Source organism: Pseudonocardia alni (assembly GCF_002813375.1).
In the GTDB taxonomy this organism is placed as follows: Bacteria; Actinomycetota; Actinomycetes; order Mycobacteriales; family Pseudonocardiaceae; genus Pseudonocardia; species Pseudonocardia alni.
This window is the reverse complement of sequence record NZ_PHUJ01000003.1, coordinates 4,103,456-4,215,562: the sequence shown is the minus strand read 5'-3', so window position 1 is coordinate 4,215,562 and position 112,107 is coordinate 4,103,456. Positions and strand designations below refer to the sequence as shown.

Here is a 112,107-nt window from a genome sequence, read left to right as displayed (position 1 = left end):
GGACAGCACACCGGCGGCGGGCGCGAACGGGACGGACACCGAAGCGGCCGCGGACTCCGGGGTGGTGACCCGCTCGGCGCCGGACGCGGCGGCGCACGCGCTGGTGGCGAACACGGCGGCGACGACGGCCGCCACGGCGAAGCGGCCCATGCCCATCGTCGTTCCCCCAGCCGGTCACACCGGCCCCGCCCCGGGACCGGCCCACAGTGTCGTGCGTGGCGCGACGACGGTCAGCGCGTACGCCGGATCGTCACCCCTTCTGATGAGGGACGACGGGCGGGACCGCCGCGGGTCAGACGTTGAAGCGGAACTCGACCACGTCGCCGTCGTGCATGACGTAGTCCTTCCCCTCCATCCGCACCTTGCCCGCGGACTTCGCGGCGTTCATCGACCCTGCGGCGACCAGGTCGTCGAACGAGACGATCTCGGCCTTGATGAAACCCCGCTCGAAGTCGGTGTGGATGACCCCGGCCGCCTGCGGCGCGGTGGCGCCCTGCGGGATGGTCCAGGCGCGCGACTCCTTGGGCCCGGCGGTCAGGTAGGTCTGCAGCCCGAGGGTGGAGAACCCGGCCCGTGCGAGCTGGGCCAGGCCCGGCTCGTCCTGCCCGATGGACTCCAGCAGCTCGGCGGCGGAGGAGTCGTCGAGCTCCAGCAGCTCGGCCTCGACCTTGGCGTCGAGGAACACCGCCTGGGCGGGGGCGACGAGCTCGGTGAGCTCCGTGCGCCGGGCGTCGTCGGTGAGGACGGCCTCGTCGGCGTTGAAGACGTAGAGGAACGGCTTCGTGGTGAGCAGGGTCAGCTCGCGCAGCAGCTCGGTGTCGGCCTTCGCCTGGAACAGCGTCCGGCCCTCGTTGAGGATCGCGACGGCGGCGTTCGCGGCGTCCAGGACCGGCTTGCGGTCCTTCTGGGTGCGGGCCTCCTTCTCCAGCCGCGGGATCGCCTTCTCCAGCGTCTGCAGGTCGGCCAGGACCAGCTCGGTCGCGATCGTCTCGATGTCGCTCGCGGCGTCGATGCGGCCGTCGACGTGCACCACGTCCGGGTCGTCGAAGACGCGCACGACCTGGCAGATCGCGTCGGACTCACGGATGTTCGCGAGGAACTTGTTGCCCAGGCCCGCGCCCTCGGACGCGCCCTTGACGATGCCGGCGATGTCGACGAAGGACACCGACGCCGGGATGATCTTCTCCGACGAGAAGATCTCGGCCAGCGTCCCCAGGCGCGCGTCGGGGAGCGGGACGACGCCGACGTTGGGCTCGATCGTCGCGAACGGGTAGTTCGCGGCCAGCACGTCGTTGCGGGTCAGCGCGTTGAACAGGGTCGACTTGCCGACGTTGGGCAGGCCGACGATGCCGAGGGTGAGGGACACGGACGACCAGGGTAGTCGGGTCCGCTCAGCCCGGTTCGAGCCGGTAGCCCGCGCCGCGCACGGTCGCGATCCAGCCGGCGCCGAGCTTGCGGCGCAGGTAGCGGACGTAGACGTCCACCACGTTGGACGACGCCCCCGACTCGGCGGGCCCCCACACCAGCCGGAGCAGCTGGTCGCGGGACAGCACCTGGCCCGGGTGACGCAGGAACGTCCCGGCCAGCGCGCACTCGCGCGCCGACAGCTCGACGGTGCGGCCGTGCACGCTCACGTGCCGGGTACGGGGGTCGAGCTCGAGCCCGTGGAAGGTCAGCACGTCCGGGTCCGGGACGGGACGGGCGCGCTCCAGCCGCAGCCGGATCCGGGCCACCAGCTCCTCGAACCGGAACGGCTTGGCCATGTAGTCGTCGGCGCCGCCGGTCAGCCCGGCGACGGTGTCGTGCACGCTGTCGCGCGCGGTCAGGATGATCACCGGGACGGCGCTGCCCGCCGCCCGCAGCCGGCGCAGGACCTCGAAGCCGTCCATCCCCGGCAGCCCGATGTCGAGCACCAGCAGGTCGAACCCACCGGTCACGGCGTGGTCGTGCACACCGGCCCCGTCGGCAACGACCGTGACCTCGAACCCGGCTCCGACCAGGCCCTTCTTCACGAACGACGCGATGCGCGGCTCGTCCTCGGCCACCAGGATCCGGCTGCTCACGTCTCGCTCCTCGGCAGGTCCAGCGTGAAGGTCGCCCCGTGCCCGGGTGTGCTCTCGAGCAGCACGCGGCCGCCGTGTGTCGTCGCGATGGCCTCGACGATGGACAGCCCGAGACCGGCGCCGTCGGAGCGGGGCGCGTCGTCGCCGCGCGCGAAGCGCCGGAACACCCGGTGCCGGTCCTCCGGTGCGACGCCCGGTCCGGAGTCGGCCACCCAGATCCGCACCCGCCCGTCGACCGCCTCCGAGCCGAGCGCGATCCGGTCGCCGTCACCGGTGAACCGGGTCGCGTTGTCGGCCAGCGCGACGACGGCCTGGGTGATCCGCTGCGGGTCCAGCCGGCACCGCACCGCGGCCACCGACTCCAGCCGCCAGTCCCGGTCGGCGAGGCCGGTCAGCTTCTCGAACAGCTCCCGGGTCAGCACGCCGACGTCGACGGTCTCGGTCCGCAGCAGCGACGGCTGCTCGGCCCGGGTCAGCGCGAGCATCTCCGACACCAGCCGGTTCATGCGCTCCAGCTCGTCGTCGACCAGGGCGACGGTCTCGGCGACGTCGTCGGGGTCGCGCGGGTCGAGCACCCCGAGGTGCCCCCGGACGATGGTGATCGGGGTGCGCAGCTCGTGCCCGGCGTCGTCGACGAACCGCCGCTGGGACACCATCCCGCTCTGCACCCGGTCGAGCATCGCGTTCAGCGTGGTGGCCAGCTCGGCGATCTCGTCGCGGGCCCGGGCCCGCTGCGGCACCCTGCGCGACAGGTCCCGCCCGGTGATGGTGCGGGCCGTCGCGGCGACGTCACGCAGCGGCCGCAGGATGCGCCCGGCCACCAGCCACGCCCCGACCGCGGACAGCAGCGCCGTCCCGAACCCGACCAGCCCCATCAGCCGCGCGGCCTCGTGGGCGAAGCCGTGCTCGCGCTCGGTGAAGTAGCCGATCACGATGACGCCGCGCTGTGGGTCGCCGGCGAGCCCGACCGGCAGTGCCGACCAGCGCACCTCGCCCGCCGAGCTGAGGTAGGAGCCGCGGGTGGGACGGCGGACGTCCGCGACCAGCGCGGCGAACGCCGGGTCCTCGCGCAGCAGCACCCGCGGGCTGGTCCGCCGGGACTCCCAGCGGAAGCGCCCGTCGAGGTAGCCGAGGAACTTCTCGTTCGGCCGCGCGACGTTGGCGGCGATCACCGACCGCAGGATCTCGTCGACCGAGGAGTACGGCTGGCCGGTCGTCGGGTTGACGCCGGTCTCGGTGACGCGGGCGAACTCGGCGATCTCGGAGTTCAGCGCGTCGTCGATCCGGCGGTCGGTCTCGTCGATCAGCAGCATCCAGGTCAGCAGCGTGACGACGCCCAGCGACGCCAGCACGAGCAGCAGGACCCATCCGACGATGCGGGTGCGGGCCGCGGTCGCCCGCCCGGCGCGACGGGGCCCGGGGCCGGTCTCGACGGCCTCGGTCGCGATGATCGCCTCCAGTTCGTCCGTGCCGACGACCATGATCCCGTACCCACCCCGGGACCAGGACACGACACCCACCAGGAACGATCACCCTCAGTCTCCGTCACTGCTCCGATGGGCGTAAGGCATACTCCGTCGCACGACGCACAGGTGACGCACAGCCATCGTCGAACGGCTCCCATCACCCGGACGGCCGCGCACCACATCCGTCCGGGCCGAGCTTCGACGACCGAGACCGAGGGGGACGTCGTGCGCCTGCCCGGAATGCACGCCCTGCTGACCGCGGGGATCGCGGTCCTGACCACCGCCGGGACCGTGTCCGCGGTGTCGCTGACCGCGGCCGGCCGGGAGGAGCCCGCACTGCCCCCGGCACCGCCGGTCGCGCCCGCCCCGCCGGCACCCGCTCCCCCACCGCTCGTCCCGGCCCCGGCACCGGCCCCGTCGGGCGGGAGCGCACCCGTCGTGCGTGACGACACCGGCGGCGTCACCCGGGAGCGGGAGACGGCGGCCCCCGAGCCGGTCGAACCCGCCCCCGTCGCGACCCCGGCCCCGGCCGACCCGCCGCGCACCACCCCGGAGCGGACCCGCGAGCGCCCGTCGGGGGTCCCCGACCGGGACGCCTCGCGCGAGGAGGAGGTCCGCTTCGCCTGCGAGCAGGGGTGGGTGTCGGGCGCGCTCTGCCCGTAGACCGGATCCCGGACACCGGTGACCGATTCCCGCCAGTGACGGCGGTCGCGGAGTGGCATCGTCGGTGCCGTGCTGCTCGACCACGACGCCTGTTACCGCGCCGTCGCCGCCAAGGACGCGCGGTTCGACGGCCAGTTCGTCACGGCCGTGCGCACCACCGGCATCTACTGCCGCCCGTCCTGCCCGGTACCGCCTCCGCGCTCGCGCAACGTCGAGTTCCTGCGCACCGCGGCCGCCGCGCAGACCGCGGGCTACCGGGCCTGCCGGCGGTGCCTGCCCGACGCCGTCCCCGGCTCGCCGGAGTGGAACCTGCGCGCGGACGCCGCCGGGCGGGCCATGCGCCTGATCGCCGACGGCGTCGTCGAGCGCGACGGGGTCCCCGGGCTCGCGTCGCGGCTGGGCTACTCACCCCGCCAGCTCGGCCGGATCCTCACCTCCGAGGTGGGCGCCGGACCGCTGGCCCTGGCCCGCGCGCAGCGCGCGCACACCGCCCGCATCCTGGTCGAGACCACCCCGCTCGGGCTGGCCGACGTCGCGTTCGCCGCCGGGTTCGGCAGCGTCCGCCAGTTCAACGACACCGTCCGCACCGTCTACGGCGTCCCGCCCTCGCAGCTGCGCGCCGAGGCCGCCCGCCGGTCGCGGACCCGTGAGCCCGGTCCGCCGGGGGCGCTGGTCCTGCGCCTGCCCTACCGGTCCCCGTTCGACCCGCACGGCCTGCTCGACCACCTCGCGGCCCGCGCCGTCGACGGCGTCGAGGCCGTCACCGGCGGCACCTACCGGCGCACGCTGGCGCTGCCGCACGGACCGGCCGTCGTCGCGCTGGACCTGACCGCGCGGGCCGGGGCCGTGGTGGCGACGCTGCGGGCGTCCGACCCGCGGGACGTCGGGCCCGCGGTGTCGCGGCTGCGCCGGCTGCTCGACCTCGACGCCGACCCGCTCGCCGTCGACGCCGTACTGGGCGCCGACGACGCTCTCGCCCCGCTGGTCGCCGCGACGCCCGGGATCCGGCTGGCGGGCACCGTCGACCCGGCCGAGACGGCGGTGCGCACGGTGCTGGGCCAGCAGGTGTCGGTCGCCGCCGCCCGTACCGCCGCGGCCCGTCTCGCGGCCGTGCACGGGACGCCGCTGCCCGCCGAGCTGCGCGACGACGACGGGCCGCACCTGCTGTTCCCGGGGCCGGGGACCCTCGCCGACGCCGACATCGCGGGGCCGGCCCGGCGGGCGTCGTCGCTGCGGGGGCTGTGCGCCGCGCTCGCCGACGGCACCCTCGCCCTCGACCCCGGGCGCGACCCGGACGGGCTGCGCGCCGAGCTGTGCGCGCTGCCCGGGATCGGTCCGTGGAGCGCCGGCTACCTGGCCATGCGCGTCCTGGGCGACCCCGACGAGCTGCTCGCCTCCGACCTCGCGGTGCGCCGCGGAGCCGAGGCGCTCGGACTGCCCGGCGACGAGGCGGCGCTCACCGCGCGCGCCCACGCCTGGGCCCCCTGGCGGTCCTACGCCGCCACCCATCTCTGGCGGGCCGCGACGTCCGCCGCCACCACCACTGCTCGGAGGAGCGCATGAGCACAGCGACGTGGTCCACACGGGACACCCCGGCCGGGCCGTTCACCACCGTCGTCGACGACGACGGACACGTCCTCGCCTCCGGCTGGACCGCCTCGGTCGACGAGCTGCTCGCCCTGGTGCACCGCTCGCTGGCCCCGGCGACCGTGGTCGAGGGCGACCTCGGTGCGGTCGGCGAGGCGGTCGACCGCTACCACGGCGGCGACCTGTCGGTGATCGACGACGTGCCCGTCCGCCAGCGGTCCGGCCCCTACCGGGAGCTGGCGTGGGACGTGCTGCGGACCGTCCCCGCGGGGGCACCGGTCACCTACACCGGCTACGCCGAGAAGACCGGCCGCCCCGCGGCGGTGCGGGCCGCGGCGGGTGCCTGCGCGTTCAACGCGGCGGCGCTGTTCGTCCCGTGCCACCGGGTGCTGCGCACCGACGGGAGCCTGGGCGGGTTCCGCTACGGCCTGGCCGTGAAGCGGTGGCTGCTGGAGCACGAGGCGGTCTGAGACCGCCGCGGCGGCCGCGGATCGCGCACCGCGGCCGCCGCGTGGCCGGTGGTCCGGGGCGACGGCCCCGGGTCAGCGCTCGGTGACCGGCCCGACCTGGATGCCGGCGTCGACGCCGATCGGTCCCCGGGCCAGGAAGCCGCCCGGGACGTCACCGCCGGGACCGTGCAGCGAGAACTGCACCTCGTTCGCCCGTGCGGGTCCGGCGGAGTCGCGGACCTGCACGTCGAACTGCACGGGCTCGCCCGGCCCGAACTCGACGGCGCGGGTCTGGTCGCCGTAGGGCACCGCGACCTCGGAGGCGCGCGGCGAACCGTTCAGGCTGAACACCAGGTCCGACGGCGATCCGGACAGAAGGCACGGCGACGTGCCCGGGGCCGCGCTGAGCACGACCGTGTAGTGACGGTGTCCGGCGCTGCCCGGGGCCGGGTGGATGGTCGCCTGCTGGTTCGCCGGGCGGCAGGCACCGGGCGCCGGGTCCCCCGCCGGCGTCGCGGGTGCGGCCGAGGCGACCCCGGCCGGGACGAGCACGGCCGCGGCGGCGACCGCCAGGGCGGCGGTGGTCGTGGCGGCCGTACGGCCGATGGTGCGGGCGAGTCGGCTGGTCGTCACGGGTACCTCTCCCACTCTCGCGGTGTGCCCGGGCCCCCCGGCCCGGACCGTCGGCCCCCCGAAGGTCCGACACCGGGAAAGACGTGTGCATCGCGAACCGGTTCGCCCGGCGTGGCATCCGCCTCGCCGGGGCAACCCGGCCGGCCGCCGGCCGTCCCCCGTGCGTGCCCGTGCGAGACACCCGGCTCCGGACACGCCGCTGAGCTGCGGCGACGCGGAACTGTCGGGGGTGCGGTGCACGCTGCGGGGGTGGACGTCCTCAGCCTGCTCCTCGGATCGCTGCTCGGCGCGGCGGTCGCCGCCGCCGTGGTCTGGTCGGTGGCCGCCGCCCGGTTCCGGGCCGAGGCGGCCGAGGCGGCCCGGGCCGCCGCGAACACCGCCGCCACCACCCGGGCCGACGCGGCGGGCCTGCGCGCCGAGCGCGCCGCGCTGCTCGAACGGGTCGAGGAGCTGCACGAGTCCCTCGACGACGCGACGATCCGCGCCCGGCGGGCCGAGTCCGACGCCGCGGGAGCCACCGCCGCACTGCGCGCCGAGCGGGAGGCCCGGGCCGGGGCCGAGGCCGCGACGGTGCGCCGCGAGGCCGAGCTGAAGGACTCCTTCGCCGCGCTGTCGCAGGACGCGCTGGCCCGCAACAACGAGGCGTTCGTGGCGCTGGCGGAGAGCAGGCTCAAGGAGGCGACCGCCGCGCTCGCGGCGAAGGCCGACGGCGACCAGGCCGCCCGCGCGAAGGCCGTCGAGCAGCTGCTCGACCCGGTCTCGGCGGCGCTGGGCCGGGTCGAGGGGCAGCTGCGGACGGTGGAGAAGGAGCGCGAGTCCGCCTACGCCGGGCTCCGCGAGCAGGTCAGGGCGATGGCGGCGAGCTCGGACAAGCTCGGCACCGAGACGAAGGCGCTGGTCAACGCGCTGCGGGCGCCGCAGGTACGGGGCCGGTGGGGCGAGATGCAGCTGCAGCGGGTCGCGGAGATGGCCGGCATGCTCGAGCACTGCGACTTCTCCACCCAGGTGTCCGCCGCCGGGGAGGACGGCGGGGTCCGCCCGGACATGCTGGTCCGGCTCGCGGGCGGCAAGCAGGTCGTCGTCGACGCGAAGGTGCCGTTCGCGGCCTACCTGCAGGCGGTCGAGGCCTCGGACCCGGACGTGCACACCGAACGGCTCGCGGCGCACGCCCGGCAGCTGCGCACGCACGTGGACCAGCTCTCGGCCAAGGCCTACTGGGAGTCGTTCGAGCCGACACCGGAGTTCGTGGTGCTGTTCGTGCCGGGTGACCCGTTCCTGGAGGCGGCGCTGCGCTCGGACCCGGGGCTGCTGGAGTACGCCTTCGGCCGCAACGTCGTGCTCTCGACGCCGACCACCCTGGTCGCGCTGCTGCGCACCGTCGCCTACGGCTGGAAGCAGGAGGCCCTGGCCCGCAACGCCGCCCAGGTGCACCGGCTCGGGCGCGAGCTGCACGGGCGCCTCGCGACGATGGGAACGCACGTCGCGAAGCTCGGCCGCAGCCTGGACGCGGTGGTGGACAGCTACAACCGGACCGTCTCCTCGCTGGAGGCGCGGGTCCTGGTGAGCGCCCGGAAGTTCACCGAACTGCAGGTGTCCGACACCGAGCTGGGGACGCCCGCGACGGTCGACCGGACCCCGCGCGGCGTCTCCGCGCCCGAGCTGGTCGCCTCCGCCGGGGACTCGCTGGTGTCCCTCGAGGATCTCGGGCGGCCCGACCACAACCGGTCGGACGGCACCCGATCCGGCGGTGGCCGACCCGACGGCGCACATCCGGGCACGTTCGGCGACGGCGACACGGCACGCGACGAGGCGACCGGGACACCGTGGCGGGAGGGGTTAGGCTGACCGGGTGACCACGGCCCGATCGAGCTCGGCCCGCCGGCCCGGCCGGGGCCCAGCCCCCGCGCGCGGTGGCTGGCCGGTGCGTGAGCGGTCCCTGCTCCCCCCGGTCCTCGGTGTCCCGCCGCTCGCGGCCACCGGTCTGGCCGTCGGTACCACCGCCCTCGGGGTCCTGGTGGACCTGCTACGGATCGGCACCGTCGGCCGGGTGTTCGAGGTCTGCTACCTGATCGGCTGCGTGCTCGCGGTGTCCTGGGTCCGCCGGCGCGGGCTGTTCCTGCCGGCCGTGCAGCCGCCGCTGCTGCTCGCCGTCGTCGTGCCGCTGGTCGCGGTGCTGATCGGCGCCCCGTCCGGCGGCGGCACGGCGCAGAGCCTGCTCATGGCGGGCGCCCCGCTGATCAACGCGTTCCCGGCGATGGCGGTGACCACGCTGGCCGTGCTGCTCGTCGCCGGTCTGCGTGTGCTGCGCCAGCGCCTCGGCCCGGACGACGCCGTCGGCCGGCTGCGGCAGCGCCTGGGCCGCGACCCGGGCGGGTACGACCCCGACGGCCCCGGTGGGCGGTCCCGGGCTCCGCGCGGCGCGGGCGGCGCGACCACGGGGACCGCGTCCCGGTCCCGCACGACGGGCACCGCCCGCACCGGGTCGGCCACCGGGTCTGCACCGACCGGTTCCGCGCGCCGCGACACGGCCCGCACCGGGTCCACCGGCCGTACCGGGTCCACCGGCACCGGGGTCTCGCGCACCGGATCCGTCGCACGGTCGGCCGGGACCGCGCGGTCCGGCTCCTCGCGCGCCGGGTCCTCACGCACCGAACCGTCCCGCTCCGAGCCCTCCCGCGGATCGACACGCGGCGCGACCGGCCGGACACGCCGCGACACCCGCTGACGGCCGTCCGGCGCAGCCACGGTCGTCCGGACGCATCCGCCCAGGTGGACGGCCGGAACGTACCCCGCAGACCGCCCGGGTGGCGACGGATCGGACAATGGGAGCAACCCACTGCACTCCCGAGCGTCTTCCCATCGGGGGGCACGGCGTGACCCCGCCGCTCCCCGACGCACGACGGAACCACTGGAGAGCCATTGTCGACCACCCGCAGCCCCCGCAGGACGCGACCCGCGATCGTCGTCGCGCTGGTCGCCGCGACCGTCGCGCTGATCGGCGTCGGCACCGCGGTCGCCGGGACCCCGGCCGCGCAGGCCTTCCGGGACCAGCCGCTCGTCGCGGGCACCCCGTGCACCGTCACGGCCCGGGCCTGCGTCGATCTCGACACCCAGCGCTCCTGGCTGTTCACCGACGGGAAGATCACCCACGGGCCCGTCCCGGTCGCCATCGGCGGCCCGGGCAAGGAGACCCCGGTCGGCCACTCCCTGCGGGTCTACCGCAAGGAGCAGCTGCACAAGAGCGGCGAGTACACGATGACCAACGGCGAGCCCGCCCCGATGCCGTGGGCGGTGTTCTTCCAGGACGGCGGCATCGCCTTCCACGAGGGCCGCACGGACACCCCGTCGGCGGGCTGCGTCCGGCTCACCCCGGAGAACGCGAAGCTCTGGTTCGACACCCTGCAGATCGGCGACCAGGTGCAGGTCGTGTCGGCGAAGCAGGTCCAGGCGGACCGCACCGCAGGCTGACCCCCCGCCCCGTACACACGTGAGGCCCCGGACCGAGTCGGTCCGGGGCCTCCGTCGTGTGTGCCGCGGTCAGTTCACCGGGGTCAGGCCCAGCGACCGGCCGCGCGGCGGGCGCAGCTCGCGGGGCAGCGAGAAGGTCAGCGTCTCCTCGGCGGTGTCGACCTCCTCGACCGAGCCGAAGCCGCGCTCGGCGAGGTACTCGACGACACCCTGCACCAGGATCTCCGGGACCGACGCACCGCTGGTGATCCCGACCGTCGTGACGCCGTCGAGCCAGGACTCGTCGATCTCGCGGGCGTAGTCGATCAGGTACGAGGCACCGGCCCCGGCGCCCAGTGCGACCTCGACCAGACGCACCGAGTTCGACGAGTTCCGCGACCCGACGACCAGCACCAGGTCGCAGCGCGGCGCCATCGTCTTCACCGCGACCTGGCGGTTCTGCGTGGCGTAGCAGATGTCGTCCGACGGCGGGTTCTGCAGCTTCGGGAACCGCTCGCGCAGCGCACGGACGGTGTCCATCGTCTCGTCGACGCTCAGCGTGGTCTGCGACAGCCACACGACCCGCTCCGGGTCGCGGACGGTCACGGAGTCGACGTCGGCGGCGGACTCGACGAGCTGGATGTGCTCGGGCGCCTCACCGGAGGTCCCCTCGACCTCCTCGTGCCCGGCGTGCCCGACGAGCAGGATGTCGTAGTCCTCGCGGGCGAACCGCTTCGCCTCCTGGTGGACCTTGGTCACCAGCGGGCAGGTCGCGTCGATGGTCTGCAGGCTCCGGCCCGCGGCCTCGTCGCGGACCGCGGGCGAGACGCCGTGCGCGGAGAACACCACGTGCGCGCCCTCCGGAACCTCCGATGCCTCGTCGACGAAGATCGCACCGCGCTCGCGCAGCGTCTCCACCACGTGCTTGTTGTGCACGATCTCCTTGCGGACGTACACGGGGGCGCCGTACTGGTCGAGCGCCTGCTCCACCGCCTCGACGGCACGGTCGACGCCCGCGCAGTAGCCGCGGGGCTTGGCGAGCAGGACCTGCTTGGCAGAACCGGACATGGCCCCCAGGGTACGGACCGGCCCGGGAGCGGGCAGCCGTACGTGACCGGCCCGACCGGCGCCCGGTGCGCCCGGCGCGACAGGCGGCCACGGATCAGGGGACAATGGCGTGCATGTCTCCGCTGCCGTTCCCCGTGCGGATCGCCGCCGGCCTCGTCGTGACCGCCGTCGAGCAGGCCCGAGAGCTGCCGCGGCACGCCGTCGAGCTGCCGGTGACCGCGGTCAGCCAGGCGCTGCAGGTGTCCATGCGGCTCCAGCAGCGGATCACCGAGCTGGCCATCAAGGGCGACCGCGCGCTGGGCACCCTGCGTCCCGCCGACGACATCCCCAGCTGGGCGACCTTCGACGACGATCTGGCCGACGGCGCCGACCTGTCGCTGCCCGACCCGGAGCCGATCGCCCCGCCGCTGCCGCCCGCCGCTCCCCCGGCCGGGCGCAACGGCACCGTGTCGTCGCTGCGGCCCGCCCGCACCGGCATCCCGATCGACCGGTCGCCCGCGTCGCCGCGTCCGGCGTCGGCGTCGAACCGGGCCGAGGCGGGTGCGACCGCGCCCGCCGTGCTGCCCGAGTACCCGACGATGACCGTGCCCCAGCTGCGCGGCAAGCTCCGCACGCTGAGCCTCGACGACCTCGCGGACCTCCTCGCCTGGGAGACCGCGCACGAGAACCGGCCGCCGTACGTCACGATGCTGACGAACCGGATCGCGACGGTGTCCGAGAACCGTTGAGCGCCACGACCTCCGAAGAGGACCCGTGGCCGGTCCGCACGGTCGCCCGCAAGATCGCCGAGTGGGTCGACCGGCTCGGCGCGGTGTGGGTCGAGGGCCAGCTCGCCCAGGTCAACGCCCGCTCCGGGACCGCGTTCCTGACCCTGCGTGACCCGGCCGCGGACATCTCCCTGCAGCTGACGGCGCCGTCGTCGCTGGTGCGCGACGCCGGCGGCGCCGTGACCGAGGGCAGCCGGGTGATCGTGCACGGCAAGCCGTCGTTCTACCTGGGGCGCGGCACGCTGTCGCTGCGCGTCGACCGGATCCGCGCGGTCGGGCTCGGCGAGCTGCTGGCCCGCATCGAGCGGCTGCGCAGGCTGCTCGCCGCGGAGGGGCTGTTCGACCCGGCCCTCAAGCGGCGCCCGCCGCTGCTCCCGCACACCATCGGCCTGGTCACCGGGCGCGACTCGGCGGCCGAGCACGACGTCGTCCGCAACGCGACCTCGCGCTGGCCCGCGGTGCGGTTCCGGATCGAGAACGTCGCGGTGCAGGGCGGGCTCGCCGTCGAGCAGGTCGTCGGCGCGCTGCGGGCCCTCGACCGGGACCCGGACGTCGAGGTCATCGTGCTCGCCCGCGGTGGAGGCAGCGTCGAGGACCTGCTGCCCTTCTCCGACGAGACGTTGTGCCGCGCCGTCGCCGCCTGCCGGACCCCGGTCGTGTCGGCCATCGGGCACGAGCCGGACACCCCGCTGGTCGACCACGTCGCCGACCTGCGCTGTTCCACCCCCACCGAGGCCGGACGCAGCCTGGTGCCCGACCTCGCCGAGGAGACCGCGCGGATCTCCGGGCTGCGCGACCGGGCCCGCCGCGCGCTGCACGGCTGGGTCGACCGCGAGCAGCACCGCCTCGACGACCTGCGACGACGGCCCGTGCTGGCCGATCCGCTGCGCATCGTCACCTCCCGGGAGGGCGAGATCGCCGACGCCCGCACCGCCGCCCACCGCGCGGTGCTGCGCCGGCTGGACCGGTCGTCGTCGGAGCTGGAGCACCTGGGTGCCCGGCTCGCCGCGCTCGGCCCGACCGCGACCCTGGCCCGCGGCTACGCGATCGTGCAGCTCGCCGACCGCACCGACGACGACGTGCCCCCGCTGCTGCGGTCGGTCGCCGACGCGCCCGCCGGCACCGGCCTGCGGATCCGGGTCGCCGACGGCGCCGTCGCCGCCACCGTGACCACCACCCCCGACCCGGAGACCTGATGAGCGACCGTCCGGCAGTGGAGACCCTGGGCTACGAGAAGGCCCGCGACGAGCTCGTGGAGGTCGTGCGCGCACTGGAGGTCGGCGGCCTCGGCCTGGACGAGTCCGTCGCGCTGTGGGAGCGCGGCGAGGCCCTGGCCAAGCGCTGCGACGCCCAGCTCGCCGGCGCCCGCACCCGCATCGAGGAGAAGCTGGCCGACGCCGAGTCCGACGACGAGGCCTGAGCCTCCCGCACGGTATCCGGCGTCCCACACGGGTCCCGATCCGATGCGGGACGCCGGATCCGGTGTGGGAGGTCATCGGGTCGGCAGCCTGGTCCGGAGGCGGGTCAGGAGGGCGGCGGGGGCGTCCAGGTCGCACCAGGTCCACCGGACGACGTGCAGGCCCAGATCGCGGAACCGGTCCTCGCGGACCTTCTCCTCGGTGCTCACCTGGCCCGCCGTCCTCCCCGGTGGGAGCAGACGCCCGTACGTGATCTCGCCGTCGAACCCCCGGACGACGGTGGACAGCCGTCCCACCAGAAGTCGACGGTGGCGAGCCACCGGCCGGACCCGTCGCGCACCCCACGCTGCAGGTCGGGAGCGGGGAGCCCGGCCGTGTGGAACAGGACACGGCTCCGTGACTCCCCGGGGCTCGGCGCCGTGCACGACCGCGGCGGAGATGTGGCTGACGACGGCGGGCGGGCGGGCGAGCCGACGCACCACACCGCGCACGGCGCGCTCGTGCGCGGCGACGAGTTCCTCCCAGCGCCCGCCGGGTCCCGTCGCCGCCCCGGGCGCTACGGCACCGCGGTACATCCCGCGGCAGAGCCGCACGATCGCCCCGCGCCCAGAGCCTGCCGGATCTCGGCCTCGCTCATCCCCGCGGCGATCAGCTCCGAGCGCCGCACGGGCGTCGTACCGGGCAGAGGTCCATCCCGTCCGCCGGCCCCGCCCGGGCACGTGTGGACGACTCCCCGCGATGTGGACAACCACGTCCCACAGGGGTTCCGGTGTCGCACAGGGGATCGGAGACCGTGTGGCACGCCGGAGCCTCTGTGGGGCCCGCCCTCAGGAACCGGGCGGGTAGACGCGGGCGGCCGTCAGGGCGGTGGCCAGGGTGGTGAACTGCTCGTCCGACGCGGAGCCCGTCACCAGGACGCGGACCTCCGGCCGACCGGGCAGCGTCGCGACCCGGAAGGGCTCGCCGCCCTCGGCGCCGTAGACCTCCCAGGCCAGGCCGCCCGCCTGCACGGTGCCGCGCATCGTCGGCGGGCCGTCGCCGCGTCCCGCGGAACCGGACTCGGTGGCGAGGACACCCTCGACCGAGCCGTCGGTCTGGACCAGGCTCAGGAAGTCCGCGTCGGGGGTGACGAAGCCGATGCGCACGGCGGTGCCGCCACCCTCCACCGGGCCGCGGTCGGTGGAGTTGACCCGGAACGGGACGTCCGGAAGCCGCAGCGGGAAGGTCGAGCCACGGGCGTACTCGGCGATCCGGGCCGGGGCGTCGACGGTGGGGGCCGACGCGGCGTCCTCGGCCGGGGTGCCGGGCGAGAACGAGCAGGACCCGCCGACCGAGAAGATCAGCAGGGCGACCGGGACGAGGATCAGGCACGCCCAGATCAGGTCGCGCACCGACGCGTCGCCGCGGGCGGGCTTGTGCATCGCCTGCGGACCCGCCTCGGGGATCCGGCGGGTCACCGGCGGCGGCTGCGGCCTCCCGGACCCGGCCGCACCCGCGGGCGCGGCGGCCGGGTCCGCAGCCGGAACCGGCCCCGGGCCGGTGCCACCGGCCGTGGCCCGGTCGGCGGCCCCGGCGGTACCGGAGGTCTCGGCCGGGTCCGGGACAGCCGGGGGCCCGGCGGGCTCCGAGGAGTCCGGCGACGGCGTTCCCGGGTCGTGTCGTGCGCTCACGTGTCCATCGTCCCAGGCATGGCGTCGGTCGCTCATCGCTGCTCCCCCGACGTCGGGCGTGCGAGGATCGCCGGGCGCCTCCCCGCACGCCCGTGGCAACCCGGACGAGGGGACGTCGCCGACGAGCACGCCGCCCGTGAATGGAGACGTATCCGTGAGCCAGCCCGCCAGCCCCGCCACCCCCCGCCGTCGTGAGGCGCCCGACCGCAACCTGGCGATGGAGCTGGTCCGGGTCACCGAGGCCGCCGCGATGGCCGCGGGCCGCTGGGTCGGCAAGGGCGACAAGAACGGCGGGGACGGTGCCGCCGTCGACGCCATGCGCCAGCTCATCTCCTCGGTGTCGATGCGCGGCGTCGTCGTCATCGGCGAGGGTGAGAAGGACGAGGCCCCGATGCTGTTCAACGGCGAGGAGGTCGGGAACGGCGAGGGCCCGTTCTGCGACGTCGCCGTCGACCCCATCGACGGCACCACGCTGATGGCCAAGGGCATGCCCAACGCCCTCGCGGTGCTCGCCGTCGCCGAGCGGGACGCCATGTTCGACCCGTCCGCCGTCTTCTACATGGAGAAGATCGCGGTCGGGCCGGAGGCCGCGGACGCCATCGACATCACCGCACCGGTCGCGGAGAACATCCGCCGCGTCGCCCGGGCCAAGGAGATCGACGTCGCCGACGTCACGGTCTGCGTGCTCGACCGCCCGCGCCACGAGCAGATCGTCACCGAGATCCGCGCGGCCGGGGCCCGGATCGCGTTCATCTCCGACGGCGACGTCGCCGGTGCCATCGCCGCCGCTCGTCCCACCTCGGGCGTGGACATGCTCTACGGCGTCGGCGGGACCCCGGAGGGGATCATCACCGCGGCCGCGCTGAAGTGCATGGGCGGCGAGATCCAGGGCCGGCTGTGGCCCAAGGACGACACCGAGCGCGAGAAGGCCCTCGCCGCGGGCCACGACCTCGACAAGGTCCTGACCACCGCCGAGCTCGTGCGCGGCGAGAACGTCTTCTTCTGCGCCACCGGCATCACCGACGGCCCGCTGCTGCGCGGCGTCCACTACCGGGGTGGCGGGGCGACCACCCAGTCGATCGTGATGCGGTCCAAGTCCGGCACCGTCCGGCTGATCGACGGCTACCACCGTCTCACCAAGCTGCGCGAGTTCTCCTCCGTCGACTTCGACGGCGTCGAGGGCGAGGCCCCGCCACTGCCGTGAGGTTAGGCTCACTTAACACTGCGGGACGGGTCGCGGAGGAGTAGACCTCAGCCCATGAGCGAGGACTTCCGCATCGAGCACGACACCATGGGCGAGGTCCGGGTCCCCGCCGACGCGTTGTGGCGGGCCCAGACCCAGCGCGCGGTGGAGAACTTCCCGATCTCCGGCCGCGGCCTGGAGCGCGCCCAGATCCGCGCGCTCGGCCTGGTCAAGGCGGCCGCGGCCCGGGTGAACGGCGAGCTGGGCGTACTGGACGACGACCGGGCCCGCGCGATCGCCGCGGCCGCCGACGAGGTGGCCGCGGGCGGGCACGACGACCACTTCCCGGTCGACGTCTTCCAGACGGGCTCGGGCACGTCGTCGAACATGAACGCCAACGAGGTGATCGCCTCGCTGGCCGCCCACGCCGGCACCGGCGTGCACCCGAACGACCACGTCAACGCCTCGCAGTCGTCGAACGACGTCTTCCCGACGACCATCCACCTCGCCGCCACCGAGGCGCTGGCGACCGAGGTCGTCCCGGCGCTGCAGCACCTCGAGGCCGCGCTGCGCCGCCGCGCGGCGGACTGGTCGGAGGTCGTGAAGGCCGGCCGCACCCACCTCATGGACGCCGTCCCGATCACCCTCGGCCAGGAGGCCGGTGGCTGGGCCAGCCAGGCCGGCTACGGCGCCGCCCGCGTCCGCGACGCGCTCCCCCGCCTCGCCGTCCTGCCGATCGGCGGGACCGCGGTCGGCACCGGGCTCAACGCTCCGGACGGGTTCGGCGCCGCCGTGGTCGCGAAGCTGCGCGAGGCGACCGGCCTGGAGCAGCTCGCCGAGGCCACCGACCACATCGAGGCCCAGGGCTCCCGCGACGGCCTGGTCGAGGCCTCCGGCGCGCTGCGCACCGTCGCCGTGTCGCTCTACAAGATCGCCAACGATCTGCGCTGGCTCTCGTCCGGGCCGCGTACCGGGCTGGCCGAGATCCACCTGCCGGACCTGCAGCCGGGCAGCTCCATCATGCCGGGCAAGGTCAACCCGGTGATCTGCGAGGCCACGATGATGGTGTGCGCGCAGGTCATGGGCAACGACGCGACGGTCGGCTTCTCGGGCAGCCAGGGCAACCTGGAGCTGAACGTGATGATGCCGGTGATGGCGCGCAACGTCCTGGAGTCCGCCCGGCTGATCGCGAACGCCGCTCGGCTGCTCGCCGACAAGGTCGTCGACGGCATGGAGGCCGACCTCGAGCGCACCCGCGAGTACGCCGAGTCCTCCCCGTCGATCGTCACCCCGCTGAACTCGAGGATCGGCTACGAGGAGGCGGCGGCCGTCGCGAAGCAGGCACTGAAGGAGCGGAAGACGATCCGCGAGGTCGTGATCGAGCGCGGCCACGTCGCGAACGGCACCCTCACCGAGGACGAGCTGGACCGTGCCCTGGACGTGCTGGCGATGACCCGCGGCGAGAAGCGCTCCTGATCCCGGCTGCGCCCGGTCACCGGCCGGGCGCACCGGGTCAGTCCATCCGCTGTCCACCTCCGCGTCCCCGTTCGGTCCACATCGACGTGACACCGTGTGTGCGTCAGTCGATCACCATCACCCGAACGGACCTCCCCGATGCCCGACCAGCGCTTCGCGTACGTCCCTGTGCACGATCTGCGCTCCGGTCGCTGCACCGGGGTCGAGGTCGTGCCGCGCCTGCACCACGACGCGGTGGCCGTCGCGGCCCGCGACCGCGGCTGGGACGCCCGCCGGATCGCCGAGCTCGACGCGGGCACCGCGGTCTCCGCGGTCGCGTCTGCCCGGTCCTGGGGTGCCGCCGTCCCGGTGCAGGTCGACGTCGCCGCGGACACCGTCCTCCACGCCCGCGGCCGGCTGCGCGCCATGCTCGGCGGCACCTCCGACCCGGTCGCTCCCCTGCTGGAGGTCGGCCCGCCGATCGCCGCGGCCGCACCGGCGGAGCACCTCGTCCTGGCACTGGCCGAGCTGCGGCGCTGGGGGTTCCGGATCGGTCTCGACGGGGCCGGGCGCGCGTTCGGTCCGGAGCTCGTGGCCGCCGTTCGGCCGGACGTGGTGAAGCTCGAGCCGGACCTCTGCGACGGAATGCTCGACACGGGGACCGGTGCCGCCGTCCGTGCCGTGGTCGAGGTGTCCCGCGCGGTCGGGGCGCCGGTCGCCGCGACCGGGGTCCGCGACGCGGCCCGGCTGACGGGGCTGTTCGCGATCGGGATCGCGTTCGCCCAGGGCCCGTTGCTGGGTGGGACGCGCGCCGCCCCCGAGGCCGACCCGGCGACCCGCGCGGAGCTGCTCGGCCTGCTGAGCGCGATGCCACAGCCCGCCGCCGGCCGGGCCGCCGCCGTCCGTCCCGTCCCGGGGCGTCCCGGGCCCGGCCACCCGGCGCCGGAGCGCGGCGGGACGCCGGAGCCGGCCGCCACCCCGGTGCCCGTCCCGGCCGGTCCCCCGGTGCGCGGGCTCGCCGTGCCGGCCGTGACCCTGCCCGACGACGCCGTCGGCGACACCGCCCGCGAGGCGTTGCGCGCCCGTCCCGACTCGGGCGGGATCGTCCTGGTCGACCGTGCGCACCGGCCGGTCGGCTACCTCGACCGCAGCCGCGTCCTGCTCCAGCTGGCCGGCAGGTTCGGGCACGCCCTGTGGGCCGAGAAGCCGGCGGCCGAGCTGGCGGACCCGCCGCGGACCGTCGACGAGCGGACCCCGCTGCACCGCGCGATGGAGATCGGTCTGTCCGGCGACCCGGCCCGCGGCTACGACGACCTGGTCGTCGTCGCACCGGACGGCACCTGCCGCGGGGTCGTCCCGGTCGCCGAGCTGTGGCGCCGCGCGATCCTGCCGCCCGCCGCGTCCGGCCCGCGCCCCGTCCCGGTACCACAGGCGGCGCGCACCGCCTGATCCGACGACGCGCGAACTGTCGGGGGTCGCTGCTTCACTGACCCGGTGCTGTTCACCGACGTCGTCACCACCTCGGCCGCGGTCGGGGCGACCCGCGCGCGCAAGGAGAAGACCGCCGCGCTCGCCGGGCTGCTGCGCACCGCCGCGCCGGCCGAGGTCGTGCCGGTCGTCGCCTGGCTGTCCGGGGTGCCCCGGCAGGGCCGGATCGGGACCGGCTGGCGGACGCTGTCGGGCGTCGACGTGCCGGCCGCGGCGGAGCCGTCGCTGACGGTGGAGCAGGTCGACGCACTGCTCGACGAGCTGGCCGGTACCGCGGGGACCGGCTCGGCGGCCCGGCGCCGCGAACTGCTCACCGAGCTGTACGGCGCCGCGACCACCGAGGAGCAGCGCTTCCTGCACCGTCTGCTCACCGGCGAGCTGCGCCAGGGCGCGCTGGAGGGGCTGATGGTGGACGCCGTCGCCGCCGCCTCCGGGGTGGCCGCGCCCGCGGTGCGCCGCGCGTTCATGCTGTCCGGCCGGCTGCCGGAGACCGCGGCCACCGCGCTGACCGGCGGGCAGGACGCGCTCGCCGCGGTCGGGCTGGAGGTGGGCAGGCCGGTCCGGCCCATGCTCGCCGCCCCCGGCGACTCGCTCGACGCCGCGCTGGCCGCGCTCGGCACCGACGTCACCGTCGAGCACAAGCTCGACGGCGCCCGCATCCAGGTGCACCGCCGCGGCGACGAGGTGCGGGTGTGGACACGCACCCTGCGCGAGATCACCGACGGCGTGCCCGAGCTGGTCGAGCTGGTGCGCGGACTGCCCTGCGACACCGCGGTGCTCGACGGCGAGACCCTTGCCCTCGACGACGACGGCCGCCCCCGCCCGTTCCAGGACACGATGAGCCGGTTCGGCACCGAGGAGCGGGTACCGGAGGTCCTGCTGTCGCCGTTCTTCTTCGACCTGCTCCACCTCGACGGCCGTGACCTGGTCGACGAGCCCACCGAGGTCCGGCTCGACGCGCTCGCCGGGCTGCTCGCCGCGGACACCCACGCCGCGCTGCGGATGCCGGGGGTGCGGCGGCCGTCGCCGGAACAGGCGGCCGCGGTCCTCTCCGAAGCGCTGTCGGCGGGGCACGAGGGCGTCGTGGTGAAGGACCTGGCCGCGCCGTACGCGGCCGGGCGGCGCGGCAGGGCCTGGCAGAAGGTGAAGCCGGTGCACACCCTGGACCTGGTGGTGCTGGGTGCCGAGTGGGGCTACGGCAGGCGTACCGGGTCGCTGTCGAACATCCACCTCGGTGCCCGGGACCCGGACGGCGGGGAGCCGGTGATGGTCGGCAAGACGTTCAAGGGGATGACCGACGAGCTGCTGGCCTGGCAGACCGCGACCTTCCCGGAGTACGAGACGGCGCGCGAGCCGGGCGTGGTGCACCTGCGGCCCGAGCTCGTCGTCGAGATCGCGCTCGACGGCGCGCAACGCAGCACCCGCTACCCGGGCGGGGTCGCGCTGCGCTTCGCCCGGGTGCTGCGCTACCGCCCGGACAAGACCCCGGCCGAGGCCGACTCGCTCGACGCGGTGCGGGCGCTGCTGTCGGGCTGAGCAGCCGCGGCGCCGTCGCGGGCCACCGGGACCGAGCCCGCCGGGTCGGCGCGCAGCACGCTGACGGCGAGGACCCGGCCGTCGTCGCCGGTCAGGGCGCGTTCGGCCCCCAGCAGCGGGGCACCGGCAGCGACGCCGAGCAGGGCCGCCGAGTCGGGGTCGGCGGGCACCGGGCCGGACCGTGTCCCGGCCCGCGCGGGACGCAGCCCGGCGTCGGCGAGCTGCCGGTCGAACGGGCCGGTCCCGGGCACCGCGAGCAGCAGCGCCGCGGCCTCGGTGGCCAGGTAGTGGGTCTCCAGCACCGCGCCGCCACCGGCCGTCTCCGAGACGCACTCGGTGCGCAGGCATGGTGTGCCGACGGGGACGCCGAGCCAGTCGGCGAGCACGTCGGGCGCGGCGATCCCGGTGCGTTCGAGCCAGCGCGGGACCCGGGTGCCCGTGCCCGTGACGGCGGTCCGGCCGGGGTAGTGCGGGCGGGCGACGATCCGGTGCGCGGTCGGCCCGGGCCGCAGCAGCCCCTCCTCGCGGAGCAGCCCCAGCGCGGCACGGACAGCGCTGCGCGGTACACCGTGGCCGACCATCAGCTCGTCCTCGCCGGGGAGCAGGTCCCCGGTCCGTGCGCGCCCGGCGACCGCGATGCGCAGCAGGTCCCGTACCCGGCGCGCGTCGGACGCCCGCACGTGGTGGGACGGCGACGGCACCGGCATGTACCCGACGGTAGGCACGCGGGGTTGCCCGGCGGTTCCCCTCACATGACGGACGCGTGACAACGCCCCGGGGCGTAGCATCCCGACATCGTGCGCTTCCTCGACGACCGCCGGCCCGAGCACGACCTGACCTACGACGACGTCTTCCTCGTCCCGCGCCGTTCCACGGTGACGTCCCGGTTCGACGTGGGCCTCACCGCCCCGGACCGCTCCGGGGCCACGGTGCCGGTTGTCGCGGCGAACATGACCGCCGTCGCCGGCCGCCGGATGGCCGAGACCCTCGCCCGCCGCGGCGCCCTGACGGTGCTGCCGCAGGACGTGGCGACCGACGCCGTCGCCGGGATCGTGTCCTGGATCAAGTCCCGGCACCCGGTGTGGGACACCCCGCTGGTGCTGCGCACCTCCGACGCGGTGGCCGACGCGCTGAACCTGCTGCCCAAGCGGGCCCACGACGCCGTCGTGGTCGTCGACGACGGCGGCCGCCCGGTCGGGACCGTGTCCGAGGCGCACTGCGTGGGGGTGGACCGCTTCACCCGGCTCGCCGACGTCCTCGACCCGGACCCCCTGGCGCTGCCGCTGGGCACCGAGCCGCGGGAGGTGTTCGAGCGGCTCGACGCCGGCCGGAAGGCGGTGGCGCTCGGCCTCGACGGCGACGGCCGCCTCGCGGGCCTGCTCACCCCGCTCGGCGCGATCCGGGCCGGGATCTACTCCCCCGCCCTCGACGGCGCGGGCCGGCTCCGCACCGCGGCCGCGATCGGTATCAACGGCGACGTCGCGGTGAAGGCGAAGGCCCTGCTCGACGCCGGTGTGGACGTGCTCGTCGTCGACACCGCGCACGGCCACCAGGAGAAGATGCTCGACGCGCTCGGCGCGGTCCGCCGTGTCGTCGACCAGGCCGGGGCCGCGGTCCCGGTCGCCGCCGGCAACGTGGTCACCGCCGAGGGCGTCGCCGACCTGGTCGACGCGGGCGCCGACATCGTCAAGGTCGGCGTCGGCCCCGGCGCCATGTGCACGACCCGGATGATGACCGGCGTCGGGCGCCCGCAGTTCTCCGCGGTCGCCGAGTGCGCCGCCGCGGCCCGCGAGCGCGGCGCCGTCGTCTGGGCCGACGGCGGGGTGCGCCACCCGCGCGACGTGGCCCTCGCCCTCGCCGCGGGCGCGGCCTCGGTGATGATCGGCTCCTGGCTGGCGGGCACCTACGAGTCCCCCGGCGACCTGCTGCGCGACGAGCACGGCCGGGCGTACAAGGAGTCGTTCGGGATGGCGTCCAAGCGCGCGGTCGGCGCCCGCACCCGCGGGGACAACGCGTTCGACCGTGCCCGCAAGTCGCTGTTCGAGGAGGGCATCTCGTCCTCGCGCCAGCGGCTGGACCCGGACCGGCCGGGCGTGGAGGACGTGCTCGACGAGATCTGCTCGGGCGTCCGCTCCGCGTGCACCTACGCGGGCGCGCGCTCGGTCGACGAGCTGCACGAGCGCTCCGTCGTCGGCGTGCAGACCACCGCCGGGTTCACCGAGGGCACCCCGCACGGCCTCTGACCCACCGCTTGACCCGGTGCGTGATCCGGCGCACGGTCGGGTCATGGCCGCCCCCACGCAGGACACCACCACCAGCAGCAGCTCCGGTACCGCCGCTCTCGGCGGCGGCGGTACCGGCGGTCTGCCCACGCCACCGACGTTCGCCACCTCGGCCGAGGAGCGGCTGCACCGCAAGCAGCAGCTCGCCGGCGCGTTCCGGATCTTCGGCCGGTTCGGCTTCGGCGAGGGCATCGCCGGCCACATCACCGTGCGCGACCCGGAGGACCCGGAGATGTTCTGGGTCAACCCGTTCGGCATGAGCTTCCGGCACATCCGGGTCTCGGACCTGATCATGGTCGACCACCACGGCACGGTCCGGCACGGGAACCGCCCGGTGAACCAGGCCGGGTTCGTCATCCACTCGGCCGTGCACGCCGAGCACGCGCACGTCGTCGCGGCCGCCCACGCCCACTCGGTGCACGGCAAGGCGTGGTCGTCGCTGGGCCGCCCGCTGGACCCCATCACCCAGGACGCCTGCGCCCTCTACGAGAACCACGGCGTCGTCCACGAGGGGGCGGGCGCGGTCGTGCTCGACCCGGAGGCGGGCCGGGCGCTGGCCCGCGGCCTGACCGGCCGGAAGATGGTGTTCCACCAGAACCACGGGATCTTCTCCGTCGGCGAGACCGTCGCCGAGGCCGCCTGGTGGTTCATCTCGACCGAGCGCAACTGCCAGGCACAGCTCCTCGCCGAGGCCGCGGGGACGCCGACGCTCGTCGACCACGCCAACGCGCGGTTCACCGCCGAGCAGACCGGTACCCCCTACGCCGGCTGGTTCTCCTACCAGCCGCTGTGGGACGAGGTCGTTCGTACCGACCCGGACCTGTTCGACTGAGCACACGGCCCCCGTCCGCGGCTGCGGACGGGGGCCGGGCCCGGCACCTCAGGAGTTCGGTCCCTCCAGCATCTCCGTGACCAGCGCGGCGATCGGCGAGCGCTCGCTGCGGGTCAGCGTGACGTGCGCGAACAGCGGGTGGCCCTTGAGCTTCTCGATGACGGCGTTGACACCGTCGTGCCGCCCGACGCGCAGGTTGTCGCGCTGCGCGACGTCGTGGGTGAGCACGACGCGCGACGCCGTCCCGAGCCGGGACAGCACGGTGAGCAGCACGTTGCGCTCCAGCGACTGCGCCTCGTCGACGATCACGAAGGTGTCGTGCAGCGACCGGCCGCGGATGTGGGTCAGCGGCAGGACCTCCAGCAGCCCGCGGGCGATGACCTCGTCGATGACGTCCTGGCTGACCATCGCGCCCAGGGTGTCGAAGACGGCCTGCGCCCAGGGCTGCATCTTCTCGACCTCGCTGCCGGGCAGGTAGCCGAGGTCCTGCCCGCCGACGGCGTAGAGCGGCCGGAAGACGACGATCTTGCGGTGCTGGCGGCGTTCCAGCACCGCCTCCAGTCCGGCGCACAGCGCGAGCGCCGACTTGCCCGTCCCGGCGCGGCCACCGAGGGAGACGATCCCGACCTCGTTGTCCAGCAGGAGGTCCAGCGCGATCCGCTGCTCGGCGGAACGGCCGTGCAGCCCGAACGCCTCCCGGTCCCCGCGCACCAGCTTGACCCGCTTGTCCGCGGTGACCCGTCCGAGCGCGTTCGACGCTCCCACCAGCCGCAACCCCGTGTTGCAGGGCAGGTCGCGGGCCTCGTCGTGGTCGATGACGCCGTCGCGGAACAACGCGTCGACGTCCTCGGGGGTCACCTCCAGGTCGGTCATGCCGGTCCAGCCCGAGAACAGCACGTCCTGGCCGTGGTACTCGTCGGCGTCCAGACCGACCGCGGCGGCCTTGACCCGCAACGGCATGTCCTTGGTGACCAGCGTGACGTCCGCCGGCGCGGCCGGGTCCGCCTTGAGGTTCAGCGCACAGGCCAGGATCCGCGAGTCGTTCGAATCGGTGCGGAACCCGGCCGGCAGGACCGTGGGATCGGAGTGGTTCAGCTCGACGTGCAACGTGCCACCGGACTCGCCGATCGGCACGGGTGCGTCGAGACGGCCGTGCTTGACGCGCAGCTCGTCGAGCTGGCGCAGCGCGGTCCGGGCGAACCAGCCCAGTTCGGGGTGGTGACGCTTGGCCTCCAGCTCACTGATGACGACGAGCGGCAGGACGACCTGGTGCTCGTCGAAGCGCTGCAGCGACCAGGGGTCGGACAGCAGCACGGACGTGTCGAGCACATAGCAGCGGGTGGTACCTGCCGGTGCGTCCCCGACGGACCCCTGCGGTGCGGAGGTCGGGTCGGTGAGGGCGGGACGACGATCGGTCACGGGTGCTCCCTCGCAGGCGCGGCACCGCGCCTGCTCTGCGTCGGGCCGGCCGGCCCCGGTGCGGGCCGCGACGACGCGGAGGGACCATGGCGGTCCTCCGGCCGGCACGCCCGCAAGGGCCGGGTGCCGGCCCTCTCGGGTGCGTGTGACACCACTCCAGGGCCTCCCGAACGGGCCGCATCGGGTACAGCCCGTCGTCATGGACGCTACTAGTGGTCACCCTCGTGCGGTCAATAGCAACTCTCCGTCGGATCCCTACGTTGACCCCTGATGGAATAGTCGTAACGTGCCGTTCATCGTGTGATCGGTACCGTCCGACGTCGGATCGGGTAACAGCACCTCGTTCGGTGGCGAGCCGTTCGGCTCAGCCGAGGCGCGGCGGACGGAGCACTCCGACCGGAGCGGGAGCCGGTCCACCGCGTTCCGGACCGTGCGCGGCGCCACCGTCGGTGACCAGATCCGACGGCAGGACCGGGGTGTCGAGCAGCGTCGCCAGCGCGGCGGCGGGACCCTCCGGGGCGGTGGCGAGCCGGGCGCGCACGAGCGGGCCGCCCTCGGCGTAGGTGACCGGGTAGGTGCGCCACTGGGGATGGTCGAGGAAGTCGAGCATGCGCCGCGCCCGGTCGTCGTCGACCAGCAGCCAGCGTGCGAGGTGGGCGAGCACCGCGTCGGGGCCTGCGCCGTCGACGTGACGCATGAGGGCGGCGTCGAGCCGGACCCGGCCCAGCAGGTCCAGCTCCCGTTCGATCCGCTCGGCCGCCGGGCCGTCGAGGTGCACGCCCGCGCCCGCGAGGACGCGTTCGGCGACCGCGCCCCAGCCGGGGCCGGGCACGACGGCGACGGCAGCCTCCGCCGCCCCCTCCGCAACCAGCCCCTGCGGGCTGTGGACCAGCCGCAGGGCCAGCTCCGGGTACCGCTCCGACGCGACCTCGGCCCGGCAGTACTGCAGGTGGTGGCCGGGATAGACCTCGTGGGCGAGCAGCGGCAGCAGCGACCCGGCCCGCTCCCTGCCCGTCGTCGCGACCGAGATCCGGCTGCGCAGGCCGCCGCGGTAGCGGGTGAACGCCGTCCAGGGCCGGGCGCCGACGAGGTCGACGTCGGCGCGCTCGCCGTCCGGGAGTCCCAGCATGTCGTGGGTGCGGCGGCGCAGCTCGGCGACGACGGCGGTGACCGCACCGGCCAGCCGTTCCACCGGGACGACGTCGGCGGCCCGGTGGTCCCGCATCCGGGCGGCCAGCGGACCGCGCCCGGGCAGCACCGCCGCCAGCCTGCGGTGCGCCTCGTACAGCTCGTCCGGCTCGCTGCGGCGCGGGAGCACCCCGAACAGGTCGCGGACCTGCTCGACGTAGCCGACGTCCTCACCGGCGAGCAGCCGGGCCCGGCAGCGCAGCGCGACCAGGAGCGCGTCCAGGTGCCGGCGACGACCGTCCGGGAGTCCCGCCGCTGCGACCTCCGCACGCAGCCTCCCTGCTGTGCCGACCAGCGCCACCGGGTCCTGGACCGGCTCCGCGGCCACCCGCCGGGCGATCGACGGGTACGGCGGCGGCCCGTCCAGCACACCCGGCCGCAGCCGGTCCACCCGCGACGCGAGCTCCGCCGTCGCGTGCAGCAGGTCCATCCCCGGAGCGTAGGCGGGCCCGGTGCGGAACGACGGTAAGGGCCGCCGGTGACGCGTCCGTTCGGACGTATCCGACCACGCAGAGTGCACGATCCGTGTCGGTGACAGCTCGGTCGCACGGGACCGGAACAACCTATCTGGGGAGTATCGGAACCGTCAGTGAAAGTGTACCCCGATAGGGTCACGAGATTTGTTTCGCCGGAATAACAGCGGTAGCTTTCTTGCAGTCGGTACGGGCTCCCCCTCGTCAGCGTGCCGGCACGCGTGAGACCGGCTTCGGGCGGACTCGAGACTCAACAGGAGAAAACTGTGCTGAAGAAGGCTGGAATCGTGGTTGCGGCCTCCGCCGCGTCCCTGCTCGCCCTGTCCCCGCTCGCCTTCGCCGGCGACAAGGACGGCGACCACGGCCACAAGGGCGGCCACCACCACGGTGCCGAGAACGTCATCGACAAGGACGCCAAGGGCCTCATCGCCGGCCTGAACGGCAACAACGTCAACGTGCCGGTCCAGGCCTGCAACAACAACGTTCCGGTCAACGTGCTGGGCGTGCAGGTCCCGGTCGAGGACGCCTCTGCCCTCAACGGCCTCACCGGCGCCCTGGGCATCCTGGGCGACGCCAAGGCCAAGTCCGGCGACTCGGTCACCGACCAGTCCGACAACTGCGGCCAGGAGGCCGGCGCCGGCGACTCGATCGGCTGATCTCCTCGCAGATCTGAGAATGCCCCGGAGCTTCTGCTCCGGGGCATTCTTGCGTTCCGATCCGGACCCACTCCCGGGTGACCGGGAATCCGTCGGGTCACCGTTTTCCGGACCATGGGGGATGTGTTCACCCCGTCGTGTCGATGCCGCCGGGCGGCACCCCGATCTCTCGGGCGCCTGACCACGCTCCGTACACGTAGCCCGCCTACGCTCGTGCCCGGCCGTCCTCGCACCCGCGGCCGTGCTGCGGCTCGGCGACACCCGCGCCCGGCGCGCCTCCTGCCGCCCGACCGCCGTCACGCCCGGCCGCCGTGAGGCCGATCGACTTCCCAGCGCCCCCGCACGCGCCTGCCGTCCAGCTGCCTCGCGGCCCTCGGTCACAACGTGCCCGTCGCCCGATTTCCCAGCGGCCTCGCACCCGACTGCCTCCGGTCACCCAGCGGCCCTCGTGGCCGACCGCCCCCGTGCCGACCGCCGACACCCCGGCCGTGCACGCCACGTCCGGCGCTCACGACCTCGCGCGAGATGCCGGACGCCGCCGTGAGCACCGGTTGTGGAGCGGAACATCCGCGTCGCGGACGCCTGACTCCACAACCGGTGATCATGTGAGCCCCCACCGCCCGGTCCGGGCCGAACCGGGTCGCCCGCACCGGTCCGGCACCTACGGCACCCCCGGCCGGCCCGCCGACCTCCGCCCCGCACCGGCACGGCCCACCCCCGAGTTCCGCTCCCGAGGCCCGCCCGGCTCGACCGTCCCGGCCGGCGCGGGCCTCGTCGGGGCCCGGCCGTCGGGGGTGGCCACCCGAGCGGCGGGCCGCACAGCAGGATCCCGGTGCCGCCGACACCAGTCAGACGTCTCCCCCGGACGGCTCCCACCCCGCTGCCCCGTCCGCCGCAGCGCCGACACGCCCGCACGCCACGCCGACCGCGCTGCGATTGCGGCGACGAATCCCCAGGTACACGAATGGTTCGCCGACTCCGCCGAAGAATTACGTAGGGTCAGATTGTCGAGCGCGAAAGCGTCCGTTAGATTGACACGCAGTCGATGCGGGCTCCCCGGTTCGAGCGTCGACAGGTACTGAGAGTTGCGCACCTTGGTCGGGCGCGCTCTCCGACTAACAGGAGACGGACTGTGCTGAAGAAGGCTGGAATCGTTGCCGCGGCCGGCGCCGCGTCGCTCGTCGCGCTGAGCCCGCTCGCGTTCGCGGGTGAGCACGGTGGCGACACCCACATCAAGGACAGCGGTAACACCAAGTCCCACGAGAGCTACTTCAGCGGCAACAAGGCCAAGGCCTCGACCGTGGAGGACTCCGAGGGTGTCGCGCAGAAGAACAGCGCCGGCCTGGTGAACCTGTCCAACAACAACATCAACGTCTCGCCGCAGGCCTGCGGGACCGCCCTCAACGGCAACAGCCTGGTCCAGGGCGCCCTGGGCGGTCTGTTCAGCGAGGCCTACAACAAGTCGGGCGTCGAGTCGGACAACAGCGTCGACTGCACCAACGCCGCCGACAACGGCGACAAGGTCGACATCGACGGTGGCAAGCACCACGGCGGTGACAAGTAAGACCTCGCGTCACCGACGCGCGGAAGGCCCCGGGAGTCCGCTCCCGGGGCCTTTCCCGTTTCCGGGGATCGCGATCCCTGTTTCCGGGGCTTCTATAACGAGTGAGTCGACCGGAAGTTACGGTCGATCTGAATTCATCCGCCGAAACGTCGGTGCCGTGCGCCGAAGTCGCGCAACGCCCGCAGGAAATCGACGCGGCGGAACTCGGGCCAGTAGGCCTCACAGAACCAGAACTCCGAATGGGCCGACTGCCACAGCAGGAACCCCGACAGCCGTTGCTCGCCACTGGTCCGGATGACGAGGTCCGGGTCGGGCTGTCCGGAGGTGTAGAGGTGCTCCGCGATGTGGTCGACGTCGAGCGATTCCGCGAGCTCCTCGATCGTCCGTCCCGCCTCCGCCTGGGTCAGCAGCATCTTGCGGACGGCGTCGGCGATCTCCTGGCGGCCGCCGTAGCCGACGGCGACGTTCAGCTGGATGCCCCCGCGGTCGCCGGTACGGGCGACCGCCGCGGTCAGCCGGTCGGCCAGGCTGCTCGGCAGCAACTCCATCGCGCCGACGACCCGCAGCCGCCACGGGGTGTCCGGGCCGGAGAGGTCGTCGACGACCCCGGCAATGATCTCCAGGAGGTCCTTGAGCTCCTCCGGAGAGCGGGTGTCCAGGTTGTCGGTGGACAGCAGGAACACCGTGACGACCTCGACGCCGGCCTCGGAGCACCAGCCGAGCATCTCGGCGATCTTCGCCGCGCCGGCACGGTGCCCCTCCGCGGGGTCGGCCAGACCCGCCTCCCGCGCCCAGCGGCGGTTGCCGTCGAGGATGAGCGCCACGTGCCTGGGCTGCTCGGCCCCCGCGATCTGACGCAGGATCCTGCGCTCGTACACCGTGTAGAGCAGGTCTCGGAGGGCCACGTACAGGGAGCCTAGTCCCGGGTGTGGTGTTCGTCCGCCGGACGGGACCCCTGCCGTCGCGACCCGTAACGTCGGGGTGCGTGAGCATCGCCCCGTCCGCCCCGCTCAAGCCCCGTATGCGGGGCTGGCTGCACCTGTGGAGCCTCGTCGGTTCCGTCTTCGCGTGCGCCGCGCTCGTCAGTGTCGCGGGGGCGCTCGTCGGGGCCTCCGCGGCCGCGGCCGCGGCCGTCTACACGCTGACCACGTTCGGCCTGTTCGGGATCAGTGCGCTGTACCACCGGCGCACCTGGGTCGACCCGGCCCGTCGACGACTGATGAAGCGCCTCGATCACTCGATGATCTTCCTGTTCATCGCGGGCACCTACACGCCGGTCTCGGTGCTGGCGCTCCCCGCGGCGACGGCCACCTGGGTGCTCGCCGTCGTCTGGGGCGGGGCGCTCGCCGGGGTCGCGCTCAAGCTCGCCTGGCCGACCGCGCCGGCCTGGGTCGGGGTGCCGATCTACGTCGCGCTCGGCTGGGTCGCGGTGTTCGTGCTGCCCGGACTGCTGGCCGGCGGTGGCGTGGCCGCGCTCGTGCTGCTGCTCGCCGGCGGGGCCCTCTACACCGTCGGCGCGGTCATGTACGCGCTACGACGGCCCGACCCGTGGCCCGCGACGTTCGGCTACCACGAGTTCTTCCACGCCGCGACGGTGTTGGCCTGGGCCTGCCACCACGTCGCGATCTGGCTGGTCCTGCTGCGCTGACCCGGTGCTTCCGCGGGTCGGCGACTCAGGAGCGGGCCGGTCCCGGCTCACCGCGGTCGGTCGCGGTCCCGGATGCGGTGCCGGCCGGGTCGGATCCGCCTTCCGCGGTGTCCTCACCGTCGAAGGACTCCGGGAGCCGGGTGATCCGCTTGCTCATGTTGCGGATGAGGAAGACCGTCGCGAGCAGCAGGAGCAGCACGATCGCCAGCCCGGCGGGGGCCGCGTTGCCGAACTCGGGCAGCTGCCCGGGGGGCGGGGGCCGGTCCTGCATCGGGACGAGCAGGCCCGTCACGACCTGGTTCACCACAGCCGTCACGTTCTCGACCTGCACCGCCACGCGCCTCCGTACTCCGGTTCCCGGATCACCGGCACCACCCCGCAGCTGCGGGAGGGGCCGGTGACCAGGCTACCCGCGGAGCCCGCGTGCCCTCATCCGGCGCGACGGCGCTCCCCGCCGATCTCGACGGGGATGCCGGCGAACAGGTCGTCCTCCGGGACCTCGGTGTCGACCAGGGACTGGACCAGCTCGTAGTCCTCGGTGGGCCACACCCGGGCCTGCACCTCGAGCGGGGTGAAGAAGAACCTGCTGTCCGGGTCGATCTGAGTGGCGTGTGCACGCAGCGCGTCGTCGCGCCGGCCGAACCAGTCCGAGCACGGGACCTTGGTGGTCACCCGGGTGCCGGGGTCGGGCCGGTCGCTCTTCCAGTTCTCCAGCCACTCCGCATACGGCGACTCCTGGCCGGACTCGACGATGGCGTTGTGGAAGGCCTCCAGCCGGGCCTTGGAGAAGCCGTGGCCGTAGTAGAGCTTCATCGGCTGCCACGGAGCCCCGGCCTCCGGGAAGCGTGCCGGGTCGCCCGCGGCCTCCCAGGCCGCCATCGAGATGACGTGGGTGCGGATGTGGTCCGGGTGCGGGTAACCACCGTTCTCGTCGTAGGTGACGATCACGTGCGGGCGGAACTCGCGGATGACCTTCACCAGGGCCGCGGTCTGCTCCTCGACGTCACCCAGGGCGAAGCAGCCCTCGGGCAGCGGGGGCTTCGGATCGCCCTCGGGCAGGCCGGAGTCGACGAAGCCCAGCCAGACGTGCTGCACGCCGAGGATCTCGGCGGCGCGGGCCATCTCGGCGTTGCGGACCGCGGTCATGTTCTCCAGGACGTCCGGCCGGTCCATCGCGGGGTTCAGGATGCTGCCCCGCTCACCACCGGTGCAGGTCACGACCATGACCTCGTGACCCTCGTCGACGTACCGGGCGGTGGTCGCCGCGCCCTTCGACGACTCGTCGTCGGGGTGGGCGTGCACCGTCATCAACCGGGGACGCTCGCCGGGCGCCGGCGGCTGGACCGGGCGCAGGGCGGACGGGGTGTACTGCGTAGCCATCGGGGCGGGTTCCTCCACGGTCACCGGACTCGGGTCCCGCACCGGTCGGCTGCCGGCGGCGGGCGGCGAGGTCGTGCTCAGGGACGATCCTGGCAGAGGGGACCGACAGGAACCGCGCCGAGCACGGGCTCCGGCATCGGCAACGCCGTCACCCGCACGATCTGTTCCCGCCGGGGCACCCGTCTGCGACGGACGGTTGACGCCGACGCGACCGGGGCGGTGGTGCGGCCACCGACAACCCCGTCACCTGCGAATATTCCTCGACGGGGAACTATCCGGTACGCGCGCCCGTTCACCGAAAGGCTGCGATGAGCGGCACGCTCCGTGGTAAGGTGAGCCCTACACGACCCGCAGGCGGGTCGTGTTTTTCCTTACTCGGGGCGTGCCGCTCGGAGCCGCCACCCCCGTGTGCCCGCCGGGCGCCAGGCGTCCCGGCGGTGACACGTCCTGTTTTCCTGGAGGAGTTGATGACGGTGACGGACACCCAGGCCACCTGGCTGACCCAGGACGCCTACGACCGGCTGAAGGCCGAGCTGGACGGGTTGATCGAGAACCGGCCCGTCATCGCCGCGGAGATCAACGCCCGCCGCGAGGAGGGCGACCTGAAGGAGAACGGCGGCTACCACGCGGCGCGCGAGGAGCAGGGTCAGCAGGAGGCCCGGATCCGTCAGCTGCAGGAGCTGCTGCGCACCGCCCAGGTCGGCACGGCGCCGTCCAGCTCCGACGAGGCCTCCCCCGGCACCGTCCTCGAGATCCGCTACGAGGACGACGACGAGGCCGAGAAGGTCCTGCTCGGCTCGCGCGAGGAGGGCAGCCACGGCGACCTGCAGGTCATCTCCCCGAACTCCCCGCTCGGCGCGGCGCTGCTCGGCGCGAAGCCGGGCGACACCCGCGAGTACCAGCTGCCCGACGGCGGAACCATGAAGGTGACGCTGGTGTCGGTGGAGGCCTTCACCGGCTGACCCACGACCACCCGCGGAACGGGCCCGGCCGGTCGGCCGGGCCCGTTCGCGTGTCGGAGCCGGTCGAGCGTGTCGGAACCGGTCCGGGCGGTCGGAGCGGGCCGGGGCGGGTCAGGGCGTGGCGACGGAGTGCCCGGCCTCGCGCAGGTCGGCGACGATGGCGTCGCGGTGCTCGGGCCCCCGCGTCTCCACGCTGAGCTCCACGTCGACCTCCCCCACCGCGAGCGTGCCCCTGATCCGCGAGTGCGCGACGTCGGTGACGTTGGCCCCGAGCCGACCGACCCGGGCCAGGAGCTCGGCGAGCGCGCCGGGGCGGTCGGGCATCCGCAGGTGCAGCGTGAGGTAGCGGGACGAGGCGACCAGCCCGTGCCGGATGACCTGCAGCAGCACGAGCGGGTCGACGTTGCCGCCGGACAGCACGCACACGACCGGCCCCGGCCAGCGGTCGGGCTGCTCCATCAGCGCGGCGACGGACGCGGCACCGGCCGGCTCGACGAGCATCTTCGCCCGTTCCAGGCAGTGCAGCAGTGCCGCGGACAATGCGTCCTCCGACACCGTGACCATCTCGTCGATCAGGCTGCTGACCTGGGCGAACGTGACGTCGCCCGGGCGGCCGACGGCGATCCCGTCTGCCATCGTGCGCATCCCGCCGACCGGCATCGGCTCGCCGGCCGCCAACGACGACGGCCAGGCCGCGGCACCTGCGGCCTGCACCCCGACGATCCGGACGTCCGGGCGGGCGGCGCGCAGGACCGCGGCGGTCCCGCCGAGCAGGCCACCACCGCCCGCGGAGATCAGCACGGTGCCGGCGTCGGGGACCTGGTCGAGGATCTCGCAGCCGACGGTGCCCTGCCCGGCGATGATGTCGGGGTGGTCGAAGGGGTGCACGAACACCGCACCCGACCGTTCGGCGGCCGCGGTGGCGGCCGTGACGGCCTCGTCGACGGTGCGGCCGGTGAGCACGACCTCGGCGCCGTAGCCGCGGGTCGCGTCGACCTTGGGCAGGGCCGCCCGCTCGGGCATGTACACGGTGGCGCGCACGCCCAGCAGCCGTGCGGCGAGCGCGACGCCCTGGGCGTGGTTGCCCGCCGACGCCGCGACGACGCCACCTGCACGTTCGTCGTCGGAGAGGCGGGCGATGCGGGTGTAGGCACCGCGGATCTTGAACGAGCCCGTGCGCTGCAGGTTCTCGCACTTCAGACCGACCCGGGAGCCGGTCAGGTCGGACAGGGCGCGGGCACCGGCGACGGGCGTGGTGCGCACGACGCCGGAGAGCAGTTCGCGGGCGCAGAGCACGTCGTCGGCGGTGACCGGGGGGATGACGGGGGCGGCCATCCCGGCAGTCTCGCACCGCCCCGGGTAACCTCGCCGATGTCTCACCGGGCGTGACGTCTCCTGCGCGCCCGGTGTCGGGAGGGACTCGCGAATGACGCGTCTGCGCACGACAGCACCGCTGCTGCTGGCCGCCGGACTGGCCGCGCTCGCGGTGGCGACCGTGCACGACGCGGGCTGTGCCGACCCGGGCCGCTACGAGGCCCGCGGCGACGGCACGTGGTCGCTGGTCGGCGGCTGCGTGGACCCGGGTGACCTGGTCATCCCACCACCGCCGGTGGTCCAGCCCCCCGCGCCGTCGCCGGAGCAGTCGCGCAGCTGAGCCCGCCGGGCGGCGCTACCGGGCCGCGTCCAGCGCGGCCCGCAGGTCGTCGAGAAGGTCGTCGGCGTCCTCGATGCCGACCGACAGCCGGACCAGCGAGTCCGGCACCTCGAGCATCGATCCCGCGGTCGAGGCGTGGGTCATCTCGCCCGGGTGCTCGATCAGCGACTCGACCCCGCCCAGCGACTCGGCGAGGGTGAACAGCCGGGTGCCCGCGCAGATCCGCAGGGCCGCGTCGCGCCCGCCCGCGGCGAGGAACGACACCATCCCGCCGAACCGGCGCATCTGCTTGGCCGCGACCTCGTGGCCGGGGTGCCCGGGCAGGCCCGGGTAGAGCACCGAGGCCACCGCGGGGTGCGCGGAGAGCATCTCGGCGACGCGCTCGGCGTTGTCGCAGTGGCGCTCCATGCGCACCGCGAGGGTCTTCGCGCCGCGCAGGGTCAGCCATGCGTCGAACGGGCCGGGCACCGAGCCGGTGGAGTTCTGGACGAACGCGATCTGCTCGGACAGTGCGTCGTCGTCGGTGACCAGTGCACCGCCGACGACGTCGGAGTGGCCGCCGACGTACTTGGTCGTGGAGTGCACGACGACGTCGGCGCCCAGCGCCAGCGGCGTCTGCAGGTACGGGGAGGCGAAGGTGTTGTCGACGACGAGCCGCGCGCCCGCCTCGTGCGCCACCCCGGCCAGCACCGCGATGTCGGCGATGCCGAGCAGCGGGTTGGTCGGGGTCTCGCACCACACGACCCTGGTCGTGGGCCGCAGCGCCGCGCGCAGGGCGTCGTGGTCGGCGAGGTCGACCGGGGTGTGCTCGACGCCGAACCCGGACAGCACCTTGTCCACCAGCCGGAACGTGCCGCCGTAGGCGTCGTGCGGGATGACCAGGTGGTCACCGGGCTTGAGCAGGATCCGCAGCAGCGTGTCCGTCGCCCCCATCCCGGAGCCGAACGCGTGCGCGTGCCGGCCGCCCTCCAGGGCGGCGAGCTGGTCCTGCAGCACGGTCCGGGTCGGGTTGGCGCTGCGGGAGTACTCGTACCCCCCGCGGGTCCCGCCGACGCCGTCCTGGGCGTAGGTCGAGCTGGTGTGGATCGACGTCGTGACCGCGCCGGTCGTCGGGTCCGGGACCTGGCCGGCGTGGATCGCGCGCGTGGAGAAGCCCTGCATGGACGCCGAGGCTACTCCCGGCGCCCGTGCGGGCCGGATCAGGCGTTGCCGCCGAGGAAGGCGATCACGTCGGACCGGGTGACGACGCCCGCGGGCTTGCCGTCCTCCAGCACCAGCGCGGCGTCGGCCTTGGCGAAGGCCTCCATCGCGTCCTGCACCGACTCGCCGGCGCCGAGGGTCGGCAGCGGCTCGGACATGTGGTCCTCGAGCCGGTCCGAGAGCTTGGCCCGCCCGGTGAACAGCGCGTCGAGCAGGTCGCGCTCGCTGACCGACCCGGCGACCTCGGCCGCCATGACCGGCGGCTCCGCCTTGACCACCGGCATCTGGGAGACACCGAACTCACGCAGGTAGAGCGCGGCGTCGGCGACGGTCTCGTTGGGGTGTGCGTGCACCAGCGCGGGCAGCGCGCCGTCCTTGCGCCGCAACACGTCGCCGATGGTCGCGCCCTGCGACGGCGGGAGGAAGCCGTAGCTCGCCATCCAGCGGTCGTTGAAGACCTTGCCGAGGTAGCCGCGGCCACCGTCGGGCAGCAGCACGACGACCACCGCGTCCGCGGGCAGCGTCGCGGCGACCCGCAGGGCGGCGACGGTCGCCATCCCACAGGAACCGCCGACGAGCAGCGCCTCCTCACGGGCGAGGCGGCGGGTCATCTCGAAGGAGTCGGCGTCGGAGACGGCGACGATCTCGTCGCAGACCTCGCGGTCGTAGGTGGTCGGCCAGAAGTCCTCGCCGACGCCCTCGACCAGGTAGGGACGCCCGGTGCCGCCGGAGTAGACCGAGCCCTCCGGGTCGGCGCCGATGATCCGCACGGCGCCGTTCGACTTCTCCTTGAGGTACCGCCCGATGCCCGAGATGGTGCCGCCGGTGCCGATCCCCGCCACGAAGTGGGTGATCCGGCCCTCGGTCTGCTGCCAGATCTCCGGGCCGGTCGAGTGGTAGTGCGACTCGGGGTTGGCCGGGTTCGCGTACTGGTTGGGCTTCCAGGCGCCCTCGATCTCGCGGACCAGCCGGTCGGAGGTCTGGTAGTAGGAGTCGGGGTGCTCGGGGTCGACCGCCGTCGGGCACACCACGACCTCGGCGCCGTAGGCCTTGAGGACGTTGCGCTTGTCCTCCCCGACCTTGTCCGGGCACACGAACACGCACTGGTAGCCCTTGCGCTGGGCGACCATCGCCAGCCCGACCCCGGTGTTGCCCGAGGTCGGCTCGACGATCGTGCCGCCCGGGCGCAGCTCACCGGAGGCCTCGGCGGCCTCGACCATCCGCAGGGCGATGCGATCCTTCACCGATCCACCGGGGTTCAGGTACTCGACCTTGGCCAGGACCGGCGGGGCGATGCCCTCGGCCGTCGCTCCCAGCCGGACGAGGGGCGTGTTCCCGACCAGATCGACGACGTGCTCGACGTAGCGCATGCACGCATCCTCCCACCGCTCACTCGCGCAAGACCTCGTGCATCCCGCCACCGGGGGTCCACCAGCGCACCACGAGACGGTTCCGCTCGTCGTTGAGCCCGGTCCAGACGACCTCGGTGAGATCGACGCGGAACGCGTCCCCGGTGACCGGCCCGGACAGCGGGCCCTGCAGCACCGCCCGGCCCGACACCTTCAGGTCGCCGTCCCCGAGGTCCCCGCCGGACTGGTCGGCCGGTGCGGCGTGCAGCGCGAACCGCGGGTCCCGCCGCAGGTCGGAGCCCTTCCGGGCGCCCGGCATCGACCCGAAGGAGAGCTCGGTGTCACCGCCGGCGTCGTCCAGCACCACCTCGATCCCGGAGACGCGCGGTGCCCCGTCGGCGCGCAGCGTCGCGATCACGAGCGCGATCCCCCGCCGCAGGATCCGCTCGGACAGATCGGCGAACGCGGGCTCGGCCCGCCGGAAGTCTCCCCACGACGTCATGGACCAGAGCATGCCGCGGACCCCTGACGGTTTCGTCACGCCGTCTCCCGAACATCGGTTACCGACAAGTACGGTCTGGTCGAGAGGTACCTGCGATGGAGGAGGACGTCCCATGCCCGAAGCCGTGATCGTCGCCGCGGCCCGGTCCCCGATCGGCCGCGCCAACAAGGGCTCCCTGGCCGGGATGCGCCCGGACGACCTGACCGTGCAGATGGTCCGCGCCGCCCTGGGCCAGGTCCCGCAGCTGGACCCGGCCGAGATCGACGACCTGATGCTCGGCTGCGGCCTGCCCGGTGGGGAGCAGGGCAACAACCTGGCCCGGATCGTCGCGATCCAGCTCGGCTACGACTCGCTACCCGGCACCACCATCACCCGGTACTGCTCGTCGTCGCTGCAGACGACCCGGATGGCGCTGCACGCGATCAAGGCCGGTGAGGGCGACGTGTTCGTCTCCGCCGGTGTCGAGACCGTCTCCCGCTTCTCCCGCGGCACGTCGGACTCCTGGCCGGACACGCACAACCCGCTGTTCGCCGACGCCGAGGCCCGCACCGCCGAGACCGCGGAGAAGGGCACCGAGACCTGGACCGACCCGCGCGACCAGAGCCTCCTGCCGGACGCCTACATCTCCATGGGACAGACCGCGGAGAACCTGGCGCGGTACAAGGACGTGTCCCGCGACGACATGGACCGCTTCGCGGTGCAGTCGCAGAACCGTGCGGAGAAGGCCATCGCCGACGGCTTCTTCGCGCGCGAGATCACCCCGGTGACGCTGCCCGACGGCACGGTCGTCGACACCGACGACGGCCCCCGCCCCGGCACCACCTACGACAAGATCTCGCAGCTCAAGCCCGTCTTCCGCCCGGACGGCCGGATCACCGCCGGCAACGCGTGCCCGCTCAACGACGGCGCCGCCGCCCTGGTGATCATGTCCGACACGAAGGCCGAGCAGCTCGGCGTCACGCCGCTGGCCCGGGTCGTCTCGACCGGTGTCACCGGGCTGTCGCCGGAGATCATGGGCTACGGCCCGGTCGAGGCCTCCCAGCAGGCGCTGCGGCGCGCCGGGCTCACCATCGACGACATCGACCTGGTCGAGATCAACGAGGCCTTCGCCGCGCAGGTGCTGCCCAGCGCCCGCGACCTGGGCATCGACGAGGCCAAGCTGAACGTGCACGGCGGCGCGATCGCGCTGGGCCACCCGTTCGGCATGACCGGCGCCCGCATCACGACGACCCTGATGAACGGCCTGCGCAGCACCGGCGGCCGCTACGGGCTCGAGACGATGTGCGTCGGCGGCGGCCAGGGCATGGCGCTGGTGATCGAGAACCTCGCCTGACCCCACGGCGCCCACGAACGGGCCGGTCCGCCTCGCGCGGGCCGGCCCGTCGGCGTCACGGGGTCAGGCGGCGTGGCCGGGCGGGTCGATGCGCACGCCGGTGGCCTCGATGTCGGCCTCGGTCCGCAGCCGGGCGAACTCCCGGTCGGCGTCGAGCGCGCCCTGGGTCCCGCCCGCCTCGACGTGGGCGCGCAGCGGCGGGTCCTCGACGCCGACGGCCCGGCAGACGTCGAGCAGGACGTCGTCGTAGGCGGCCAGCAGCGCCAGGCGCCGGACCCGGGTGGCCGGCTGCGGCCCGCGGCGCAGCCGGTCGAGGCGGCGCAGATCGGCGACGAGCCGTTCCAGCGGCGGCCCGATCGGACGCGACGGAGCCGGGCGGCGGTGCCGCGCGGCGACCCGGCGCACCAGGCGGGGCAGGCGCACCAGCAGCCCCACGAGCACCGCGGGCCCGAACGCGATCCCCAGGAGGATGGCGATCCCGGTGACGACCGGGTCGTTCCCGGGCACGACACCGACGCTACGACTCCCGGCCCCGCCGGGCCACCCCCGGACACGACGACGCCGCGGACACCTGAGGTGTCCGCGGCGCGCGCGACCGGAGGGGGCGATTCCGGCCGCACCCGGCCCTCACGGGCCGGGTCGTGGGTGGCCGGTCAGTCCTGGCGCAGGTAGCTGAGCAGGCGCAGGATCTCGATGTAGAGCCAGACGATCGTGGTCATCAGGCCGAACGCGAGGTACCAGGAGTACTTCGCCGGAACACCGGCCTTGACCGCGTTGTCCGCGGCGTCGAAGTCGAGCAGCAGGCTGAACGCCGCCACGCCGATCACGACGATGCTGAACAGGATGGCCAGCGGGCCGCCGTCACGGAGGCCGAAGCCACCCTCGGTGAAGAAGCTCGCGACCAGGTTGGCCAGCATGAGGACGACGACGCCGATCAGCGCGCCCATCATCCACTTGGTGAACCGTGGGGTGACCCGGACGGCACCGGTCTTGTAGACGACCAGCATCCCGAAGAACACACCGGCGGTGCCGATCACGGCCTGGACGCCGATGCCCCGGAGGTTCGGGTCCATCTGCATGAACCCGGTGATGCCGCCGAGGGCGACACCCATCGAGCCGGAGTAGAGCAGCGTCAGGACGGCGCTGGGCTTCTGCCTGAAGATGACGATCAGGGACACGACGAGCCCGACGATGAACGCGGGCAACGCCAGGATGTAGAGACCCGACAGCACGGTCAGGGTGCCCGCGACCAGAGCCAGGGCAGCGCTGATGGCGGTCTTCTGGACGACGTCGTCGACCGTGATCGGCCGGCCCGTGTCCTGCGTGGCCTGGGTCGGGTCGACGTAGGACGACTGGGAGCCGGCCATGGCGGCGCCCCCGCCCATCATGCCGCCACCCGAGCGGTCGAACGTGGCGTAGCCGCCCTGCTTCTGTGTGGGCAGGTTGCGGAACGCCGGGTTGCTCGTGGAGCGCACCTGGATCCTCCTCGACGGACGTGTGCGGGGCCCACCTCTGGCAGGCCCTCACACGTGTGCAACGCCGAGGGAGCGCCGGGGGTTCCCGCTGGTAAAAGAAAATTTACCGCGTCCGGGGCGTCCGGCGTCAGTCCCGTCTCCCACACCGGGCGATGATCACCCTCCCGGGCGTCTCACCTGCGGGAACGTGGACGTCGGCGGCAGCGGTTCGGCACGCACCGCCGGCATCTCGGGCGTGGTGTCGACGCGACGATCGTCGGCGGTGTCGGCGCGCCCGTCGGACAGCGGCGCGTCACCGCGCATCTCCGCGCGGATCAGCGCGGGCCAGCGTCCGACCGAGCCGAGCGCGGCCACCGCGGCACGGCGACCCGCGGGACTGGCCAGGGCGGCGACGACGACGAGCAGCGCGACGGCGACGACGACCACGCTGCCGGAACCCGGAGCGAACACGGGCGTACCTCCTCGCAGAAGCGGGCGCCCGGCCGGGGGCAGCCGGACCCACCCTCGCGTCGTACAACGATCCCGTGGCAGGTCGGTCACGGGCCGTCACCTCGCAGCGGGCGCACCCGGGCGGGCCGCACTACTGTCGGCGCCTCCGGCGACGACACCTCCGTCGCCCCCAGTGAAAGGACGGTCCGGACATGTGGGCCCTGCTCTCCCGGCACCTGCGCGTATGGCTGCTCCTGGCGGTCGGTGCACCGCTGCTGGCCTGGCTCCTGGGCAAGATCGGCGACGCCGTCGAGCGCCGCCGCGGCCCCAACACCCTCAGCAAGCTGACCCGCTCGGGCCGCCGCTACCTGGAGCGGCGCACCCGGGGACCGCTGCGCCGCCACGAGCAGACCGACCCGGAGCGGCTCGCCCGCTGACGGGTCCCGCTCCGGTACCGGACGACTCAGGCCGGCAGGACCCGGCGCAGGCCCCAGCCGCGCCGGCGGGCGGGGCGCCGCGACGTCACCTCCGCCGGTGGCGTCGGATCGAGCTGCACGCAGCGGCCGCACGGGGTCCCGGCGACGTCGATCAGCGGGGCCGGGGACACCAGGTGGCCACACAGGGCCGCATACCGGCCGGTCCGCATCGAGTGCGGTGCGCAGAGTTCCGAGTCGGTCACCTTGTGTGCACGACCGTCGAGAACGGACGTCACCGTGAGGACGTCGGGTCCGCCGGCCTCGTTCATCCGTCCGGCGGTCACGACGACAGCCACCCGGCGGCAGATCCGTGCGTCGACCGGCGCATTCACGGGCCCCCTCAGCGTGTCGGTGCTTCCATCGTCACGGATGACACGTGCGGATGCAAGATCGCTTGCACAGTCTTTCGACACTCTCCGCAGTCAAACGGACGCAGCGGACACACCCGGAGGTCCCCATGCCCCACCCGAACGGCACGCGCGCAGCAGATCTCGGCCCCGTGACGTGGCGCCGCCCCGCCGGCGGGCGGAACGTGGAGTTCGCCGTACTGGACGACGGCCAGGTCGCGGTCCGCAACGCCCGCGACCCCGACGGCCCGGTGCTCGTCTACACCCCGGCCGAGATCTCCGCGTTCGTCGACGGTGCCAAGAAGGGCGAGTTCGACGACATGGTCGACCCCTTCCGCGACTGAGCCGGGCTCACGGCAGCAGCGGGTCCGCCTCGCGCCACAGCCGGGCGACGACCTCGGACGCCGGGTCGGTCGTCGCACGTCCGGCGGCCTGCCCGGCCCAGTGGTTGACCCGGTCGACCGCGCCGGGCTCGCCCGCGCGGTAGCGGGCCACCAGGCGTCGCTGATGGGGGTAGGGCGCCGGGGCCGGGGCGCCCGGCACGGTCCAGGCGCGGACGTAGTCGGTGGCGATGCCGCGGGCCAGCCGGCCGGTGTAGGCACGGGTCGTCGTCGTGCCGGTGGGGTCGAGGCCGTCGAGCCGGGCGGACCAGCCGTCGTCGATCCCGGCCTCGGGGCAGCGCAGCAGCGCCGTCCCCACCTGCACCGCGCTCGCGCCGAGGGTGAGCGCGGCGGCCAGGGCCCGGCCGTCCCCGATCGCACCGGCGGCGACCACCGGGACACCGACGGCGTCGGCCACCCACGGGACGAGCGCGAGCAGCCCGACCGAGACGGCCTCGGCGTCGGCGGGGTCGGTGGTCCCGCGGTGCCCGCCGGCCTCCATGCCCTGCACGACGACGGCGTCGGCCCCCGCCCGCTCCGCCGCGATGGCCTCGGTGCGGGTCGTGACCGTCGCGAACCAGGCGCAGCCCGCACCGTGCACCGCGGCGACCTGCTCGGCCGTGAACAGCCCCATGATCGTCGAGACGACCGCGGGCCGGGCGGCCAGGACGGCGACGAGCTGGTCGGAGAACGACGGTCCGGGGCCGCCGGCCGGTGCGGGTGTGCCGCCCAGGCTGTCGAGGTAGGCGGTCTGCAGGCCCACGTCGTCGTCGGCGGGCGGGTCGGGGATCCACAGGTTGAGCTGGAACGGCGCGGTCCCGGCGAGCGCGCGGAAGCGGGCGGCCCAGTCGGCGATCGCCTCCGGGGTGTCGTTCACGACGCCCGCGGCACCCATGCCGCCCGCCGCGGCGACCGCGGCCGCCAGCTCCGGTGGGCAGGCCCCGGCCATCGGGGCCTCCAGGACGGGCACCCCCAGTCCGTGGCGTGTGCAGAAGGACTCGGCCCGGCTCCGTGCGCTCACCGCCCTGAGTGTGCCATTCCACCGCGGGTGGACCGGGGCGCCGCGGACGGGAAGGATCGGCCCCGTCCCCGCCCCGCAGTGCGAAGGAGCCCGCTCCCCCTCATGACCGGACCCTCGTTCCTCGAGCAGCTGCGTGCGCACGCCCCCGAGCTGCTGCCCTCGCACCTCCCGCGCGACCCCGCCCAGCGGGTCCCGGCCGACCTGGACGTCCCGCACGGCACCACGATCATCGCCCTGACCTGGGCCGACGGCGTGCTGCTCGCCGGTGACCGGCGCGCCACGTCCGGCAACCTGATCGCACAGAAGGACCTGGTGAAGGTCGTCGGCATCGACGACACCTCCGCCGCCGGGTTCGCCGGGTCGGTCGGGCACGCGTTGCAGATGCTGACGATGTTCGCGGCCGAGGTGGAGCAGTACGAGAAGGTCGAGGGCGCGCCGATCAGCCAGGACGGCAAGGTCCGCAGGCTGTCGAGCATCGTGCGGGAGAACCTGGGCGCGGCGATGCAGGGCTTCGTCGCGCTGCCGCTGTTCGTCGGCTACGACCCGACCGACCCCGACCCGGTCCGCATCGTCACCTACGACCCGACCGGCAGCATCAAGCGCGCCCGGTCCGGCTACGTCGGCATCGGGTCCGGCTCGCAGTTCGCCGAGGCGTCGCTGAAGAAGCGGCACGATCCGGGCGTCGACCGGGCCGGCGCGATCGCGCTCGCGGTCAACGCGCTGTGGGACGCCGCCGACGACGACACCGCCACCGCGGGCCCCGACCTCACCCGGGCGATCTTCCCGAACCTGATCACGGTGACCGCCGACGGCGTCGAGGAGATCGGTGTCGACGAGGTCCGGGCGGCGACCGAGCGGATGCTCGCCGAGCGGGCGGAGCGTCCCGGCGGCTGATCCGGGTCAGGGCCGGGGCGGGCCGCCGGCCCGGCCGATGACTTCCTCGACGACCGGACCCTTGGCGTCGGCGTAGAGGTTCATGTCGGCCCGCTCCCGTCCGGTGAGGCCGCGCTTGTGCGCCTCGTAGCGCGCCCGCTCGTCGTCGTGGGCGCGGAGCCGGTCGCGGAACACCAGGTAGCGCGTGATCTCAGGACTGCCCTGCGCGTAGCGGTGCAGGTTCACCGGCAGGTCCCCGACGGCGCCGAGCATGCGGGCAGACTGCCTCGGTGTCCACGCTGCGCTCGGTCGCCCCGGTCTTCGCCACCACCGCTCTCGACCGGTGGCTGGACCACTACCGGGCGCTCGGGTTCACCGTCGAGCGCTACGGCTCGCCGCGGCAGGACTGACCGGATCAGCCCGCCTTCTCCCGCCGGTCGACCACCACGACCACGACCGCGGTGACCACGAGCAGGACCGCGGGGTAGGCCCACGGCAGCGCCGGCGAGTCGCCGACCACGAAGGACCACAGGCCGATCCGGCCGGTGACCAGGTACTGCAGCAGCGGGATCACGCCGAGGACCACCCCGAGGAACCCGGCGACGTTCTGTGCCGTCTTCACATGCCCTCCCCAGATTGCAATGCGCTCGCATTGCAACAGTGTGCGGCTCGAGTTGTCAATGCGACCGCATTGCTACGGTGACGTCGTGCCCCGCTCCGTCGACCACGACACCCGCCGCTCCGAGATCGCCGACGCCGTGCTCGCGCTCGTCGCACGGTCGGGCACCGAGGCGGTCTCGCTGCGCTCGGTCGCAGCCGAGGCCGGCATCTCGATGGGCCGTGTCCAGCACTACTTCGCCAGCAAGGACGCACTGCTGCTGCACGCCCTGGACCGGTCGCACCGGCAGATGGAGGAGCGGATCGAGACCAGGGCCCGGGCTGTGGGCGGCGGCGACCGGACCGTCCTCGCGACGATCCTCGACGAGCTGCTCGGTGAGCATCCGCGGACCCGTGACGCGCTGCGCATCCACGCCGCCTTCGCCACCCGCGAGGTCGACGAGCGCGCGCGGGCGATCCTCACCGACGGCGACGACGAGATCCGTGCCCTCGCCGTCCGGGTCGTCGGCGACGCCGGGTCGGCCGACCCCGACACCGACGCGCACGCCCTGCTCGCCCTGACCGCGGGGCTCAGCACGGAGGTCGCGCTGCACGGCGCCCCCGTCGACCGCGCCCGGCGGACCCTGACCGCGATGCTCGACCGGCTCGCTCCCGCCACGGCGCGCGGACCGGCCGGCGACCCGGAATGATCCGGGCGGTGCGCCCCTGGTTCCCGCTCCTCGCCGGCTCGGTGTTCTACGCGTTCGCCCTGGTGTGGGCGGCCGGTGAGCTCCCCGAGGACCGGGTGCCGCTGCACTTCGACCCCACGGGCGTGCCGACCGCGTTCGGCAGCCGCGCCTGGTTCCTGACGCTCGGCACGCTGTTCGGGCTGCTCGTCGCCGGGATCGGCGCCGGGCTCTACCGCCTGGTCGCGACCGGCTCGCTGGCACGGGTGTCGGTGCCGCACCGCGACTACTGGACGGCGCCGCAGCGGATCGGACGGCTGCGCCACATGCTCGCCGAGGACATGGGCCGGACCTTCGGCGCGACCCTGTTCCTGCTCACCGTGGTCCCGGTGACGGCGGTGTACGCCACCCGCACAGATCCGCCGAGGCTGCCGGTCGGAGCGGTCTGGGTGGTGCTGGCGCTGCTGGTCGCCGGGATCGTCGGGTACTGCGTCTACCTGGCGCGGTACCGGTACCGCCCGGCCTGAGCGCCCGTGATCACCGGTTGTGGAGCGCAGCGACCGCCTCGCGAACGCTCCGCTCCACGACCGGTGATCACGCGTCGGTGACGGGCCGGCGCAGGATGGTGCGCAGCTTCTCCGGGCGGTCCGGCGGGGGTCGCCGAGGCAGCTCTCGTGGTGGCGGCCGGTCATGCGCAGCCCGTTTCCACCGTCGTGGACACGAGCCCGTCCTGGCGAAGGTGCGCGCGGCACGGGAAGGTGCTGCGATGGCACGGATCGGACCGGGGGACGTCACCCTCACCATGGCCGACCTGCGGGTCGTGACCCGGTTCGCCGCGGAGTGCGCCGCCGAGGCCCTCCCCCTGTTCGACGCGCCCGACGACGGCCGCCCCCGCGCGGCGCTCGCCGCGGCGTGGGCCTTCGCCGACGGCGCCGAGCGGTCGCGGCTGCAGCGGGTGACCGCCGTCGACGCTGCGCGGGCGGCGAAGGACGCCCACACCCCGGCCGGCAGGCACGCCGCACTGGCCGCCGCCGACGCCGCCGCGTCCGCCTACCTGCACCCACTGGCGAAGGCCACCCAGGTCGGGCACATCCTGCGCGCGGCAGCCCACGCCGCCCACGCCGTCGAGCTGGCCGACGGCGACGCGCCCCGCAGCGGCGACGCGCAGCTCGACCGTGCCCGGCGGCGCGCGACACCGGAGCTGGTCGACGTCCTGTGCCGCTACCCGCGCGCGGCGGCCGGCCGCAGCCGCGTCGCCGCGCTGACCACCGCACTGGACGACGCGCTGCGCGACCGATGAGTGCGGGGCCGCGCGGCGGTCTCTCCTGCCATCTCCTCGGTCGGCGACGCCTGACGCTCACGCGCCGCGGGCGACCCCGGCGAGTGCGGCCTTCGCGAACGCCTCAGGCTGCTCGACGTGCACGAGGTCCCCGGCGCCGTCGACGGCCCCGGTGCGCAGTCCGGGGACGACGGCGGCGACGCGGCGGTGCAGATCGGCGTACCACCCGATGCTCCGCCCGCCGAGCAGGACGGTTACCGCAGGGGCGTCCTCACCGAGCGCCTCTCCCCCGCCTGAGGTGTCCGGCGCGGGTCAGCGGACGCGCTGATAGCGCAGGTGCACGGTCCCGCCGTCGAACACGCGCTGCTCGACCAGGCGCAGCCGCAGGTCCGCCCCGAGCGGCAGGTACCGCTTCCCGCCGCCGAGGACGACCGGCACCACCCGCGGGCGGAACTCGTCGACCAGGTCCAGCAGCGACGCGGCCAGACCGGGCCCGCCCACGGCCAGCTCGCCGTCGGTCTCCTCCTTCAGCCGGGCCACCTCCTCCAGGGCGTCGGCCCGGCGGACGAGACGGCACCCGGGCGCGACGGAGGTCAGCGAGTCGGAGAACACCACCCGGGGGATCGCGGTGTAGAGGTGCGCGAACTCCGCCTCCACCGGGTGGCCGTCCGCCCGCTCGGGGGCGGTCCAGAAGTCCTCCATGATGTCGTAGAGGTTGCGGCCGAACAGGAACACCGACGTCGCCCGGGTCTGGTCGTTGGACAGGCGGTGCACCTCCTCGTCGGGGTCGCCGAAGGCGATGCTGCCGGTGGGGTCCTCGACGAAGCCGTCGAGGGACATGCTCATGGAGTAGCTGAGGAAACCCACGGGCGTCAGACCTTCCGGTTCCAGAACTGGTGGATGCGCCCACTCGGCGAGGCGACCGACTCGACCGTGAACCGGTCCTCGACTCCCTTCAGCCCCTCCCACGGGGACACCCCACGCCCCAGCACGATCGGCAGGATCACCACGTGCATGACGTCGACCAGGTCGGCGTCGAGGAACTGCCGGATCGTCGAGGGTCCCCCACCGAGTCGCACGTCCAGGTCGCCCGCGGCCTTCTGCGCGACCGTCAGCACTTCCTGCGCCGACCCGTCGACGAAGTGGAAGCTCGTCCCGTTCGCGAACTCGATCGGCGGCCGCGGGTGGTGGGTCATGACGAACACCGGGGTGTGGAACGGGGGCTCGTCGTCCCACCAGCCCTGCCAGCCGTCGTCGGTCCAGGGGCCGGTCTGCGGGCCGAACTTGCGCCGCCCCATGATCTCGGCGCCGATGCCCTGGGCCCACGTGCTGGTCAGGGCGCGGTCCAGGGTGACGGGGGCGTCCACCCCGCCGATCCCGTGGATGAACCGCCCGTCGAACCCGGCGAAGAGCCGTCCGGCGTCGCCGATCGGGGCGTCGAGGGTCACGTGGTCGCCGGCGGCGTAGCCGTCGAGCGAGATGAACAGGTTGTGCACCCGGGTGCGGGGCATGGGGCCTCCTCGGTGAACGCGCGGACCGCGTCGCGACGGTGGACCGCCGGGGGCGGCGGAACTCATCGGTCGACGCGGGTCCGGCTGCTGGCCGGCGTCGTCCGGGACCGGCTCGTCGTCGAGGCGGGGCGCGGTCCGGCACGGGCCGACGCCCGGATGACCGAGACGGAGCGCATCGTGGACACCGTCGTGGCCGGACCGGCCGGGCAGCACCGCGTCCTCGGACGAGCTGCTCACCCCGTTGACGCCGGACCGGTGGGGCCGGCCGGTCCCGGACCGTCGCGAGTGCAGGCATCGACGAGCCCGCGCAGAGCCCGTGACCCTGCCGGTTGCTCAGGAGCCGATCGCGACGATCCGGGTGACGACGAGCGTCACGAGCCGGTCCCCGGGGTGGATCGCGGCCAGTACGGCTCCGACGGTGGCGCGTACGGAGGTCACCGACGGCCCGGACGCTCGTCGAGGTGGACGGTGACGGCGTCCCCGGCCTGCTTGCCGATCATCGTCCGCACCGCCGCGGTCACGGGCAGCTTGTGCGTCCCGTCGCCGAGCGCCATGACGGAGCTCTGGAACGGGTGGCCGTCGATCGTGCCCGGACCTTGACCGGGCCGCGGGTGGCGAAGAACTCGGCCGACCAGTCGGTGCGCAGGTAGACCCACCCGCCCGGCGCATCGCTCTTCTCGAGCGTGGCGGTGAACGTGTGGTCGAGGGCGTGGGAGGCGACGGGATCGCTCGTCGGGTCTCCTTGTCGGGTGGCTGTCCGCGGGTCTGCCCGATCTGGACGACAGCACCACCGCCGCCCGGGATCGTGCGTGTGCCCCTGGCGACCGCAAGCACGGACAGCGTGTTGCGCTCCTCCGCAACATGGTGGGGCGGTTCACGGGTCGCGATGCTCGCCGTTGCTTCTCCTCGCACAGCAGAAGGCCGAGCAGCCGGTTCGCTCCGAGAGCCTGCGGCTCCGGATCCGCGGATCGTGCACCCGTGATCGCGGCTGGACTTCGAACCCGGGCGGTACCGCCGCACCGGTCAGGACCGGCTACGACCGGACGACATCGTCTCGGTTCCGTCAGGCGTCAGCGCTGGTCAGAGGGGTAGTCGGGAGATGGAAGCGGGGTGCCCCCGGTCGGACTCGAAGCGACACCGGGACCTTTCTAAGGGGGAGCCGGGGTGCCGACACCGCCACCACACCGACCTGGGCAGATAGCGATTCCGGTCGGCTGCGTCGCCGAACTTCACCACGCATTCGGCACGGGCATGTCGATGGCGCTAGGGCCGATGGTTGGCACGGACAAGTGCGGAGCGTCGCCTCGTGAAGACGATCCCGACGAGCAACAGGCTCAGCGACAGCATGTAGACCGCGAAGGCCCAGCCGGACGGGGCCCCGCTGTCCAGAGTCAGAAGCGTGATCGTGGCTCCGAGTCCGACCATCACGTAGAACAGCAGGTTCTCCGAGTCGGGGTCATGCCAGGCTTTCCGGATGGTGGGCAGCGCCGCTGCCGCATCGGCTCCGACGGCGACGATCACCGCGGTGGGAGCCGCGTCGAAGCCGACCCACACGACGAGGGCCGCGACGGCGATCACCGCACAGACGACGTCGAAGGGGCCGATCGTCGAGTAGCTGTGTCTCGTCACAACGGCCGAGACGACGACGATGAGCGGGCCGAGTCCTGCTGCCAGAGTGAGCACGGCAGGCAGGCCGACTCCGGCGGAGAGCTGCGCGAAGAAGCCGATCAACGGTGCGACCGCCCAGAGGACCCACGTCACGAGGTTGGGACGGGCTGTTCCGGCGATCGTCGCGATCGCGTAGCGGGTGCTGCCTACCAGGCCGAGTACGGCACTGAGGAAGACCCAGCTCGGATCGAGCACGGCCCCTCCACTTCGCGATTGCTGTCGGCGAACTACGTGAGGGATAGATGCTTCGGGGGATGCCGACGTGTCTCCCCCACACGCCCGGCCTCCTGGTGATCTCCTCGCGGCGCGGGTTCCCCCCTGCCAGGCTCGGCGCGCCGTGAGGAGGTCACTGCCGCACTCCCTTGATCTCCGAGCGGTGTCGGGTCCGGGCGGAGCCCGGGGCCTTGTCGTACAAGCCCTCGAAGGTGTCTGACCAGCGCCGGGAGACTGACTCTCCAAGCTGCGTTATGGCACGGTTATCAGGCCAGAGTGAGTCCGACGGTTCGCGAGCAGCGAGGAGGCACTGATCTTCGTGGAGACACAAGAACTGCACTCGGTCCTTCAGGCGCAAGCGGAGCGGCTCCTCAGCGTGCCGGGGGCTGACCAGGACACAGACCAGCAGTACACCCGGATCTGCGATGACCTGGTGCGAGCGGTACCCCACGCCAAATGGGCTGCGCTGACCACTCAGGACCGGTCGGGGTTGCACTGCCTCGCAGCCACCGACAAGCGCATCCCGGAGTTGGCCCGGGTCATGGTGGACTGCGGACACGGGCCGTGCATCGATGCCATCGCGGCCGGTTCCCTGAGTGAGGTCGTCATCGACGACTTCACGGAGGCCGGCGATCGGTGGCCGGTCTTCGCCCCAGCCGCCGCCAGTGCGGGGATGCGCAGCGTCCTGTGCCACGCCATGGCCCCTGAGGAACATCCGATCGGTGCGATGACGGTGTGGTCGGACGAGGTCGGGGCGTTCAGCGACGACCGCTCGCGCACCATCATGGCCGCGTTCGTCACACAAGCCGCGGTAGCGGTGTACGGCGCGCAGCGCGCCGAGCACCTCGTGAAGGCTTTGACGAGCCGCGACGTCATCGGGCGGGCCAAGGGAATCCTGATCGAGCGGTTTCGCTTGACCGATGACAGCGCTTTCCGACTGCTGGTGCGGTCCTCCCAGGACGTCAACATGAAGCTCTGCGACGTGGCCGAGGTTCTCTGTCGTGAGGCGGAAGCACGGGCGATGACGGTGCCGCAGGCGCGATCGGGATCTGGCTCCGACTTGGCACGGTAGCGGGGCCGGCGCTGCCGGCCCCGCGCCGCCGCCAGGCGGCGCCGTGACGAGTGTCGTCTCCTGACCCGGAACCCGGTCACGGCGATCGCATGGACGATCCCGCGCACGGTGAAGTCGGTGGACAAGCGGGTCGTCGTCAACGCTGCGCAGGCCCGGGCGCTGCTCTCGGCTGCCGGAACCCAGAGGCCCAGTGGTCCCGGGCTCGTCGCCTTCCCCGGCCTGCTCTACCACGCCGCGCTGCGGCCGGGTGAGGCCGTGACGTTGCGGGCGGCTGACCTCCGGTTGCCCGACGATGGCTGGGGCGAGCTGCTGCTGACCGGCTCCACCCCGGAGGCCGGCGCTTCCTGGACCGACAACGCCGGCGCCGCGAGGAGCGGGAGTTGAAGTACCGGGCCCGCGGTGAGACCCGCTCGGTCCCCTCACCACCACCACTCATGGCACTACGACGGGCGCACCTCGCCGAGCACGGCACGACGCCGGACGGCCGGCTGTTCCGCGGTGTCCGCGGCGGCGATCTCCCGGAGGGCACGTACTGCCGTGCCTGGCGGAAGGCCCGCGCGAGCGCTCTGACCCCCGAGGATGCCGCCTCACCTCTCGCCCGACGCCCCTACGACCTCCGCCACGCCGCGGTCTCGACGTGGCTCAACGCCGGTGTGCCGTCGACCCAGGTCGCCGAGTGGGCCGGACACAGCGTCGGGGTCCTGCATCAGATCTACCCGAAGTGCATCGTCGGCCAGGAGGACGCGGCACGGGAGCGGATCGCAGCGGCGCTCGGGGACGGTTCCGGTGCCTGAGTTTTCAGCGCCTGTTCAGCGCAGGCACCCGGTGAACCCCGGTCAGCACCAGCGCGCGCCGGACAACTTCATCGTGGTCGTGGCGGGTGTAACGACTGGTCAGAGGGGTATTCTCGACGTCGAAGCGGGGTGCCCCCGGTCGGACTCGAACCGACACCGGGACCCTTTTAAGGGGAGCCGCGAGGCCGGTGCCAGTGGCCCGTTGGCCTGCGCAGACAGCGCTGTCGGTCAGCTCGGCAGCCAAGCTTCGGCACGTATTCGGCACGTTGACTCTCAGCGCAGGGGAACCCTCACCTCTCCTGCTTCCCGCCGGCAAACCTCAGACCTCGTCCGGCCTGCGGTCCAGCATGAGACCGCCCGCGCCTGCGAATCATCCGCGCCCACACCGACCGAGCGGAATGTGATCATCTTGTGCCCCGTCGCCCCTCACCCACGATGCATTGCCAGTCCAGAGGGTGAGGGCCAGCCTATTCTGACCTGTGCATCCGACACCCGACCCCGAGGACTAATGGCGTGCGCGAACTGGTCTCCTGGCTGAGAGAACTTCGAGAAGAGATCCAGAACTCCACATCCCAAGATCCGGCATTACTGGACAACACATACAAGCGAGTGGCTTATCCGCGTATCGAACCCCTCCACGGCCCCGGATTCCTACGTTTCCAGGGCCTTGAACATTACCACCGACCTGGCCACGGACCCGAGTCGCTATCTCTTATCCAAACCGTCCAGGCGAGGCGAGAGCAGGACCCAGGAATAGGCGAGGAAGATGCACTTAACCGACAGATCGGTGCGGTGCTAGCACTCAGCTTGGACCGTTCAGTGGAGGTTCCGAGCGAGCGACCCTATCCACTTTCTGGATCCACAAGGACGGCATTCATTCCACTCAACGCCGCTCACGATCGCATTCTCCACGCGCCAATCTCCGACGTCGACGACGTCAACCTAAAATTCGAGGAGGTCGCCGGCAAGTTCTGCTCCATCGAAGATTCCGGTGACCTCGTCGCACTTGGAGCTGCAACTGAGATGCACTACGGCGCGTGCAGCATCTACAAGACTAGTATGCCTAGCGCGTACGTTCTAGCAGTCGGCGCACTTGAAACTCTTTCCGCCCGATTCGGTGATCCCCATAGCGAGTGGAGCCACTGGGAACGGTCGACTCGATGGGACGAAGTAATCGACGACCTTGCCCTAACTTCAGCCCAGGCGGAATCAATTCGAGCAGAGCTAATGCGTGACAGGCAAGTTCGACTAGGTCAACGTTTTGCAGCCTACGTCATGCAGGGGTTTGAGTCCCGCGACTGGCTATCTAATTGGAAAGAGTGGACGTGGGGGTACGACGGCTCAACAGGCGAACCCAATGGTGGCGAATGGACTGCAGTCGATATGAATCCGCAAATTCCTTCCGACGAAGGCAGGCTCTGGCGAGCCATCAAGAAAACATACGAAGCTCGTTCGAAGTTTGTACACAGCGGTAGCGACGACCTAGCGATACATCGAGATATGCAGCGGCAAGTACAGAACAACGAGGGTGCGCAGGCACTCCCATTCACGGTAATTCGCGCACTTCTTGCCCGATCGATCTTGCGGGAGCTCGACGAGCTATCGAGCCCAGAGGTCCTCCCGCGAGTCATTGGGGAACTCTAACCATGAACCTCGGAACCGTCATGATTGCTGGGCTCCGATACCGCGTGTGACCTAGGGATTCCCACCCGCGGCCTCGTGGTTGTTCAGGGTCGATTCTGGCCCTTGTCGCGTCGTTTCGTGTTCCAAAAGCGTCCCACGCGGGGGCTTCTCCCCCACGCGCCCGGCCTGCTGGTGATCTCCTCGCGGCGCGGGTTCACCCCTGCCAGGCCGGGGAGCGGGGTGCAGGGCACGGGGTCCAGCCTTGCGCCCCGCTCCCCGGTCTGGCTGCCGTCTCGGCGCGCCGTGAGGAGATCACCAGCCCCGCCGCACTCTCCTGATCTCCGAGCGGTGTCGGGCTCGGGCGGAGCCCGGAGGTTCTCGCCTCCATCAGCTGTTCCCAGCCAGCGGGCCCGACTTGGACCGAAGAACATCTACGGTTCCGGCGTGTACCCGTCTTGGAGCTACTACCCCCGCAACGTCAGACCCCCGTCGTGGGCCGAGCAGCTCGTGCGCGCCGTGTCGGATGTCGAGGCCCTGGTCTCCACCGTAGATGCGCGGCCGGCGCCCCTTCGAAGCGACGACGTACTCCAAGCGCTTGCACCGGGCCTCACCGAGCTCGGATACGCCGTCGAGACGGGCAAGACTGCCGCAGGACGCATTAAGCGCCCTGTCCTCTTCGGAGAGAACGGCGAGCCGAGCGTTTCCTACGAGATCGATGCCTTTCACGACCACGACGGCATCGTGGTGGAGGTCGAGGCGGGCCGGGGCGCCCGAGGGAACGCGAACTACCGGGACATCGTCCGAACATCTCTCATCGTCGACGCGCACTACCTGGCGCTACTGATGCCAGTTGCCTACCGGCACAAGAGCGGCGGCCGAGATGTGGTCGTCCGGGCCTACGCGGACACGCGCAGTCAGCTGGATGCGATCTATGCCTCCGAGCGCCTGAAGCTGCCGTTCGCTGGCGTGCTGCTCGTCGGCTACTGAGACGTGCTCCTTGGTTGGATCAGCTCCGCTCCGCGGCCTGGGGCCGGGTAGCCGGACCACGGCGCCGCGAACGGGCCGGAGGTGCAGTGAGCGAGCGACGGGGGCCGGCGTGGCCGGCCCCGCGCCGCCGGAGGCGGCGCCTTGATCTCATAGAGGCATACTCGGCAGAAGACGCGATCGAGTACACCTGAGCACTTCCGTTCAGTGCCCAACGTCCGATACTCACCGGACCCTTATTGCTTTGGCCTCGGGCGGCATCGCGATGGCGAGTCGGCCACCCCTATGGAGCTAGTGGATGCTGCTGGTCCGCAGCTAAAGTACGGACGTGGTCAAGAAGAAGCGCAGGCGAAGTCGTAAGCTAATCCCCGCGAGCATTGATATTGGCGTAGGCACACTCTCGCTTGATGGGCATCGAATCGTCTACTCCCCCAACCCCGATGAGGATCAGCGCGAGGCGGGCAGGAGCGCGATGCTTCAAGCCTTCGCCCTAGATGAAAAACAGCACAACGATCGGTATGAATCTCTCCTCCGACTCATGGGGAGCGTTGGGCCGTTCGACCTGCTCGCACGCGCCTCAGCCATCTATGCGTCGATCAACCCCGACACATTTAAAGAATCCGAGAACAACCAGAATCCCGCCCATATCGAGTATCTTGCACTACAGTGCTTGCGCACAGACTGGCCTGAGCCAGATCCCGACCTGAACCCGCCGCAAAAATTGAACTCAACGATGCAGGCGTTGGCACTTATTCAAGAGATGTTCATCGCAGAGGCCCAGAACATCACGGTCGAGCGAGAACAGGAACGGAGTACAGGTCTTCCAGATCCAAATCTCGACCACGTCGCAAGGACACGCCTCGCAGCACTCGGCATTCGCAACATGGCGTACTTGAAGCACGCCGAGAAGGTGATCGAAGGATGCCTTTCGCCCCTTGCCGAGCGACTAATCGAAATTAACGGATTCTGCGCCCAAGACGCATTGGATGTTATGCATGCTATACCGCAAATCTTGAACGTACGATCTGAGACTGTTCAGCTGGAACTTGCCGAGCAGGTCAAGTATCTAACTGTTGAACTCAAGCGCGCCCGACGCGGAAGAAGCACTAGCTACCCAATCCCGCCTGAGCTGCTTACCATTTCGTTCGATAAGGCGCAGTTCGAGATTAGAATGCGCGCTCTCTCGCACCAGCTTGCGGGCGCACTAGAGATATCAACGATCCAAGCGACTGACATCGCAGAGGTGTCCAGCGTTCCGGTAGCGAGATGCGCAGCGGTACTAGAGGCGTTCACGTGTCCAACTAGTGAGTATATGCACGAGCGCCACTGGCGGCCCAGTGGAGCCCACCCACTCACTCAGAGACCCATTGTAGAGACCGACTCAGGCTATATTCTTGCATCGCCGCCCTCGATGATAGACGCGATCAGGCCGACGATCGAAAACTTGATTCAGTCGCGCTCTCCGAAACTTTGGAGCAGCTATCAGAAACGGCGGGCCGCGTACTTAGAAGATGCTGCCGCCAGTCTCCTAGCGGGCGCTCTACCCGGATCGAGGAGCTGGAAGAACATCCACTGGAAAGTCACCGAATCCGTCAAAGGCGAGCTAGATGGAATCGTAACCGCCGACACCATCACTCTACGTCTGCAGTGCAAGGCAGGACGAATCACAGATGCAGCTCGGCGCGGTGCACCAGGAAGAATGAGCACCGACGTTAAGAAAACGATATCCGATGCAGCCGATCAACACGCCGAGCTTTCGATGCAGCTCGCATCTAACGATGCGTCAGCCCTGGGGTTCAGCATAGAACAGGCGGAAGCGCTTCGAGCACTCTTCCAGATCGAAATCATCTGCACTCTCGACGACGTCACTGTATGGTCCACAGAAGCGCACAATTTGAGGCGCCTGGGCGCTTTCAAAGACAACGTAGGTATTCCATGGGTCGTTTCGATAACGGATCTTATGGTCATCACCGAGATGCTTAAGGGTGTTGAGCTCGCCCAGTATGTCATCCGCCGACAACGCATGGAGCGCGATGGGCGCGTCTCGGCTCATGACGAGCTCGACTGGCTGGGACACTTCATCACAGAGGGCCTATATTTCGACTACATATTCAACTCTCCTAATCCACCCCACGGGTACCGCCTCCTCAGTTACACAGAGCAGTTCGACGAGTGGTACCTGTACGAAGCCGGGTTCAGGACGGTGGAGACAGCGAAGCCCGAGATCCCAATCGGTGTCGACTTGCGACGCCTCCTTGAGAAGTTAATGCAACGCTGTCCGAAAAATTGGGTGTTGGCAACCCTTTGCATTCTTGACGGAGACGATCAGACTCGGAACGAGTGGGACCGTGTCATACGAACCGTCTACAAAAGGAGCGCTCAACGCGGCGAATCAGACGCGTCCATCCTCCTTGGCAACGGCGTAGGAGTGACGTTTATCCGTCGAACGTTCACATCGATGGAAAAAACGGAGCAGCACACAGAACGCTACATTCAGCGTAAGCTGGCAGAGCTAGAAGTAGCCTACTGGATTGGCATTGCAGAAGGCAAAGGTGGTGAATTAAGGATTGTAATTCCGTCGTGCGTAAACATTCGGAATCTTGCAGATCAGTTCTTGACGCCCATGTACGCGCGGTCTTGATGTATCTCGTGCTAGGACTTGCGAGACACGGCTTGAGGTCACCAGAAGGCGAACACTAGGGATGGTTCGACTGAATCGGTACCATAGAAATGGACTGTTTCGCCCAGTCTCTGCCCGCCGAGCCGTTCGTAGAGCCGGATTGCGCCGCGGTCCTTGGCCATGACATCCAACGCAACCGAACGTCCAATACTGCTCGCATGATCCAGCGCAGCAGTCATGAGCATCCGCCCCGCTCCCACGGTGCGGTGTTCAGGATCGACGAACAACCGTACAACGATCGCTAGGTCGGACGGCTGCCTACCGGTTCGTTCGGTCCAGATCTGCGCGGCGTCGTCAGCCGGGTCGGCCGCGGTCAGCGTGATCTGTCCGATTGGTATTCCGTCCACTACTGCGGTCCAACTAGCCAGCGCGCGCGGATGGCGTAGCCACCCGGTCGGATCTGCGACCCCCTCAACGGGGTAACCGTCCTGCTCATGGACTCGCAGGAGGATGTCAGCCAAGGAATCCAGGTCTTCGGCACGTCGGAGCCGGACAGTGCAGCTCACCGATCCTCCACCGGCATGTCGTAGTCCAGCGCGGAGTAGTCGGCGCGCATGACAAAGCGAGTGACCTCGAACGGCTCGCGGTCGGCGTCGATGCCGGTATGCCACAGCTCGATCACCGGTACCCCGTCGGGGATCGTCATAAGCTGAGCCTCCTCACGAGTGGGCATTCTCGCCGAGATCTCCTCACGGACGTGGGCGATCACGTGACCGAGGGCCGCGAACTGACCGTAGATACCCTCCGGGCCCAGGTCGGCGGAGTCTCCCAACGGGGTTCCTTCGACCAGACTCCACGCCGCGTAGGTGACGCCGATCTGCAACGGCTCGCTGTCGGCGAAGTACCAGTTCTCCCGCTGCACGACGGGAGTTCCGGGCTCAATCATGAGCCGTTCGGCGACCGCCGGAACTGCCTCGACCCGGGTGATCCGAGAGTCCACATGCGGTGTCCGGCCCTGCGCGACAGCTTCGGCGCCGAACGGGCCGAGCTCATTGGTGGAGCGCATCGCGGCGCTGTAACGGCGGCGGCCGAACCGCATCCAGCGCGGCTTGCTGCGGACGAACACTCCGCGCCCGTGCTCAGCGCTTACTAGGCCCTCGCGGCGCAGCGCGGCGATGGCCTCGCGGGCGGTATTGCGGGCGGCTCCGTGCTGCTCGGCCAGTGCGCGCTCCGAGGGGAGCTTGTCGCCGGGCTGGTACTCGCCCGAGGTGATCGCCTCGCGCAGCTCGTGCGCAATGGCCCTGTAGTCGCTGTTGGCGCCTCGCGGCGCCCGTGCCGAAGACGTCATGTCTTCACGATAGCGAACTGGCCTGAGCCAGTCACTTGACCCACTGGCTTAAGCCTGCTGTACTGGCTCAAGCCAGTAAGACTAATCACACAACCAGGAGGCTAGTCATGGCGATCACCAACAAGTTCCCCGTCGCGATGGGCGACGTGTTCCCGCACGGAGCGTTCGTCGTGTCGGAGGTCGAGCCCGTGCGCGACTTCGACAAGTCCGCCCCGGGGCGCCCGGTGCAGCAGCTCGACAAGGACTCCGGCCTGCCGGTGTGGTCGGTGTCGGTCCTCGACGCGGACCCGGCAGCACGGCGTACGGACAAGACGGTGACGGTGAAGATCGCCGCGCCGCACCAGCCGGTCCCGCCCGAGGCCGCCGCGGGGCTGCCGTTCCGCCCGGTCGAGTTCGACGGCCTCACCGTCACGCCCTACGTGCAGGAGTCCGGTGGCCGGCCCCGGGTGGCCTACAGCTTCCGGGCGGCCGGGATGCGTGCTCCCGGTCACCAGCGCCCCGGTCCGGGCAAGAACCAGGACGCCGCCTGACCTGCGCTCGTGCAGGTGGAGGGGGGCCCGCTGCAACGGGCTCCCCCTCCGGATCTCCCTTACCCCACGCCCTAGCCAGGCATCTGAGTTCGGAAGGACACCGACCCTAGATGAACACCCACACCGCACCCGCGACCCCCGCCGACACCGTCGTTCCAGCGGCTCGTCTCGTGGAGGCCGGCCTCCGCCGCACCAGCCGCGCGATCCGTGACACTGTCCGACCCCCGGCCGGGGACCTGCTCGCCCACGCCGCCCGAGCCCGTCGGCTCGCTGAGCTCCACACCCGCCGGGCCCGCTGGTGGGCGATCCTGCAGCGCGACACCGCCACCAACGGCGTCCCGGTCGTCTACGTCCAGGCCGTGGTCACCGCCGTCCTCGACAACGAGCGCCAGGCCCGCTACTGGACCGACACCGCCGACGACTGGCGCGCCCTCGCCGACCAGCGGCCCACCTCCGACGTCGCCGGAGCCATGTCCAACTGGACCGACCTCGGCCTCACCGACCCCACCCCACCCGGACTCCCGGACACCTCGGCGGTGGCCCGATGAGCGCCCCGAGCCAGGGCCGGCCGGTGCTGCGGCTCGTCCCGATCACCGACTCCCCCGCCACCGCGACTGGCCCCCGCTGGCGTGAGGACGCCGCGTGCGCCGGGCTGGACACCGAGCTGTTCTTCCCGGTCGACGACCGCGCCGCCTCGGTCGAGACCCCGCGCCGGGTCTGCCGGGGCTGCCCCGTCCGCGCCGCCTGCCTCGCCGACGCCCTGGCCACGGAGGACCCGGCCCGGCGCTACGGCATCACCGGCGGCACCACCCCCGGCGAGCGCCGGACCCTGCACCGCGCCGGACTCACTATCACTACCACCCCGGCTGCGGGCGGTGACGTTGCATGAGCACCGCCAAGCCGACCCGGTGCGAGGTCTGCCGGACCCCGCTCCACGAGCGCCCGGACCCGCGTCGCCGCCGGTGCGCTGATCATCTGGACCAGCTCGCCCTGGTCCCGCTCACCAGCGTCCGCCCGGTTCGTCGGAAGGGAGGCCGCACGTGATCACCACTGCCGCGTCACCGGCTGATGTGCCGCTTTCGGTCAACCAGATCCTCGCCGTCGGTGGCGCCCTGGTCGCGGTCGCCGTCTACGTCCTCTACAAGGTCGGCCACTACCTCGTGAAGGTCGTGGAGGCCCTCGCGACCGCCGCGGTCGTGTTCCTCGCGCTGTGGTTCGCCGCCAAGGGCCTCGTCCTCGCCGCCGCGTGGACGGTCCGGCACTGGCGCACTACGACCACGGTGACCGCGGTGTCGGCGTGGTGCTGGTGGTGGGGCTGGCCCTCGTTGCTGGTCACTCTCACCGCCGTGGCGGCTGCGCTCGGGGTGTGGCGGGTCGCGTCGCTGCCCTCGTTCGACCGCGGGGCCGGGCGTCACCTGCGGTCGTGGTGGCAGCGCTGGCTGGTCTACGCACCCCGGATGCCACGCTGGCTGCGATCGGTCGGACTCACCGTTCCCGACCGAGCGGGTGCGACGGTCATCCAGGTCAACCCGCTGCGCCGCACCGCCACCGCACCTAGGGAGCGCCCGCGCCGCGACCAGCTCCCGCGCATCCTCTCGGTCCGCTCCGGCCCCTCGTGGGATGAGGTCAAGGTCCGTCTCGTGCCAGGGCAGACCCCGGAGGATTTCGACACCGCCGCCCGTGCCCTGGCCGTGGCGCGTGGGGTGAACCGCTGCCAGGTCCGCGAACTCGCACCCAATGTGGTGTCGATCGACTACCAGCGCCGCAACCTCCTCGACGTCGTCGTCACCGCACCTGACCTCGACGCGATGGCCGGCCTGTCCGGGGACGCGATCGACCTGGACCGGGTGCTATCCGGGGCGACCGAGTACGGCACCCCCTGGCGGCAGTCGGTCCGCGGCAGCCACACCCTCATCGGCGGCGCCACCGGCGCAGGGAAGGGCTCCCTGATGTGGGCGCCCCTGCTCTCGATCGCCCCGGCCATCCGCGACGGCCTGGTGCGGGTGAACGGGATCGACCCGAAGGGGATGGAGCTGGCCTACGGCCGCGACGTGTTCCACCGCTACGCCGTCACCTCGAAGGACGCCCTGGCGCTGCTCGACGACCTCGTGGAGCAGATGGAGACCCGCAAGCGCGCCCACGCCGGAACGACCCGGCTGGTCCCGATCACTCGGGACACCCCGTTGGAGATCGTGGAGTTCGACGAGATCGGCGCCCTGCTGCGCTACGTCGGCGACCGCAAGACCCGCGAGGCCATCACCGAACGGATCGCGCTGCTGACCACCCAGGGCCGGGCGCTGGGGTTCACCGTCCGCGGCTACGTGCAAGAGCCGTCGAAGGACACCGTGCCCGTGCGGGAGTTGTTTCCGCGCCGCATCTGCCTGCGCGTGGCCACCAAGAGCCACGTCGGGATGGTGCTGGGCGACAACGCCTACGAGCGAGGTGCGTGGGCGAACCGCATCGGCGAGTCCGAGGCCGGCGTCGGGTACCTGTTCGGGGAAGGAGTCCGCGAACCCCTGCGCGTCCGGGCCGCCTGGGTTCCGGATGACGCGATCAAGGCATTGGAGCGGTTCGTCACCGCTCCCTCGCCGGACCCTGCTCGTCGGCCCGCGCCGGTGTTGCCATTCCGGCCCGAGACGCCTGCGCTGCCTGCCGGAGGTGCCGCGTGACCGCCCCGGAGAGCCCCACCGTCCCGGTCGACCAGGACAAGCTCACCCGCGCCCAGAAGGCCATGCTCGCGCTCTCGAACGAGGTCGCCACGCAGCTCGCCGAGGACCACGGCGTCTGCGTCCGCCCGCTGGCCATGCGCCGGATCGACCAGAGCAGCGGGCGGGTCGACGTCGTCCCGGTGCCGTGTGGGTCGACGCGGGAGGACCAGTGCCGGCCGTGCGCGGAGAAGGCCCGACGCCTGCGCATGGTCCAGTGCCGCGAGGGCTGGCACCTCGAGGACGAACCGATCGCCAAGCCTGCTGACCCGACCGCCGCGCAGAAGGACCTGATGACGGTCCGGGCGGACCTGCACGCCGCCTACACCGACGCCCGCGCCAAGGGCGACGAGGAGGAGTGCGAGGAGATCCGCGACACCGTCGCCGAAGTCGACGCCGAGCTACGTGCCCTCGGAGTCCGCGGCCGCCTCGCTCCGCTCGACCCGACACCGCGGACCGTGCGCCGCTCCACCCGCCGCCGGCAGGACGCATCTAACCTGCCCCGCCGCCCGGTGGAAGACCGCACCCTCGGGCGGGTGTTCGGCGGGAAGTACCGGCCCTCCACGTTCCTCACCCTCACGCTCGACACCTATGGGCGGGTGGACAAGCACGGCGCCGCCCTCGACCCGGACACCTACGACTACCGCCGCGCCGCCCGCGACGCGATCCACTTCCCCAAGCTGCTGGACCGGTTCTGGCAGAACACCCGCCGCTGCGTGGGCTGGGACGTGCAGTACTTCGGCACCGTGGAACCCCAGAAGCGTGGGGCACCGCACTTCCACGCCGCCATCCGCGGCACCGTCCCGCGTTCGGAGCTCCGAGCGATCACCGCCGCCACCTACCACCAGGTCTGGTGGCCGGCCCATGACGAGATCGTCTACAGCGGGGACCGGCTCCCCCGCTGGGACCACCACCACAAGGCATTCGTCGATCCCGAGACTCGCGAGCCCCTGCCCACCTGGGACGAGGCCACCGACCCCGACACCCTCGCGGCTCCGGCGCACACGGTGGTGTTCGGGCCCCAGGTCCACGTCAAGGGCATCCTCGGCGGCACCGAAGAAGCCGGACGGCACATCGGCTACCTGACCAAGTACCTCACCAAGTCCGTCGGACAGGCCGCCGGCCTCAACGACACCGCCACGTCCCGCCAGCGCGAGCACGCCCGCCGCCTGGCCGCCGAGCTGGCCATCACCCCGTGCTCGCCGCGCTGCCCCATCTGGCTGCTCTACGGCATCGAGCCCAAGGGCGCCCGACCCGGCACGACACCAGGGCATTGCAAGGGCAAAGCCCACAAACCCGAACACCTCGGCATCGCCGGACGCCGCGTCCTGGTCTCCCGCAAGTGGTCCAACAAGTCCCTGTCCGACCACCGCGCCGAGCGGACCGCGTTCGTTCGGCAACTCCTCGACCGCGCCGGAGTCCAGCCCGCCTACGCCGTCGACGACGGCCCCTTCACCTGGGAGACCACCAAACCTGGCGACGCCGACGTACCACCCCGCACTGTCCTGCTCCTCCATGCGATCAACCAACGCTCCCGATGGCGCGCCGACTACGACGCCGCCGTCCTGGCCACTAGCGATTCCCCACCCGACCGTTCGGCAACTGAGGGAGCAGCGGCATGACGAAGACGACGGAGCGGCTGACGGTCATGCAGGTGTGCGCCGAACTCGGGATCTCGCGGTCGACGTTCTACGAGTGGCGGGCGAAAAACCGGGCCCCGCGGTGCATCAAGCTCCCCAACGGTGACCTGCGGGTCCGTCGTGCGGAGTTGGAACGCTGGCTCGACGCGCACGAGGAGGCGGCCTGATGGAGACCTCCTACGACGTGCGGATCTGGAAGGTCGAGGTGTACTCGGGCGCACGGACCACGACGCACACCGTGAAGTGGTCGGTTGCTGGGCGACGCTGGCGAGTCCCGTACAAGACTGCGGCTCTGGCTGATGCTTTCCGGTCCGAGCTGCTGGTCGCTGCGCGGCGCGGCGAGGCGTTCTCACTGGACACCGGTCGTCCGATGTCGATGGATCGCTCCGAACGGCGCGTCGGGTGGCTCGCGTTCGCCCGCGACTACGCAGCGATGAAGTGGCCGCACCTGGCTCCGAACTCGCGACGCAACACGGCGCGGGCACTCACCAACGCCACTCTGGCGCTGATCACGAGTGGGCGAGGCCGGCCGGACGACGCCACGTTGCGCAAGGCTCTGACCGCGTGGGCGTTCAACGTCCGGGCCAGCACGAACACCTCGCCGCCGGAGCCGATTGCGCGTGCGTTGGCATGGCTGGAACGGAACACCCGTGAGGTGGGTGACCTGGCCGAACCGGCCGTCGTACGCGCTGTCCTGGACGCACTGACAGTTCGTGGCGACGGTGGCCGTGCAGCCCCGGCCTCGATCGCTCGGCAACGTGGCGTCGTGGTCAACCTCGGCGAGTACGCGGTGGAGCGTCGGCTCCTGACCCGCAACCCGGTGACCGCGATTGCGTGGAAGATCCCGCGCACGGTGAAGACGGTGGACAAGCGAGCGGTCGTCAACACCGTCCAGGCCCGCGCCCTGCTGTCCGCCGTCGGCAGCCAGAAGCCGAGCGGCCCGGGCCTGGTCGCCTTCTTCGGCCTGCTCTACTACGCCGCGCTGCGTCCGGGTGAGGCTGTGACACTCCGCGCCGCTGACCTTCAACTTCCCGACGAGGGCTGGGGCGAGTTGCTGCTGACCGGATCCACCCCGGAGGCCGGCGCTTCTTGGACCGACAACGGCCGACGCCGCGAGGAGCGAGAGTTGAAGCACCGGGCCCGCGGTGAGACCCGCTCGGTACCGTCTCCCCCACCGCTCACCGTCCTGCTGCGGGCGCACCTCGCCGAGCACGGCACGACGCCGGACGGCCGGCTGTTCCGCGGTGTCCGCGGTGGTGATCTCCCGGAGGGCACCTACTGCCGGGTATGGCGGAAAGCTCGCGCGAGCGCTCTCACCGAGTCGGAAGCCGCTTCGCCGCTCGCCCGACGCCCCTACGACCTCCGCCACGCCGCGGTCTCGACCTGGCTCAACGCGGGGGTGCCCTCGACCCAGGTCGCCGAGTGGGCCGGACACAGCGTCGCCGTCCTGCACCAGATCTACGCGAAGTGCATCGTCGGCCAGGAGGACGCCGCCCGGCAGAGGATCGCCGACGCCCTTGGGGCTACCCCGTGAGCGACGAAACTTCGGTACGTATTCGGTACAGCCACCCGCCGAGCACCGGTCAGGGCCGGGCAGGGCCGGGCACGACCGGACAACATCATCTCGGCGTCGTCGGGTGTAATTGCTGGTCAGAGGGGTATTCTCGACGTGGAAGCGGGGTGCCCCCGGTCGGACTCGAACCGACACTGGGACCCTTTTAAGGGGCCTGCCTCTGCCGTTGGGCTACGGGGGCGCCGCGACAGCGTAGCCAGGGCGGGAAGGACTCATGCCGAGCACCGAGAAGGTCGACCTCCGGGGCGCCGCGGCGACCCTGCTGATGACCCTCTACATGCGACGCCTGGACGCCCGGTCCCGCCGCCCGATCCTGGGCGACCCGTGGGCGGAGCCCGTCTGGGACCGCATCGAGCACGATGTCCACGGCCTCTGGCAGTTCACCGGCGACGTCTCGACCATCGTGTGCCGCGCCGCGATCCTCGACGGCTGGACACGGGAGTTCCTCTCCACCGAGCCCGCCGGGCAGGTCCTGCACCTGGGCTGCGGGCTGGACAGCAGGCCGTTGCGGGTCGGGGTGCCGTCGACGTGCCGCTGGGTCGACGTCGACCAGCCCGAGGTGATGGAGGTCCGACGCCGGCTCTACGACCTCCCCGACAGCATCGAGCAGGTCCCCGGCTCCGTCACCGACGACGACTGGTGGTCCGCCGTCGACCCGACGCTGCCGACACTCGTCGTCGCCGAGGGGCTCTTCATGTACGTCCCGGCCGATGCCGTGCACGCCACCGTCGACCGGGTCGTGTCCGGAACACCCGCGGCGACGCTGGCGTTCGACGCCGTCGCTCCGTGGACGGTGCGTGCCTCGCGCTGGACGCCGACGTTCCGCGCCGTCGGTACCGAGTTCCGGTGGTCGTGGAATCCCGCGGAGTTCGCGCACCGGCACCCGTCGCTGACCGAGCGCGACGACATCTCGATCTACGACGAGGTGTCCTTGCGTGAGCCGCGGGTGTGGCTGCGCCCGCTGTTGTCGGCGGCCGGGCACGTCCCCGCCATGCAGGACGCGATGCGCCTGCACCGCTTCACCACCGGCTGAGCCGCAGGACCGGGACGTCGCCGAGATGCAGCTCAGCGGGCGGCAGCCCGTACCGGAACGCCGCTGAGCTGCATCTCGGCGACGTCTGCGGCGCGGGGGACGCGAGGCGACCGGACAGGCGGGGGCGTCGCGGCGGAGGGTGTTGCGTGGAGGTGAGCAGAGCACAGCCACGCCGGAGGAGCCCCCCGAGCAGCGGCGAGGATGTTCATCGTCGGATCGGCGACAATCCCGCGGCCCGCGCGGTATCCGCCAGGACCTGCTCGACCATGGCCGGGGTCAGCCGTCCGGTGAAGGTGTTCTGCTGGCTCACGTGGTAGCAGCCGAACAGCTCCAGCGGCTCCCGGTCGGGCCGGGCCGGGGCCAGCGTCACCGACGCCCCGTGCCCGAACTTCGGGGCCGGCCGCGGGACCGTCCACCCCGCCCCGGCGAGCACCGGCAGCAGCGCCTGCCACCCGAAGCCGCCGAGCACCATGACCCCGCGGACCGTCGGCGCGAGCAGGTCGAGTTCCTGCTCCAGCCAGTTCCGGCAGGCGTCGCGCTCGGCCGGGGTCGGCTTGTTCGCCGGCGGCGCGCAGTGCACGGGCGCGGTGATCCGGACCCCGTGGAGCGCCAGGCCGTCGCCGATGTGCGAGGCGGTCGGCTGCGAGGCCAGTCCGACGGCGTACAGCGCGGCGTAGAGCACGTCGCCGCTGCGGTCGCCGGTGAACATGCGCCCGGTCCGGTTGGCGCCGTGCGCGGCGGGAGCCAGCCCGACGATCAGCATCCTCGCGTCGGGTGGACCGAAGCCGGGCACCGGGCGTCCCCAGTAGGTCTCGTCGCGGAACGCGGCCCGCTTCTCCCGGGCCACCTGCTCGCGCCACTCGACCAGCCGCGGACAGGCCCGGCACTCGGAGATCCGCTGGTCCAGGACCGCCAGGTTCATGCGATCGATCGCGCGATCCCGTCGAGGATGTCGTGCTCGGAGACGACGACCCGGTCGATCCCGGCGCGCGCATGCAGCTCGTCGGCCAGGGCCTGCACGACCAGCGCCCCGGCACCGATGACGTCGACGCGGCCCGGGTGCAGCGAACCGTGCTTCTCCCGCTCCGACCGCGACGACCGGATCAGCAGGTCCGCGACCCGGTGCAGGTCCTCGCGGGTCAGCGTCGAGCCGTGCACCTGCTCGCGGTCGTAGGCGGGCAGCTCCTGGGCGATCCCGGACAGCGAGGTGATCGTCCCGGCCACCCCGACCCAGGTCGTCGCGGTCTCGACCGGCACCGATGCGAACGCCTCGGCCAGCACCTCGGCGGCGACCGCACGCGCGGAGTCGATCTCGGCGTCCGACGGCGGGTCCGAGGGCAGGCAGCGCTCGGTCAGCCGCACCGACCCCATGTCGACCGACTTCGCCGCGGTCACCACGGCGGCCCCGTCGCGCAGCTCCCCCACGACGACCTCGGTGGACCCGCCGCCGACGTCGGTCACCACGAACGGGCCGTCGTCGGGGTCGAGGTCGCCGACGGCGCCGACGAACGACAGCCGCGCCTCCTCGTCGCCGGAGATGATCTCCGCCTCGACGCCCAGGGTGTCGCGGACCATCGCGAAGAAGTCCTCGCGGTTCGACGCGTCCCGGGTCGCCGACGTCGCGACCATCCGGATCCGCTCGGCTCCCTTACGGCGGGCGGCGACGGCGTAGTCGACCAGCGCCACCCGGGTCCGCTCCAGCGCCTCCGGGTCGAGCCGGCCGGTCGCGTCGACGCCCTTGCCCAGCCGCACGATCCGCATCTCGCGGTGCAGGTCACGCAGCTCCTTCTGCCCGTCGAACGCCTCGGTGACGTCGGCGACCAGCAGCCGGATCGAATTGGTTCCGCAGTCGATGGCGGCGACCCGCGACATCGGCACTCCCTGCTCTCGGCGACCGTCGGGCCTCACCGTAGTCGGGATCGGCCGGTGGAGCCGCCCGTCCGGGTTACCCTCCGGTAATGGCGACGACGCACACCCCGGCCCCGGTGTCCGACCTCGGCACCCACGAGGTCCTCAACCAGGTCCCGCCGCGCTCGGACGGCGACCTGCTCTCCGCGGACCCGGCCGTCGTCGAGGCGCTCGCGCGGGAGGGCGGGGACGCGGCGGCGCTGGAGTCGGTGGCCGCGGCCGTCGGGACCGCGGAGCACCGCGAGCACGCCCGCTCCGCGAACGCCTGCGAGCCGGAGCTGCGCACGCACGACCGCACAGGGCACCGCGTCGACGAGGTCACGTTCCACCCGTCCTGGCACGAGCTGATGCGCACCAGCGTCGGACACGGCCTCGCCGCCGCTCCGTGGGCGGAGGAGCCCGGAACCGGCGCGCACGTCACCCGCGCGGCGGGCTTCTACCTCACCTCGCAGGTCGAGCAGGGTCACCTGTGCCCGATCTCGATGACCTACGCGTCGGTACCCGCACTGCGGCACGCGCCCGAGCTCGCCGCCGCCTACGAGCCCGGCCTGACCGCCCGCCGCTACGTGCCCGGCCTCGCCGTCCCGGCCGGCAAGGACGGCCTCCTCGCGGGCATGTCGATGACCGAGAAGCAGGGCGGCTCCGACGTCCGCGCCGGCACCACCGTCGCCACCCCTCAGCCCGACGGCAGCTACCGCCTCACCGGCCACAAGTGGTTCACCAGCGCCCCGATGAACGACCTGTTCCTCACCCTCGCCCAGGCCCCCGGCGGGCTGACCTGCCTGGTCCTGCCCCGGGTGCTGCCCGACGGCACGCGCAACGCGATCCGGCTGCAGCGGCTCAAGGACAAGCTCGGCAACCGGTCCAACGCGTCGTCGGAGATCGAGTACGCGGGCGCGGTCGGCTGGCGGGTCGGTGACGAGGGCCGCGGCGTCCGGACGATCATCGAGATGGTCTCGATGACCCGGCTGGACTGTGTGCTGGGCTCCGCGGCGACTGCGCGGGCCGCGGTCACCGAGGCCGCGCACCACGCCGCGCACCGGTCCGCGTTCGGGGCCCGACTCGCCGACCAGCCACTGATGCGGGAGGTCCTCGCCGAGCTCGCCGCCGAGACCGAGGCCGCGACAGTCCTGGCGCTGCGGCTGGCCGGCGCCGTCGACCGGGGTGAGACGGCGCTGCTGCGCCTGGCCCTGCCGGTGTCGAAGTACCTGGTGTGCAAGCGGACCTCGACCGTCGTCGCCGAGGCGCTGGAGTGCCTGGGCGGCAACGGCTACGTCGAGGAGTCCGACCTGCCCCGGCTCTACCGGGAGGCGCCGCTGAACTCGATCTGGGAGGGCTCGGGCAACGTCACCGCGCTCGACGCGCTGCGCGCCATCGCCCGCGAGCCGCACGCCGTCGAGGCACTTCTCGGCGAGATCGACCTCGCCGCGGGAGCCGACCCGCGGCTGGACGCGACGGTCACCGCGCTGCGCGCCGAGCTGGCCGCGCCGGAGGAGCGCCGGGCCCGCCGTCTCGCTGAGCTGGCCGCGCTGGCGCTGCAGGGGTCGCTGGTGGTCCGCCACGCCCCGACGGCCGTCGCGGACGTATTCCTCGCGACCCGGCTCGACGCCGACGGGCCGCTGCGCACGGCCGGGACGCGGCCGGGCAAGGACAGCGTCGGGGTGCTGCTGGAGCGGGCGACGCCGGGGATCTAGAGGCAGGGCGGCCCTGACCGCCACCACTCCCCGATCTCGTCGAGGGCCTCGTCGCCGAACGGGTTCACCCCGGACCCGGCGGCGAGGGCGTGCGCGACGTGCACGTGCAGGCACTTGACCCGGTCCGGCATCCCCCCGGCCGTGACGTCGGGGTGCGTGGCGAGCGGCTCGATGGCGTCGCGCTCGGCGAGATAGGTCTCGTGGGCGCGGCGGTAGGCGCCGGCCAGCTCGTCGTCGACGGCCAGCCGCTCCTCCATCTCCCGCATCCGGCCCTCGGCCTCGAGGGTTCCGATCCGCGACGCCAGCCGGGCGCAGGTCAGGTAGTACAGCGTCGGGAACGGGGTGCCGTCGGGCAGCCGCGGCGCGGTCTGCACGACCGCCGGGTGCCCGGACGGGCAACGGTAGGCGACCGCGAGGACCCCGCGCGGGGCGCGACCGAGCTGGTCGGCGACGGCGTCGAGGTCGGCCTGGGCGACCGGGCCCGGCTCCAGACCGGGCGGACGGGAACGAGTGCTGCTCACACCGTCATCGTCGCGGGTCGCCCGTGACGTCGTTCCACAGGGTGTGGAACCAGGGCACGCCGGGCTCGGCCTGGCCGTCCTCGACGACCGGCGCCGGCGGGGCCGGGAACTGCACGACGTAGGGGGTCTCCCCCGGCTGGACCATCCCGAGCCGGGACCGGGCCTGCGCCTCGACCTCGGCCGGATCCGAGAGCCGGGCGCGGTCGGAGGACAGCCGCGCGACGTCGGCCTCCAGCGCCTGCTGCCGGTCGGAGACGTCGGCCAGCTCCTGGCGCTGGGCGACGAAGTTGTGCAGCGGCACCGCGACGGTCAGTGCGAGCGCGCAGACCACGATGGCCAGGATCGCGGCCCGCTTCGTCGACGACAGGCCCAGCAGCCCGGTGGTGCGGGCGACGACCTCGCCGGCGCGGGACCGGGCGCGGGTCAGACGGGGCCGGGCGCCCTGCGGTCCGGCCGGCCGCGACCGCGCACCGGAGCCGCCCGTCGACGCGGGGGCCCGCGCCGAGCGTGCGGTCGTGGTCCGCGGCTTGGCCGCGGCACGGCCACGCCCCGTGCCGGTCGTGCGCGCACGAGCGTCCCGTCCACGTCCCCGACGGTCCGCCATGCACCCTCCCGTCCGTCCCGGGTTCCCTCACCCGTCAGTGCCGCCCGTACCGCTCCGTGGCGACCCGTCCAGCATGCCGCCCGATCGGGCGCCGGTGGGGGCGCCGCGCCGGACCGTCCGCAGACGATCCGGGCGGCACCGGTGTCACCGACGGGTGAACGACCGGAGCGTCAGCCCTGGCCGGGTACCTGATACCGCGGGAACGCCAGCTCGCCGTTGTAGCGGGCGGCGTCACCGAGCAGCTCCTCGATGCGCAGCAGCTGGTTGTACTTCGCCACCCGCTCGGACCGCGCCGGGGCGCCGGTCTTGATCTGGCCGCAGCCGGTCGCGACGGCGAGGTCCGCGATGGTGACGTCCTCGGTCTCCCCGGAACGGTGGCTCATCATGCAGCGGTACCCCGCGTTGTGCGCCATCGTCACCGCGTCGAGGGTCTCGGACAGGGTGCCGATCTGGTTGACCTTCACCAGCAGCGCGTTCGCGGCGCCACGGGCGATGCCGTCCTCGAGCCGCTCCGGGTTGGTGACGAACAGGTCGTCGCCGACGAGCTGCACCTTGTCGCCGATGGCCTCGGTGAGGCCGACCCAGCCGTCCCAGTCGTTCTCGTCCAGCGGGTCCTCGATGGACACCAGCGGGTAGGAGTCGACCAGCTCGGCCCACACCTCGGACAGCTTGTCCGCGGTGATCTTCTTGCCCTCGAAGGAGTACTTGCCTGCCTCGTGGAACTCGGTCGCCGCGACGTCGAGCGCCAGCACGACGTCGGTGCCCAGGGTGTAGCCGGCCCGCTGCACGGCGGCGGCGATCAGGTCGAGCGCCCCGCGGGTGCCGCCCTTGACGTCGGGGGCGAAACCGCCCTCGTCGCCGAGGCCGGTCGACAGGCCCTTGTCCTTCAGCTCCGACTTCAGCGCGTGGTAGACCTCCGCGCCCCAGCGCAGCGCCTCGCGGAAGGTCTCCGCACCGATCGGGGCGACCATGAACTCCTGCACGTCGACGGAGGTGTCGGCGTGCGCACCACCGTTGAGGATGTTCATCATCGGGACCGGCAGGACGTGCGCGTTGGAGCCGCCGACGTAGCGGAACAGCTCCAGGCCCGAGGACTCCGCCCCGGCCTTCGCGACGGCCAGCGACACGCCCAGCAGGGCGTTCGCGCCGAACTTCGACTTGTCCGGGGTGCCGTCCAGGTCGACGAGGCGCTGGTCGACCAGTCGCTGGTCCACCGCCTCGACGCCGACGAGCTCCGGCCCGATCTCGTCGAGGACGGCCGCGACGGCCTTCTCGACGCCCTTGCCGCCGTAGCGGTTCTTGTCGCCGTCCCGCAGCTCGACGGCCTCGTGTTCGCCGGTCGAGGCGCCCGACGGGACCGCGGCACGCGCCAGCGTGCCGTCGTCCAGCGCGACCTCGACCTCCACCGTGGGGTTGCCCCGGGAATCGAGGATCTCGCGTGCCCCGACCTGCTCGATGACCGCCACCGTGACTCCTGTTCTGATCGCGGGTGTCGTCCGGTGCGTCAGCGTAGTCACCGGTCGGCCCCCGGCGGGGGACGCTTGCGTCACCCTGCTCCGCACCGGCGGTCTGTCAAGACCTCGCGTCCCGCCCGGATCGCACCTAACGTAAGGGTGACCATGAGCAGTCCCCGTGCGAACCACCAGGACCCGGTCGCGGCGTTCCGCCGTGCCGACCGGCTGCTCTCCCGGCACCGCCCGCTCGAGGCACTCGACGCGCTCCGCCCCGTCCTCGACGCCCACGGTCCGGACGAGCCCGGCGACGCCTCGGTACACCTGCTCGCCGGCCGCGCCTATCTCGACTCGGCACAGCTGCGGAAGGCCGAGGCGTCGTTCGTCCGGGTCGTCGAGATGGATCCGGCCGACCACTACGCGCGCTTCGCGCTCGGCAAGACGCTGCAGCGCCAGGGCAGGCTCGGCGAGGCCGAGACGCAGCTGAAGATCGCCTCGGCGATGGATCCGCGCCCGGAGTACCAGGAGGCGCTGGGCGAGGTGCGGGCCCGCATCGCGCTCGCACCCGACCGTCCCTGAACTGCGAAAACGGATCTTCCGGGGCGAATGCCGCGCGAGCCTTCCCCGCTCGATCGGGTGAGGTTAGCCTTCCCGCCCGGCAGCACACCCTCACCTGGTGACTGCTCGTAGTGGTCATGCTGCAGGAGGTCGCATGCTGGGGAACGCGCTCATCGGGCTGCGCGAAGGACTCGAGGCCGCGCTGGTCGTGGCGATCCTGGTCGCGTTCCTGGTCCGCACCGGACGTCGCTCCGAGCTGCCCAGGGTGTGGGCCGGCGTCGCGCTCGCCGTCGCCGTCAGCGTCGGCGTCACGCTCGGGCTGACCCTGACCCAGCAGGCACTGACCTTCTCCGCGCAGGAGGCGCTCGGCGGCTCGCTCTCGATCATCGCGGTCGGCTTCGTCACCTGGATGATCTTCTGGATGCGCTCGCACGGCCGGACCCTGTCCCGGGAGCTGGAGGGCGCCCTGGACCGGGCCGTGTCGATGGGGCCGTGGGCCGTCGTCGTGATGGCGGCGCTCGCCGTCGGCCGCGAGGGCCTGGAGACCGCGATCTTCTTCTTCGCCGCCGCGCAGGCCGCGGGCGAGACGGCCGGGCCGCTGGTCGGGTTCCTGATCGGCATCGCGATCGCCGTCGCGCTGGCGTACGCGATCTACCGTGGCGCGCTGACGATCGACCTGGGCCGGTTCTTCACCGTCACCGGCTTCCTGCTGATCTTCGTCGCCGCCGGGATCCTCGCCTACGGCGTGCACGACCTGCAGGAGGCCGGGATCCTGCCGGGGCTGACCACGTTGGCCTTCGACGTCAGCGACGTGATCCCCGCCGACTCCTGGTACGGCACGCTCCTCAAGGGGATCTTCAACTTCTCACCGCGGACGACCGTGCTCGAGGCCGTCGTCTGGTCGCTCTACGTCGTGGTGGTCCTGGCGCTGTTCCTGCGCCCCGCCCGCCGGCGCGCGCCCGCCACCACCGTCGCCTGAACCCCGCACCGTCCACGGTGTCGATCCCTCTAGGAGAACGCACGATGTCCCCCGTCACGCGCACGGCCGCCGGCCTGGCGTCGCTCACCGTCGCCGCCGCGCTGCTGGCCGGCTGCACCTCGACCGCTCCCACCGCGCAGGGGGCGGGCGACGGCGGCCCGATCACCGTGAACGCCACCGACACCGCCTGCGAGATCTCGACCGCGCAGGCCCCGGCCGGCACCCTCACCTTCCGGATCACCAACGCCGGCAGCAAGGTCACCGAGTTCTACCTCTACGCCACCGGTGACCGGATCATGGGCGAGGTCGAGAACATCGGCCCCGGGCTGTCCCGCGACCTGATCGTCGAGGTCCCCGACGGCGGCACCTACACCACCGCCTGCAAGCCCGGCATGTCCGGCGACGGCATCCGCGCCCCGTTCAGCGTCACCGGCTCGGCGCAACGCGCCACCGACGCGAACGCCCAGCTGGCCGCGGCCACCGCCGGCTACAAGCGCTACGTCGACTCCCAGGTCGGCGCGCTCGTCCCGAAGACCCAGGAGTTCGCCGACGCGGTCAAGGCCGGCGAGGTCGAGAAGGCCAAGGCGCTGTTCCCGGTCGCGCGCACCTACTGGGAGCGCATCGAGCCCGTCGCCGAGTCCTTCGGCGACATCGACCCGAGGATCGACGGCCGGGAGGACGACGAGCGTGACCCGGGCGTCGGGTTCACCGGGTACCACCGGCTGGAGAAGGACCTGTGGGTCACCGGCCTGCAGCCCGACTCGGCCGCGATCGCCGACCGGCTCACCGCCGACATCACCGACCTGGCCACGCGCACCCGGACCGTCGAGCTGACCCCGGTCCAGCTCGCGAACGGCGCGAAGGAGCTCCTCGACGAGGTCGCCACCGGAAAGATCACCGGCGAGGAGGACCGCTACTCCCACACCGACCTGTGGGACTTCGCCGCGAACGTCGAGGGCTCCCGCGCCGCGGTCGCCGCACTCCGCCCGACGATCGACGCCAACGACCCCGCGCTCGGCCCGGTGCTCGACCAGCGGTTCGAGGCCGTCGAGACGCTGCTGCAGGGCTACCGGGTCGGCGACGGCTACCGGCTGTACACCCAGCTGACGCCGGAGGACACCCGCGCGATGACCGCAGCCGTCGACGCGCTGTCCGAGCCGGTCAGCAAGGTCGCGGGCACCGTGACGGCATGAGCCCATGGCACCTGTCCCGGCGACGGCTGTTCGGCCTGGCCGGCGCCGGAGCGGCGCTGGCCGGGGCGGGCGCGGCCGCGGGCTACGGGCTGTCCGGCGCGCCCGCCGCCGACGGCGTCGTCGCCTTCCGCGGCGAGCACCAGGCCGGGATCGTCACCCCGGCCCAGGACCGGCTGCACTTCGTCGCGCTCGACCTCACCTCGACCGACCGCGCCGCCGTCGCCGATCTGCTGCGCCGCTGGACCGCCGCGGCCGAGCGCATGACAACCGGCCGGGAGACCGCCGAGGGCGGCGCGATCCCGGCCAACCGCTACGCCGCCCCGGCCGACACCGGCGAGGCGCTCGGGCTCCCGGCCGCGTCGCTGACGCTGACCTTCGGTGTGGGCCCGGGGTTCTTCGACAAGCTCGGGATCGTCGACCGCCGCCCGCCCCAGCTCGCCGGGCTCCCCCGGTTCCAGGGCGACCGGCTCGACCCGGCCCGCTCCGGCGGGGACCTGTGCATCCAGGCCTGCGCCGACGACCCGCAGGTGGCCGTGCACGCGGTCCGCAACCTGGTCCGCGACGGCTTCGGCGTCACCGAGGTGCGCTGGTCGCAGCTGGGGTTCGGGCGGACGTCGTCGACCTCGACCGGGCAGGCGACCCCGCGCAACCTGTTCGGGTTCAAGGACGGCACGAACAATCTCAAGGCCGAGGAGCCCGATCTGCTCGCGCAGCACGTGTGGGTCGGCGACGAGGGCCCGGACTGGCTGCGCGGCGGCTCCTATCTGGTCGCCCGCCGGATCCGGATGCACATCGAGACCTGGGACCGCTCCGGGCTCGACGAGCAGGAGCAGATCATCGGCCGGGACAAGGGTGAGGGCGCTCCGTTGACCGGCACGGCCGAGTTCGACCTCGCCGACCTGACCGCCACCGGTCCGTCGGGGCCGGTCATCCCGGACGACAGCCACATCCGGCTCGCCTCCGCCGAGGCCAACGGCGGCGCGCGGATGCTGCGGCGCGGCTACAACTTCGTCGACGGCACCGACGGCCGCGGCCACCTCGACGCCGGGCTGTTCTTCGTCGCGTTCGTGCGCGACCCGCTGACGCAGTACGTGCCGATGCAGCGCAGGCTGGCCCGGTCCGATGGGCTCAGCGAGTACCTGGAGCACAACGGCTCAGCGGTGTTCGCGGTCCCACCCGGCCTCGCCGAGAGCGACGACCACTGGGGACGCACGCTCCTCGCCTGACCCGCACGCCGCGTCCCGCCGGCACGGCCGCGCCCGCCGGGGTGCGGGCCGGGTCAGGGAGCGGGCGGCGCCGGGACAGCGGTGCGCTGCGCGTAGTCGGCGGCGGCGGCCCACACGTCGCGGGCGTAGTCGCCGGAGGCGTTGTAGGCGAGCACCCCGCGCCACCAGTCCCCGGCGTCGGCGACGTCGCGACCGTTCGCGCACAGGTAGCCGGCCGCGGCGAGGGCGGCGTCGTCGACCTGCTGGGGGTCGGCGACACCGTCGCCGTTGCCGTCGGCGCCGTAGCGCGCCCAGGTCCCGGGCAGGAACTGCATCGGCCCGACCGCGCGGTCCAGCACCGGGTCACCGTCGAGGCGGCCGCCGTCGGTGTCGGCCACCCGGCGGGTGCCGCCGGTGCCGTCGAGCGGGATCCCGATGATCGGCGGGTCGACGCGGCCGTCCGGGCCGGGCTCGGCGCCGCGGAAGGTCGCGTGCCGGGACTCGATCCGCCCGACCCCGGCCAGCGTCGCCCAGCTCAGCCGGCAGTCCGGGGTGCGCTCGCGCTGGCGCAGTTCGGCGTTCGCGTAGGCCTGCAGGGTCCGCTCGGGGATGTCGGCCTCGGTCGCGGTCGCCCGGGCCCACGCGACGACGTCGGTGCCCGCGGGCAGCGGCGCGGACGCGGGCGGGGCGGACTGCCGGTCGACCGGGGTCCGGGGCAGCGACGGCCCGAAGTCCGGGCCGGTCGCCAGCGCGACGAGCACGATCAGGGCCAGGATGCCGCCGATGGCCGCGAGCAGCGACTGGGTGCGCACGCTCCCACGTTACCGACGGGTATCACCCGATCGGGGTGCGGGTCAGGGACCGTCCCAGTAGCGGCGCCACTCCTCGGCGGTCAGCGCGTGCGGGTCGAGTCCGTCGGCGGCGGCGGCCTTCTCCGCCGACCGCACCCGCGCCTCGAACTCCCGGGCCGCCGTCCGCAGCGCGGCCTCCGGGTCACCGCCGCGGAGCTGTGCGGCTGCGGCCAGCCGGAACAGCGCCGCGCCGGCACCGTCGTCGGCGGGCAGCAGGTCCGCGGGCAGCCCCGCCTTCGCGGTGCGGGAGGTCAGCTTCGCGGCGAGCGCGACGGCCGGCTGGACCGTCGCGATGCCGTCGACACTGGACTCGCGCTGCTTCTCGGCGCGCTTGAGCTCGTCCCAGCGGCGGTCCTGGTCGGCGGCCGTGGCGACCTGCTCCCCCGCGGCGAACACGTGCGGGTGGCGGCCGACGAGCTTGTCGACCAGCCCGGTCGCGACCTCGTCGATCCCGAACGGGGCGCCGTCGTGCTCGGTGGCGACGCGGGCGTGGAACAGCACCTGCAGCAGCACGTCGCCGAGCTCCTCGCGCAGCTCGGTGCGGTCACCGTCCTCGATGGACTGATAGAGCTCGTAGCACTCCTCGACGAGGTAGCGCAGCAGCGAGGTGTGGGTCTGTTCGGCGTCCCACGGGCAGCCGCCGGGCGAGCGCAGCCGGTCCATCACCGCGACGGCGTCGAGCACCGCGTGCCCGGTGGGCGGCGGCACCGCACCGGGGTGCGCGGCGGCGGGGTGGCCCGCCGGGACCAGCAGCACCGTGCCGTCGGCGAGCCCGGCGGGGTCGGTGCCGGTCCAGTCGGCGGCACCGGCGGCGGCGCCCGCGTCGAGACCGGGCACGGCGAGCACGTCGGTCGCGGAGCGCAGCAGCGGCAGTGCCGCGGCCGGGAGTGCGGCCCCGCGCCGGGGGCAGACGACGACCGTCGCGGCCATCAGGGAGCGGGCGGGGTCGGGTTGCCCGCGGCGACCGGGAGCACCACGGAGGCGTCCTCGGCGGTCGGTACGGCGAGCATCTGGATCGGGTCCCACTCGCCGTAGCGGGGGTTGAGCTGCACGCCGGTGCGCAGCGCGGTGGGGGTCAGCATGCGGATCCCGGCCTCGGACAGCGAGCGCTGGTCCAGCTGGCCTACCGCGTCGCCCGGGGCGGGGGCGCCGAGGTCGCGCTCGGTCACCCGGACCACGACCCAGCCCTGGCCGCTGCCCAGCGGGAACGCCGCGACCCAGCCGGCCGGGATCCCGATCAGCGGGGTGAGCGCGGCCTGCGGGGTCTCGGCCGGGCGGATCGCGAGCCCGCGCTGGGTGGTGCCGGCACCGGCCAGCGCCGCCTCGGCCCGCTGCCCGCCGGCGGCGACCTCACGGGCCAGCGTGGTGGCCTGTGCCCGGTCCTGGGCGACCGCGACGTCCGCGGTCACCGACAGCCGCGGCAGCTCGCGGCGGGCGAGCTCGGACAGGGTCAGCTCGTCCCTGGTGGCGGCCTGCGCACCGCCGACCGCCAGCGACGACTCCTGCACCGCCTGCTCGCCGCCCTGCCGGGCGATCGCCGCGGCGACCTGCTGGTCGGACACGGTGACGCCCTGCTCCGGGGCGGTCAGGCCGATCAGGTCGCGGATCACCAGCTGGGACACCACGGCCCGCCCGATGTCGGCCTCGGACCCGCCCTGGGCCTTGAGACCGTCGACCAGCCCGGGCCGGGTGAGCACCGAGGTGATCGCGGGCTGCACGGTGGCGAGCGGGATCGACGTCTCGCCGACGATCGCGGCTGCGTCGACCCGGCTCGGTCCGGTGCCGCAGCCGGCCCCGGTGACAGCGACGGCCCCGACGATCAGCAGGGCGGCGGTGATCCTGCGAGTGCGCACGGCGGTCAGCCTCTCACGCGATGTGGTGCCGATCTCCCCCGCCCGGCCGGCCCGGTAGTGCGGGCCGGGCCGCCGACGGCCGCCCCGCGAGGTCCGGCGGCCGCGCGGGCGGGTGCTCGTCGAGCCGGGCCAGGGCCATCGCGATCGCCCGGTCCAGCTGCGGGTCCCGTCCCGACGCCCGGTCCTGCGGGGTCACCACCACCTCCACGTCGGGGTCGACGCCATGGTTCTCCATCGTCCAGCCGACGTCGTCGAACCAGGTGGCGTAGCGGGGCTGGGTCACCAGGGTGCCGTCGACGAGCCGGTAGCGGCTGTCGATCCCGATCACCCCGCCCCAGGTCCGGGTCCCGACGACCGGGCCGACCCCGAGCCGCTTGATGGCGGCGGTGACGATGTCGCCGTCGGAGCCGGAGCGCTCGTCGGCCAGGGTCACCACCGGCCCGCGCGGCGCCTGCTCGGGGTAGGTGGCGGGTGCGCCGTGCCGGGGCAGGTCCCACCCGATGACGCGGCGGGCGAGCTTCTCCACCACCAGCTGCGAGGTGTGCCCGCCGCGGTTGCCGCGCACGTCGAGCAGCAGGCCGTCCTTCGCGGTCTCGCGGGCGAGGTCGCGGTGCAGCTGGGCCCAGCCGTAGCCCATCATGTCCGGCACGTGCAGGTAGCCCAGCCGGCCGCCGGAACGCTCGGCGACCTCGGCGCGCAGCCGGGCCACCCGGTCCTGGTAGCGCAGCTCGTCCTCGGAGTGCAGCGGGCGCACCGCGACGCGGCGGACGGTACCCGCGTCGGGCCGGTCGGGGCCGGAGCGGACGGTGAGCTCCACGGTGCTCCCGGCCGTCGCGACGAGCAGTGGCGCGACCCCCCAGTGCGGGTCCAGCGGGCGCCCGTTCACCTCCAGCAGCACGTCCCCGGCCCGCACGTCGACGCCCGGCCCGGACAGCGGGCTGCGCGCGGCGGGCGCGGAGGTCTCCGGCGGCAGGACGCGCCGGACCCGCCACCCCGGTCCGCCTGCGGGGTCGGGTTCCAGGTCCGCCCCGAGCAGGCCGGGGCGCCCGGTCGGGTCGCCCCCGGCGCGGCCGCCCATGACGTAGGCGTGCGAGGTCCCCAGCTCGCCGTGCAGCTCCCACAACACGTCGAGCAGGTCGTCGTGGCTCCCGGCCCGGTCGACCAGCGGCCGGTACCGGGCGGTCTCGGCGGCCCAGTCGACGCCGGCCATGTCCTCGACCCAGAAGTGGTCGCGCATGAGACGTGCGGTCTCGTCGAACATCTGCTGCCACTCCGCGACCGGGTCGACGGTGACCACGAGCCGGCGGGTGTCGATCGTGAACTCGTCGCCGCCCGCGTCGTCCTCGGGTGCCGCGGAGCCGCCCCGGTCGGCGCGCAGCAGCCGCACCGTGCCCCGGTCGCGGACGACGAGCCGGGTTCCGTCGCCGCTCACGGCGAACGACGACGCCGGATCGGCGACCACGGTGACCGTGCGCCGGGCCAGGTCGAACCGCTCCAGCACGGCGCGGTCGGGCTCGGCGTCGTCGTCGGGGAGGCTGTCGCCGAGCACGCCGGTGCCGCCGGGCAGCCGCAGCCACACCAGGCCGCCCCGGACCGCGGCGAGCCGGGTGTAGCGGGCGGCCTCGACCGGAACGCCGACGACCCGGTCGGCCAGGCCCTCGACGTCGACGACGACCTCCGGCGGTACCTCGTCGGCGTCGCGCCCGGACCGGCGACGGCCGCCACGCGCCCCGCTCCGGGCCTGCGTCCCGGCCCCGGTCGCCGCGGCCACCGCGCGGCCCGCACCGTCGGCGGCTCCGTCACCGGACGGCTCGGGCTCGTCGCCGGGCTCCGGCGGGGCCGGGGGCGTCGACGGGGTCGCGGGCGGGTCGTCCGGGCCTTCGTCGGCCGGGTCCACCGGGCGGCCGTCCGGCCCCGCCCCGAACGGCGACGGCGTCCGCGCGGCCAGCGGCACCAGGAACGGCTTCCAGCCGGTGCCGAAGGTCAGGTCGAAGGAGTGCTCGTCGTAGCTGGGGTCGAACACCCGCCGGGACAGGAACGCCAGGTGCCTGCCGTCGGCGGTGAAGACCGGGTCGCTGTCGTGGAAGCGGGCCGGGGTGACCTCGGCGTGCTCGCCGTCGGCGACCCGGGTGAGCACGATCCGCGACAGCCCCTCGGGGGCCGGGTCGCACCAGGCCAGCCAGGCCGAGTCCGGTGACCAGGACACGTCGGAGGGCTCGCCCGCGGTGCCGCGGTGCAGCTCGCGCAGCTCCCCCACCGCCCGGGCCGGGACGGCCTCGTCGACCACGCCGTCGTCGGGCCGGTCGTCGGGGCCGGGTTCCGGGTCCGGTGCGGGATCGGCGCCGGTGTGCAGCACCAGCAGCCTGCCGTCGTGCGTGGTGAGCGCGACGGCGGACCCGTCCGGTGCCGGGGCCAGCTCCAGGACCCGTCCGATGCCGCCCGCGGCGTACCGCGCCCGCTCCGGGGCGTCCGGGAGGTGCGGGTCGAGCGGGGCCACGACCACGGCGTCCTCGCCGGTCGCGTCGTCCACCCATACGGCGCGGTGCGTGCCGAGCGGGTGCGCGAGCCGGGCCCGCACACCGGGCTCGGCGAGCAGTGCGCGGGCGGGGCCGTCGCGGTGGGTGAGCCGGTGCACGGTCCCGCGCACCGACACGATGCTCGTGCGGCCGGTGCGGTCGGGCCGGACCGGGCCGAGGTCGGCGGGCAGCGACGCGCGGAACGGCTCGCGGGCGCGCCGCGGCCCGCCGGGCCGGACGTCGATCCGGCGCGGCTGCGAGGCGGCGGACAGGTCGTCCAGCAGGAAGATCTCCCCGGCCGACTCGTAGACCACCCGGCGCCCGTCGGTGCTCGCGTGCCGGGCGTAGAAGTCGGTGCCGCCGCCGGACCCGTGGTCGGTGTGCCGGCGCAGGTCGGTGCCGGGGTCGGCGAGCGGGACGGAGTAGACGTTCCCCCAGCCCTCGTGGTCGGAGACGAACGCCAGCCGCGGGCCCGACCCGTCGTCGACGACCATGGGGCACTCCAGCTGCCCGGCCAGGGCGGCGAGGACCCGGGTGAACTCCCCCGTCCCGGCGGTGTCGAGCCACAGCCGGCCGGCGCGCCCACCGCGGTAGCGCTTCCAGTGGGCCGCGTCGCGCCCGCCCTCGACCTGGGTGAGCACGGCGGGTCCGCCGGGCTGGTGGGCGAGCGCGGAGAGCGTGCCGTACGGCAGCAGCCGCGGTGCCCCGCCGGTCGCCGGGACCGCGTACGCCCACAGCCGAGAGGTCGCGTCGCCGTGCGCGGACAGCGCGACCACCGCGCCGTCGGGGGTCCAGCCCGCGGCGCGGGTCGGCGCCTCGCCCCACCAGGTCAGCCGGGTGGGCGTGCCACCCTCGGCGTCGACCCGGTACACCTCGGGTGCGCCGTCGCGCCGGGACGCGAACGCGACGGACCCGCCGTCGGGCGAGAAGCGCGGTGCGGTGACGGGCACCCCGTCCGCGGTCAGGCGGTGGGCCCGCCCGCCCTCGACCGGAGCCGTCCACAGGTCGTCCTCCGCGACCAGGACGAGCGTGTCACCCGACAGATGGGGATGGCGCAGGAAGCTCACACGGCGACGTTAGCCGCACGCACCGACATTCCGGACCCGCCCGCGGCGGGGTCCCCGGTGCAGACGCAGCGCAGCGGGGCGAAGCCGTTGAAGCCCACCGAGGAGTAGCTGGCGGTGTAGGCGCCGGTGTGCAGCAGCCGGACCACGTCACCGGCGCACAGGTCGTCGGGGAGCAGGTAGGGGTGCCTGCGGTAGAGCACGTCGGCGCTGTCGCAGGTCGGCCCGGCCAGTACGACCGGGGAGCGGGGGCCGTCGTCGTGCGCGGTGCGGATCGGGTAGCGGACCAGCTCGCCCTCGGTCTCGGCGAGCCCGCCGAAGCGGCCGACGTCGAGGTAGACCCAGCGCGGACCGGCGTCACCGTCCCGGTCGGACACGAGCACGACCTCGCTGTGGAGCGTCCCCGCGTCGGCGACGAGGCCCCGGCCCGGTTCGATCATCAGCTCCGGCCGGTCGTCGCCGAACTCCGCGGCGACCGCCTCGCGGATCGCGTCCCCGTAGTCCGACAGCGGGCGGACCTGCGCGTCGTAGTGCGCGGGGAAGCCGCCGCCGAGGTCGAGCAGGTCGGGTCGCAGCCCGCGGGCGCGGACCCGGCGGAACACCTCCGCGGCGTCGGCGATCCCGGCCCGCCACGCCCCCGGGTCGAGCTGCTGGGAACCGACGTGGAACGACACCCCGGCGGCCCGCAGCCCGGCCGCGTCGGCGTCGAGCAGCAGCGACGCGGCCGCGGCCGTCGAGCACCCGAACTTGCGGTCCAGCGGGAAGCAGGAGCCCGCGCCGGTGCAGGTGACCCGGACGAACACCTCCGCCCCCGGCGCGCAGCGCGCGATCTTGGCCAGCTCGGCGGCCGAGTCGACGGCGAACCGCCGCACTCCGCTGCGGTGCGCGAACGCGATGTCGCGTTCCTTCTTCACGGTACTGCCGTAGGAGATGTCCGCGGGCCGCGCGCCGGCTGCGAGGCACAGTTCCAGCTCCGGCCGGCTGGCGACGTCGAATCGCGCACCGAGACCGACCAGGAATGCGACGAGCCGCGGGGCCGGATTCGCCTTGACCGCATAGAACAGTTTCGCGCCGGGAAGTGCACGCCCGAATTCGGCGTACCGTTCCCGGACGGCGTCCAGGTCCAGTACCAGGTACGGAGTGCAGAGTTCGACGGATTCGGTGGAGACGGGCCGGCGATCGGACATCGGACACACCTCTTTCCCGGACACAGGGAGTTCACGACGGAAACGGCGTTCTGATCCGCCGTCGATCCGATCGTAAAACAGTGCGGATCACGTCCGTGGGGTGCCGTGGATCACCGGGGGAAACGGGAACCCACGTCGCGCGATTGATCCCGACAACTCCGGCGAGCGGTTCGCCGGCGTCCGTCCCGTTCCGTCCCGGAAACGGCACGGACGCCGACACCCGATGTTCTTCGGTGCAGCACCCGGTGTTCATCAACGCGGCGTCAACGCCGCGTCGGGGCCGCGTCAGGACGAGGCGGAGCTGTGCACCGGGGTGGAGGTCGGCACGATCTGCAGCAGGAGCTCCGCGCACCAGCCGAGCAGCTCGACGTCGCGCATGGCGGCGCCGCCGGTCCGGTTGCCCTGCACCGGCTTGGGCACCGTGACGACCTGCGCGGCCGCCTTGTACTGCGCCTTGGGGTAGAGCCGGCGCAGCCGCAGCTGGGCGGAGTCGGGCAGCTGCATCGGACCGATCCGCAGCTGGGTGCCCGCCGACGCGACCTCACGGATGCCGAGGCGGCGGCAGAGCTGGCGGAACCGGGCGACCTCCAGCAGGTTGCGCACCGGGGTCGGGGGCTCGCCGTAGCGGTCGGTCAGCTCCTCGACGATCGCGGTGAGCGCGGCGTCGTCCGGCGCCTCGGCGATCTTGCGGTAGACCTCCAGGCGCAGCCGCTCGCCGTCGACGTAGTCGTGCGGGACGTGCGCGTCGACCGGCAGGTCGACCCGGACCTCCTGCAGCTCCTCCGGCTCGGCCCCGATCTCCCCGCCCGCCTGCCTGCGGAACGCCGCGACGGCCTCCCCGACCAGGCGGATGTAGAGGTCGAACCCGACGCCGGCGATGTGGCCGGACTGCTCGGCACCGAGGATGTTGCCCGCGCCGCGGATCTCCAGGTCCTTCATCGCGACGGCCGCGCCGGAGCCGAGCTCGGAGTGCTGGGCGATGGTGGCGAGCCGGTCGTGCGCGGTCTCGGTGAGCGGATGCTCCGCCGGGAACAGGAAGTAGGCGTAGCCGCGGTCGCGGCCACGCCCGACCCGGCCGCGCAGCTGGTGGAGCTGGGACAGGCCGAGGGTGTCGGAGCGTTCGACGATCAGGGTGTTGGCGTTCGAGATGTCCAGGCCGTTCTCGACGATCGTGGTGCAGACCAGCACGTCGAACTCGCGGTGCCAGAACGCGCTGACGGTCCGCTCCAGCAGGTCCTCGTTCATCTGCCCGTGCGCGACGGCGACCCGCGCCTCGGGGACGAGGTCCTGGATCTTCTTGGCCGCCCGGTCGATCGAGCTGACCCGGTTGTGCACGTAGAACACCTGGCCGTCGCGCAGCAACTCGCGGCGCAGGGCGGCGGCGACCTGCTTGTCGTCGTAGGCGCCGACGTAGGTCAGGGTCGGGTGCCGCTCCTCGGGCGGGGTGGTGATCGCCGACATCTCGCGGATGCCGGCGAGGCTCATCTCCAGGGTCCGCGGGATCGGCGTCGCGGACAGGGTGAGGACGTCGACGTGCGCCCGGAGCGCGGTGATGTGCTCCTTGTGCTCGACGCCGAAGCGCTGCTCCTCGTCGACGATCACCAGGCCGAGATCCTTGTAGCGGATGCCGGTCTGGAGCAGCCGGTGCGTCCCGACGACGACGTCGACGGTGCCGTCGGCGAGCTTCTCGATCGTCTCGCGCGCCTCGGCCGGGTCGGTGAACCGCGACAGCCCGCGCACGGTCACCGGGAACTGGCGCATCCGCTCGGAGAACGTCGACAGGTGCTGGGTGGCGAGCAGCGTCGTCGGGACGAGGACGGCGACCTGCTTGCCGTCCTGCACCGCCTTGAACGCCGCCCGCACCGCGATCTCGGTCTTGCCGAACCCGACGTCGCCGGAGATGACGCGGTCCATCGGGACCGGACGCTCCATGTCCCGCTTGACCTCGTCGATCGCGGAGAGCTGGTCGGGGGTCTCGGTGTAGGGGAAGGCGTCCTCGAGCTCGCGCTGCCACGGGGTGTCCGCGCCGAACGCGTGCCCCGGCGAGGCCTGGCGCGCCGCGTAGAGCTGCACCAGACCGGCCGCGATGTCCTTGACCGCCTTGCGGGCGCGGCTCTTGGTCTTGGCCCAGTCCCCGCCGCCGAGCTTGTTGACGGCGGGCTGCTCGCCGCCCACGTAGCGGCTGATCTCGTCGAGGGCGTCGGTCGGCACGAAGAGCCGGTCGGCGGGCTGGCCGCGCTTGGAGCTGGCGTACTCCAGCACCAGGTACTCGCGGGTGGCGCCCTGGACGGTGCGCTCCTTCATCTCGATGAAGCGTCCGATGCCGTGCTGGTTGTGGACGACGAAGTCGCCGGGCTGCAGCACGGCCAGGTCGACGGCGTTGCGCTTGCGGGGGGTGGTCTTGCGCGGCGCGGTGTCGAGCCCGGCGCGGCTGCCGGTCAGGTCGGCCTCGGAGACGACGACCAGCCCGACCTCCGGCGCGGTGAACCCGTTCAGCACGCGCCCGCAGGTGACGGTGACGATCCCCTTCTCCGGGGCGTCGGCGAGCACCGGGACGGCGGAGGCGGGGACCTCGGCCTCGCGCAGCTGCTCCAGCGAGCGGTCGGCGGTGCCCTGCCCGGCCAGCACGAGCACCGCGGCGCCGCCGGTGGCGACGTGCGCGCGCAGGTCGGTCAGCGCGCGGTCGGTGTCGCCCCGGTAGGGCTCGATCTCGTGCACGCCCGCCACGACGACGTCGTCGGAGCCCGACAGCAGCGGCGACAGCGAGACCACCGGGCGGCCGGTCGCCGTCGCGTGGTCCAGCGTGACGCGCAGGTCGCGGTAGGCCGACCCGGAGACGTCGATCGGGGCCTCGCCGCCGGAGCCGGACGCCAGCCAGGACGCCTCCAGGAACTCCTGCCCGGTGCGCACGAGGTCCGCGCAGCGGGTGCGGATGCGCTCGGGGTCGGCGAGCAGCACCCGCGTCCCGTCCGGGAGCAGGTCGGTGAGCGTCTGCATCTCCCCGCCGACCAGCGCCGGGATCAGCGACTCCATGCCCTCGCCGGGGATGCCCTCGGACAGCTTCTCGAGCAGCTCGCGCAGCGGGTTGCGGTTGAGGCCCGCGGTCTCGGGCTGCTCCAGGGCCAGCTCGCCGGCCCGCTCGCGCACCGGGGTGGTGAGCAGCAGCTCGCGGCACGGCGGCACGTCGATCCGCGTGACCTCGCCGACCGAGCGTTGGTCCGCGACGGAGAACGACCGCACCTCGGAGACCTCGTCGCCCCAGAACTCGACGCGCACCGGGTGCTCGGCGGTCGGCGGGAAGATGTCGAGGATGCCGCCGCGCACGGCGAACTCGCCGCGGGTGGTGACCATCTCGGCGCGGCTGTAGGCCAGCTCCACCAGCCGCACCAGCAGCTGCTCGAAGTCGTACTCCTCGCCGACGGCCAGCGTCACCGGGGCGAGCGTGCCCAGCCCGGGCGCGACCGGCTGGATCAGGCTGCGCGCCGCGGTCACGACCACCCGAGGGGCGGTCTCCGCCGAGGAGAGCCGGTGGAAGATCGTCAGCCGGCGGGCGACGGTGTCCGGGCGCGGGGACAGCTTCTCGTGCGGCAGCGTCTCCCAGCTCGGCAGTACGACGACCGGCGCGCCCGCGCAGTCGTGCACCGTGTCGGCGGCGGCGCCCGGCGCCTCGCCGTGGCCGAGCAGGTCCGACACCGCGGCCGCGAGGTCCTCGGCCTCCCGGTCGGTGGCGGTCACGGCGAGCACCGTGGAGGTCTCGGCGAGCCCGGCGGCGAGCAGCGGGCGCACCGCGGAGGGACCCTCGACCTGCACGGCAGGGGTCTCACCGGCGCGGGTGTCCGCGGCACGGGCGGCGTCGACGGCGGCGCGGAGACCGGCGTCGGACAGGGCGGAGGTGAGCAGACCGGACAGGATGGCCACGACGGCGCTGGCTCCTCGGTGGAGGTGGGCTGGCGGTGCGCGCGGCGACGGGGGCCGGCCGCGGGCAGGACAGACCCCTGCCCGGGTCGCGGTAGGGCTCCCGACCCGGTCGGGGTGCCGACCTCCGAGTTTACGCCTGGCCCACGCGGGCGCCGACCGAGGCGTCGGTGTCCCGCGGCACGTCCCGCTCAGAGCAGCCCGTCGCGCTCCAGGGTCGCCTCGTAGAGGTCGAGCATCCGCTCGTCGTCGCCCCCGGCGGCGACGGCCGCGTCGGCGTAGGCCTTCTCGAAGCGCTCCTGGTTGGCCTGCCAGGTGCGACGGAAGGTGTCGGCGTCACGACGCCAGTAGCCGAGCACGCCGTAGGCGCCGGGCGGCAGGCCGCGCTCGTGGCGCAGGTGCTTGCGGGCGGCGCGGGTCGCGGACGCCTCACCGCCGACGTAGACGTAGCCGGGCCCGTCCGGCAGCGCCAGCCCGGCGACGATCTCCGCCAGCCGGCTGCCGGTCTCGCTCGCGGGCTCGCGGCGGACCCGCGCCCGCGCGGGGAAGTCGGCCGGGACCTCGTCGATCTCCAGGACGACCTCGGTGTCGATGCCCTCGGGTGTCTCGGTGACGATCCGGGCGAGCGCCGGGAGCGCGGCCGCGTCGCCGACGAGGATCTGCCAGCCGACGCCGGCCGGGCGCTTGAACCAGCTGTTGGAGTGCGAGACCTCGATCTCGTCACCGACGCAGGCCCGCCGGGCCCAGCCGGCGCCGACCCCGCCGGGGTGGCAGACCAGGTCGATGGACGCCCGGGTGCGGCAGGGGCTGACCTCGCGCAGGGTGTACCAGCGACCGTGGTCGTCGCGGCCGCCGTCGGGCAGCGGGAAGTGGAAGACGCAGGCCTCGTCGGGGACGCCCGGCAGGCCGAGACCGGCGAGCCCCTCCCCCTCGAGCTCGGCCCGGACGAAGACGTCCGAGAGCCGCTGCAGACTCACCACACGGACCGCCGCCCGGTCCTCGGTCACGACCGACATCGCCGCCTCCTCCATAGGTGAGGCTCAGCTAACCATGAGGGAGCGGACCACACCAAACGGATCTTCCGGACACGGTGTCGCACAGCGCGACTACTACGTTGCATCGTAAATGCTCACCCGATCGTGTGCGCTAGCGTCGACAGACGTCAGGCGGGTTTCCGACCCCGAGCCAGCACGGAGGAGCAAGCGGTGATCACGGTCTACCTCAACCGCCGGATCGACGACGACGCGCGCCGCGAGTCCCTGTTCCGGGGCGACTTCCACCTCTACAGCGGGATCGGCGGCGCGAACGCCCTCGCCGACCACGCCAAGGACCTGATCGGTCAGGCCTTCGAGGGTCTGGACCCGGAGCGCGCCCAGTACGAGATGGACGTCGACGAGTTCGTCCGCCGCGTCGAGCCGCTCAAGCGCGAGTTCACCAACGGCGACCGGACCAAGGCGCTCTGCCAGCAGTTCGCCGTCGACTTCGGCGTCGACCCCGAGCGCACCTACTTCGACATCCCGCGGCTGCGCGTGATCCCGGCCGACCAGTTCCTCACCGCCGGTGTGTCCTACAACTACAAGGCGCACCGCGACATGTGGTACGGCCACCCGCAGCAGCTCGTGAACTACTGGACCCCGGTGTTCGACGTCGTCGGCGACAACGTCATGAGCATGTACACCGACTACTTCGACCGTCCGGTGAAGAACGGCTCGAACCAGTACGACTACGACGAGTGGGTCGCCAAGCACCGCACCGCGGCCGCCGGCGAGAAGACCACCGACACCCGTCCGCACCCGCTCCCGCTGGAGGACTTCGAGTCCCGCGGCGAGATCCGGATCGCCGGGCAGTCCGGTGACGTGTTCATGTTCTCGTCGAACCACCTGCACGCGTCGGCGCCGAACACCTCCGACGTCACCCGCTTCTCCTACGACCTGCGCACGATCAACCTCGACGACGTCCGGGCCGGACGCGGCCCGCGCAACGTCGACTCGGGCGCGACCGGCACCACGCTGGGCGACTTCCTGCGGGTCTCCGACCTCGCCCCGCTGAAGGCCGAGGAGTTCGAGGACGCACTCACGCACGCCTGAGCCCACCGCCCTCCCGACGGCCCGGTACCGCGAGGTGCCGGGCCGTCGTGCTCTCGACGCCCCGGCCCCGCCTGGCTAACGTCGTCCCGATGAGCGGTGAGCTGCGACCGGTGGACGCCCGCGTGCGGGCACTCGAGTCGATCCTGGTCGAGAAGGGCTACGTCGACCCGGCCGCACTCGACGAGATCGTCGAGACCTACCAGCACCGGGTCGGCCCGCGGAACGGCGCGCACGTCGTCGCCCGGTCCTGGACCGACCCGGACTTCGCGGCCCGGCTCGCCGACGACGCGACCGCGGCGGTCGCCGAGCTCGGCTACGGCGGTCGCGGCGGCGAGCACCTCGCCGCGGTGTTCAACTCACCGGGCGAGCACCACCTCGTCGTCTGCACCCTGTGCTCCTGCTACCCGTGGCCGGTCCTGGGTCTGCCCCCGGTCTGGTACAAGTCGCCGGCCTACCGGTCGCGGGCGGTGCTGGACCCGCGCGGCGTGCTCGCCGACTTCGGGACCGTGCTCGACGACGACGTCGCCATCCGGGTGCACGACTCCACCTCCGAGCTGCGCTACCTGGTCGTCCCGCAGCGTCCGGCCGGCACGGACGGGTGGTCCGCGGACGAGCTCGCCGCGATCGTCTCCCGCGACGCCATGATCGGCACCCGGCTGGTGTCGGCGTGAACGGCGCGCACGACCTCGGCGGCGCGATGGGCTTCGGGCCGGTGGAGCCCGAGCCGGAGGACGTCCGGTTCCACGCGGACTGGGAGCCGCTGGTGCTGGCGCTGACCCTCGCCGCGGCCCGCCCGGGCGGCTGGTCGATCGACGAGTCCCGGCACGCCCGCGAGTCGCTTCCCCCGCCGGTCTACCTGACCCTGACCTACTACGAGATCTGGCTCGCGGCGACCGAGAAGCTGCTGGTCACCCACGGCCTGGTCGGCGCCGACGAGCTCGACGCCGGGCGCCCCCTGCGCCCGCGCGCCGACGCCCCGGCCGCGCTGGACGCCGACGCCGCCGCCCGGGTGCTGGCCACCGGCGCCCCGACCGAGCGCGACGACACCGGCCCGCCCCGGTTCGCCCCCGGCGACCGCGTGCGGGCCCGGGTGATGCACCCGCGCGGGCACACCCGGCTCCCCCGCTACGTCCGCGGTCGCTGCGGGACCGTCGAGACCCACCGCGGGACCCACGTGCTGCCCGACGCCCGCGCGCACGGCCACGGCGAGTGCCCGGAGCCGCTCTACACCGTGGTGTTCACCGGCCCCGAGCTGTGGGGCCCGGACGCCGACCCGACCACGACCGTCTCCGTCGACGCCTGGGAGTCCTACCTTGAGCCCGCCTGACGGCCCGGTCTTCGACGAGCCGTGGCAGGCGAGCGCGTTCGCGCTGGCCTTGGCCCTGCAGGACACCGGGACGCTGGACCGGCAGGAGTTCGCCGAGACCCTGGGCGGCGAGCTGGACACCGGCCTGGACTACTGGGACGCCTGGCTCGCCGCGCTGGAGCACCTGCTCGACGGGCTCGGCGTCGCCGACCGCGGCTCGGTCGAGGAGCGGACCGGCGCCTGGCTGCGTGCCGCCGTCGCGACCCCGCACGGCGCGCCGGTCACGCTCGACGCCGACCCGCTGCGCTCCTAGACGACGGCCCACACCAGCGCGGCCGCGGCGAACCCGACGACCGACAGGATCGTCTCCAGCACCGTCCAGGTCATCAGGGTCTGCTTCACCGTCATGTTGAAGTACTTGGCGACGATCCAGAACCCGCCGTCGTTGACGTGGCTGGCGATGATCGACCCGGCCGACACGGCGACGACAATCAGCGCGAGCTGCGGCTGGCTGTAGCCGCCCGCGGCGACGGTCGGGCCGATGATGCCCGCCGTCGTCACGATGGCGACGGTCGCCGAACCCTGGGCGATCCGCAGCGCCGCGCTGATCAGGTACGCCGAGGCGATCACCGGCAGCCCGATCGCGGTCATCGAGCCGGCCAGTGCGTCGCCGACGCCGGTGGTCTGCAGGACCTTGCCGAAGAACGCCCCCGCCCCGACGACGAGCAGGATCATCCCGACCGGGCGCAGCGACTCGCCGGAGATCCGGCCGAGCTCGGCCATCGACGTCCCGCGCCGGATGCCGAGCAGGTACAGCGCGAGCAGCACCGACAGCGTCAGCGCGATGGCCGGGGTGCCGAGCAGCACGAGGACGTCGCGGAACACCGTGCCCTCGGGGAGCGTCACCCCCGCGACGGTCGCGGCGAGGATGAGCACCAGCGGGACCGCGATGATCGAGGAGATGAGCGCGACCGACGGGGGCGCGGCCACCGCGACCGCGGTCTGCGGGCCGGCCGTCTCCGCGGTGCGGACACCACCCGTCCCGCCGCCCGGGTCACCGTCGCCGTTGCCGTCGCCGGCGTCGCGCGCGGAACCGGCCGGGCCGGGGGCGGCGGCCGGGGCGGCCCCACCGGGCAGGTCCTCGGGCACGCCGACCTGGATCCGCCGTCCGATGAACGAGCCCCACCAGACGCCGCTGACCAGCCAGGCGGGAACGCCGCAGAGCAGGCCCATCGCGATCACCCAGCCCATCCCGACGCCGAGCAGCCCGCCCGCGGTGACCGGTCCGGGGTGCGGCGGCAGGAACGCGTGGGTCATCGACAGCCCGGCGAGCATCGGCATCGCATAGAGGACCAGCGAGCGGCCGCCGCGGCGCGCGGCCACGTAGACCAGCGGCGCGAGCACGAAGATGCCGATGTCGAAGAACACCGGGATGCCGAGCACCAGCCCGGTGACACCCATCGCGAGCGGTGCGCCCTTCGGCCCGAACAGCCGGAGCAGCCGTTCGGTCAGGGCGTCCGCACCACCGGAGCGCTCCATGATCGCGCCGAGCACGGTGCCCAGCCCGATGATCGGGGCGATGTGGCCGAGGATCCCGGCGAAGCCGGTCTCGAACAGCGAGTCCGACGCCTTGATCGGGGTGCCGACGAGGTCGGTGACCGACACGCCCGCGACGAGCGCGACCAGCACGCCGGTGACGATGAGCGCGATGAACGGCTCCAGCCGTAGTCGCATGATCATGATCAGCAGCAGCGCGACGCTGACGGCGGCGAGGGTGAGCAGGCCGGCCGTGTCGTTCTGCAGCCAGTCGAGGAAGGTCATCGTCGTCCTCCGGTGGGGTGGGTGCCCGGTGCGGTGCGGCCGTCGGCCCGGCGGCGCAGCGCGCGACCGGCGAGCGCGTCGGTGCGCTCCCCGCCGTCGATCGCGAAGGCTCCGTTGACCAGCACGTACGGGATGCCGGCCGCCTGCTGGGCGGGCTCGGCGAAGGTGGCGGTGTCGGTGACGGTGTCCGGGTCGAACACGACCAGGTCGGCGGCCAGGCCCGGCCGGACGCGACCGCGGTCGGCCAGGCGGAGCCGGTCGGCGGCGCGTCCGGTGAGGTGGTGGACGCACTCCTCCAGGGAGAACAGCCCGAGCTCGCGGCAGTAGTGGCCGAGGTAGCGGGGGAAGGTCCCCCAGGCCCGCGGGTGCGGCTTCGCCCCGACGAGCAGGCCGTCGCTGCCGCCGGTGTGCCGCGGGTGGCGCATGATCGCGCGGACGTTCTCCTCGTGCCCGACGTGCTGCAGGATGCCGGTCCCGAAGTCGTCGCGGAGCAGGATGTCCACGCAGGTGTCGAACGGATCCGCTCCGGTCGCGCCCGCGATGTCGGCGACCGTGCGCCCGACCGTCCCGGCGAGCTCGGGGTTCGTGACCCCGCTGATCTCGATCGTCTCCCACTCGGCGACGACGCCGTGGCAGCCGTCGGAGCCGTGGACCTCCAGGTCCTCGCGGATCCGGGCGAGGGCGGCCGGGTCGCGCAGCCGCTCGCGGGCCGCGTCGAGGCCGCCGGACTGGCACCAGCTGGGCAGGATCGCCGACAGCGTCGTCGCACCCGGCAGGTACGGGTAGGTGTCGAGGGTGATGTCGACGCCGCGGGCGACGGCCGCGTCGAGCAGCGTGATCAGCTCCCCGGCCCGGCCCTTGTTGGGGCCGAAGTTGAGCGTGGCGTGGGCCAGGTGCAGCGCGCACCCGGACCGCTCGGCGACGCCGACCATCTCGGCGTAGGCCTCCAGCGCGCCCGCGCCGTAGCTGCGGTGGTGCGGGGAGAAGAAGCCGCCCCGCTCCCCCACCGCGGCGCACAGCGCGGCGAGCTCGGCGCCGTCGGCGTACATGCCGGGGGTGTAGGTGAGCCCGGCCGAGAGGCCGACCGCGCCCTGGTCCATGCCGGTGCGGACGACGTCGGCCATCCGGGCGATCTCCGCCTGGGTGGCGGGGCGGTCGTCCCAGCCGCAGACCAGCGCGCGGACGGTGCCGTGCGGGACGAGGTAGGCGGCGTTGCCGGCGATGCCCTCGTCGAGCCGGTCCAGGTACTCCGCGACGGTGCGCCAGGTGAAGAAGTCCGCGCCGGGGTCGCCGTTCCAGCCGGCGATCGCGCGGCGCAGCACGGGCAGCACGGCGTCGTCGACGGGGGCGTAGGACAGCCCGTCCTGGCCGATGACCTCGGTCGTCACGCCCTGGGAGACCTTCGCGAGGTGCGCGGGCTCGGTGAGCAGGCGCAGGTCGGAGTGGGCGTGCATGTCGACGAACCCGGGGGCGACGACCATCCCGTCCACCTCGACGACCCGCTCGGCCCGTCCGGCCGCGTCCGGCCCGACCGCGGCGATCCGGTCGCCCTCGACGAGCACGTCCGCGGTGTACCGGGGCCCGCCGGTCCCGTCGACGACGGTGCCGCCGCGCAGCAGCGTGCCCATCAGAAGAACGTCCGGACGAGCTCGACGACCTGCGGGTCGGGGTCGGTGCCGTCCAGCACCGGGATCCAGCGCCACTTGTCGAACGCGGTGCACGGGTGCGAGAGCCCGAGCCGGACGACCTGCCCGATCCGGACCTGCTCCTCGGTGCGCAGGAACGCGTGCTGGTCGTTGACGGCGGTGACCGTCCCGGTCAGCGGCCGCGAGGGCGACCCGAGGTCGTCGGCGATCCGCTGCGGCTCGGGCAGCCCCTCGTCGAACGGGACGTCGCGCTTGCCCGCGTCGAGCAGCGCCAGGCCGGGCTCGGGGGTCGACACCACCCGGGCGGTCACGTGCATGGCCGAGCGGAACGGGCGCTGCTCCTCGTCGCGGGCCAGCGGGGAGATGCCGCGGTAGAAGCCGTCGTCGTGGACGAGGTAGGCGCCCGAGCGCAGCACGACGCGGGTGCGCGTGTCGGCGAGCCCGGCCAGCGCGGCGACGACCTGGTCGAAGTAGGCGCTGCCGCCCGCGGTGACCACGACCTCGTCGGTCCCGTAGGACGGGGCGAGCCGGCGGTGCAGCTCGGCGAGGTCGTCGAGATAGGCGCGGACGGTCGCCAGTGACGCCTCCGACGGGTCGTGCGCGAGGGCCCCCTCGTAGCCGCCGACCCCGGCCAGCGCCAGCACCGGGCTGGCCACGACGGCCGACGCCACCCGCTCGGCCTCGGCCAGGGTGCGCGCGCCGGTCCGGCCGCCGGGCGCCCCCAGCTCGACGACGACGGCGAGCGGCCGTGCCGGGGACCCCGCGGCGGTGGTCATCGCGGTGACGGCGTCGACCGAGTCGACCCAGCTCAGCACCTCCAGGTCCGGGTCGGCGTCACGCGCGGCGGCGACGGCCCGCACGCCTGCCGGGTCGACGAGCGCGTTCGCCAGCAGCACCCGTCGCACGCCGGCGTCGATCGCGATCCGCGCCTGCCACGGCGTCGCGACGGTGATCCCCCAGGCGCCGTGGCGCAGCTGCAGGTCCCACAGCGCGGGGGCCATCGTCGTCTTGCCGTGCGGGGCGAGGTCGACGCCGTGTGCGGCACACCAGCCGGCCATCCGCTCGGCGTTGGCGTGCAGGGCCGCCCGGTCGAGGGTGAGGACGGGTGTGGCCAGGTCCGACAGCCGCGGCCCGCCGGCGAGCCACTCGTCGACCGTACCGGGCAGCGGCGGGACCGACTTGGCGTACGGGCCGGGCCGTTCGGCGCCGAGCGACGCGTACCGGAGCATCCCGTTCTCCCCTCTGAGCAGGTACGTTGCGTATTTTGCAGCGATTGTTGCGTATTTCGGTGCGGCTGTTCTAGCATCAGCGCGACAGATCGGTCAACGACGGCGGAGGAGAACCCAGCAGTGGAAACCCCGGGCCGCAGCGCCGTGGTGTGCTTCGGCGAGGCCCTCGCCCTGGTCCCCGACGCGGCCGCCGTCGACGACCCGCGGGCCCCCGCGCACGCCGCGGGCGCCGAGGTGAACGTCGCGCTCGACCTGGCCGCGGCCGGCGTCGCGGTGGCGTGGGTCGGGCGTCTCGGCGACGACCGGCACGGCGCCCTCGTGCAGCGCACGCTCGCCGCCGCCGGGGTCGACACCGGTGGGATCGGCGTCGACCCGGACCTCCCGACCGGCCGTTACGCCAAGTCCCCGGCGCCCGACGGCGGCACCGTCATGACCTACCGGCGGTCCGGGTCGGCGGCCTCGGCGGCCGGGCCCGAACTGCTGGAGCTGCCCGCGGTACGCGACCGGATCGCCGACGCGGACTGGGTGCACGTCAGCGGGATCACCGCGGCCGTGTCGACGTCCTGCGCAGCCGCGCTGGCCGCGCTGCTGGCCCGCCCCCGCCGGTACCGGGTCGTGTTCGACGTGAACTGGCGCGAGCAGATGTGGCCCGACGGCGACCCGGCCCCGGTGGCCGCGCTGGCCGATCGGGCCGACGTCGTACTCGTCGGGGCGGACGAGGCGCGGCGGGTGTTCGGCACCGACGACCCGGCCCGGCTGCGCACGCTGCTGCCCGGCCCGGAGCTGGTCGTGGTCAAGGACGGCGCCCGGCGCGCACTGGCCGTGCACCGCGACGGCGCGGTCACCGAGCGCGCGGCGCTGGTCGTCGACGTCGTCGAGCCGGTCGGGGCGGGCGACGCGTTCGCCGCCGGGCTGCTCACCGGCCTGGTCCGCGGCGAGGACGTGGGCCGCTGCCTGCGGCGGGGCCACCTCGGTGCCGCCGCGGTGCTCGTCGTTCCCGGCGACTCCGCCGCACCGCTGCCCGAGCACCTGCTCGACCTCGACGACGACGCCTGGGCGACCCTGCGCGTGAACGCCGACCGGGAGGCCGTGTGAGCACCAGCCTGACCAAGGCGCTGCGGATCCTGGTGGTCCTCGGGGAGGGCCCGGCGTCGCTCGACGAGCTCGCCACGGCGCTCGAGGTGCACAAGACGACCGTCCTGCGGCTGCTGCGCACCCTGGCCGACGAGCACTTCGTGCACCGCGACGACCACCACCGCTACCGGCTCGGCTCGCGGCTGTTCGAGCTGTCCTCGCGCGGGCTGGACCAGCGCGAGGTGCGCACGGTCGCCGCACCGCACCTGCACGCGTTCAACCGGGCCCACGGCCACACCGTGCACCTGTCCGAGCGCGACGACGGCGAGATCGTCTACATCGACAAGCTGGAGTCGCTCGACAACGTGCGCATGGCGTCGCGGGTCGGGCTGCGCGGACCCGTGCACTCCACCGCCGCCGGGAAGGTGCTGCTCGCCGACCTGCCCGCGGCGGAGCGGAACCGGGTGCTCGACGACGTCGACTTCCCCGCCCGCACCCCGCACACGATCACCGACCGCGACGCCTACCTGGCCGAGCTCGCCCGGGTGCGCGAGCAGGGCTGGGCCCAGGACCGCGAGGAGAACGAGGCCTCGATCAACTGCATCGGGGCGCCGGTCCGCGGACCGGCCGGAACCGCCGTCGCGGCGGTATCGGTGTCCGTGCCGACCATCGTCGCCGGCTACGACCAGCTGATGGAGCTGGTCCCGTCACTGCTGGCCGTCACCGGGACGATCTCCCGCGACCTCGGCTGGCGCCCGACCCGAGAGGATCCCCCCGCATGACCACCGCCGCCAACGGCACCGTGACCACCACCGACGCACCCGCCCCCGCGCACACCTTCAGCCAGGGCGTGCGCAAGGGCGGCCTGCTGCAGGTCTCCGGGCAGGGCCCGATGGACCCGGAGACGAAGCAGTACATCGCGCCGGGCGACGTGCACGCCCAGACGCTGCGGACCCTGGAGAACGTCCGCGCGATCCTGGAGGCGGGCGGCGCCTCGGTCGGCGACGTCCTGATGTTCCGCGTCTACCTCACCGAGCGGGAGCACTTCTCCGCGATGAACGACGCCTACGGCGAGTTCGTGTCCCGGCACGTCCCCGACGGTGCCGCGCTCCCCGCACGCACCACCGTGTTCGTGGGCCTCCCCCACGCCGAGATGCTGGTGGAGATCGACGCCCTGGCCGCCTCGGCCGCCTAGCAACTCGCCGAGATGCACGTTCCCGCCCCCACCGGGGCGACAACGTGCGTCTCGACAGGGCGACGTCGATCGGGCGTAGCGGAACCGTGCTCCCGGCCACGGGAACGCGACGCTCGAGAGGCGTCGGCCGAAACCGGGCTGCTGCTCTACCCGCGGCTCATTCAGCGGGCGTAGCGCTGCTCCGCCCGCGCCCGGGCCTTCGCCGCCTCCACCTCACGGTCCTTCGGCGGGGCGGTCGTGGTCAGCCCGCCGAGCAGCTCCCGGGTCGCCTCGGCGACGGCGGCGACCGCCCGTTCGAACACCTCGGCGTTGGCCTGCGACGGCTTCGCCGCCCCGGCGATCTTGCGGACGTACTGCAGCGCCGCGGCGTCCACCTCGTCGGTCGTGGCCGGCGGCTCGAAGTTGTGCAGCGTCCGGATGTTGCGGCACATGGGCACCCCCTGGATATGACGACGGCCCGCCCCGCGACCGTAGCGCGGGACGGGCCGTCGACCGAGTGCGAACTACCGGACGACGTGCATCGTCCCGTCGAGCTCCCCCGCCGCCTGGCGCCGGTTCAGCACCGCGAGGCGGGTGAAGGAGTTGTCGAACGCGTCCTGGGTGAGGCCGCGGTTCCGGTACTCGGTGGCGAGCTGCTCGGCACCGGCCGGGATCGTCCAGGACGCCTCGAAGCCGAGCTCCTTGCGGGCCCGGGCGAAGTCGACCCGGTAGGAGCGCGGGTCGTTGCCGGCCTCACCGGTGATGTTCAGCGTCGAGCCGGGGACGGCGTCGATCACGGCCTGCGCGATCTCGGCGACGGTCCGGTTGTTCGTCTCGGTTCCCACGTTGTAGGCCCGGGCCCGGACGACGTCCGCCGGGGCGCCCAGCGCCGCGACGACCGCACCGGCGATGTCCTCGGCGTGCGCGAGCGGACGCCACGGGGTGCCGTCGGACAGCACGGTGACCTCGCCCGTGAGGATCGCCCGGCCGACCAGGTTGTTCAGCACGATGTCGGCGCGCAGCCGCGGCGAGAACCCGAACGCGGTCGCGTTGCGCATCGAGACCGGCACGAAGTCGGCGTCGGCGAGCTCGGCGAGGTCGTCCTCGACGCGGACCTTCGAGATCGCGTACGGGGTGACCGGCTTGAGCGGGGCGTCCTCGTCGACGAGGTCGTCGCCGGACTGGGCGCCGTACACCGAGCAGGTGGAGGCGTAGACGAAGCGGCCGACACCGGCCTCCTTCGACAGCCGGGCCAGCCGGGTCGAGGCGTGGTGGTTGATGTCGTAGGTGATCTCCGGGGCCAGCGAGCCCAGCGGGTCGTTCGACAGCGCCGCCATGTGCACGACGGCGTCGAACCCGGCCAGCTGGTCGACGGTGACGTCCCGCAGGTCGGTCGACATCCCGTCGACGTCCGGGGTGTCCAGCGAACCCAGCACGCAGTCCGCGAACAGCCCGGAGTCCAGGCCGATGACCTCGTGACCGGCGGCGGCGAGCAGCGGCGCCATCACGGTCCCGAGGTAGCCCTGGTGCCCGGTGAGCAGTACGCGCATGAGTATCCCTTTCTCGGCGGTGTGTGCGGGGTCAGAAACCGCTCGGCTCGGAACCGACCATCGGCGCTGCGGACAGCGTCAGCTTCTGGATGTGGAAGCCCTCGGCGTAGCGGGCGTGGCACTGGACGCCGCGCACGCGGGCCAGGCCGCGGAAGGTCTCGTCGTCGAACCAGGTCCGGTCGCGCTGGCTGCCGTAGTGCTCGTTGAGCTTGGCGATCTTCTCCGTGAGCACCGGCTCGGACAGCGGCAGGAAGGCCGTCGGCTGGGCGAGGTCGCCCTCCCACTTGAGGATCTCGTAGCCGAGCGTCAGGTGGTCGCGGAACGCGGTCGGGATCATCTGCGACAGCGTCCGGTGGTCCTGGTGGGCGTCGTGCGGCGACGGGCCGATCACCAGATCCGGCTCGCTGTGGCTGCGCAGGTCCTCCAGCGCCATCTTCGCCCGCTCCCAGTGCTGCGGGACGCGGCCGTCGGGCAGGTCCATGACGACGACGTCGAGGTGCGCGCCGGGGGTGAACGCGGCCAGTGCGGCCCGCTCCTCCTCCTCGCGCAGCGACCCCGCCCCGGTGAGGACCAGCGCGGTGACCTGCACCCCCGGATAGGCGCGGCACAGCTCCAGGAGCATCCCGCCGGCCCCGATCGGGATGTCGTCACAGTGGGCGCCGAGCAGCAGGATGCGGTCCAGCCGCTCGGGCAACAGGTTCAGCACGGTCTCTCGTTCCCCCCGGAATCGCGGCCTAGTCGCGCTGGTGGCTGCTGCGGTGCATCTCGGCGATCGCGGCCTGCAGCGGGTCCTGGTCGGTCTCGTGGGACTCCCAGAGCATCCACGGTCGCGCGCCGCTCTGGTAGGCCGCCTCCAGCGCGTTGCGCTCCTTGACGGTGTCCGCAGGCTGCCAGAAACCGCGGTGCCGGTAGGCCGACATGCGGCCCTTGCGCGCCAGCGGGGCGGCGGCGTCGGCGATCAGGTCGCAGTCCTTCTCGAGGAAGTCGAAGATCTCCGGCCGGAACATGAGGTAGCCGCCGTTCTCCCAGATCGGCATCTCCTGCAGCGTGGTGATCGACTCGAGCCTGCCGTTGTCGTCGACGTCGACGCAGTGGAACGCCGACTGCGGCGGCACCGCCATCAGCTGCCCGACGGCGTCGGTGCCGGCGAACTGCTCGACCATCCTGTCCAGCGGGGCGTCGGTGAGGACGTCGGCGTAGTTCGCGTGGAACATCTCCTCGTCCTTGACCAGCGCCTTCACCCGGCGCAGACGCTCACCGATCGGCGAGTCCAGACCGGTGTGGACGAACGTGATGTTCCAGTCCTTGATGTCGCTGCCCATGAGTTCGACCTCGCCCTGGTGCAGCACGAAGTCGTTGGACTCGGTCTCGTCGTAGTCGAGGAAGTAGTTCTTGATGTGGTGCGCGCCGTAGCCCAGGCACAGGACGAAGTCCTTGTGGCCGAAGTGGGCGTAGTAGCGCATCACGTGCCAGATCAGCGGGCGCGGCCCCACCGGGTGCATCGGCTTCGGGAGGTCGGACGCGCCATCGCGCATCCGCATGCCGTAACCACCGCAGAACAGGACGACCTTCACGTCAGACCACCTCGAGCGACGGGATCGGGAAGACCAGCGTGCCGCCCCACTCGCGGACGTAGGACAGCTGCTCGGTCAGCTCGGTGCGCAGGTTCCAGGGCAGGATCAACACGTGGTCGGGGCGGTCCTGCGCGATCCGCTCCGGAGCGAAGATCGGGATTCGGGTGCCCGGCGTCAGCCGCCCGTGCTTGTACGGGTTCCGGTCCACCGTGTACTCGAGCAGGTCGGGCCGGATGCCGCAGTAGTTGAGCAGGGTGTTCCCCTTGCCCGGGGCGCCGTAGCCGACCACGCGCTTCCCCTGCCGGCGGGCGTCGATGAGGAACGACACGAGGTCGTCGCGGATGGTGGAGACGGCCTCGGCGAACCCGTCGTGTCCCTCCGGCGTGTGCAGCCCGGCGGCCGCCTCGGCGGCCAGGACCTCGCGGACCTTCGCGCTCGGCTCACCGGCGACGTCGGCCGGGCGCGCCCACATGCGGATCGAGCCGCCGTGGGTGTCGAGCAGCTCGACGTCGACCAGGGTCAGCCCGCCCGCGGCGAGCGCCCGCTGCCCGGTGAGCAGCGTGTAGTACTGGAAGTGCTCGTGGTAGATCGTGTCGAACTGCTTGCGCTCGACGAGCGTGAGCAGGTGCTGGACCTCGATGGAGACCCAGCCGTCGTCGGCGACCATGGCGCGCAGTCCCTGCGCGAAGCCGACGACGTCGGGGATGTGGGCGAACACGTTGTTGCCGCAGACCAGGTCCGCCGGGCCGTGTTCGGCGCGGACCCGGGCGCCGGTCTCCGGGGTGAGGAACGCGGTGAGCGTCGGGACGCCCTTCTCGCGGGCGGCCTCGCCGACGTTCACGCTCGGCTCGACGCCGAGGCAGCGGATGCCCTTCGCGACGACGTGCTGGAGCAGGTAGCCGTCGTTCGAGGCGACCTCGACGACGAACGAGCCCGTGTCCAGCCCGGCGCGCTCGGCCGCCGAGTCGACGAAACGGCGCGCGTGGTCCACCCAGGACGAGCTGAACGAGGAGAAGTAGGCGTACTCCTCGAACGTCTCCTCCGGGCTGATCTCCGGCGGCAGCTGAGCGAGCAGACACGAGTTGCACACCCGCACGTGCAGCGGAAAGGTTTGCTCGGGCTGTTGTGCCGTCTGCTCGGTGAGGAACAGTTCGCAGGGCGGTGTGGCGCCCAGGTCGCAGAAGCTGCGCAGGTCGGTCGTGCCACAGAGACGGCACGTCAACGCGGTTCCGGACCCGATCGACGACGTCGTCCCGGAAGCATCCGTGTTCAGCACGCACGGAAGTGTGTCAACCCGACGGGTGTCCGCCGCGCCCGGGGTGCGGGTCACCCTTTCGTGGGTGTTTGTCCGTGTTCCCGCTCATCTCCGGCCGGCGCGCAGGGCGGGTGCGCTGCAGGGACGGCGTCGCCGACGTGTCACGATGACGAGGCCCCACGATCCGCCGTGGTGTAACGGCAGCACCTCGGATTTTGGTTCCGATGGTCCAGGTTCGAATCCTGGCGGCGGAGCAGGCCGCTGGTGTGCGACACGGCCCCGGGGCCAGGACAGCGCGGTCGGCGGCGAGACGGCGGCGACGTTCGCGGCCCCGACGACGGAGGCCACCTGCCTGCGCCCGAACTGCGGCATCAGCTCGGGACCGGCCCGGCCTCGAACTCGCGGCGCTCGGCCGCGGTGGCGTGGTACATCAGGACCACCTCCGAGTCGATCCGGCCCGCCTCCTCGAAGCTCGTGTCCAGCTCGTTCGTGGTCGCGCCGTAGGAGTCGACGACGAACCCGAGCTGGGCGAGCAGCTGTGCGCGGCTCGGACGCGGTGTCACCACGGGGTCGCTACGCTCCGGCGGCGTGACCCACGCGACCGAACGCGCAGTCCCACCACCGGAGCCCCAGGACGTCACCGCCCCGCTCACCGCCGCGGCTGCCTTCCTCGTCCTGCGGGTGGTCGACGGGCCGGACTCCGACGCCAGGGTCCGGTCGACGCTCGCCGCGACCTCCGACCTCGTCAAGAACGTCCGCATCGGCGCCGACGGCGCGGCGTTCCACTGCACCGTCGGGATCGGGCACCGGGTGTGGGAACGGGTCGTCGGCGAGCCGCCGCCGCGCGAGCTCGCACCGTTCCGCGAGATCACCGGCGCGAGCCACACCGCCGTCGCCACCGAGGGGGACCTGCTCTACCACCTGCGGGCGGACAGCACGGACCTGATCGTCCGCTTCGAGATGATGCTGCTGGACTCCTTCGGCGACACCGTCACCACCGTGGACGAGACCACCGGCTTCCGCTACCGGCACGGCCGGGACCTGCTCGACTTCGCCGACGGGACGGCCAACCCGGACGGGACGGGCCTCCCGGCCGCGACCCTGGTCGGCGAGGAGGACCCGGCACACGCCGGCGGCAGCTACGTCGTCGTCCAGAGGTACCTGCACGACATGGCCGCCTGGCGCGGGCAGGACGTGGCCACCCAGGAGGAGATCGTCGGGCGGACCAAGTTCGACGGGGTGGAGCTGCCGGACGCCGAGGAAGGCCAGAAGTCGCACAAGACGCTGTGCACGATCACCGACGACGACGGCGTCGAGCACGACATCCTGCGGGACAACATGCCGTTCGCGTCGCCGGGGCGCGGTGAGTACGGCACCTACTTCATCGGCTACTCCCGGCGCCTGTGGGTCGTGGAGACGATGCTGCGCCGGATGTTCGTCGGCGACCCGCCGCCGCTGCACGACCGCATCCTCGACTACTCGACTCCGACGACCGGGTGCACGTTCTTCGTCCCCGCCCGGCCCGTCCTCGACGGCCTGGACGACTGACCCGGACACGACGACGCCCCCGTCCGGATCCGGACGGGGGCGTCGCAGGTGTCGTGCTCAGCTCTCCAGCGCGGCGTCCAGCGTGATCTCGACGCCGGTCAGCGCCTTCGACACGGGGCAGCCGGCCTTGGCGGCCTCCGCGGCCTTGGCGAAGCCGTCGGCGTCGAGTCCGGTGACCTCACCGCGCACCTTCAGCGTGATGCCGGTCAGCTTGAAGCCGCCGTTGTCCTTGTCCGGGCCGAGCGAGACGTCGGCCGAGACGTCGAGGGACTCGGGGGTCCCGCCCGCCTCGGCGATGTTCGCCGAGAGCTGCATCGCGTAGCAGGCGGAGTGCGCCGCGGCGATGAGCTCCTCGGGGCTGGTGGTACCACCGGCGTCGTCCGCGGCGCGCTTGGGGAAGCTGACCTCGTAGGTACCGACCTTGGAGCTGGACAGCTCGACCTGGCCGGAGCCCTGCTCCAGGGAGCCGTTCCATGCGGTGCGGGCGCTGCGCGTGGGCATCGTTACCTCCGTGTCGTGGGGACCGATTTTGCACAACCGATCACTCGGCAGTCTTCTCCGCCCCAGCCGTTCCCGCCACCCCGGACCGCGAAACGCCTCCGGTCACTGCGGGATGTTGGTGACCTCGACCCGGTCGCCGACCTGCAGCGAGTTGAACCAGCGCTCCGCGTTCGCGCGGGACAGCCGGACACAGCCCGCGGACTCGGTCTCGGTGTTGCCCTCGTGGAAGGCGATGCCGCCGGGGGCGAAGAAGACCGCGAACGGCATCGGCGCGTTGTTGAACTCCGCGCTGCGGTGGTCCTTGTTCTTCCACTGGACCTGGAAGACGCCGGCCGGGGTGCGCTGGCCCTTCTTCCCGAACGACGCCGGGACCGGCCCGGCCTCGATCTTCCCGTCGCGGATCAGCCACGCCGTGCTGTTCGCGAGGTCGACGCAGGCGCGCGCGGCCGCCGAGCAGGGCGTCCCCTCGGCGCGGCCCGGACCACCCCGGTCGGACGCCGTCGGCGCCGCGGACGCGGTCCCGATCATCCCGGCGGTCAGCCCGGCCAGCACCAGGGCCGCCACCGTGGCCAGGACCGTCATCACCCGGGGCCGCCGGCGGCGTCCCTCGACCTCGCGCGTCATCGCACTCCGCTCATCATCGCGGACGGTGACCGGTCGGTCACCGCCGTCTGAACGGTGGAACGAGACCGGCACCCGACCGGTTACCACCCGAAGGGTTGATCTTGTGTTTACGGCGGCATCCCCGCGGGCGTGACGGGCCCGCCGGGTCACCCGGGGCCGTCCCCGTACGATGCCGTACCGGCACGGCGCGTCCCGCGTCCTCCGCCCGGCACGGGCGGCGAGTCCGGCAGGAGGAACCGAACATGCCCGAACCCGACCGGGCCGGCACCGGTGACCGACCGGCACCCGGAACGGCGACGGTCGCAGCCGGCATCGTCCTCGCGGCGGGCGCGGGCTCGCGGATGCGGTCGTCGACACCGAAGGTGCTCCACGAGCTGGGCGGGCGCAGCATGCTCGGCCACGCGGTGCACGCACTGGCCGGTACCGCGCCCGAGCACCTCGTGGTCGTCGTCGGACACGAGCGCGAGCGGGTGGAGCAGGCCGTCGACGGCATCTCCGCCGCCCTCGGGCGCACCGCCACCACCGCCGTCCAGGAGCAGCGCCTCGGCACCGGCGACGCGGTCCGCAGCGGCCTCACCCCGCTCCCCGCGGACCTGACCGGCACCGTCCTGGTCACCTACGGCGACGTCCCGCTGCTCGACACCGCGACCCTGTCCGCGCTGGTCACCGAGCACGCCGGCCGCGGCGCCGCGGTCACCCTGCTGACCTGCGAGGTCGCCGACCCCACCGGCTACGGCCGGATCGTGCGCACCGCCGACGGAGCCGTCACCGGGATCGTCGAGCAGACCGACGCGACACCGGAGCAGCGGGCCATCGTGGAGGTCAACTCGGGCGTCTACGCCTTCGACGCCGCGTTCCTGCGCGCGGGCATCGCGGGCCTGGCCGCGCACAACGCGCAGCAGGAGCTCTATCTCACCGACCTGGTCGCCGCCGCCGTCGCCGCGGACCGGACGGTGCACGCCGTCCGCTGCGACGACGAGTGGCGCGTGCGCGGCGTGAACGACCGCGTCCAGCTCGCCGAGCTCGGCGCGGAACTGAACCGCCGCGTGCTGCGGGAGTGGATGCTGGCCGGGGTCACCGTGGTCGACCCCGCCACCACCCGTGTCGACGTCGACGTGCGGCTCGCGCGCGACGTCGTCCTGCACCCGGGCACCCAGCTGCACGGCGCGTGCGAGGTCGACGAGGCCGCGGTCATCGGGCCCGACACCACGCTGACCGACACCGTCGTCGGGGCCGGCGCGAGCGTCGTCCGCACCCACGGGTCGGGGTCCCGGATCGGGCCCGGCGCCTCGGTCGGGCCGTTCGCCTACCTGCGCCCGGGCGCCGTACTCGGCGAGCGCGGCAAGATCGGCACGTTCGTCGAGGTCAAGAACTCCGACATCGGCGCGGGCACCAAGGTCCCGCACCTGACCTACGTCGGGGACGCGACGATCGGCGAGATGAGCAACATCGGCGCCTCGTCGGTGTTCGTCAACTACGACGGCGTCCGCAAGCAGCGGACCGTCATCGGATCCCACGTGAAGACCGGGTCGGACACCATGTTCATCGCCCCGGTCACGGTCGGGGACGGCGCCTACACCGGCGCCGGGACCGTGCTCCGCGACGACGTCCCGCCGGGGGCGCTCGCGGTGTCGGGTGGAGCACAGCGCACCATCGAGGGGTGGGTGCCGCGCAAGCGGCCCGGAACCCCCGCTGCCGAGGCGGCACAGCGGGCGGGCAGCGACCCGTCCACGAACGGCACGACCAGCAACGACGGCGCAGGTCACACCACCTCCGCCGGTACGACAGACCCGAGAGACCTCAGCCGAGGAGGCACCGCACGGTGAGCGCGATCGCAGGCACTCCCAAGAAGAACATGATGCTGTTCTCGGGGAGGGCGCACCCGGAGCTCGCCGAGCACGTGGCGAAGGAGCTCGACGTCACGGTCACCCCGCAGTCGGCCTACTCCTTCGCGAACGGCGAGATCTTCTGCCGCTTCGAGGAGTCGGTCCGCGGGTCCGACGCGTTCGTGATCCAGGCGCACTCCGCCCCGATCAACGACGCCATCATGGAACAGCTGATCATGGTCGACGCGCTCAAGCGCGGGTCGGCCAAGCGGATCACCGCGGTCATGCCGTTCTGGGGCTACGCCCGCCAGGACAAGAAGCACCGCGGCCGCGAGCCCATCTCGGCCCGCCTCGTCGCGGACATGTTCAAGACCGCGGGCGCCGACCGGATCCTGACCCTGGACCTGCACACCTCGCAGATCCAGGGCTTCTTCGACGGCCCCGTCGACCACCTGTTCGCGCTGCCGGTGCTCGCCCAGCACATCAAGAGCACCCGGCCGACCGACAACTTCGCGGTCGTCTCCCCCGACTCCGGCCGGGTGCGCCTGGCCGAGCGCTGGGCCGAGACCCTCGGCGGGACCCCGCTGGCGTTCATCCACAAGACCCGGGACCCGCTCAAGCCGAACGAGGCCGTCGCGAACCGGGTGGTCGGTGAGATCGAGGGCCGCTGCTGCGTGGTCATCGACGACATGATCGACACCGGTGGCACCGTCGCGAAGGCGGTCGAGGTGCTGCTCAAGGAGGGCGCCTCGGACGTGATCGTGGCCGCCACCCACGGCGTGCTGTCCGGTCCGGCCACCGAGCGCCTGGCGAACTGCGGCGCGTCGGAGGTCATCTTCACCGACTCGCTGCCGATCCCGGCCGAGAAGCGGTTCGACAGCATGACCGTGCTGCCGATCGCCCCGCTGCTGGCCGAGGCGATCCACCAGGTGTTCGAGGACGGCTCGGTCACGAGCCTGTTCGACGGCAACGCCTGAGCACTCCGCACGTCCGCCGACGGCGCCCCACCCGCGGGTGGGGCGCCGTCGGTCGTTCCGCCTCAGCCCTCGGTGGCCAGCCCTGCCAGACCCGGCGCCCCGGCCCGGCCGGTGGCGTCCTGCAGCCGCCGCAGCACGTCGTCGAACAGGGCCGCGTCGGAACCCAGCAGGTCCCGGTAGCGGTCCAGCACCCCGGCCGCCGCGGCGTCCCACTCCGCGAGTGCCGCGCGGCCCCGCTCGGTGGCGACGACGAGCACCCGGCGCCGGTCGACGACGTCGGGCCTGCGGTGCACGAGGTTCGCCGCGGTCATCCGGTCCACGAGCTTGGTCGCCCGCGGCGCCAGCAGCAGCGCGTGCTCGGCGACCACGCTCATCGTGCAGCCGCCGCGCGAGGCGAGCAGGCCGAGCACCCGCCACTGGTCGACGTCGGACCCGCAGCCGCGCAGGGCCTCGTCGAGCTCCTGGTCCAGGGTCCGGCCCACCGCGCAGAGCAGGCGCAGCGACTCGTCCCCGGACGGCCGCACGTGTTCCGCGGGCTCCGACATGAGCGCATCGTAACCGGACGTTTTCCGACGAGGCGCTAGGTGGGCGACGCCACGATGGATAGCGTCACCTGCATGACTCCGTTCCCGGACCCCGGGCGCGCGACGGCGGTGCCGGCGCGCGGGAGCGAGGTGCTCAACGTGGCGCTGGTCGTCCCGCTACAGGGTCCGGCGGGCATCTTCGGCCCGTCCTGCGAGACCTGCGCGACGCTGGCCGCCGAGGAGGTCAACGCCGCGGGCGGGGTGCTCGGCCGGGAGCTGAACCTGGTGCCGGTCGACGGCGGCGCGCCACCCGCCGTCGTCGCCGCGGAGCTCGACGCGCTGGTCAGTGCCGGCGCCGTGGACGCGGTCACCGGCTGGCACATCTCGGCGGTCCGCGAGGCCGTCGCGCCCCGGATCCGCGGGCGGGTGCCCTACGCCTACACCGCCCTGTACGAGGGCGGCGAGCAGCGACCGGGGCTGTTCCTGACCGGGGAGACCCCGGACCTGCAGCTGGGCCCGTCGCTGAGCTGGTTCGCCGAGGCCGCCGGGGTGCGCCGCTGGACGATCGTCGGCGACGACTACGTGTGGCCGCGCCGGTCCGCGCAGGTCGCGACCGAGCACCTGCGCCGGATCGGCGGGACGGTCTGCGACGAGATGTACGTCCCGCTGGGCACCGAGGACTTCTCGCGCGTGCTGCTCCGGGTCGAGGCCAGCGGCTGCGACGCCGTCCTGATGCTGCTGATCGGCAACGACGCCGTCGAGTTCAACCGGGCGTTCTGCGTCCTCGGGCTGGACCGGGAGATCCTGCGGTTCAGCTCGCTGATCGAGGAGAACGTGCTGCTCGCCTCGGGCCCGGAGAACACCCGCGGCCTGCTCACCTCGGCCGGCTACTTCGAGGACCTGGCGACGGCGTCCGGGCTGGACTTCGCGGCCGCGCACGCCCACCGCTTCGGCCCGGACGCGCCGGTGCTCAACAGCCTCGGCGAGTCCTGCTACGAGGGCGTCCGGCTGCTGACCGAGCTCATGCGCCGGGCCGGGTCGCCGGAGGTCCCGGCGATGACCGCGGTCGCCGAGGGGCTGGCCTACGAGAGCCCGCGCGGAACCGTCGAGGTGCACGGGCGGCACCTGCGCCAGCAGGTGTTCCTCGCCGTCGCCGACGGGGTGGCCTGGGACGTCGTCCAGCAACTCTGACGGGTCCGTTGACACCCCGGCCCGTCGGTCGTACTTTCCCAGGAAAATATTTCCTCAGATGCATGTCGGGTCGCCCGGCGTGCCGGGAGGTACGACCGTGGCGCTCTACGTCTACCGGTGCGGGGCCGACGGCCCCGTCGAGGAACGGCACCCGATCGGCAGCGCCCCCGCGACGGCGCGCTGCCCCACCTGTGGGGAGCAGTCCCCGCGCGTCATCACCGCACCGATGCTCGGCCTCGCCGACCGCGGCCGGATGGCCCTGATCGACCGCACCACGGCCACCGCCCACGAACCGCAGGTCGTCTCCGCCCCACCGCCGCGCCCGCTGCGCCCCGGCGGGCCGCCGCTGCACCCCGCCACCCGCGGTCTGCCGCGGCCCTGACCGCGTCGACCTGCGCCGCGCCGACCGCCTCACCCCTCCGCCCCGCCCGCGTCCGCACCGACCCCGGGAGTGTCCGATGCCCAGGAACGTCTTCCCCCTCGACAGCACCAGGACCTTCACCGACCAGCAGCTGACCGGCCACAACCGGTGGCACCCCGACATCCCGGCGCAGGTCCACGTCAAGCCCGGGGACACGTTCCGGGTCGACTGCCGCGAGTGGTTCGACGGCGCCATCCACAACGACGACTCCGCCGACGACATCCTGAACGCGCCGCTGGCCGGGGTGCACGTGCTGTCCGGGCCGATCGCCGTCGACGGGGCGCAGCCGGGTGACCTGCTGATCGTCGACATCCTCGACGTCGGGCCGATCCCGCAGGAGGACTCCGGGCCGCTGGCCGGGCAGGGCTGGGGCTACACCGGCGTGTTCGCCACCCGCAACGGCGGCGGCTTCCTCACCGAGCAGTTCCCCGACGCCTACAAGGTCATCTGGGACTTCCAGGGCGGGACGGCCACCTCCCGGCACGTCCCGGGGGTGTCGTTCACCGGGATCGTCCACCCCGGGCTGATGGGGACGGCGCCGTCGCCCGAGCTGCTCGGCCGCTGGAACGCCCGCGAGCAAGCGCTGATCGACACCGATCCGGAGCGGGTGCCGCCGCTGGCCCTGCCGCCGAACCCGGACTCGGCGATCCTCGGCTCGCTGACCGGCGCCGACTTCGACCGGGCCGCCGCGGAGGCCGCGCGCACCGCACCGCCCCGGGAGAACGGGGGCAACCAGGACATCAAGAACCTCACCAAGGGCAGCCGGGTCTTCTACCCGGTGTTCGTCGACGGCGCGAACCTGTCGATGGGCGACCTGCACTTCTCCCAGGGCGACGGCGAGATCACCTTCTGCGGCGCGATCGAGATGGGCGGGTTCATCGACCTGCACGTCGACGTCATCAAGGGCGGCATGGCGACCTACGGCGTCTCCGAGAACGCGATCTTCGTACCGGGCAACACCGACCCGCAGTACAGCGAGTGGATCGCGTTCTCCGGCACCTCGGTCACCCTCGACGGCGAGCAGCGCTACCTCGACTCGCACCTGTCGTACCAGCGGGCCTGCCTGCACGCGATCGACTACCTGACGAACTTCGGCTACTCCCCGATCCAGGCCTACATGATCCTCGGGGCGGCGCCGATCGAGGGCAGGCTGTCCGGTGTGGTGGACATCCCGAACTCGTGCTCGACGGTCTACCTGCCGACCGGGATCTTCGACTTCGACGTCAAGCCCGGCAAGAACGGCCCCCACCGCATCGACCCGGGTCCCGGCGTGCCCCACTCTGTGGCCTGAGCAGCCGGTTCCGTGGTCGTCCCGGGGGGCTGGCCCCAGGACGACCACGGGCCTGGCGTAGGCTTCTCGGCATCTCCGCGGCGAGGGCGGGTGCACTCTTGACCCGCCGTGATCGACGTGGGCCGATCCCGGTCGGCTCCTCGCCGCGCGCGCCTTCCACCGCAGACAGTTCGAGGAGCAGTTCCCGTGGCCCAGACCCGCATCCCCGCCGAGACCCGGACCGAGTTCGGCAAGGGCGCCGCCCGTCGCACCCGTCGCGCCGGCAAGATCCCCGCCGTCCTCTACGGCCACGGGACCGACCCCGTCCACCTGTCGCTGCCGTCGCTGCAGTTCGCCGCGGTCGTCCGCGAGCAGGGCCGCAACGCCGTGCTGGAGCTCGACGTCGACGGCAGCAGCCCGCAGCTCGCGCTGACCAAGACCGTGGTCGTGCACCCGCTGCGCCCCTACATCGAGCACGTCGACCTGCTCGTCATCAAGCGTGGTGAGAAGGTCGAGGTCGAGCTCGACGTCGTCGTCACCGGCGAGGCCGCCCCCGGCTCGCTGGTCACCCAGGACCTCAACACCGTCCTGGTCGAGGCCGACGTGCTGAACATCCCGGAGAACATCGAGATCTCCGTGGAGGACGCCGAGATCGGCACCCAGTACTTCGCCAAGGACCTGAAGCTCCCCGGTGGCGTCGAGCTGCGCACCGACGAGGAGTACCTCGTCGTGCAGGTCGTCCCGGCCCCGACCGAGGAGGACCTCGAGGCCGAGGTCGACGCCGAGGGCGCCGGTGTG

The 112,107-nt window shown here is 73.0% G+C and carries 115 protein-coding genes, 2 tRNA genes and 1 pseudogene (2 of these 118 only partly in view); 62 read left to right on the top strand and 56 right to left on the bottom strand.

The window, feature by feature from the left end; translation table 11 throughout:
- The 4 genes from ATL51_RS20900 to ATL51_RS20885 form a co-directional block, all read right to left on the bottom strand.
- Positions 1-150 carry the 5' end (the start) of a hypothetical protein gene (locus tag ATL51_RS20900; RefSeq protein ID WP_100879671.1) on the bottom strand. 285 nt of this gene lie to the left of the window's left edge, so the window shows 150 of its 435 coding nt (coding positions 1-150); it begins with the start codon at positions 148-150; its stop codon lies beyond the left edge, outside the window.
- 142 nt (positions 151-292) lie between these two features.
- Positions 293-1,366, bottom strand: coding sequence for a redox-regulated ATPase YchF (ychF, locus tag ATL51_RS20895; protein ID WP_073577708.1), 1,074 nt, complete (start codon positions 1,364-1,366; stop codon positions 293-295).
- A 25-nt stretch (positions 1,367-1,391) separates the two neighbouring features.
- Positions 1,392-2,063: a response regulator transcription factor gene (locus ATL51_RS20890; RefSeq protein ID WP_100879670.1), complete on the bottom strand. Its 672-nt coding sequence runs from the start codon at positions 2,061-2,063 to the stop codon at positions 1,392-1,394.
- Positions 2,060-3,544: a sensor histidine kinase gene (locus ATL51_RS20885; RefSeq protein ID WP_100879669.1), complete on the bottom strand. Its 1,485-nt coding sequence runs from the start codon at positions 3,542-3,544 to the stop codon at positions 2,060-2,062. Before ATL51_RS20885 ends, ATL51_RS20890 begins: the two co-directional genes overlap by 4 nt.
- Positions 3,545-3,754: 210 nt before the next feature.
- Here ATL51_RS20885 and ATL51_RS28410 point away from each other — a divergent pair, with 210 nt between their 5' ends.
- From ATL51_RS28410 to ATL51_RS20875, 3 genes are all read left to right on the top strand, one after another.
- Positions 3,755-4,192 carry a hypothetical protein gene (locus ATL51_RS28410; protein WP_157818472.1) on the top strand — a complete coding sequence of 146 codons (438 nt, stop codon included), beginning with the start codon at positions 3,755-3,757 and terminating at the stop codon, positions 4,190-4,192.
- 69 nt (positions 4,193-4,261) lie between these two features.
- Positions 4,262-5,755, top strand: a complete 1,494-nt coding sequence (locus ATL51_RS20880) for a DNA-3-methyladenine glycosylase 2 family protein (RefSeq protein ID WP_100879668.1) — start codon at positions 4,262-4,264, stop codon at positions 5,753-5,755.
- Complete coding sequence (locus ATL51_RS20875; protein WP_100879667.1) at positions 5,752-6,249, top strand: methylated-DNA--[protein]-cysteine S-methyltransferase; 498 nt, start codon at positions 5,752-5,754, stop codon at positions 6,247-6,249. Before ATL51_RS20880 ends, ATL51_RS20875 begins: the two co-directional genes overlap by 4 nt.
- Positions 6,250-6,321: 72 nt before the next feature.
- Here ATL51_RS20875 and ATL51_RS20870 read toward each other — a convergent pair whose 3' ends face one another.
- Positions 6,322-6,861 carry a hypothetical protein gene (locus tag ATL51_RS20870; protein ID WP_100879666.1) on the bottom strand — a complete coding sequence of 180 codons (540 nt, stop codon included), beginning with the start codon at positions 6,859-6,861 and terminating at the stop codon, positions 6,322-6,324.
- Positions 6,862-7,110: 249 nt separating this feature from the next.
- On the opposite strand from ATL51_RS20870, the gene ATL51_RS20865 reads away from it, so the two are divergent.
- The 3 genes from ATL51_RS20865 to ATL51_RS20855 all read left to right on the top strand — a co-directional run bounded on the left by ATL51_RS20865 (position 7,111) and on the right by ATL51_RS20855 (position 10,329).
- Entirely contained in the window at positions 7,111-8,706 is a 1,596-nt protein-coding gene (locus ATL51_RS20865; RefSeq protein ID WP_073577702.1) for a DNA recombination protein RmuC, read from the top strand.
- A gap of 76 nt (positions 8,707-8,782) precedes the next feature.
- The gene (locus ATL51_RS20860) at positions 8,783-9,586 is read left to right on the top strand and encodes a DUF6542 domain-containing protein (protein WP_100879665.1); all 804 of its coding nucleotides are present in this window, start codon (positions 8,783-8,785) and stop codon (positions 9,584-9,586) included.
- Positions 9,587-9,780: 194 nt separating this feature from the next.
- Positions 9,781-10,329: a L,D-transpeptidase gene (locus tag ATL51_RS20855; RefSeq protein WP_100879664.1), complete on the top strand. Its 549-nt coding sequence runs from the start codon at positions 9,781-9,783 to the stop codon at positions 10,327-10,329.
- Between the two features lie 69 nt (positions 10,330-10,398).
- On the opposite strand, the gene ATL51_RS20850 is transcribed toward ATL51_RS20855, so the two are convergent.
- A complete protein-coding gene (locus tag ATL51_RS20850) occupies positions 10,399-11,376 on the bottom strand; it encodes a 4-hydroxy-3-methylbut-2-enyl diphosphate reductase (RefSeq protein WP_073577699.1) in 978 nt (325 codons plus the stop codon).
- Between the two features lie 113 nt (positions 11,377-11,489).
- Between ATL51_RS20850 and ATL51_RS20845 the strand changes: the two genes are divergently transcribed.
- The 3 genes from ATL51_RS20845 to ATL51_RS20835 are packed head-to-tail and all read left to right on the top strand — an operon-like array spanning position 11,490 to position 13,563.
- Positions 11,490-12,104: a lipid droplet-associated protein gene (locus tag ATL51_RS20845; protein WP_100879663.1), complete on the top strand. Its 615-nt coding sequence runs from the start codon at positions 11,490-11,492 to the stop codon at positions 12,102-12,104.
- On the top strand, positions 12,101-13,339 hold the full coding sequence (gene xseA / locus ATL51_RS20840; protein ID WP_100879662.1) for an exodeoxyribonuclease VII large subunit: 1,239 nt from the start codon (positions 12,101-12,103) through the stop codon (positions 13,337-13,339). Before ATL51_RS20845 ends, xseA begins: the two co-directional genes overlap by 4 nt.
- Positions 13,339-13,563, top strand: coding sequence for an exodeoxyribonuclease VII small subunit (locus ATL51_RS20835; protein WP_100879661.1), 225 nt, complete (start codon positions 13,339-13,341; stop codon positions 13,561-13,563). Before xseA ends, ATL51_RS20835 begins: the two co-directional genes overlap by 1 nt.
- Positions 13,564-13,635: 72 nt before the next feature.
- Here ATL51_RS20835 and ATL51_RS20830 read toward each other — a convergent pair whose 3' ends face one another.
- A complete protein-coding gene (locus ATL51_RS20830; RefSeq protein ID WP_100879660.1) occupies positions 13,636-13,857 on the bottom strand; it encodes a hypothetical protein in 222 nt (73 codons plus the stop codon).
- Positions 13,858-14,388: 531 nt separating this feature from the next.
- Positions 14,389-15,231 carry a DUF4245 domain-containing protein gene (locus tag ATL51_RS20825; protein ID WP_157818471.1) on the bottom strand — a complete coding sequence of 281 codons (843 nt, stop codon included), beginning with the start codon at positions 15,229-15,231 and terminating at the stop codon, positions 14,389-14,391.
- A gap of 217 nt (positions 15,232-15,448) precedes the next feature.
- Here ATL51_RS20825 and glpX point away from each other — a divergent pair, with 217 nt between their 5' ends.
- The 4 genes from glpX (at position 15,449) to ATL51_RS20805 (ending at position 20,893) form a co-directional block, all read left to right on the top strand.
- A complete protein-coding gene (gene glpX, locus ATL51_RS20820; protein WP_174565913.1) occupies positions 15,449-16,435 on the top strand; it encodes a class II fructose-bisphosphatase in 987 nt (328 codons plus the stop codon).
- 54 nt (positions 16,436-16,489) lie between these two features.
- Entirely contained in the window at positions 16,490-17,890 is a 1,401-nt protein-coding gene (locus ATL51_RS20815) for a class II fumarate hydratase (protein WP_100879658.1), read from the top strand.
- Between the two features lie 138 nt (positions 17,891-18,028).
- On the top strand, positions 18,029-19,318 hold the full coding sequence (locus ATL51_RS20810; RefSeq protein WP_100879657.1) for an EAL domain-containing protein: 1,290 nt from the start codon (positions 18,029-18,031) through the stop codon (positions 19,316-19,318).
- Between the two features lie 45 nt (positions 19,319-19,363).
- Positions 19,364-20,893, top strand: coding sequence for an ATP-dependent DNA ligase (locus ATL51_RS20805; protein WP_100879656.1), 1,530 nt, complete (start codon positions 19,364-19,366; stop codon positions 20,891-20,893).
- On the opposite strand, the gene ATL51_RS20800 is transcribed toward ATL51_RS20805, so the two are convergent.
- On the bottom strand, positions 20,824-21,600 hold the full coding sequence (locus ATL51_RS20800) for a UTRA domain-containing protein (protein WP_167410029.1): 777 nt from the start codon (positions 21,598-21,600) through the stop codon (positions 20,824-20,826). The genes ATL51_RS20805 and ATL51_RS20800 overlap by 70 nt on opposite strands.
- A 90-nt stretch (positions 21,601-21,690) precedes the next feature.
- On the opposite strand from ATL51_RS20800, the gene ATL51_RS20795 reads away from it, so the two are divergent.
- Entirely contained in the window at positions 21,691-23,136 is a 1,446-nt protein-coding gene (locus tag ATL51_RS20795; protein WP_100879654.1) for a GuaB1 family IMP dehydrogenase-related protein, read from the top strand.
- A 43-nt stretch (positions 23,137-23,179) separates the two neighbouring features.
- Positions 23,180-24,007 (top strand): class II aldolase/adducin family protein, encoded by an 828-nt coding sequence (locus ATL51_RS20790; RefSeq protein ID WP_100879653.1) that lies wholly within the window; start codon positions 23,180-23,182, stop codon positions 24,005-24,007.
- A 48-nt stretch (positions 24,008-24,055) separates the two neighbouring features.
- Here ATL51_RS20790 and ATL51_RS20785 read toward each other — a convergent pair whose 3' ends face one another.
- Entirely contained in the window at positions 24,056-25,336 is a 1,281-nt protein-coding gene (locus ATL51_RS20785) for a PhoH family protein (protein ID WP_062400360.1), read from the bottom strand.
- A gap of 454 nt (positions 25,337-25,790) precedes the next feature.
- Positions 25,791-27,044 carry a DUF885 domain-containing protein gene (locus tag ATL51_RS20780; RefSeq protein ID WP_100879652.1) on the bottom strand — a complete coding sequence of 418 codons (1,254 nt, stop codon included), beginning with the start codon at positions 27,042-27,044 and terminating at the stop codon, positions 25,791-25,793.
- Between the two features lie 309 nt (positions 27,045-27,353).
- Here ATL51_RS20780 and ATL51_RS20775 point away from each other — a divergent pair, with 309 nt between their 5' ends.
- Entirely contained in the window at positions 27,354-27,743 is a 390-nt protein-coding gene (locus ATL51_RS20775; protein ID WP_073577686.1) for a hypothetical protein, read from the top strand.
- Positions 27,744-28,875: 1,132 nt separating this feature from the next.
- Positions 28,876-29,307, top strand: a complete 432-nt coding sequence (locus ATL51_RS20770; RefSeq protein WP_208623042.1) for a hypothetical protein — start codon at positions 28,876-28,878, stop codon at positions 29,305-29,307.
- Positions 29,308-29,441: 134 nt separating this feature from the next.
- Here ATL51_RS20770 and ATL51_RS20765 read toward each other — a convergent pair whose 3' ends face one another.
- Positions 29,442-30,212, bottom strand: coding sequence for an isoprenyl transferase (locus ATL51_RS20765; RefSeq protein WP_073577684.1), 771 nt, complete (start codon positions 30,210-30,212; stop codon positions 29,442-29,444).
- A 116-nt stretch (positions 30,213-30,328) separates the two neighbouring features.
- Between ATL51_RS20765 and trhA the strand changes: the two genes are divergently transcribed.
- Positions 30,329-30,955 carry a PAQR family membrane homeostasis protein TrhA gene (gene trhA / locus ATL51_RS20760; RefSeq protein ID WP_100880844.1) on the top strand — a complete coding sequence of 209 codons (627 nt, stop codon included), beginning with the start codon at positions 30,329-30,331 and terminating at the stop codon, positions 30,953-30,955.
- Between the two features lie 25 nt (positions 30,956-30,980).
- Here the strand turns inward: trhA and ATL51_RS20755 are convergent, their stop codons facing one another.
- Positions 30,981-31,292 (bottom strand): hypothetical protein, encoded by a 312-nt coding sequence (locus ATL51_RS20755; protein WP_083658998.1) that lies wholly within the window; start codon positions 31,290-31,292, stop codon positions 30,981-30,983.
- A gap of 92 nt (positions 31,293-31,384) precedes the next feature.
- Positions 31,385-32,335 carry a mycothiol conjugate amidase Mca gene (gene mca, locus ATL51_RS20750; protein WP_392567377.1) on the bottom strand — a complete coding sequence of 317 codons (951 nt, stop codon included), beginning with the start codon at positions 32,333-32,335 and terminating at the stop codon, positions 31,385-31,387.
- Between the two features lie 473 nt (positions 32,336-32,808).
- Here mca and greA point away from each other — a divergent pair, with 473 nt between their 5' ends.
- The gene (gene greA, locus ATL51_RS20745; RefSeq protein WP_174565910.1) at positions 32,809-33,297 is read left to right on the top strand and encodes a transcription elongation factor GreA; all 489 of its coding nucleotides are present in this window, start codon (positions 32,809-32,811) and stop codon (positions 33,295-33,297) included.
- A gap of 111 nt (positions 33,298-33,408) precedes the next feature.
- Here greA and ilvA read toward each other — a convergent pair whose 3' ends face one another.
- A complete protein-coding gene (gene ilvA / locus ATL51_RS20740; protein ID WP_301549112.1) occupies positions 33,409-34,632 on the bottom strand; it encodes a threonine ammonia-lyase in 1,224 nt (407 codons plus the stop codon).
- 91 nt (positions 34,633-34,723) lie between these two features.
- Here ilvA and ATL51_RS20735 point away from each other — a divergent pair, with 91 nt between their 5' ends.
- Positions 34,724-34,951, top strand: coding sequence for a hypothetical protein (locus ATL51_RS20735; RefSeq protein ID WP_073577681.1), 228 nt, complete (start codon positions 34,724-34,726; stop codon positions 34,949-34,951).
- A gap of 15 nt (positions 34,952-34,966) precedes the next feature.
- On the opposite strand, the gene ATL51_RS20730 is transcribed toward ATL51_RS20735, so the two are convergent.
- From ATL51_RS20730 to ATL51_RS20720, 3 genes are read right to left on the bottom strand one after another with little or no spacing between them, the layout of a single operon-like run.
- Positions 34,967-36,112, bottom strand: coding sequence for a cystathionine gamma-synthase (locus ATL51_RS20730; protein WP_100879651.1), 1,146 nt, complete (start codon positions 36,110-36,112; stop codon positions 34,967-34,969).
- 38 nt (positions 36,113-36,150) lie between these two features.
- Positions 36,151-37,521 carry a cystathionine beta-synthase gene (locus ATL51_RS20725; protein WP_100879650.1) on the bottom strand — a complete coding sequence of 457 codons (1,371 nt, stop codon included), beginning with the start codon at positions 37,519-37,521 and terminating at the stop codon, positions 36,151-36,153.
- Between the two features lie 19 nt (positions 37,522-37,540).
- On the bottom strand, positions 37,541-38,002 hold the full coding sequence (locus ATL51_RS20720) for a pyridoxamine 5'-phosphate oxidase family protein (protein ID WP_073577678.1): 462 nt from the start codon (positions 38,000-38,002) through the stop codon (positions 37,541-37,543).
- Positions 38,003-38,114: 112 nt separating this feature from the next.
- Between ATL51_RS20720 and ATL51_RS20715 the strand changes: the two genes are divergently transcribed.
- Entirely contained in the window at positions 38,115-39,335 is a 1,221-nt protein-coding gene (locus ATL51_RS20715) for an acetyl-CoA C-acetyltransferase (RefSeq protein ID WP_100879648.1), read from the top strand.
- 63 nt (positions 39,336-39,398) lie between these two features.
- Here the strand turns inward: ATL51_RS20715 and ATL51_RS20710 are convergent, their stop codons facing one another.
- The 3 genes from ATL51_RS20710 to ATL51_RS20700 form a co-directional block, all read right to left on the bottom strand.
- Positions 39,399-39,842 carry a hypothetical protein gene (locus ATL51_RS20710; RefSeq protein WP_100879647.1) on the bottom strand — a complete coding sequence of 148 codons (444 nt, stop codon included), beginning with the start codon at positions 39,840-39,842 and terminating at the stop codon, positions 39,399-39,401.
- Positions 39,843-39,988: 146 nt separating this feature from the next.
- Positions 39,989-40,810 (bottom strand): Bax inhibitor-1/YccA family protein, encoded by an 822-nt coding sequence (locus ATL51_RS20705; protein WP_073577675.1) that lies wholly within the window; start codon positions 40,808-40,810, stop codon positions 39,989-39,991.
- Between the two features lie 156 nt (positions 40,811-40,966).
- Positions 40,967-41,260, bottom strand: a complete 294-nt coding sequence (locus ATL51_RS20700; RefSeq protein ID WP_100879646.1) for a hypothetical protein — start codon at positions 41,258-41,260, stop codon at positions 40,967-40,969.
- Between the two features lie 191 nt (positions 41,261-41,451).
- Between ATL51_RS20700 and ATL51_RS20695 the strand changes: the two genes are divergently transcribed.
- Positions 41,452-41,676 carry a hypothetical protein gene (locus ATL51_RS20695; protein ID WP_062400338.1) on the top strand — a complete coding sequence of 75 codons (225 nt, stop codon included), beginning with the start codon at positions 41,452-41,454 and terminating at the stop codon, positions 41,674-41,676.
- Positions 41,677-41,702: 26 nt separating this feature from the next.
- Here ATL51_RS20695 and ATL51_RS28405 read toward each other — a convergent pair whose 3' ends face one another.
- Positions 41,703-41,918, bottom strand: a complete 216-nt coding sequence (locus ATL51_RS28405; RefSeq protein WP_139282976.1) for a hypothetical protein — start codon at positions 41,916-41,918, stop codon at positions 41,703-41,705.
- 254 nt (positions 41,919-42,172) lie between these two features.
- Between ATL51_RS28405 and ATL51_RS20685 the strand changes: the two genes are divergently transcribed.
- On the top strand, positions 42,173-42,406 hold the full coding sequence (locus tag ATL51_RS20685; protein ID WP_100879644.1) for a DUF397 domain-containing protein: 234 nt from the start codon (positions 42,173-42,175) through the stop codon (positions 42,404-42,406).
- A gap of 7 nt (positions 42,407-42,413) precedes the next feature.
- Here the strand turns inward: ATL51_RS20685 and ATL51_RS20680 are convergent, their stop codons facing one another.
- A complete protein-coding gene (locus ATL51_RS20680; RefSeq protein ID WP_100879643.1) occupies positions 42,414-43,463 on the bottom strand; it encodes an NAD(P)H-dependent flavin oxidoreductase in 1,050 nt (349 codons plus the stop codon).
- Positions 43,464-43,565: 102 nt separating this feature from the next.
- Here ATL51_RS20680 and prcB point away from each other — a divergent pair, with 102 nt between their 5' ends.
- On the top strand, positions 43,566-44,357 hold the full coding sequence (gene prcB / locus ATL51_RS20675; protein ID WP_100879642.1) for a proteasome subunit beta: 792 nt from the start codon (positions 43,566-43,568) through the stop codon (positions 44,355-44,357).
- 6 nt (positions 44,358-44,363) lie between these two features.
- Here the strand turns inward: prcB and ATL51_RS20670 are convergent, their stop codons facing one another.
- Together ATL51_RS20670 and ATL51_RS20665 are read right to left on the bottom strand one after the other, a co-directional pair.
- The gene (locus ATL51_RS20670) at positions 44,364-44,609 is read right to left on the bottom strand and encodes a GrpB family protein (protein WP_100879641.1); all 246 of its coding nucleotides are present in this window, start codon (positions 44,607-44,609) and stop codon (positions 44,364-44,366) included.
- 142 nt (positions 44,610-44,751) lie between these two features.
- Positions 44,752-44,958: a hypothetical protein gene (locus tag ATL51_RS20665; RefSeq protein ID WP_100879640.1), complete on the bottom strand. Its 207-nt coding sequence runs from the start codon at positions 44,956-44,958 to the stop codon at positions 44,752-44,754.
- Between the two features lie 85 nt (positions 44,959-45,043).
- On the opposite strand from ATL51_RS20665, the gene ATL51_RS20660 reads away from it, so the two are divergent.
- The 4 genes from ATL51_RS20660 to ATL51_RS28400 all read left to right on the top strand — a co-directional run bounded on the left by ATL51_RS20660 (position 45,044) and on the right by ATL51_RS28400 (position 47,195).
- Positions 45,044-45,643, top strand: coding sequence for a TetR/AcrR family transcriptional regulator (locus tag ATL51_RS20660; protein WP_301549111.1), 600 nt, complete (start codon positions 45,044-45,046; stop codon positions 45,641-45,643).
- Positions 45,644-45,651: 8 nt separating this feature from the next.
- Positions 45,652-46,146: a DUF1648 domain-containing protein gene (locus ATL51_RS20655; protein ID WP_139282975.1), complete on the top strand. Its 495-nt coding sequence runs from the start codon at positions 45,652-45,654 to the stop codon at positions 46,144-46,146.
- Between the two features lie 239 nt (positions 46,147-46,385).
- A complete protein-coding gene (locus ATL51_RS20650) occupies positions 46,386-46,919 on the top strand; it encodes a putative immunity protein (RefSeq protein WP_073577665.1) in 534 nt (177 codons plus the stop codon).
- Between the two features lie 117 nt (positions 46,920-47,036).
- A complete protein-coding gene (locus ATL51_RS28400; RefSeq protein WP_157818469.1) occupies positions 47,037-47,195 on the top strand; it encodes a hypothetical protein in 159 nt (52 codons plus the stop codon).
- A gap of 15 nt (positions 47,196-47,210) precedes the next feature.
- On the opposite strand, the gene ATL51_RS20645 is transcribed toward ATL51_RS28400, so the two are convergent.
- From ATL51_RS20645 to ATL51_RS20630, 4 genes and pseudogenes are all read right to left on the bottom strand, one after another.
- Positions 47,211-47,765: a dihydrofolate reductase family protein gene (locus tag ATL51_RS20645; protein WP_100879638.1), complete on the bottom strand. Its 555-nt coding sequence runs from the start codon at positions 47,763-47,765 to the stop codon at positions 47,211-47,213.
- A 5-nt stretch (positions 47,766-47,770) separates the two neighbouring features.
- The gene (locus tag ATL51_RS20640; RefSeq protein ID WP_100880840.1) at positions 47,771-48,409 is read right to left on the bottom strand and encodes a dihydrofolate reductase family protein; all 639 of its coding nucleotides are present in this window, start codon (positions 48,407-48,409) and stop codon (positions 47,771-47,773) included.
- A 434-nt stretch (positions 48,410-48,843) separates the two neighbouring features.
- Positions 48,844-49,112 (bottom strand): annotated as a pseudogene (locus ATL51_RS29920) (DUF1905 domain-containing protein); the annotation flags it as partial.
- Positions 49,113-49,672: 560 nt separating this feature from the next.
- Positions 49,673-50,272 carry a hypothetical protein gene (locus ATL51_RS20630; RefSeq protein ID WP_100879637.1) on the bottom strand — a complete coding sequence of 200 codons (600 nt, stop codon included), beginning with the start codon at positions 50,270-50,272 and terminating at the stop codon, positions 49,673-49,675.
- 337 nt (positions 50,273-50,609) lie between these two features.
- Between ATL51_RS20630 and ATL51_RS20625 the strand changes: the two genes are divergently transcribed.
- From ATL51_RS20625 to ATL51_RS28390, 6 genes are all read left to right on the top strand, one after another.
- A complete protein-coding gene (locus ATL51_RS20625) occupies positions 50,610-51,362 on the top strand; it encodes an ANTAR domain-containing protein (RefSeq protein WP_100879636.1) in 753 nt (250 codons plus the stop codon).
- A 117-nt stretch (positions 51,363-51,479) separates the two neighbouring features.
- A complete protein-coding gene (locus ATL51_RS20620; RefSeq protein WP_157818468.1) occupies positions 51,480-51,746 on the top strand; it encodes a hypothetical protein in 267 nt (88 codons plus the stop codon).
- 50 nt (positions 51,747-51,796) lie between these two features.
- Positions 51,797-52,156 carry a site-specific integrase gene (locus ATL51_RS20615; RefSeq protein WP_100879634.1) on the top strand — a complete coding sequence of 120 codons (360 nt, stop codon included), beginning with the start codon at positions 51,797-51,799 and terminating at the stop codon, positions 52,154-52,156.
- Positions 52,157-52,669: 513 nt separating this feature from the next.
- Positions 52,670-53,800, top strand: coding sequence for a hypothetical protein (locus ATL51_RS28395; RefSeq protein ID WP_157818467.1), 1,131 nt, complete (start codon positions 52,670-52,672; stop codon positions 53,798-53,800).
- 423 nt (positions 53,801-54,223) lie between these two features.
- The gene (locus ATL51_RS20610; RefSeq protein ID WP_100879633.1) at positions 54,224-54,766 is read left to right on the top strand and encodes a hypothetical protein; all 543 of its coding nucleotides are present in this window, start codon (positions 54,224-54,226) and stop codon (positions 54,764-54,766) included.
- 325 nt (positions 54,767-55,091) lie between these two features.
- Positions 55,092-57,404 carry a hypothetical protein gene (locus ATL51_RS28390; protein ID WP_157818466.1) on the top strand — a complete coding sequence of 771 codons (2,313 nt, stop codon included), beginning with the start codon at positions 55,092-55,094 and terminating at the stop codon, positions 57,402-57,404.
- A 38-nt stretch (positions 57,405-57,442) separates the two neighbouring features.
- Here ATL51_RS28390 and ATL51_RS20605 read toward each other — a convergent pair whose 3' ends face one another.
- Together ATL51_RS20605 and ATL51_RS20600 are read right to left on the bottom strand one after the other, a co-directional pair.
- Complete coding sequence (locus ATL51_RS20605; protein ID WP_100879632.1) at positions 57,443-57,949, bottom strand: GNAT family N-acetyltransferase; 507 nt, start codon at positions 57,947-57,949, stop codon at positions 57,443-57,445.
- Positions 57,946-58,731, bottom strand: coding sequence for a GntR family transcriptional regulator (locus ATL51_RS20600; protein WP_100879631.1), 786 nt, complete (start codon positions 58,729-58,731; stop codon positions 57,946-57,948). The genes ATL51_RS20605 and ATL51_RS20600 overlap by 4 nt, the downstream gene beginning before the upstream one ends.
- Positions 58,732-58,838: 107 nt before the next feature.
- Between ATL51_RS20600 and ATL51_RS20595 the strand changes: the two genes are divergently transcribed.
- From ATL51_RS20595 to ATL51_RS20565, 7 genes are all read left to right on the top strand, one after another.
- The gene (locus ATL51_RS20595) at positions 58,839-59,261 is read left to right on the top strand and encodes a plasmid replication, integration and excision activator (protein ID WP_100879630.1); all 423 of its coding nucleotides are present in this window, start codon (positions 58,839-58,841) and stop codon (positions 59,259-59,261) included.
- Positions 59,262-59,371: 110 nt separating this feature from the next.
- Positions 59,372-59,809 carry a hypothetical protein gene (locus ATL51_RS20590; RefSeq protein ID WP_100879629.1) on the top strand — a complete coding sequence of 146 codons (438 nt, stop codon included), beginning with the start codon at positions 59,372-59,374 and terminating at the stop codon, positions 59,807-59,809.
- The gene (locus ATL51_RS20585; protein WP_100879628.1) at positions 59,806-60,150 is read left to right on the top strand and encodes a WhiB family transcriptional regulator; all 345 of its coding nucleotides are present in this window, start codon (positions 59,806-59,808) and stop codon (positions 60,148-60,150) included. The genes ATL51_RS20590 and ATL51_RS20585 overlap by 4 nt, the downstream gene beginning before the upstream one ends.
- A gap of 151 nt (positions 60,151-60,301) precedes the next feature.
- Entirely contained in the window at positions 60,302-61,930 is a 1,629-nt protein-coding gene (locus ATL51_RS20580; RefSeq protein ID WP_301549110.1) for an FtsK/SpoIIIE domain-containing protein, read from the top strand.
- A gap of 62 nt (positions 61,931-61,992) precedes the next feature.
- Positions 61,993-63,588: a replication initiator gene (locus tag ATL51_RS20575; protein WP_167410091.1), complete on the top strand. Its 1,596-nt coding sequence runs from the start codon at positions 61,993-61,995 to the stop codon at positions 63,586-63,588.
- Entirely contained in the window at positions 63,585-63,773 is a 189-nt protein-coding gene (locus ATL51_RS20570; RefSeq protein ID WP_060713268.1) for a helix-turn-helix transcriptional regulator, read from the top strand. Before ATL51_RS20575 ends, ATL51_RS20570 begins: the two co-directional genes overlap by 4 nt.
- Positions 63,773-65,140: a tyrosine-type recombinase/integrase gene (locus tag ATL51_RS20565; RefSeq protein WP_100879626.1), complete on the top strand. Its 1,368-nt coding sequence runs from the start codon at positions 63,773-63,775 to the stop codon at positions 65,138-65,140. Before ATL51_RS20570 ends, ATL51_RS20565 begins: the two co-directional genes overlap by 1 nt.
- A 147-nt stretch (positions 65,141-65,287) precedes the next feature.
- Here ATL51_RS20565 and ATL51_RS20560 read toward each other — a convergent pair.
- A tRNA-Leu gene (locus tag ATL51_RS20560) sits at positions 65,288-65,360 on the bottom strand.
- Positions 65,361-65,393: 33 nt separating this feature from the next.
- Here ATL51_RS20560 and ATL51_RS20555 point away from each other — a divergent pair.
- Positions 65,394-66,212, top strand: a complete 819-nt coding sequence (locus ATL51_RS20555; protein WP_100879625.1) for a class I SAM-dependent methyltransferase — start codon at positions 65,394-65,396, stop codon at positions 66,210-66,212.
- 205 nt (positions 66,213-66,417) lie between these two features.
- On the opposite strand, the gene ATL51_RS20550 is transcribed toward ATL51_RS20555, so the two are convergent.
- Both ATL51_RS20550 and ATL51_RS20545 read right to left on the bottom strand, forming a co-directional pair.
- Entirely contained in the window at positions 66,418-67,134 is a 717-nt protein-coding gene (locus ATL51_RS20550; protein WP_100879624.1) for a uracil-DNA glycosylase, read from the bottom strand.
- Positions 67,131-68,084 (bottom strand): Ppx/GppA phosphatase family protein, encoded by a 954-nt coding sequence (locus ATL51_RS20545; protein ID WP_100880838.1) that lies wholly within the window; start codon positions 68,082-68,084, stop codon positions 67,131-67,133. The genes ATL51_RS20550 and ATL51_RS20545 overlap by 4 nt, the downstream gene beginning before the upstream one ends.
- An 86-nt stretch (positions 68,085-68,170) precedes the next feature.
- On the opposite strand from ATL51_RS20545, the gene ATL51_RS20540 reads away from it, so the two are divergent.
- Positions 68,171-69,814: an acyl-CoA dehydrogenase family protein gene (locus ATL51_RS20540; protein ID WP_100879623.1), complete on the top strand. Its 1,644-nt coding sequence runs from the start codon at positions 68,171-68,173 to the stop codon at positions 69,812-69,814.
- Here ATL51_RS20540 and ATL51_RS20535 read toward each other — a convergent pair.
- From ATL51_RS20535 to eno, 3 genes are all read right to left on the bottom strand, one after another.
- Positions 69,811-70,335, bottom strand: a complete 525-nt coding sequence (locus ATL51_RS20535; protein ID WP_073577653.1) for a DUF501 domain-containing protein — start codon at positions 70,333-70,335, stop codon at positions 69,811-69,813. The two genes, ATL51_RS20540 and ATL51_RS20535, sit on opposite strands and share 4 nt — an antisense overlap.
- A gap of 4 nt (positions 70,336-70,339) precedes the next feature.
- Positions 70,340-70,939 (bottom strand): FtsB family cell division protein, encoded by a 600-nt coding sequence (locus ATL51_RS20530; protein WP_073577652.1) that lies wholly within the window; start codon positions 70,937-70,939, stop codon positions 70,340-70,342.
- 170 nt (positions 70,940-71,109) lie between these two features.
- Positions 71,110-72,405: a phosphopyruvate hydratase gene (gene eno, locus ATL51_RS20525; RefSeq protein WP_073577651.1), complete on the bottom strand. Its 1,296-nt coding sequence runs from the start codon at positions 72,403-72,405 to the stop codon at positions 71,110-71,112.
- A gap of 153 nt (positions 72,406-72,558) precedes the next feature.
- Here eno and ATL51_RS20520 point away from each other — a divergent pair, with 153 nt between their 5' ends.
- The 4 genes from ATL51_RS20520 to efeB all read left to right on the top strand — a co-directional run bounded on the left by ATL51_RS20520 (position 72,559) and on the right by efeB (position 76,346).
- Positions 72,559-72,969, top strand: coding sequence for a tetratricopeptide repeat protein (locus ATL51_RS20520; protein WP_100879622.1), 411 nt, complete (start codon positions 72,559-72,561; stop codon positions 72,967-72,969).
- Positions 72,970-73,102: 133 nt separating this feature from the next.
- Entirely contained in the window at positions 73,103-73,927 is an 825-nt protein-coding gene (efeU, locus tag ATL51_RS20515) for an iron uptake transporter permease EfeU (protein WP_100879621.1), read from the top strand.
- Between the two features lie 44 nt (positions 73,928-73,971).
- Positions 73,972-75,120, top strand: coding sequence for an iron uptake system protein EfeO (efeO, locus tag ATL51_RS20510; RefSeq protein WP_100879620.1), 1,149 nt, complete (start codon positions 73,972-73,974; stop codon positions 75,118-75,120).
- The gene (efeB, locus tag ATL51_RS20505; RefSeq protein ID WP_100879619.1) at positions 75,117-76,346 is read left to right on the top strand and encodes an iron uptake transporter deferrochelatase/peroxidase subunit; all 1,230 of its coding nucleotides are present in this window, start codon (positions 75,117-75,119) and stop codon (positions 76,344-76,346) included. The genes efeO and efeB overlap by 4 nt, the downstream gene beginning before the upstream one ends.
- Positions 76,347-76,399: 53 nt before the next feature.
- On the opposite strand, the gene ATL51_RS20500 is transcribed toward efeB, so the two are convergent.
- From ATL51_RS20500 to ATL51_RS20470, 7 genes are all read right to left on the bottom strand, one after another.
- Positions 76,400-77,137 (bottom strand): lytic transglycosylase domain-containing protein, encoded by a 738-nt coding sequence (locus ATL51_RS20500; protein WP_100879618.1) that lies wholly within the window; start codon positions 77,135-77,137, stop codon positions 76,400-76,402.
- A 42-nt stretch (positions 77,138-77,179) separates the two neighbouring features.
- Entirely contained in the window at positions 77,180-78,106 is a 927-nt protein-coding gene (locus ATL51_RS20495) for a MazG family protein (RefSeq protein ID WP_100879617.1), read from the bottom strand.
- A complete protein-coding gene (locus tag ATL51_RS20490; protein ID WP_073577645.1) occupies positions 78,106-79,029 on the bottom strand; it encodes a peptidylprolyl isomerase in 924 nt (307 codons plus the stop codon). The genes ATL51_RS20495 and ATL51_RS20490 overlap by 1 nt, the downstream gene beginning before the upstream one ends.
- A gap of 13 nt (positions 79,030-79,042) precedes the next feature.
- Positions 79,043-82,612: a S41 family peptidase gene (locus tag ATL51_RS20485; RefSeq protein WP_100879615.1), complete on the bottom strand. Its 3,570-nt coding sequence runs from the start codon at positions 82,610-82,612 to the stop codon at positions 79,043-79,045.
- On the bottom strand, positions 82,609-83,796 hold the full coding sequence (locus ATL51_RS20480; protein WP_100879614.1) for a type III PLP-dependent enzyme: 1,188 nt from the start codon (positions 83,794-83,796) through the stop codon (positions 82,609-82,611). Before ATL51_RS20480 ends, ATL51_RS20485 begins: the two co-directional genes overlap by 4 nt.
- Positions 83,797-84,081: 285 nt before the next feature.
- Complete coding sequence (mfd, locus tag ATL51_RS20475; protein ID WP_100880837.1) at positions 84,082-87,705, bottom strand: transcription-repair coupling factor; 3,624 nt, start codon at positions 87,703-87,705, stop codon at positions 84,082-84,084.
- A gap of 197 nt (positions 87,706-87,902) precedes the next feature.
- A complete protein-coding gene (locus ATL51_RS20470) occupies positions 87,903-88,727 on the bottom strand; it encodes a siderophore-interacting protein (RefSeq protein WP_167410028.1) in 825 nt (274 codons plus the stop codon).
- A 189-nt stretch (positions 88,728-88,916) separates the two neighbouring features.
- Here ATL51_RS20470 and ATL51_RS20465 point away from each other — a divergent pair, with 189 nt between their 5' ends.
- From ATL51_RS20465 to ATL51_RS20450, 4 genes are all read left to right on the top strand, one after another.
- On the top strand, positions 88,917-89,798 hold the full coding sequence (locus tag ATL51_RS20465) for a phytanoyl-CoA dioxygenase family protein (RefSeq protein ID WP_062400283.1): 882 nt from the start codon (positions 88,917-88,919) through the stop codon (positions 89,796-89,798).
- 89 nt (positions 89,799-89,887) lie between these two features.
- Positions 89,888-90,469, top strand: a complete 582-nt coding sequence (gene nthA / locus ATL51_RS20460) for a nitrile hydratase subunit alpha (protein WP_100879612.1) — start codon at positions 89,888-89,890, stop codon at positions 90,467-90,469.
- Positions 90,466-91,125: a nitrile hydratase subunit beta gene (gene nthB, locus ATL51_RS20455; protein ID WP_100879611.1), complete on the top strand. Its 660-nt coding sequence runs from the start codon at positions 90,466-90,468 to the stop codon at positions 91,123-91,125. Before nthA ends, nthB begins: the two co-directional genes overlap by 4 nt.
- The gene (locus tag ATL51_RS20450; RefSeq protein ID WP_100879610.1) at positions 91,112-91,417 is read left to right on the top strand and encodes a nitrile hydratase accessory protein; all 306 of its coding nucleotides are present in this window, start codon (positions 91,112-91,114) and stop codon (positions 91,415-91,417) included. Before nthB ends, ATL51_RS20450 begins: the two co-directional genes overlap by 14 nt.
- Here ATL51_RS20450 and ATL51_RS20445 read toward each other — a convergent pair.
- From ATL51_RS20445 to ATL51_RS20435, 3 genes are read right to left on the bottom strand one after another with little or no spacing between them, the layout of a single operon-like run.
- A complete protein-coding gene (locus tag ATL51_RS20445) occupies positions 91,414-92,925 on the bottom strand; it encodes a GntP family permease (protein ID WP_100879609.1) in 1,512 nt (503 codons plus the stop codon). The two genes, ATL51_RS20450 and ATL51_RS20445, sit on opposite strands and share 4 nt — an antisense overlap.
- Positions 92,922-94,553 (bottom strand): N-acyl-D-amino-acid deacylase family protein, encoded by a 1,632-nt coding sequence (locus ATL51_RS20440; RefSeq protein ID WP_100879608.1) that lies wholly within the window; start codon positions 94,551-94,553, stop codon positions 92,922-92,924. Before ATL51_RS20440 ends, ATL51_RS20445 begins: the two co-directional genes overlap by 4 nt.
- Complete coding sequence (locus ATL51_RS20435; protein WP_100879607.1) at positions 94,553-95,800, bottom strand: amino acid deaminase; 1,248 nt, start codon at positions 95,798-95,800, stop codon at positions 94,553-94,555. Before ATL51_RS20435 ends, ATL51_RS20440 begins: the two co-directional genes overlap by 1 nt.
- Positions 95,801-95,920: 120 nt before the next feature.
- Here ATL51_RS20435 and ATL51_RS20430 point away from each other — a divergent pair, with 120 nt between their 5' ends.
- The 3 genes from ATL51_RS20430 to ATL51_RS20420 are packed head-to-tail and all read left to right on the top strand — an operon-like array spanning position 95,921 to position 98,069.
- A complete protein-coding gene (locus ATL51_RS20430; RefSeq protein ID WP_208623041.1) occupies positions 95,921-96,895 on the top strand; it encodes a sugar kinase in 975 nt (324 codons plus the stop codon).
- Entirely contained in the window at positions 96,892-97,656 is a 765-nt protein-coding gene (locus ATL51_RS20425; RefSeq protein ID WP_100879606.1) for an IclR family transcriptional regulator, read from the top strand. Before ATL51_RS20430 ends, ATL51_RS20425 begins: the two co-directional genes overlap by 4 nt.
- On the top strand, positions 97,653-98,069 hold the full coding sequence (locus ATL51_RS20420; protein WP_100879605.1) for a RidA family protein: 417 nt from the start codon (positions 97,653-97,655) through the stop codon (positions 98,067-98,069). Before ATL51_RS20425 ends, ATL51_RS20420 begins: the two co-directional genes overlap by 4 nt.
- A 161-nt stretch (positions 98,070-98,230) precedes the next feature.
- Here ATL51_RS20420 and ATL51_RS20415 read toward each other — a convergent pair whose 3' ends face one another.
- From ATL51_RS20415 to ATL51_RS20395, 5 genes are all read right to left on the bottom strand, one after another.
- Positions 98,231-98,500, bottom strand: coding sequence for a DUF2277 domain-containing protein (locus ATL51_RS20415; RefSeq protein WP_100879604.1), 270 nt, complete (start codon positions 98,498-98,500; stop codon positions 98,231-98,233).
- A 72-nt stretch (positions 98,501-98,572) separates the two neighbouring features.
- The gene (locus ATL51_RS20410; RefSeq protein ID WP_100879603.1) at positions 98,573-99,598 is read right to left on the bottom strand and encodes an NAD-dependent epimerase/dehydratase family protein; all 1,026 of its coding nucleotides are present in this window, start codon (positions 99,596-99,598) and stop codon (positions 98,573-98,575) included.
- Between the two features lie 31 nt (positions 99,599-99,629).
- The gene (locus tag ATL51_RS20405; RefSeq protein ID WP_100879602.1) at positions 99,630-100,304 is read right to left on the bottom strand and encodes a PIG-L deacetylase family protein; all 675 of its coding nucleotides are present in this window, start codon (positions 100,302-100,304) and stop codon (positions 99,630-99,632) included.
- A 28-nt stretch (positions 100,305-100,332) separates the two neighbouring features.
- Positions 100,333-101,172, bottom strand: coding sequence for a sugar phosphate nucleotidyltransferase (locus tag ATL51_RS20400; protein ID WP_073577631.1), 840 nt, complete (start codon positions 101,170-101,172; stop codon positions 100,333-100,335).
- A 1-nt stretch (position 101,173) separates the two neighbouring features.
- Positions 101,174-102,448, bottom strand: a complete 1,275-nt coding sequence (locus ATL51_RS20395; RefSeq protein ID WP_301549109.1) for a class I SAM-dependent methyltransferase — start codon at positions 102,446-102,448, stop codon at positions 101,174-101,176.
- Positions 102,449-102,610: 162 nt separating this feature from the next.
- On the opposite strand from ATL51_RS20395, the gene ATL51_RS20390 reads away from it, so the two are divergent.
- Positions 102,611-102,681, top strand: a tRNA-Gln gene (locus ATL51_RS20390).
- A gap of 117 nt (positions 102,682-102,798) precedes the next feature.
- Here ATL51_RS20390 and ATL51_RS20385 read toward each other — a convergent pair.
- Positions 102,799-102,990: a hypothetical protein gene (locus ATL51_RS20385; protein WP_157818465.1), complete on the bottom strand. Its 192-nt coding sequence runs from the start codon at positions 102,988-102,990 to the stop codon at positions 102,799-102,801.
- A 25-nt stretch (positions 102,991-103,015) separates the two neighbouring features.
- Between ATL51_RS20385 and ATL51_RS20380 the strand changes: the two genes are divergently transcribed.
- A complete protein-coding gene (locus tag ATL51_RS20380; protein ID WP_100879599.1) occupies positions 103,016-103,975 on the top strand; it encodes a Dyp-type peroxidase in 960 nt (319 codons plus the stop codon).
- Between the two features lie 57 nt (positions 103,976-104,032).
- Here ATL51_RS20380 and ATL51_RS20375 read toward each other — a convergent pair whose 3' ends face one another.
- Together ATL51_RS20375 and ATL51_RS20370 are read right to left on the bottom strand one after the other, a co-directional pair.
- Positions 104,033-104,476, bottom strand: coding sequence for an OsmC family peroxiredoxin (locus tag ATL51_RS20375; protein ID WP_073577628.1), 444 nt, complete (start codon positions 104,474-104,476; stop codon positions 104,033-104,035).
- Positions 104,477-104,578: 102 nt separating this feature from the next.
- Entirely contained in the window at positions 104,579-105,100 is a 522-nt protein-coding gene (locus tag ATL51_RS20370; RefSeq protein WP_100879598.1) for a L,D-transpeptidase, read from the bottom strand.
- 341 nt (positions 105,101-105,441) lie between these two features.
- On the opposite strand from ATL51_RS20370, the gene glmU reads away from it, so the two are divergent.
- Both glmU and ATL51_RS20360 read left to right on the top strand, forming a co-directional pair.
- Positions 105,442-106,926, top strand: a complete 1,485-nt coding sequence (gene glmU, locus ATL51_RS20365) for a bifunctional UDP-N-acetylglucosamine diphosphorylase/glucosamine-1-phosphate N-acetyltransferase GlmU (RefSeq protein ID WP_392567407.1) — start codon at positions 105,442-105,444, stop codon at positions 106,924-106,926.
- Positions 106,923-107,903 (top strand): ribose-phosphate diphosphokinase, encoded by a 981-nt coding sequence (locus ATL51_RS20360; protein WP_073577627.1) that lies wholly within the window; start codon positions 106,923-106,925, stop codon positions 107,901-107,903. The genes glmU and ATL51_RS20360 overlap by 4 nt, the downstream gene beginning before the upstream one ends.
- Before the next feature lie 62 nt (positions 107,904-107,965).
- Here ATL51_RS20360 and ATL51_RS20355 read toward each other — a convergent pair whose 3' ends face one another.
- Positions 107,966-108,448: a MarR family winged helix-turn-helix transcriptional regulator gene (locus ATL51_RS20355; protein WP_100879596.1), complete on the bottom strand. Its 483-nt coding sequence runs from the start codon at positions 108,446-108,448 to the stop codon at positions 107,966-107,968.
- Between the two features lie 72 nt (positions 108,449-108,520).
- Between ATL51_RS20355 and ATL51_RS20350 the strand changes: the two genes are divergently transcribed.
- The 4 genes from ATL51_RS20350 to ATL51_RS20335 form a co-directional block, all read left to right on the top strand.
- On the top strand, positions 108,521-109,618 hold the full coding sequence (locus ATL51_RS20350; RefSeq protein ID WP_100879595.1) for a substrate-binding domain-containing protein: 1,098 nt from the start codon (positions 108,521-108,523) through the stop codon (positions 109,616-109,618).
- A 97-nt stretch (positions 109,619-109,715) separates the two neighbouring features.
- The gene (locus ATL51_RS20345; RefSeq protein WP_062400225.1) at positions 109,716-110,000 is read left to right on the top strand and encodes an FmdB family zinc ribbon protein; all 285 of its coding nucleotides are present in this window, start codon (positions 109,716-109,718) and stop codon (positions 109,998-110,000) included.
- Between the two features lie 76 nt (positions 110,001-110,076).
- Positions 110,077-111,330, top strand: a complete 1,254-nt coding sequence (fmdA, locus tag ATL51_RS20340) for a formamidase (protein ID WP_100879594.1) — start codon at positions 110,077-110,079, stop codon at positions 111,328-111,330.
- Positions 111,331-111,516: 186 nt separating this feature from the next.
- On the top strand, positions 111,517-112,107 hold the 5' portion of the coding sequence (locus tag ATL51_RS20335; protein ID WP_073577623.1) for a 50S ribosomal protein L25/general stress protein Ctc. Its footprint extends 108 nt past the window's final position; only the first 591 of its 699 coding nucleotides appear in the window; it begins with the start codon at positions 111,517-111,519; the stop codon falls past the right edge of the window.

Bases quoted from the DNA above. Each gene is read 5' to 3' on its own strand.
- ATL51_RS20885 (WP_100879669.1), bottom strand. From the start codon at position 3,544: ATGGTCGTCGGCACGGACGAACTGGAGGCGATCATCGCGACCGAGGCC.
- ATL51_RS20875 (WP_100879667.1), top strand. From the start codon at position 5,752: ATGAGCACAGCGACGTGGTCCACACGGGACACCCCGGCCGGGCCGTTC.
- ATL51_RS20850 (WP_073577699.1), bottom strand. From the start codon at position 11,376: ATGTCCGGTTCTGCCAAGCAGGTCCTGCTCGCCAAGCCCCGCGGCTAC.
- ATL51_RS20845 (WP_100879663.1), top strand. From the start codon at position 11,490: ATGTCTCCGCTGCCGTTCCCCGTGCGGATCGCCGCCGGCCTCGTCGTG.
- ATL51_RS20835 (WP_100879661.1), top strand. From the start codon at position 13,339: ATGAGCGACCGTCCGGCAGTGGAGACCCTGGGCTACGAGAAGGCCCGC.
- glpX (WP_174565913.1), top strand. From the start codon at position 15,449: ATGGAGCTGGTCCGGGTCACCGAGGCCGCCGCGATGGCCGCGGGCCGC.
- ATL51_RS20815 (WP_100879658.1), top strand. From the start codon at position 16,490: ATGAGCGAGGACTTCCGCATCGAGCACGACACCATGGGCGAGGTCCGG.
- ATL51_RS20810 (WP_100879657.1), top strand. From the start codon at position 18,029: ATGCCCGACCAGCGCTTCGCGTACGTCCCTGTGCACGATCTGCGCTCC.
- ATL51_RS20800 (WP_167410029.1), bottom strand. From the start codon at position 21,600: ATGCCGGTGCCGTCGCCGTCCCACCACGTGCGGGCGTCCGACGCGCGC.
- ATL51_RS20790 (WP_100879653.1), top strand. From the start codon at position 23,180: ATGGCCGCCCCCACGCAGGACACCACCACCAGCAGCAGCTCCGGTACC.
- ATL51_RS20780 (WP_100879652.1), bottom strand. From the start codon at position 27,044: ATGGACCTGCTGCACGCGACGGCGGAGCTCGCGTCGCGGGTGGACCGG.
- trhA (WP_100880844.1), top strand. From the start codon at position 30,329: ATGCGGGGCTGGCTGCACCTGTGGAGCCTCGTCGGTTCCGTCTTCGCG.
- mca (WP_392567377.1), bottom strand. From the start codon at position 32,335: ATGGCTACGCAGTACACCCCGTCCGCCCTGCGCCCGGTCCAGCCGCCG.
- ilvA (WP_301549112.1), bottom strand. From the start codon at position 34,632: ATGGCCGCCCCCGTCATCCCCCCGGTCACCGCCGACGACGTGCTCTGC.
- ATL51_RS20735 (WP_073577681.1), top strand. From the start codon at position 34,724: ATGACGCGTCTGCGCACGACAGCACCGCTGCTGCTGGCCGCCGGACTG.
- ATL51_RS20730 (WP_100879651.1), bottom strand. From the start codon at position 36,112: ATGCAGGGCTTCTCCACGCGCGCGATCCACGCCGGCCAGGTCCCGGAC.
- ATL51_RS20725 (WP_100879650.1), bottom strand. From the start codon at position 37,521: ATGCGCTACGTCGAGCACGTCGTCGATCTGGTCGGGAACACGCCCCTC.
- ATL51_RS20720 (WP_073577678.1), bottom strand. From the start codon at position 38,002: ATGACGTCGTGGGGAGACTTCCGGCGGGCCGAGCCCGCGTTCGCCGAT.
- ATL51_RS20715 (WP_100879648.1), top strand. From the start codon at position 38,115: ATGCCCGAAGCCGTGATCGTCGCCGCGGCCCGGTCCCCGATCGGCCGC.
- ATL51_RS20695 (WP_062400338.1), top strand. From the start codon at position 41,452: ATGTGGGCCCTGCTCTCCCGGCACCTGCGCGTATGGCTGCTCCTGGCG.
- ATL51_RS20685 (WP_100879644.1), top strand. From the start codon at position 42,173: ATGCCCCACCCGAACGGCACGCGCGCAGCAGATCTCGGCCCCGTGACG.
- prcB (WP_100879642.1), top strand. From the start codon at position 43,566: ATGACCGGACCCTCGTTCCTCGAGCAGCTGCGTGCGCACGCCCCCGAG.
- ATL51_RS20670 (WP_100879641.1), bottom strand. From the start codon at position 44,609: ATGCTCGGCGCCGTCGGGGACCTGCCGGTGAACCTGCACCGCTACGCG.
- ATL51_RS20650 (WP_073577665.1), top strand. From the start codon at position 46,386: ATGGCACGGATCGGACCGGGGGACGTCACCCTCACCATGGCCGACCTG.
- ATL51_RS20640 (WP_100880840.1), bottom strand. From the start codon at position 48,409: ATGCCCCGCACCCGGGTGCACAACCTGTTCATCTCGCTCGACGGCTAC.
- ATL51_RS20615 (WP_100879634.1), top strand. From the start codon at position 51,797: ATGGCACTACGACGGGCGCACCTCGCCGAGCACGGCACGACGCCGGAC.
- ATL51_RS20600 (WP_100879631.1), bottom strand. From the start codon at position 58,731: ATGACGTCTTCGGCACGGGCGCCGCGAGGCGCCAACAGCGACTACAGG.
- ATL51_RS20595 (WP_100879630.1), top strand. From the start codon at position 58,839: ATGGCGATCACCAACAAGTTCCCCGTCGCGATGGGCGACGTGTTCCCG.
- ATL51_RS20590 (WP_100879629.1), top strand. From the start codon at position 59,372: ATGAACACCCACACCGCACCCGCGACCCCCGCCGACACCGTCGTTCCA.
- ATL51_RS20585 (WP_100879628.1), top strand. From the start codon at position 59,806: ATGAGCGCCCCGAGCCAGGGCCGGCCGGTGCTGCGGCTCGTCCCGATC.
- ATL51_RS20575 (WP_167410091.1), top strand. From the start codon at position 61,993: ATGCTCGCGCTCTCGAACGAGGTCGCCACGCAGCTCGCCGAGGACCAC.
- ATL51_RS20570 (WP_060713268.1), top strand. From the start codon at position 63,585: ATGACGAAGACGACGGAGCGGCTGACGGTCATGCAGGTGTGCGCCGAA.
- ATL51_RS20565 (WP_100879626.1), top strand. From the start codon at position 63,773: ATGGAGACCTCCTACGACGTGCGGATCTGGAAGGTCGAGGTGTACTCG.
- ATL51_RS20555 (WP_100879625.1), top strand. From the start codon at position 65,394: ATGCCGAGCACCGAGAAGGTCGACCTCCGGGGCGCCGCGGCGACCCTG.
- ATL51_RS20550 (WP_100879624.1), bottom strand. From the start codon at position 67,134: ATGAACCTGGCGGTCCTGGACCAGCGGATCTCCGAGTGCCGGGCCTGT.
- ATL51_RS20545 (WP_100880838.1), bottom strand. From the start codon at position 68,084: ATGTCGCGGGTCGCCGCCATCGACTGCGGAACCAATTCGATCCGGCTG.
- ATL51_RS20540 (WP_100879623.1), top strand. From the start codon at position 68,171: ATGGCGACGACGCACACCCCGGCCCCGGTGTCCGACCTCGGCACCCAC.
- ATL51_RS20530 (WP_073577652.1), bottom strand. From the start codon at position 70,939: ATGGCGGACCGTCGGGGACGTGGACGGGACGCTCGTGCGCGCACGACC.
- ATL51_RS20520 (WP_100879622.1), top strand. From the start codon at position 72,559: ATGAGCAGTCCCCGTGCGAACCACCAGGACCCGGTCGCGGCGTTCCGC.
- efeU (WP_100879621.1), top strand. From the start codon at position 73,103: ATGCTGGGGAACGCGCTCATCGGGCTGCGCGAAGGACTCGAGGCCGCG.
- efeO (WP_100879620.1), top strand. From the start codon at position 73,972: ATGTCCCCCGTCACGCGCACGGCCGCCGGCCTGGCGTCGCTCACCGTC.
- efeB (WP_100879619.1), top strand. From the start codon at position 75,117: ATGAGCCCATGGCACCTGTCCCGGCGACGGCTGTTCGGCCTGGCCGGC.
- ATL51_RS20495 (WP_100879617.1), bottom strand. From the start codon at position 78,106: ATGGCCGCGACGGTCGTCGTCTGCCCCCGGCGCGGGGCCGCACTCCCG.
- ATL51_RS20480 (WP_100879614.1), bottom strand. From the start codon at position 83,796: ATGTCCGATCGCCGGCCCGTCTCCACCGAATCCGTCGAACTCTGCACT.
- ATL51_RS20470 (WP_167410028.1), bottom strand. From the start codon at position 88,727: ATGTCGGTCGTGACCGAGGACCGGGCGGCGGTCCGTGTGGTGAGTCTG.
- nthA (WP_100879612.1), top strand. From the start codon at position 89,888: ATGAGCGGTGAGCTGCGACCGGTGGACGCCCGCGTGCGGGCACTCGAG.
- ATL51_RS20445 (WP_100879609.1), bottom strand. From the start codon at position 92,925: ATGACCTTCCTCGACTGGCTGCAGAACGACACGGCCGGCCTGCTCACC.
- ATL51_RS20440 (WP_100879608.1), bottom strand. From the start codon at position 94,553: ATGGGCACGCTGCTGCGCGGCGGCACCGTCGTCGACGGGACCGGCGGG.
- ATL51_RS20435 (WP_100879607.1), bottom strand. From the start codon at position 95,800: ATGCTCCGGTACGCGTCGCTCGGCGCCGAACGGCCCGGCCCGTACGCC.
- ATL51_RS20420 (WP_100879605.1), top strand. From the start codon at position 97,653: ATGACCACCGCCGCCAACGGCACCGTGACCACCACCGACGCACCCGCC.
- ATL51_RS20415 (WP_100879604.1), bottom strand. From the start codon at position 98,500: ATGTGCCGCAACATCCGGACGCTGCACAACTTCGAGCCGCCGGCCACG.
- ATL51_RS20410 (WP_100879603.1), bottom strand. From the start codon at position 99,598: ATGCGCGTACTGCTCACCGGGCACCAGGGCTACCTCGGGACCGTGATG.
- ATL51_RS20375 (WP_073577628.1), bottom strand. From the start codon at position 104,476: ATGCCCACGCGCAGCGCCCGCACCGCATGGAACGGCTCCCTGGAGCAG.
- ATL51_RS20370 (WP_100879598.1), bottom strand. From the start codon at position 105,100: ATGACGCGCGAGGTCGAGGGACGCCGCCGGCGGCCCCGGGTGATGACG.
- glmU (WP_392567407.1), top strand. From the start codon at position 105,442: ATGCGGTCGTCGACACCGAAGGTGCTCCACGAGCTGGGCGGGCGCAGC.
- ATL51_RS20355 (WP_100879596.1), bottom strand. From the start codon at position 108,448: ATGTCGGAGCCCGCGGAACACGTGCGGCCGTCCGGGGACGAGTCGCTG.
- ATL51_RS20350 (WP_100879595.1), top strand. From the start codon at position 108,521: ATGACTCCGTTCCCGGACCCCGGGCGCGCGACGGCGGTGCCGGCGCGC.
- fmdA (WP_100879594.1), top strand. From the start codon at position 110,077: ATGCCCAGGAACGTCTTCCCCCTCGACAGCACCAGGACCTTCACCGAC.